Raw genomic sequence first — 113,442 nt, 5'->3', positions numbered from 1 at the left:
CGCGTCCGACTCCAGGATCCGGGTCAGCTCCGCGATCTCGGCGTTGAGCCGGTCCTTCTCCGCCTCCAGCTCGATGCGGTCGTACTTGGTCAGACGGCGCAGCGGGGTGTCGAGGATGTACTGCGTCTGGACCTCGCTCAGCGAGAAGCGCTCCATCAGGCGCTCCTTGGCCTGCGCGGAGTTGTCGCTGGAGCGGATCAGACGGATGACCTCGTCGATGTCCACCAGGGCGGTGAGCAGGCCTTCCACCAGGTGGAGGCGGTCGCGCCGCTTTCCGCGGCGGAACTCCGAGCGGCGGCGGACGACGTCGAAGCGGTGGTCGAGGTAGACCTCCAGCAGCTCCTTGAGGCCCAGGGTCAGCGGCTGGCCGTCGACCAGGGCCACGTTGTTGATGCCGAAGGACTCCTCCATGGGCGTCAGCTTGTAGAGCTGCTCCAGGACCGCTTCCGGCACGAAGCCGTTCTTGATCTCGATGACCAGGCGCAGCCCGTGCTCGCGGTCGGTGAGGTCCTTGACGTCGGCGATGCCCTGGAGCTTCTTCGAGCCGACCAGGTCCTTGATCTTGCCGATGACCTTCTCCGGGCCGACCGTGAACGGCAGCTCGGTGACGACCAGGCCCTTGCGGCGCGCGGTGACGTCCTCCACCGAGACCGTGGCGCGGATCCTGAAGGTGCCGCGGCCCGTCTCGTAGGCGTCCCGGATGCCCGAGAGGCCGACGATGCGTCCGCCGGTCGGCAGGTCCGGGCCCGGGACGTGCTTCATCAGGGTGTCCAGATCCGCGTTCGGGTGGCGGATCAGATGGCGGGCGGCCGCGATGACCTCACCGAGGTTGTGCGGCGGCATGTTGGTGGCCATGCCGACCGCGATGCCCGAGGCGCCGTTCACCAGCAGGTTCGGGAAGGCGGCGGGCAGGGCCACCGGCTCCTGCTCCTGGCCGTCGTAGTTGGGCGTGAAGTCGACCGTGTCCTCTTCGATCGACTCGGTCATCAGGCTCGTCGCCTCGGCCATCCGGCACTCGGTGTACCGCATTGCGGCCGGCGGGTCGTCGTTGCCCAGCGAACCGAAGTTGCCGTGGCCGTCGACGAGGGGGACGCGCATCGAGAAGGGCTGGGCCATGCGCACCAGGGCGTCGTAGATGGACGCGTCGCCGTGCGGGTGCAGTTTACCCATGACCTCGCCCACGACACGGGCGCACTTCACATAGCCGCGCTCGGGGCGCAGGCCCATCTCGTTCATCTGGTAGACGATGCGCCGGTGCACCGGCTTGAGGCCGTCGCGGGCGTCCGGCAGGGCCCTGGAGTAGATGACCGAGTAGGCGTACTCGAGGAAGGAGCCCTGCATCTCGTCGACGACGTCGATGTCGAGGATCTTCTCCTCGTAGGCATCGTCGGGCGGCGGGGTCTTCGTGCTGCGGCGGGCCATTGCTGCCGGCTCCTTCACAGTCTGTGCTGGGCATGAACGTGATCTGACGCCGACCATTGTGGACCGCCGCACCGACAACGCGGACCAGGACCCGTACTACGAAGCCCTCGGCCCGGAAACGGGCGCGTCCTGGGGCCGTCAACACCGTACGGTGTCCTCCACCCCCCGTAATCACGGTCTCGCTCTGGGCGTACGCAGCCCGGGAACTTGGCCACCGGTCCACACGCTTGCATACAGTGACAGGACCGGCAGGAAACCGCGGGTTTCCGCGACTCCGCGATCGAAGGGACGTACATGCCCATGGGTCACACGGCCACAGCCGAGGCAGGCTCCGGGGGCCTGACAGCGACCGAGCACCGCCTGGCCAACGGTTTGCGCGTGGTGCTCTCCGAGGACCACCTGACCCCGGTCGCGGCGGTGTGCCTCTGGTACGACGTCGGCTCGCGTCACGAGGTCGAGGGCCGCACCGGCCTCGCCCACCTCTTCGAGCACCTGATGTTCCAGGGCTCGGGGCAGGTGACGGGCAACGGCCACTTCGAGCTCGTGCAGGGCGCCGGCGGCTCGCTGAACGGCACGACGAGCTTCGAGCGCACGAACTACTTCGAGACCATGCCGGCCCACCAGTTGGAGCTCGCCCTCTGGCTGGAGGCCGACCGCATGGGCTCCCTGCTCGCCGCCCTCGACGACGAGTCCATGGAGAACCAGCGGGACGTCGTGAAGAACGAGCGCCGCCAGCGCTACGACAACGTTCCGTACGGCACCGCCTTCGAGAAGCTGACCTCGCTCGCCTACCCCGAGGGCCACCCGTACCACCACACCCCCATCGGCTCGATGGCGGACCTGGACGCGGCCACCCTGGAGGACGCCCGCGCCTTCTTCCGCACGTACTACGCGCCCAACAACGCCGTTCTCTCCATCGTCGGGGACATCGACCCGCAGCAGACCCTCGCCTGGGTCGAGAAGTACTTCGGGTCCATCCCGGCCCACGACGGCAAGCCCGCGCCGCGCGACGGCTCGCTGCCCGACGTCATCGGCGAGCAGCTGCGCGAGGTCGTCGAGGAAGAGGTTCCGGCGCGCGCCCTCATGGCCGCCTACCGGCTGCCGCACGACGGCACGCGCGCGTGCGACGCGGCGGACCTGGCCCTCACCATCCTCGGCGGCGGCGAGTCCTCCCGGCTCTACAACCGGCTGGTACGGCATGACCGCACCGCCGTCGCCGCCGGCTTCGGGCTCCTCCGGCTGGCCGGAGCGCCCTCCCTGGGATGGCTGGACGTGAAGACCTCCGGTGACGTCGAGGTGCCCGTCATCGAGTCCGCCATCGACGAGGAGCTGGCCCGGTTCGCCGAGCAGGGCCCCACGGCCGAGGAAATGGAGCGCGCCCAGGCCCAGTTGGAGCGCGAATGGCTGGACCGGCTCGGCACGGTCGCCGGCCGCGCCGACGAACTGTGCCGGTTCGCGGTGCTGTTCGGCGACCCGCAGCTCGCCCTGACCGCCGTGCGGCGCGTGCTCGACGTCACCGCCGAGGAGGTGCAGGAGATCGCCAAGGCCCGCCTGCGCCCCGACAACCGCGCGGTGCTCGTGTACGAGCCGGTCGCGGCCGACGCCGCCGAGACCACCACCGCCGAAGGCACCAGCAACGACGAGGAGTCGGCGAAGTGACCGAGCTCGCGACCATGGACTTCCACCCGCAGCCCCGGCCCGGCACGGCCCGGCCCTGGGCGTTCCCCGCACCCGAGCGCGGCGCCCTGGACAACGGCCTGACCGTGCTGCGCTGCCACCGCCCCGGTCAGCAGGTCGTCGCCGTGGAGGTGCTCGTCGACGCGCCCCTGGACGCCGAGCCGGCCGGCCTCGACGGCGTCGCCACGATCATGGCGCGTGCCTTCTCCGAGGGCACTGACAAGCACTCCGCCGAGGAGTTCGCCGCCGAGCTGGAGCGCTGCGGCGCCACCCTGGACTCGCACGCCGACCACCCCGGGGTGCGTCTGTCCCTCGAAGTGCCCGTCTCCCGCCTCCCGAAGGCGCTCGGGCTGCTCGCCGACGCCCTGAGGGCGCCGGCGTTCGACGAGAGCGAGATCGAGCGCCTGGTGCGCAACCGCCTCGACGAGATCCCGCACGAGATGGCCAACCCGGCCCGCCGCGCCGCCAAGGAGCTCTCCAAGGAGCTGTTCCCGGCGACCTCGCGGATGTCGCGACCGCGTCAGGGCACCGAGGAGACGGTCGAGGCCATCGACGCGGCCGCCGTCCGCCGGTTCTACGAGCGGTATGTGCGGCCCTCCACTGCCACCGCCGTCGTGGTCGGCGACCTCACCGGCGTCGACCTCGACGCGCTCCTCGGCGACACCCTCGGGGCCTGGACGGGGGAGCCCGCCAAGCCGCGCCCCGTGCCCCCGGTGACCGCCGACGACAACGGCCGCGTGGTCATCGTGGACCGCCCCGGGGCCGTCCAGACGCAGCTGCTCATCGGCCGCGTCGGCGCGGACCGCCACGACCGGGTGTGGCCCGCACAGGTGCTCGGCACGTACTGCCTCGGCGGCACCCTCACCTCCCGTCTGGACCGCGTCCTGCGGGAGGAGAAGGGCTACACCTACGGTGTGCGGGCGTTCGGCCAGGTGCTGCGCTCCGCGCCTGACGGCACCGGCGCCGCGATGCTCGCCATCAGCGGCTCCGTCGACACGCCGAACACCGGCCCGGCGCTGGACGACCTCTGGAAGGTGCTGCGCACCCTCGCCGCCGAGGGGCTGACGGACGCCGAGCGCGATGTCGCCGTGCAGAACCTGGTGGGTGTGGCGCCGCTCAAGTTCGAGACCGCGGCGGCCGTCGCGAGCACGCTCGCCGACCAGGTCGAGCAGCATCTGCCGGACGACTACCAGTCGACGCTCTATCAGCGGCTCGCCGCCACAGGCACGGTCGAGGCCACGGCCGCCGTCGTGAACGCCTTCCCGGTGGACCGTCTGGTGACCGTCCTGGTCGGTGACGCCACGCAGATCGAGGAGCCCGTCAAGGCGCTCGGCATCGGCGAAGTGCACGTCGTGCGGGCCGAGTAGACGCTCCTCGTACGCGTCCGGAACGGCGACGCTCCGAAGGGGCCCTGGTGACGTCCTCCGTCACCAGGGCCCTGCTCTTTGGGTTTTGTCCGTATTGCCATAGAGGCTGCCCCTCTGCCCTGTGGGATGCGCTACAAACCCCATGCTCGGTTTGCCGGGGGACGGAGGGCCCTTCTAGCGTCTGTCGGGCTGTCCGTCAGGCAGTGCGCCGCACCCGCGGCACCGGACAGTCATCGCCGAGTCCCCGTACGGCGCGAGCCAGGGGAGCCGGGGACCCACCTTCTCTCGCCGCCCGCGCGGCCGGAGGGGCCCACTCTCGTCGCCTTCGCGCCGGGAAGGGCCCACGCAGTCCCTGGGGTGAATCGGGCGCCAGCCCGTAGGAGACCTTCCTGCTCCGAACCCGTCAGCTAACCCGGTAGGCGAGAGGGAAGGAAAGGACCAGCCACTTCATGGCGTTCACCTGCGCCACCGGGAAGCACCGCCGTCCGAGCCGAATGCAGCGTACGGCCACGAACGCGGTGGGCGTCGCGGCGCTCACCACCACCGGGGCCATCGGCACCCTGGCAGCCCCGGCCTTCGCCGCCGGGCACCCCGTCGAGGAGACGGGACTCATGCAGGCCGTCACCCTCGGCGACTCGGTCGCGGAGAAGATCGGCGCTCAGGCCGCCGCCCAGAAGCAGGCCGCCGACCAGAAGAAGGCGGCCGAGGCCGCGCGCCGGGAGGCCGCGGAGAAGGCGCGCAAGGAGCACGAGGCCAAGGTCCGCGCCGCCCGCGAGGCCGAGCGCGAGCGCCTGAACGCGTTCGTGGCGCCGATCTACCACTCGTACGTCTCCACCGGCTACAAGGCCGGCGGCTCCCTGTGGTCCTCCGGCGCCCACACCGGCATCGACTTCCACGCCGCCACGGGCACGCCCGTCCACGCGGTCGGCTCGGGCACCGTCGTGGAGACCGGCTGGGGCGGCGCGTACGGCAACCAGATCGTCATCAGGATGAACGACGGCACCTACACGCAGTACGGCCATCTCTCGTCCATCGGCGTCCAGCTGGGCCAGCACGTCACCCCCGGGCAGCAGATCGCCCTCTCCGGGGCCACTGGCAACACGACCGGGCCGCACCTCCACTTCGAGGCGCGCACCACCCAGGAGTACGGCTCGGACATGGACCCGGTCGCCTACCTCAGGTCACACGGCGTGAACGTCTGAGCGTCGGCCGCCCCAAGGCGCCGCTGACGTGATGGCCCCGGCTCCTCGGCCGGGGCCTTCGTCGTTTCGAACTCCCGTCTGTCCAAAAAATATCCATGGATTCCGGCCTGCCGTCGGAAATTCCGGCCCGCTGCAATAGAGTCGACTGGACACGCGTCGACCGGGGACGTTTCGCGGGGATTAAGGCGGTGGTCGGGCATGCGTATTCCGGCGCACTCGGTATGCACGGCGATCCGTGACGACATCGTCGCGGGTCTCTACGAGCGCGGCAGCCGGCTCACCGAGGAACTCCTCGCGCGCCGCTACGGCGTCTCCCGCGTCCCCGTCCGCGAGGCCCTGCGCACCCTGGAGGCCGAGGGCTTCGTCGTCACCCGAAGACACGCGGGCGCGTGTGTCGCGGAACCCACCGAGCAGGAGGCCGCCGACCTGCTGGAGATGCGGATGCTGCTGGAGCCGCTGGGGGCCGCGCGCGCCGCACAGCGCCGCACCGAGGCCCATCTCAAGGTGCTGCGCGGCCTGGTCAGACTGGGCCAGGAGCGCGCCAGGAGAGGCCCCAGCGAGGATCTCCGCTCGCTGGACGGCTGGTTCCACGAGACCCTGGCGCAGGCCTGTGGCAGCCCCGCGCTCACCTCGACGCTCGGCCAGCTACGCCACAAGATCGTCTGGATGTACGCGGTCGAGGCGCCGGTCAGCCCCGTGGAGTCCTGGGCCGAGCACGGCGGCATCGTGGACGCCGTCGCGCGCGGCGACGGCGAACGGGCGCGTGCCATCACGGCACTGCACATCGAGCGCGCGACCGCCGCGCATCGGCTGCGTCCGCCCGGCGCGGGCCACCGCGCGGACCGTGTGAGGACTTCGCAACATGCCGTAAACGTGTCGGGGGCCCGGCATTAACACAGGCACCGTATACAAAGAGGGATATTCCGTGAAGTCCATTTCGGCTGCCCTGGTTCTCATGCGCCCCGATAATTCCGGCGTACGTGATTTTCGGGTGCCGCGAGCAATTCTCGCGACCGCGCCGAATTTCTCGCGCGCACACCCTCGGGGGCGCGAAGTCCACCGTGCCCGCTCCCGCACGACGGCGAAAGCCGCGCCCCCTGGGGAGGCGCGGCTTTGGTGACCGGGGGGTCCGAAGGGTCAGACGGTCTCGGGGAGCTCCTCGAGGCCCTCGGCGACCAGCTTCGCCAGGCGGTCCAGTGCGGCGTCCGCGCCGTCCGCGTCGGAGGCCAGGACGACCTCCTCGCCGCCCTGGGCGCCCAGGCCCAGAACCGCCAGCATGGACGCGGCGTTGACGGGGTTGCCGCCGGCCTTGGCGATGGTCACGGGGACGCCGGAGGCCGTTGCCGCCCGGACGAAGATGGAGGCGGGACGGGCGTGGAGGCCCTCGGCCCAGCCGACGTTGACGCGGCGCTCAGCCATGTGTTGCTGCCCTTCGGTTTCAGGGTTGTCTAGACCAGTTTTCCATATGGTGAAGCGTTCCCGGACCGGACGGAAGCCCCCTCCCCGGACGGTCCGCATGCTGGACGGTCCGTGCACGGTTCCCCCAGCCTGCCTCGCGCCGTCGCCGGACGCGAGCCGTACTCTGGGGCCCATGCAGACCGCGTCGGACCGGCACGAGTACCCCGCCCACTGGGAGGCCGACGTGGTGCTCCGCGACGGCGGTACCGCACGCATCAGGCCCATCACCGTTGATGACGCCGAGCGTCTCGTCAGCTTCTACGAGCAGGTCTCCGCCGAGTCGAAGTACTACCGCTTCTTCGCGCCGTACCCACGTCTGTCCGCCAGGGACGTCCACCGCTTCACGCACCACGACTTTGTGGACAGGGTGGGACTCGCGGCCACGATCGGGGGCGAGTTCATCGCCACCGTACGCTACGACCGGATCGGCGCCGACGGCATGCCCGCCTCCGCGCCCTCCGACGAGGCCGAGGTCGCCTTCCTCGTGCAGGACGCTCACCAGGGACGCGGGGTCGCGTCGGCCCTCCTCGAACACATCGCGGCGGTCGCCAGGGAGCGCGGCATCCGCCGGTTCGCCGCCGAGGTGCTGCCCGCCAACTCCAAGATGATCAAGGTGTTCACGGACGCCGGGTACCAGCAGAAGCGCAGTTTCGAGGACGGCGTCGTACGTCTGGAACTGGACCTGGAACCCACCGACCGGTCGCTGGCCGTGCAGCGGGCGCGGGAGCAGCGGGCCGAGGCGCGGTCGGTGCAGCGGCTGCTGGCCCCCGGCTCGGTCGCCGTGATCGGCGCGGGCCGCACACCCGGGGGAGTGGGCCGCAGCGTGCTCGACAACCTCAGGGACGGTGGGTACACCGGCCGCCTGTACGCGGTGAACAAGGCCTTCGAGGGGGACCGCAAGGAACTCGACGGGGTGCCCGCCCACCGGTCGGTCCGCGAGATCCCCGAGCCGGTGGATCTCGCGGTCGTCGCCGTTCCCGCGGAGCACGCCCCCGAGGTCGTCGCCGAGTGCGGCGAGCACGGGGTGCAGGGGCTGGTGGTGATCTCCGCGGGATACGCCGAGAGCGGGCCCGACGGCCGTCAGCGGCAGCGGGATCTGCTGCGCCTCGCGCGGTCGTACGGGATGCGGATCATCGGGCCCAACGCTTTCGGGATCATCAACACCGCACCGGACGTCCGGCTCAACGCCTCCCTGGCACCCGAGATGCCGCGCACCGGGCGCATAGGGCTGTTCGCCCAGTCCGGCGCCATCGGTATCGCGCTGCTCTCGCGGCTGCACCGGCGCGGCGGAGGCGTCACCGGGGTCACCGGCGTGTCGACCTTCGTCTCCTCCGGGAACCGGGCGGACGTCTCGGGCAACGACGTCCTCCAGTACTGGTACGAGGACCCGGACACCGATGTCGCCCTGATGTATCTGGAGACCATCGGCAGCCCGCGCAAGTTCAACCGGCTCGCACGGCGCACGGCCGCCGCCAAGCCGCTGGTCGTGGTGCAGGGCGCGCGGCACGGAGGCGCCCCCCAGGGCCACGCCGTACGTGCCACGCGCCTGCCGCACGCCACGGTCTCCGCGCTGCTGCGGCAGGCCGGGGTGATCCGGGTGGACACGATCACGGAACTGGTGGACGCGGGGCTGCTGCTGGCCCGCCAGCCGCTGCCCGCCGGGCCCCGGGTGGCGATCCTCGGCAACTCCGAGTCGCTCGGCCTGCTGACCTACGACGCCTGCCTGACGCAGGGGCTGCGCCCGCTGCCGCCGCTCGACCTGACGACGGCGGCGTCGGCGGAGGACTTCCACCGGGCGCTGACCGCGGCGCTCGCCGACGAGGCGTGCGACGCCGTCGTCGTGACGGCCATCCCGACGGTGGGGGAGGCCTCGGCCGGGGACGCGGCGCTCGCGCGGGCCCTCCGCTCGGCCGCCGCGGCGGCCCCCGCCAAGCCGGTGCTCGTGGTCCACGTCGAACTGGGCGGGCTCGCCGAGGCCCTGTCCGCCGCGGCCAGCACCTCGCCCCAGGGCCGGCGCGCCGACGTTCCGCCCCCGGTGGAACTGCCGCCCACCACGGTTCAGGCCCCGTCCGACGCCCGGCTGATTCCCGCCTACCCCGCCGCCGAACGCGCTGTCCGGGCGCTGGCGGAAGCGGTCAGATACGCCCAGTGGCGACGCGACACCGCCGAGCCCGGCAGGGTGCCCGAGTACGACGACATCGACGAGAAGGGGGCCGCCGCGCTGATCGGGCGGCTGCTCGCGCGGGGCCAGGGCCTCACGCTCGGCAGCGACGAGACCTGCGACCTGCTGACGCGGTACGGCATCCACGTCCGCAGGGCCCTGCCCGCGCCCACCCCCGACGCCGCCGCCCGGGCCGCCCTGGCGATCGGCTACCCGGTCGCCCTCAAGGCCACCGCCCCGCATCTGCGGCACCGCGCGGACCTGGGCGGGGTCCGCCTCGACCTGGCCGACGAGGAGCAACTGCGGCGCGCGTACGCCGAATTGACCGAGCTGTTCGGGCAGCCGGAGCAGCTGCGGCCGGTCGTCCAGGGCATGGCGCCACGCGGCGTGGACACGCTCGTACGGGCCGTGATCGACCCGGCTGCGGGCGCCGTGCTGTCCTTCGGGCTCGCCGGAGCCGCCTCACAGCTCCTCGACGACATGGCGCACCGCTTGATTCCGGTCACCGACCGCGACGCCGCCTCCCTGGTCCGGTCGATCCGGACGGCGCCGCTCCTGTTCGGCTGGCGCGGCTCCGCCCCCGTGGACACACCCGCCCTCGAAGAGCTGATGCTGCGCGTGTCACGGCTGGTCGCCGATCACCCCGAGGTCGTCGCGGTCACTCTGGAACCCGTCGTCGTGTCCCCCCGAGGCCTCAGCGTGCTCGGCGCCTCCGTGCGCCTCGCGCCGCCACCGGCCCGTGGCGATCTCGGTCCGAGGACACTTCCGCCGTACTGAGCGGTGACGAGCGGTGCCTCGCAGTCAGTGGGCCCCCGTAGGATGGACGTCATGGCCAAGACCAGTACGACGACCCAGGGGCTGCGCACGGCGATCGAGCGCAGCGGCTACTACCCGGCTCTCGTGGCCGAAGCGGTGGAAGCCGCCGTGGGCGGCGAGCCCATCCGGTCGTACCTGGTCCACCAGGAGACCACGTTCGACGCGAACGAGGTCCGTCGCCATGTCACCGTGCTCGTCCTCACCGGCACCCGTTTCATCGTGAGCCACACCGACGAGCAGGCCGCGGACGACACCTCCCCGTCGCCGTACGCCACGACGTCGACGGAGTCGGTGAAGCTCGGCCGGATCTCGTCGGTCGTCGTCAGCCGCATGGTCGCCAACCCCGAGTCGTACACGCCGGGCACTCTGCCCCGCGAGGTCGTGCTGACCATCGGCTGGGGTGCCGTCTCCCGTCTCGACCTGGAGCCCGCCGCCTGCGGCGACCCCAACTGCGAGGCGGACCACGGCTACACGGGCAGCTCGACGGCGGACGACCTCAGCCTCCGGGTCAGCGAGGCCGGGGACGGCCCGGAGACGGTGCGCCAGGCGCTCACCTTCGCGCAGTCCCTCTCCGAGGCGACCGCGGATCTGAACCACTGATGGCGCTGCCCACCTGGGAGGACCACCCGGAGCCGCTCGCCGCCGGGTCCGCGCCCCTGCCCCAGTACGGATCCGGTTCCCTCGCCGACCTGCTGCCCACCCTGGCCGCGGGTATGGGCGTGCCGGGCCAGACCCCGGTGATCGCGGAACTGACCGCGGCCGACCGCAACTGCGTGTTCCTGATCGACGGTCTCGGCTGGGAGCAGCTCAAGGCGCACCCCGGCGAGGCGCCCTTCCTCACCTCGCTGCTGGCGTCCTCCCGCGGCGGCACCGGCCGCCCGCTGACCGCGGGCTACCCGGCGACCACCGCGACCTCGCTCGCCTCGGTCGGCACCGGTCTGCCGCCGGGGGCGCACGGCCTGCCCGGATACACGGTCCGCAACCCGGAGACCGGCGAGCTGATGAACCAGCTCCGCTGGCAGCCCTGGACGGACCCGTACGCCTGGCAGCCGTACCCGACCGTCTTCCAGCTCGCGGACGCGGCCGGTGTGCACACCGCCCAGGTGTCCTCCCCGACCTTCGAGCACACCCCGCTGACCAAGGTCGCGCTCAGCGGCGGCACCTTCCGCGGCCGGCTGACCGGTGAGGACCGGATGGACCTGGCGGCCGAACAACTGGCCGCCGGCGACCGCTCGTTGGTGTACACGTACTACGCCGAGCTGGACGGCGCCGGCCACCGCTACGGCGTCGACTCCGACGCCTGGCGCGGCCAGCTCATGTGCGTCGACCGGCTCGCCCAGCGCCTGGCGGAGCAGTTGCCGCCGCGCACCGCGCTGTATGTCACCGCCGACCACGGCATGATCGACATCCCGTTCGACGAGCGGCACCGGATCGACTTCGACGAGGACTGGGAGCTGCGCGCCGGAGTCGCCCTGCTGGGCGGCGAGGGACGCGCCCGGCACGTCTACGCCCTGCCCGGTGCCCAGAACGACGTGCTGACCTGCTGGCGCGAGGTGCTCGGCGAGCAGTTCTGGGTGGCCTCGCGGGACGAGGCGATCGCGGCCGGCTGGTTCGGCCCGCGCGTCGACGAACGGGTGTACGCCCGCATCGGTGACGTGGTCGCGGCGGCCCACGACGACGTGCTCATCATCGCCTCGGAGCGGGAGCCGAAGGAGTCGTCGATGGTCGGCAACCACGGCTCGATGACGGCCGTGGAGCAGCTGGTGCCGCTGCTCGAAGTCCGTACCTGAGCGGCGGGGGCGCACGCCCACGCTCTCCGTCCCTCCCGTCGCCTCCTCGCGCCCCCTTCTTCCATCCCGCCCCGAAAGGCCGCACTTTCCCATGCCCGAGCTGGTGTTCTTCTCCGGAACGATGGACTGTGGAAAGTCGACTTTGGCGCTCCAGATCGGACATAACCGCTCAGCTCGGGGCCTTCGGGGTGTGATCTTCACGCGGGATGACCGGGCGGGCGAGGGGAAGCTGTCCTCGCGACTGGGCCTGGTCACAGAAGCCGTCGAGGCCACCGAGGGTATGGATGTGTACGGATATGTGGTGAATCAGTTGTCCAAGGGCGGTAAGGTCGATTACGTGATCGTCGACGAGGCGCAGTTCCTCGCACCGGCGCAAATAGATCAGTTGGCGCGGGTCGTGGACGATCTCGGGCTCGATGTCTTCGCCTTCGGCATCACCACCGACTTCCGCACCAAGCTCTTTCCTGGCTCGCAGCGGCTGATCGAGCTGGCCGACCGGATCGAGACCCTCCAGGTTGAGGCGCTGTGCTGGTGCGGCGCGCGGGCAACGCACAACGCCCGTACGGTGGCTGGGGAGATGGTGGTCGAGGGTGCTCAGGTGGTTGTGGGTGATGTCAACCGCGCGGTGGAGGAGATCGGTTACGAGGTTCTGTGCCGCCGCCATCATCTCCGCAGGATGACCAGCGCTTCAGCCCGTGCGGGCGCGTTGTCCCCTGATGTCCTGCCGGTCACATCGGATTGACGACGTGGTTCCTCCGCGGAATCCGTAGCCGACGGGCCATGGGCGGGGCGGCTGGTGCCGGCGGTGGGGTGCAGGCACCAGCCGCCCGGAGCGTCGCGTCAGGGCGCCACAGGGTCCGTTGTGGCCGGCGCCCGTCGGCCGGGCCGCAGGTTCGAGTCCTGGGCAGGAATTCGAACCTACGCACACCGCTCCGGAGGGCGCCTGACTGCCAGGAATCGAGGCAGGCCACAGCCTTGCAGACGGCTGTTGGATGAGTATCGGTCCACACATAGTCCACAGCTCGAAGCATGCGCATGAGCATTGCTCTGGTCACTCGGGGCGTTGCCGTGCGAGTCATCGGGACCGTGGGGAGGGGCTATGTGAGAACCGTCGGATCCGCTGCCCCCGCTACACGCGCGCGGCGGCCGGTTCCGGTGGGGTGGCGGGCTCGTGCTCACGCTGAACGTCCGCTTTGGTCACCGCCAGGTAGGCGACCACCAGGACGATCAGGGCGAGCAGCACCAGAGTCACCGGCCCGTCGCCGAGGCCGAGGCCTCCGACGGAGCGGGGCTTGCCCAGGCCGTCGGCGATCGACGCGCCGAGCGGACGGGTGATCACGTAGGCGGCCCAGAAGCAGAACACCGGATTCCAGCGCAACCATCGGTACCCCGCCGCCGGAACGAGGATCAGTACCGCGAACACGGCCGCAGAGGTGAAGTAGCCCAGGTGCAGGGTGAACGCGGTGAAGTCACCCAGCGCCGTGCCCATGGCGAAGGTGGCGACTACGGTCGCCCAGTAGAACGCCTCACGGCGGGGGGAGTCGATGGAGTGGATCGACAGGGTGCCCTCGGTTCGCCGCCACAGCCAGAACACAGCCAGCAGCAGCACTGCGTACAGCACGCTGGAGAGGGTGTAGGGCACGCCGAGGGCCACGTGCATCACGTCGGCTGCCATCGTCCCGAAGATGCCGACCATGGCGACGGCGAACCAGTACGTCCACGCCCGGTAGCGAGCCTGGCGGAACTGGATCACAAGCGCGACGAGAAAGGCGGCGAATCCGAGCACCACCGCGAGCTGCGGCACAATGGCCTGGACGAGATAGTCCGAGGCGCCCTCCCCCAGGGCCGTCGACAACCCCTTTGCTATCCAGAAGGCGGCGACGATTCCGGGAACGCGAACCGCGCCTTGGACGACGCCTGCGGCGGTGCTGCCCGAACGGGCATGGCGAGCTATCGAAGTCACCCGAGCACGCTACACGAATCAAGACCCTCCTTGTCTACACGTTCGTAGACGGTCCCGCGTTGCGCTGACGGGAGGGGCGCCCTCTCTGTTTCGTGTACTGGCTCACCGTGGTGGTGGTGAGCGTGACAGGCACCCTTTACGCCGGCGTCCTCACCGACGGCCAGGGCGTTCCCCCTCGCGCTGAAGTACCCAGCGTGTTCGCCGGGCGGGAGGCTGCCGTCGCCACGCCTGAGCGGGCCGTGGTGTCCCATGCGGTGATCGATCAAGCAATCAGCGTGATCGTTGCCGAAGGCCGGGTGTCGACCGCGGAGGCCCGGAGGGGCGAACACCTTGCCGTGCTGGACATCGCACCGGCTCCGGCCAGGCCGAAGGGCAGGTCACGCGTGTGAGAATGCCCAAAAGGCGAGGAAATCGGGCGCGCCAACCTCGGCTGCCTCTTCAAGCGGATACTCCTCACGCCCTGCCCCGCCCCGTCGCAAGATCAGCGCCAGAGCCGAATCACGTGACCGTCGGCAGCAGGAGCCACTCCGACTGTCAGGGCGCTGACCAGGGAGAATGGAGAACTCTGGCTGGAGTGCCTAGGGTCAGCGTGTGGCTTTTATTGTGGTGTGTGAGGATGACGCGGCGGTCCGCGACGTCCTCAAGCGCGCACTCGAGCACGACGGTCATACGGTCGTAGTCGCTTCTACGGCGGACGGCCTGCTGCGGCATCTTGAGCCGGTCCCTCACCTGGTCGTCCTGGATCTCGGGCTTCCGGACGCTGACGGCCGCGATGTCTGCTTGGCGCTGCGGGCGCGTGGCGTTGATGCCCCGGTGCTGATGCTCACCGCTCTGGACGGCATGCATCACAAGGTGGGCGGCTTCGAGGCGGGAGCCGACGACTACATGACGAAACCGTTCGACGTCCCGGAGTTGCTGGTGAGGGTCCGCGCCCTGCTACGCAGAACAACCGCGACGACCCCACCGAGGGGCGTCGTTCTCGATCCGGCGAAACATGTCGTGATCTACGGTTCGACAAGCGAGAGCCTGACGCCGACCGAGTTTCGGTTGTTGGGCAGGCTCATCGCTTCGCAGGGCGACGCTGTACGCCGCCACGCCCTCGTTGCTGCCGGTTGGCCGCATGGTGCGCAGGTCAGCGACAACACCCTTGACTCCTTCGTTCGCCGGCTACGGACCAAACTCGGTGCGCTGGGCGTGGCCGATCGCCTGGCGACGGTCCGTGGGGTGGGCTATCGATGGGAGTGACCGGCTTCCGTGGGAGGGTCGTCGCGCTTGCGGTTCTGATCGCGACAGCGGTGGTCGCAGTGCTGGTGGTGGTCTCACACGTGTTGCTGAGCCAGGTGACCGACGCCGACGCGAACACTCTGGCGCATACGCGTGCAGAGGCGGTGGCGGCGAACGTAACCGTACGCAGTGGCCACGTCGCGCTGATTGAGGGCGGCAACGAAGCGCTGGACACCGTCTCGTGGGTGTATGCCGATGGGCGCCTCATCGACGGGATCGTGCCGGGCAGCCTCCTTGACCGCGTCGAGGCGCTTGCCGGCTCCGGGAAGTCTCAAACCACCACGGTCGGCAGTTACCTTCTGTATTCCCAGCCGATCCGACTAGAAGGCCACCGCGTCGTGGTGGTCGTGAGGGTGGATCTGACGCCGTACGAGACGTCGGAGCAGCGCAGCGTGACGATGTCGCTCATGTTGGGGGGCATCTCGATCCTGCTCGCAGGCGTCGTCGCATACCTCGTGGTGGGTCGTGCGTTGCGGGTGGTCCACGAAATGGCCGCTCTCGCCGACGACTGGGGCGATCACGAACCCGGGCGCCGATTCAACCTCGGCGTTCCTCGCGATGAATTCGGGGAGCTCGGGCGAACTCTCGATCGCCTACTCGACCGCATTGACAACGCGCTCGCGGACGAGCGCCGGCTCACCGACGAGATCGCCCACGAGTTGCGGACGCCCTTGACGGTCCTGCGGGGCGAGGCACAGTTGGCGCAACTCTCCGGTCACCATCTGGCACCGGAGTCTGTTCTGACCGAGGTCGACCGCCTGAACACGGCGATCACGACGATTCTGAGTGCCGCCCGGACACGGATCGATGGCGGTACCCGCTGCGATCTCAGAGCGGCGGCGCGACAGGCGATCGCTGGTCGCTCCATCGAACTCGCCATCCCGACCAACGTCGACGTCGCCGTGGCAAGCGAACTCGTCGTGGCTGTGTTGTCACCCCTGCTGGAGAACGGCCTGCGGCATGCGAGTTCGCGCGTTTGGGTCACGGCGCGCATCCAGCCCCAGGGCGCCGTGATCGATGTCCTCGACGACGGCCCGGGGTTCGATCCGGCGGAGGTTGATCGGGTCTTCGAAGCGGGCGTGACCAGCGGCAACGGGCACGGGTTGGGGCTCGCCGTGGTAAGGCGTCTCGCCGCGTCCGCGGGAGTGGCAGTCCGTGCGATCGCGGATGGTAACGGTCGCGTCGAGGTGACCTTCCCCACGCCATAGGCGATTGCGTAGTCAGGTTGTGTGCAGGTTGGCCGAGTCAACCTCGTCGCATGACAACGACAAGCGAAGCCCGCACGCGCCGCAGTGGGCGGCTGATGCTGAACAAGGTTCCCGAGGTCACCGTCTGGTTCTGGGTGATCAAGATCCTTTGCACGACCGTCGGTGAGAGTTTCGCCGACTGGATCAACATGAAGCTGGGCGTCGGCCTGGTGAACACGGCCTGGATCTTCACCGCGGTCTTCGTGGTGGTTCTGGGCGTCCAGCTGCGGCTGAAGCGGTACGTCCCGTTCCCGTACTGGCTGACCGTGGTCGTTGTCAGTGTCACGGGCACGCTGTACACCGACATCCTGACCGACCAGCTCAACGTGCCGCTGTGGATCAGCTCCGTAGTGTTCTCGGTCCTGCTCGCCGTGGTCTTCGGCGTGTGGTGGCTGCGCGAGCGCACCCTCTCGATCCACTCGGTCACGACGCTGCCGCGTGAGTCGTTCTACTGGCTCGCCGTTCTCGTCACCTTCGCGCTCGGCACCGCGACCGGTGACTGGACCCTCGAGCTCACCGGCTGGAGCCCGGGAGTCTCGGTCCTGCTGCCGCTCGGCCTCATCGCGGCGATCACGCTGCTGTGGAAGTTCGGCGCCAACCCGGTGCTGTCCTTCTGGCTCGCCTACATCCTGACCCGCCCGCTGGGCGCCAACATCGGCGACTGGCTCGCCTCCCCGAAGGTCGCTCAGAGCCCGGGCGACCCGACCGGCCTCGCGCTGGGCACCTTCACCACCAGCCTGATCTTCCTCGGCCTGATCCTGGCGACTGTCGTCTACCTGACGGTGACGCGCTCCGACGTGACCGAGACCTACGAGGCCACGCACACCCCGCAGATCACCGCCAACCCGCACAGGGAGCGCATCGCGCTGGCGGGCTTCGGCCTCCTCGCCGTCGCCACCGGGGCCCTGCTGGTCTGGGCGCACAGCCAGCCGCACGTCGGACCGGCGCCGGAGACCGACGCCACCTCCACCGTCCAACTCGCCCCTGGCCAGGCCGTGAAGAACTTCCCGTCCACTAAGGTCGACGCACTGAGGGCACTCGCATCGACCTCACTCAAAGACGCACAGTCCGGGAACGCGACCGGGGCCCACACTGCTGCCCAGTCGCTGCGAGACCTCTGGGATGCCGACCAGGCTTCGCTGCAGCCGCTGGACAACACGGGCTGGACGTTCATCGACGCCCAGATGGACCAGGTCCTGAAGACCTTCGGCATCGATCATCCGAACCCGCCGATGTCGCCGGCCCAGCAGGAGGCTGAACTCAACAAGCTCCTCACAGACATGCGCTGACGGACCTGATCGGCTGATCGGCGGCGACTCCCCTGGGGTCGCCGCCGACCACGCTCTCGCGGTGCACGGGATCAGTGACGCAATGGCCGCCGCCCGCCTCGGACAAGGTGCTGCCCGAGCTGCTTCGCGTCACCCAGGGGCGCACGGTGCCGGCGTACAACGAGGAATACGACCGCACCATCCTCACCACGGCTCCCGACCTGGGCCGGAGCGTGGAAGCCTCCTTCGACGCCGACGCCGACGCCGACGCCGACGCCGCCCCGCTGCCGCACCTGCTCACTGAGGACGAGCTCGCCGCCGCCCGTCTGATCGAGCTCGACGTCGAGGGCGGCGACGCCGCGGCCGTATGGACCGGCTCCTTCGGGGCGGCCCGGTCCCGCTATCCGCCGGCCCAGGGTGTGGAAGTGTTCGACGTGAACCGGCCCGACCGGACCGACCGCCCTCGGCGCGGCAAGTCGGACCCGCTCGATGCCCAGAACGCGGCCGGGCGGTGCCGAGCGGGCGGAAGCGCGCCCGGGCCAGGTCAGGCGATGGACCGGTGGACATCGCCCGGATGTACAAACTCGCCAAGGGGTCGGCGGTCAAGGCGCGCACCCAGGCGATCAATCAGCTCAGGACTGTCATCGTCATTGCCGACCCGAACCTGTGGGAAGAACTGGCCGGGTAGGCAAGTCGGTCGGGAGGGCCCTGGTGGTGTGCCTACGGTGACGGTGGTTGTGGGACACGGACGCCCTCGGGGAGTCGGTGGCGTTTCGCCCGTTCTGCCCGTTCTGCCCGTTCTTCCCGTTCTTCCCGTCCTTCCCGTCCCGGCCACCCGTTCCGTCCCTGCCCTCTCTGCCCTCTCTGCCGTCCTTCCCGTCCTCCCCGTGCTTGCCGTCGCGTCCGTCTCTTCCTTCCTTGCCGTCTTTCCCGTCCTTGCCCCGTGGGCCTTGCGGACCGACCGGCCCAGTGGTGCCCGGCGGTCCGGAGGGGCCGGCGTCGGTCCCATGGGCCCGCAGATCGTCGATCTGCATCTGCCCGGAGATGAGCGCGAAGGACTGCACGACGAGCGCGGCGATCAGTGCCGCACCGAGCACGAGGCGTCGCGGCCTTCGATGGGATTCGTTCACGCTGATCACATGACCCCTCACGGTGTGTGACGGCGTCAGAGTAACTGATGGATAGTCAGATCAAGTGGAGATCCTGACGGAGAGTCCCCGGTCGATGGACGGAGTCCATGAAGCTCAGCATGCGCCTGCTGATCTCGTCCGTGTAGTCGATCCGGGGCTCGTGGCCGGTGTCGGAGATGATCTACGCCCGGGCTCCCGGTATCAGGCCCGGGACGCGCTCGACCTGCCGCTGTGGATGCACCAGGAGGCTTCGCCTGCCGAACACCAGGTAGAGGGCGTGCGCACGGTGAAACAGTTCGCCCTCGGCCAGCGGCAGCGGGGCGGGGCGGCGGAGGCGGTAGGCGCGCACCCCCGCCCTGACCATGGCGCGAAGCTCCGGCACGACGAGGACCGGCTGAGGGTCGTGCCGCTGCCCTCGAGCGCGACATTCAACAGGCTGGTACATGCTCTCGCCGACGGGCGCGGGCTGCCGGGCAGCGCGCGGCGCCGCCGGCGTTCGGTACGGCCGTCTCCCCCCCATTCGTGCCGATGACGGTGAGTGTCTGACACGGAAATGACTCCGCCTACGGGCTTGCTCCAGAAAACGGCCGCGAACCGCGTGGTCCGGACTCGGCCACGACGCCCGGCGTGCGCGTCGTCTGCGGGCTGACCGGGATCGTGGGTTGCCGCTCCTCACCCCGCATCGTGTGACGTTTCCGCGGAGTGGACCGGGACGAGCAGGGTGAAGGTGGTCGGAATGCTGGCTGTCAGGGAGAGCCGGCCACCGAGGGCGATCGCCAGATCGCGCGCGAGAGCGAGACCGATACCCGTTCCCGGCCCGCCACCGCTGTGGCCTCGGTCGAACAACCGAGCCGCCGGATCGCATACCTCGCCCTCGTCCGTGACATCGAAGGCGAGGGCGTCGTCCAGGTCGCGTACGACCAGGCGGACCGTGCCGCGGCCGTGGACGCGGGCGTTGTCCAGCAGGATGTCGAGGACCTCCGTGACCGGTCCGCCGGGCACGGAGACGTCGTCCGGAACCTCCCGGGCGTGGCAGTCGAAGCGTCGGCCGGCCTGGGCGAACGGGCCGTGCCAGCGTTCCTCCGTGGCTCGCAGTACCTGGCCTACGGGACGCTCGGCCGCCCTGGTCCGGGACAGCGCGTGGGATGTGGTCAGGCGCAGGACCTCCTCCACCGTCTCGTGCAGTCGCCTGGTGGTCGCGAGCGCCTCGGCCAGGACGGGGCGCAGCGGGGCGTCGTCGCCCATCTCCAGACCGGACTCCAGCGTGAGCTGAAGACCGGCCAGGGGAGTACGCAGCTGATGGGAGGCGTTGGCGGCGAAGTCCCGTTCGTGTCGCAGGAGTTCGGACAGGCTGTGCAGCATCTCGTTGTGGGTGCGGGCGACCTGGTCGATCTCGGCGATGCTGCTGGGGGCCGCCCGGGCATTGAGGTGCCCTTCGGTGACGGCCTGACAGTGCCGGGAGAGGTCCTCCAGCGGCGCGGCCAGGGCCCGTGCCTGACGGCGGGCGACGAGGACGGCGACGGCCAACGCGGCCGCAGCCACTCCCAGCAGGGCCGCCCAGGACAGGAAGACCCGGTCGCGTACGGCGGCGACCGGGGAGGACGCCCGTACGACACCGATCACCTGCTCGGCGTGCGAGACGGGCACGGCGACGACCAGGTCACCGCCCGACCGGCTCCGGACGGCCGCACCGTCGAGGGCCCGGTGGACCAGGGCGTCGCCGCGCGCGAGGCCGCTGCCCGCGCGCAACCGCGCCTGGGGGTCGTACAGGCCGAGGTGCCCGCCGGCCGGTGGTGCGGGCAGTTCCACGGGGTCACCGGTCACATAGTCCGGGCTCACCCGGACTGCCCCGGCCAGGGCGGACCGCTCCAGGGTGTCGCGCTGGTCGGCGTACAGAGCGGAGCGGATGGCCAGGGCCAGGGGAACGGCGAGGAGGACCACGGCGACCAGGGCGGCAACGACGGCGACTCGCACCACGCGCTGTCTCATGCCCTCATGATGCGCCCCGCCCGGCTCGCGCAGTGGCATCCGTCCTGCCATCGTCGGCCTCTCAGCGGTCTCTCAGCTCGTGCAGCGGCCTCGGCCTGGCCATTGTCCGCGAGGTCGTCAAGGACACCAGGGCCGCACCCTGATCGAGGACGACCACCCCGGCGCGCGGCTGGTCGTCCTGCTACCGGCCCAGGAGTCCTGACCCCCTTACGCCGTTCCCGGGAGAGTGCGCTTTTGCCGGCGTCTAACCGTCGGCGAGCGAGGCGTTAACCGGCTTCTTCCTAGCGTGAGTGCCATGACCGTCCGGTCCGACGACTCCTTGGAGGGCAGTGGCCATGGCACCACATGTACGGACGTCCGCGGCCGTGGGGCTGGCGCTTGTCGCGGCAGTGACCGTCGGCTGTTCGGGTTCCGGTTCCGGCTCGACGGCGTCCAAGAGCCCTCCGCCGCCGGCTTCATCGTCGTCCACGCCGACAAGCGGCGCTCAGAACAACGCTGCGCCCACCGAGTCCAACCCGCCCGGTGACATCCCCGACAACCAGGTGTACGTCCCCTTCCGCGGCACCGGTTTCACCGTGAAGGTCCCCGAGGGCTGGGCACAGACCCAGCGGACCCACACCACCGCGTTCACGGACAAGCTCAACACCGTACGGATCAACGTGTTCTCCACCTCCGCCGCGCCCACGATCGGCGAGGTGACGAACGCCGTCGTGCCACAACTGCGTGCGCAGGTCCCGAAGTTCGCCGCCCCCAAGGTGGCCGAGGTGACCCGGCACGCCGGCCGTGTCGTCCTGCTGACCTACCAAGGAGACTCGGCGACGGATCCGGTCACCGGCAAGGTCGTGCGGGACGCCTTCGAGCGGTACGCCTTCTACCGGGCCGGCCGTGAGGTGGACCTGACACTGTCCGGGCCGGTCAACGCCGACAACGTCGACCCCTGGCGCGTCATCAGCGACTCCTTCACCTGGCGGTGACCACCATGGCGGACGAGACGGTCCTCACCGCCCGCGAGCTGTACCGCTTCTACCAGGCCGGTGAGGAGGAGACGCTCGCCCTGCGCGGGGTGTCCCTGCGGGTGCGGCGCGGCGAGACCCTGGCTGTGGTCGGGCCGTCCGGGTCGGGCAAGTCGACCCTGCTGGCCTGCCTGGCCGGGCTCGACGAACCGTCCGGCGGCGAGGTGCGCGTGAACGGCGTACGGATCAGCCACCGGCCGGAGACCGAGCGGGCCAGGCTGCGCGCCCGGCACATCGGCGTGCTGCTCCAGACCCGCAATCTGCTGCCCCACCTGAGCATCCGCGACAACATCCACCTGGCACAGCGCGCCGCTGCAGGACGTCCCGCCGTCCCCGCGCGGGAACTGCTCAGCCAAGTGGATCTCTCCGAGCGGGCCTACGCCCTGCCCCGGCAACTGTCCGGCGGTGAGCTGGCCCGCGCCGGGCTGGCCGTGGCGCTGGCCAACTCCCCCGACGTTCTGCTGGCCGACGAACCGACCGGCGAACTGGACGGCGAGACGGAACAGGTCGTCCTCACCCTGCTGCGCGACCGGGCCGCGCGTGGCTGCGCGGTGCTGATCGTCACCCACAGCGCGGAGGCCGTACGCGTCGCCGACCGGGTCATCGGCCTGGAGGACGGAAGGGCAGTCGATGTCTCAGCGGAGCCGGAGCGGCAGGAGGCCCCTGATGTCACCGGATGAGCCACTCGTCGTCTGCCGGGACGCGGCGCTCACCTTCGGCCGGGGCCCGCAGGCGGTCGTGGCCGTACACGGCGCCAACCTGGAGATCGGGACCGGCGATCGGCTGGCCGTCGTCGGCCCCTCCGGATCGGGGAAGAGTTCGCTGCTGCATCTGCTGGCGGGCTTGGAACAACCCACCAGCGGCACCGTCACCCGAGCCGACTCCCTCGGGCCGTTCGGCATCGGGCTGGCCTTCCAGGGCGACAGCCTGATCCCCGCCCTCAGCGTCGCCGAGAACACCGCTCTGCCCCTGGTCCTCGCCGACCGCCCCGAACTCGAGGCCCGGGACGCCGCCCTCGCCGCGCTCGCTCTGGTGGATGCGGCCGACCTCGCCGACCGGCTGCCCGAGGAGATCTCCGGCGGCCAGGCCCAGCGCGTGGCCGCCGCCCGAGTCTTGGCCCAGGCGCCGCGCCTGATCCTCGCCGACGAGCCGACCGGCCGCCTCGACCACGCCACCGGCGCCCGAGTGCTGGACGCCCTGCTCACAGCCGCCGACCACACCGGAGCGGCCCTCGTCGTCACCACCCACGACCCCGCCGTCGCCGCACGCCTCGCCGTCAGGCGCACCATGCGCGACGGCCGGTTGCTCGTACCTGAGGAGGCTCCGTGATCACCGTCTGGGCCCGCGGTCTGGCCCGCCATCGCACCGGACGGCTGCTGGCCGCCCTGACCGGGATCGCACTCGCGGTCGCGCTCGTCGCCGCCCTCGGTTCCTTCCTCACCGCGTCGAAAGCGACCATGACCCAGCGCGCCCTGCGCTCCGTCTCCGTCGACTGGCAGGTCCAGGTCCAACCCGGCGCCGACCCCGGCTCAGTGATCTCGCTGGTGCGCAGGGCCCCCGGCACGAGGGCTGCCCTACCGGTCGGGTACGCCCGTACCGCCGGCTTCACCGCCCGCGTGCAGGGCAGCACCCAGACCACCGGCCCCGGCATGGCGCTCGGCCTGCCCGACGGCTACCGCACCCTGTTCCCCGACGCGATCCGCACCCTGTCCGGCGCCTCCGCCGGCGTCCTGCTGGCCCAGCAGACCGCCTCCAACCTGCACGCCGCCCCCGGTGACACCGTCGCCATCCAACTGCCGGGCGTCGGAACCCGCCAGGTGAAGGTGGACGGCGTGGTCGACCTGCCCCAGGCCGACTCCCTCTTCCAGACGGTCGGCGCCCCCAGCCAGTCCCAGCCGACCGCACCCCCGGACAACGTCGTCCTCCTGCCCGCCACCCGGTTCGCCGCCCTCACGCGCGGCTCCACCGGTACGACCACCCAGATCCACGTCGCCCGCGACACCACCCGCCTGCCCTCCGACCCGGCCGCCGCCTACACCGCCGTCACCGGCGCCGCCCACCACCTGGAGGCTCGCTCCGCCGGGACCACACTCGTCGGCAACAACGTCGGCGCCGCCCTCGACTCCGCCCGCCAGGACGCCCTGTACGCCCAGATCCTCTTCCTCTTCCTCGGGGTCCCCGGCGCGGTCCTCGCCGCCGCACTGACCGTCGCCGTCGCCTCCGCCGGCGGCGAGCGACGCCGCCAGGAACAGGGACTGCTGCGGCTGCGCGGCCTGCGCCCCGGCCAGATCACCCGCCTCGCCGGCCTGGAAGCGGCGCTGATCGGCCTGCTCGGCGGCTTGGCGGGACTGGGCATCGCCGCGCTGACCGGGCGCCTCGCCTTCGGCAGCGCGTCCTTCGGAACCGGCGCCGGCACCTGGGCCCTCTGGTACGGCATCGCCTTCGTCCTCGGCGCCGCCGTGGCCACCGGCGCCGTCCTCGTCCCCGCCGTACGCGACCTGCGGACGGTGACCGTCGCCGAGACCCGCAAGGAATCCGGCGCATCCGGCGCCGGCACCCCCTGGTGGGCGCGCTACGGCCTGGACTTCGCCCTGCTGATCGGCTCCTGGCTGGTCTTCCGCGCCTCCTCCGGCAACCAGTACGCCCTGGTCCTCGCCCCGGAGGGCGTGCCCAGCATCTCCGTGTCGTACTGGGCCTTCCTCGGCCCCGCGCTGCTGTGGATCGGAGCCGCCCTGCTCCTGTGGCGCCTCATGCTGCTGGTCCTCGCCCACGGCCGCCCCGCCCTCGCCCGGCTGGCCCGACCGCTGACCGCGAACCTCTCCGGTACCACCGCCGCCGTCCTCGCCCGGCGCCGCCGTCCGCTCGCCCGTTCCGTGGTGCTGCTCGCCCTCGCCGTGTCCTTCGCGGTCTCCACAGCCGTCTTCAACGCCACCTACCAACAGCAGGCCGAGGTCGACGCCCGCCTGACCAACGGCGCCGACGTCACCGTCACCGAACCGCCCGGCGCCCACGTCCCGCCCAGCGCCGCGAACACGCTGAAGGTCTCAGGCGCCCGACATGTCGAACCACTCCAGCACCGCTTCGCCTACGTCGGCTCCGACCTCCAGGACCTCTACGGCGTCCGCCCCGGCACCATCGCCCGGGCAACCTCCCTCCAGGACGCCTACTTCTCCGGCGGCACCGCCGGGCAGCTCATGCGACGCCTCACCGAGCGCCCCGACAACCTGCTGGTCAGCGCCGAGACCGTCAACGACTTCCAGCTCTCCCTCGGCGACACCGTCAACCTGCGCATCCAGGACACCCGCACCAAGGCCTTGCGCACGGTTCCGTTCCACTACGCCGGCATCGTCAAAGAATTCCCCACCGCCCCCAAAGACAGCTTCTTCGTCGCCAATGCCGCCTACATCACGCAGGCGACCGGCAGTGACGCGGTGGGCGCCTTCCTCCTCGACACCGGCGGCACGCACCAACAACAGACCGGCGCACAACTGCGGGCCAAACTCGGCACCGCTGCCACCGTCACCGACCTCACCCAGACCCGTGGCACCGTCGGTACCAGCCTGACCTCGGTCGACCTGGCCGGCCTCACCCGCATCGAGTTGGCCTTCGCCGTCCTGCTCGCGGCCGGCGCCGGCGGACTCGTCCTCGCCCTCGGGCTCGCCGAACGCCGCCGCACCTTCGCCATCGCCACCGTCCTGGGCGCCCGCACCGGCCAACTGCGTGGCATGGTCCTCACCGAGGCCCTGCTCCTGGCCGTCACGGGGCTGGCCGGAGGCCTCCTCATCGGCTGGGCCCTGTCCGAGATGCTCGTGAAGGTCCTCACCGGCGTCTTCGACCCCCCGCCCACCAGCCTGGCCGTGCCCGGCACCTACCTCGCCCTCACCGCGCTGGCCGCCCTGATCGCCGTGCTGGCGGCGGCCCTCAACGGAATCCGCCGCGCCCGGCGCCCCGCCATCGAGGAACTGCGCGACCTGTGAGTCAGCACGCGACGACCGACGTGTCTACCCTGTCGGCCATGGGCACGCCCGCCGCACCCGACAACGGCCGCTTCCGGGTCCTCGTGGTCGAGGACGACGACGTCATCGGCCACCATCTCCAGACCGGCCTGCAAGGCAACGGTTACACCACCGCCTGGAGCCGCACCGGCAGCGCCGCCCTTGCCGAAGCAGGCCGCGCCCCCTACGACGCCCTGCTCCTGGACCTCGGCCTGCCCGACATGGACGGCCTCGACGTCGCCCGCACCCTGCGCGGCCGCTTCCGGGACCTGCTGATCGTCATCCTCACCGCCCGCACCGACGACATCGACATCATCGCCGGCCTGGACGCCGGCGCCGACGACTACCTCGTCAAACCCTTCAGCCTCACGGTCCTGCTGGCCCGCCTCCGCGCCCACCTACGCCGCCAGGCCGTCACCACGGTCGCCGACCAGCCGATCCACCTCGGTGACCTCGTCATCGACCCCACAGCGCGCCGCTGCCACCTGCACGACACGGAACTCCCCCTGCGTCTGAAGGAGTTCGAACTGCTCACCCTCCTCGCCCGACACGTGGGCGAGGCCGTCTCCCGCGAGACCCTCATGGCCGAGATCTGGGACGAGAACTGGTTCGGCTCCACCAAGACCCTCGACGTCACCATGGCCGCACTCCGCCGTCGCCTCACCGACGCCGCCGAGACACACCCCGCCCCCAGCCACCTGCCTCACATCACCACGCTCAGAGGACACGGCTACCGACTGGATCCGTGACCGACTCCGTTCACACCGGCGTCCTGCGGTCGTTCTATGTGCGTATGAGGCCGGGTCGCCATCAACTGGGGTGTCCGGTTGCGGCCGCGGGGCCAGGTGACCACCACGATGCCGTCCTCACAGGTCACAGGCCACCGATGCGGAGCGGGCCGCACCCCCGCGCAGGAGCGGACCACCTTTGTGCAGGCAGCGCCTGCACGCGCCCCGGTCGGAGGTTGGAGCCGCTGCGACCCAGCCCAGTACCCACCCGTCGCGCCGGTGATTCCCCGCCCGGACGTGCGCACGGCCACCGCGACCATGAGCACGAGGAACGCCAGGAGCCCCGGCAGCGACTTGACGGCCCAGGTGATACGAGGGCGAGCCGGAGGGCGGCCCGGAAACCGCCGAGGAGAATCTCCCGGGCCCGGTTCTCGTACGGGTGCGGATCGAGATGGAACCAGCCCGCGACAACCGGGCAACGCCGACGAGCGTCGCGCCGATGGCAGTCACCAGCTTGAGTGCCGAGACCGTCGTGGATCAGTGCGTCGCCCCTCGACGGATGCCGGCCGGGGCCGGTGGGCTGGTCGAGGGTGCGGGTGTGGGTGAGGTGCCACCGCCGGTGGTTCCGCCGAGCAGTCCGCCGTCGCCCGCACCGCCGTTCGTGCCGCCGGTCGTGGTGCTGACGGTGTCGGTCGGGCTCGGGCTGACGCAGTGCTTCTTCCGCCCGTGACACGGTCCGGTGGTGGGGCTCGGTGTGCCCGGCGCGGTCGGGGTGGCCGTGGGGGTGCTCTGGGTCGCGGTGGCGGAAGGGGTGGGTGAGGGTGCGCCGTATTCGTCGGTGCTCTGGCCCAGTGTGGGTGCGGGCGGGAACTGCCGTACGGGTTGTCCCTGGAGGGCGGCGGTCATGTAGCCCGTCCACACCTCGGTGGGCATGTCGGCGCCGAAGACCTTGGAGAAGCCGCCGACGCCCTTCATCGACTGCAGGCCGGAGTTCTTCGGGTCCTCCTTGAACATGCTGACAGCCGTGACCATTTGCGGGGTGTAGCCGATGAACCAGGCGGACTTGTAGTCGTCGGTCGTACCGGTCTTGCCCGCCACCGGGCGGCCCAGCGCCTGGGCGTGGGTGCCGGTTCCGCTCTTCACGACTCCTTGCAGGACGTCCGTGACGGTGTCGGCGGTCGAGGAGGGCATGGCGGCGGTGCCCTTGGGCGCCTCGAAGCCCGGCAGCTGGTGGCCGTCCGCGACGACCTTGGTCACCGAGTACGGCTCGTGCTGGACGCCCTCGTCGTCGAAGGTGGCGTACGTGTCAGCCATGCGGATCGCTGAGGGGGTGGAGGTGCCGATGTAGAAGCCGGGGGTGTCGTACTGAAGGCTCTTGCGCAGCAGACCCGCCTTGAGGGCCTCACTCTCCACGTTGTCGTAGCCGACGTACTCGCCCAGCTGGACGTACGGGGTGTTCACCGACTGCTCCATCGCCTTGCGCAAGGTGATGTAACCCCACTTCGTGGGCACGTCGTTGCGCTGGTGGAGGAGCCCCGTGGGATCACTCGGGTCCGGCAGCTGCTGGCCCTGCCGGTTCTTGATGGTGATGCCGTCGTCGCCGTTGAACTTGGAGTCCGGGGTGATCGGCGAGGCCGGCTGCCCGGGAGAGAGGACCGCACCGTTGTCGAGGGCGGCGGCCAGGTCGACGGGCTTGAAGGTGGACCCGACCGGCACACCGGTGGCGTCGGCGTTGTCCGTCCAGTGGCCCTTGTCCCAGCCCGCCCCTCCGTACAGCGCCACGACGGCGCCGGTGGACGGATCAAGGGACGCCGCGCCGACCTGGACGTCCTTGTCGGCCGAGCGGTGTTTCGGGTCGAGGTGCTTGTTCTCCATCGCCGCGACGGACGCCGACAGCGCGGTCACCTTCTTCTTGTCGAAGGTGGTGTAGATCTGGTAGCCGCCGTGGCCCAACTGCTGGTCCGTGAGGGACGTGTGGGCTTCGACATATTTCTCGGCGGTCTGCACCAGATAGCCGGTCTGCCCGGACATCCCCGCCGACGGAGAGTACGGCTTGGGCGTCGGGAACCCGGCGGCCAGATACTGCTGTTCCTGCGCGGCGGTGATCTTGTTGATCTTGGCCATGCGGTCCAGCACGTACTTCCAGCGCGCCGCGGCCTGGGCCCTGGCCTGCGGGTCGGTGTCGGCGTGCATCAGCAGGCTCGGCTCGTTGACCGTGGCAGCGATGAAGGCGCCCTGACTGACGCTCAGCTGGAAGGCGTGCTCGTGGTAGTAGGTGCGCGCCGCGGCCTCGATGCCGTACGCGTCGCGGCCGTAGTAGCAGCTGTTGAGATAGCCCTGGAGGATCTGCTGCTTGGACAGCTGGCCGCCGATCTTCAGGGAGATCATGATCTCCCTGAGCTTGCGGGTGACCGACTGGTCCTGGGTCAGGTAGGTGTTCTTCACGAACTGCTGGGTGATGGTGGACCCGGACTGCACCTCACCGCCCGTCGCCATGTGGTAGACGGCGCGCAGCATGCCCTGCGTGTCGATACCAGGGTCGGTGTAGAAGGTGGCGTTCTCCGCCGCGAGGAAGTCCCACTGCACCAACTTCGGGACCTGCGCGAGGTCGACGTTCTGCCGGTTGGTCGACCCCTGCGTGGTCATCACCGAGCCGTCCGACCAGTAGTACGTGTTGCTCTGCTGCTGCGTGCTGGGGTTCGCACTGGGGATCGTCGTCGTGGCGTAGGCGTACCCGAACAGGCCCACCACACAGCCCAGGAACAACAGGAACGTGCCGGTCACCAGCTTCCACGAGGGCAGCCACCGCCGGAAGCCGTGCTTGCCCGCCCGCGGATAGTCGATGAGACGGCGCCGGCCGGAGGGCCCGGCCTGCGCACGGCGCGTGTCCGCCGGGCCGGAGCGTCCGGCGTCCGCACGTCGCGCATCCGCCGCGCGGCGGCCCCGCCCGCCCCCGGCCCGGGCAGCCCTGCGCGCCGCTGCCCGGCCGCCGTGCGGCACGTCGCCCGAGCCGGACGGTCCGCTCCTCCCCGACGATCGGCGCCGGTGTTCACTCATACTCGCCACTCCTCGGCCAGGCACACGCCAGCGCCATCGTTGCGAAGCCACCCCGCCGTGACACCCCACGGGGGCCTGGCCCGGGGCGGACTGACGCTCCCCGGCAACTCCTACAAGTTGTAAGAGTAAGCCGGGCTCGCAACACGCCGGCAACCGCCCCAGCCCAAAATCTCGCCGCGGAGGATAGCGCGGGACGCGAGAGCGGGGGCCCGCCGGACGCTGACCACACCACACCTGAGCCCGATGCTGTCGATCTGGTCAAAGTGCTCGCCTTCGGGCTCTCGGAATGCACCGCCTGTGACGGTGGTGACCGCGCCGAGCCCGTGGCGGTACTAACGGAGAGCCGCGTACCGGGTTGCGTGGTGCACGGGAGGGCGTGGCACACTCGGCGGCACGCCGGCGTCTACACGATCTGTAGACAATGAGGGAAGGAAGCCAACTCGTGACCTCCGGGCCCGCCACCCGCAGGCGGCGGCCGGGCTCTCTGGGGGCCGAGGTGCTTGCCCTGCTGCGGTCCGCCTGCCGGGCGTCGACCGCTGGTGAGCTGCTGTGCAGCCTCGGGCGACGACCTCGCGTACAGCACGGTGGCGACCGTGCTGTCCCGGATGCACGACAAGGGAGTACTGATCCGGACCAAGCAGGGCCGCTCGTATGCGTACGCGCCGCTGACGGACTCCCCGGCCATGACCGCTCGCCGGGTGCACCAAGCGCCGGAGTCCGACCCGGACCGCGAAGCCGTGCTCGCCCGGTTCGTCGCCAAGCTGCCCGCCACGGACGAGGAACTGTTGCGGCGGCTGCTGGGCATTCTGCCGGAGGAGCGGCGGTATGGCGGCGACGGAGATGCCCGTCAGCAGCAAGGGCTACAAGTTCGTGGACAAGCTCGTCACGGAAGTCCACACCGCGAGTTGAAGCAACACCCGGAGAGTGACCTTGACGACCAACCATAATGAGTGGGCTTTGCGTCTCATGGGCTCGATGCGGGGAATTTCCTCGCGGAAGCTGATGGTCGTCGACCGGCCGGCACCGCGCCCAGCGGTGTGGACGGCCGGGGCCGGTGTCGCGCTGTTCGCTTCGGTCGGCGCGAGCGCGCCCAACCACAACACGCTCAGGGTACCGATCACCTGGCTTCGGCTGCCTGCCATGTCCGACACCGTCTCCCAGACGGTCACGATCGTGGCGATCGTGCTGTCGTGCTGGGGCGTGCTGGGCATGCTCAGGGCCCATGAGCGGGGCTGGAGACCCGATGCCCGGCTCCTGTTCCGGCTCGGCGCGCTGACCGCGCTGGCCGTTGCCAACCTCACCCCGGTCGGCTCTTCCGACATGGCCAGCTACGCCGCGTACGGCCGTATCGCCGCGCTCGGCGGCGACCCGTACGTGACGACTCCCGCCCGGTTGGGCGGCGCGTACGCACACCTGGTGAGCGAGGCGTGGCGGAACACACCTTCCGTGTACGGGCCGGTGGCGACGTGGTGGCAGGGCGCGGCGGCGTTCGTCGGCCAGGAGCGGCTGTGGCTGACCATATGGGCGCTGATGCTCGCGAACGCCGCCGTCTTCGTCGGCACCGGGTACCTGCTGCTGCGTACCGCCGACGATCCGGTCCGCGCGGGCCTGCTGTGGACCGTCAACCCGCTGCTGATCGGCGTGCTGGTCGCGGGCGGGCATCTGGACACCCTCGTCGCGGGCTTGGCCCTCTGCGCGATCCACCTCGCCCGCAGGTCTACCCGATGGCACCACGACCTGATGGTGGGAGGACTGGTCGGCCTCGCCTGCGGCGTGAAGGTCAGCGCCGGCCTGCTGGGCGTCGGACTGGCCTGGCCGCTGCTGCGTTCAGGCGCCTGGCGACCGGCCGCCCGGCAGACAGGCGCGGCCGCGCTGACCCTGGCCGCGCTCTACGGAGTCTACGGCGTGCACGCACTGGTCCCGCTCTCCACCGCCTCCCGACTGGTTTCCACACCCTCCTTGTGGGCGGTCTTCGACCGGTACGGCTCCGCGGCCCTGGGCCCTCACACAACCGCGACGATCGTCAGCGTGCTGTGGCCGGTGGTAATGCTCGCGCTGGCGTGGGTACTCCGCCGCCGCGCCGCTCCGGACGCCCCCGCTGTCCGCGCCCTGCCGTTCGCGCTGGCCTTCGCCTGGGTCCTCGCGGCACCGTGGTCGATGCCGTGGTACACGGCTCTGGCCTGGGCCCTTGCGGCCCTTTTCCGCCAGGGCCGCCCGACCCGGTGCCTCACCGTAGCCACCGCTGTCCTGGCCCTGTCCCACAACAGCGGCGGCCACGGTTGGACATGGTGAGACAGCCCATGCCAGGCCGGTCGCCGAGGTGTTCGGCCCTACGGAAGGAAGCGGGCAGTGCGGCCCCGACGGTGGCGCGTTCTGCCACGCCGATCCTGTCGATCGCGGCGGTAGGGCGAGGTTCGTGAGCCTGGGCCCAGGCGGCCGTCCCGGCACGGCCGGTGTCGGTGAGGGTTACGACGACGGCGCGGGGCCGGTGGGGGCGACCTCGCGGGTGACCAGCCCGGCGGCGAGCAGCCGGCCGATCAGGCTGCCGACATGGTCGCGCACGTCGAGGTCGGTGGCGAGGACGAGGGTGGGAATTCGCCGGGATACGACCGCCGCCGCAGAGGAGTGAGGAAAGGTGCTCGAGCGGCTTCCGTCGTTCCGCGCAGAGCTGGAGATGGAGTACGGACGCGGCCGGCCCGTCTTCGCGGACGTGGAGGAGTCGGAGGCGGACCCTGGAGCGCTTCCGGTCCTGGGTGGTGAAGATCGAGGCCCGGGACTCCTTCGGTGCCCCGCTGGGCGGGCACGGGCGCGGTGCACCCGATCGGGCCGCCGCCACGCCGGCCACGTTCGAGTCGGCGGCGCTGGAAGGGGAGGCCGCGCCGGGCCTCGACAGACAGCGGAGGCCCGGCCCTGCCGATGCGTCAGAGGTCGGGCTGCCGGCCCCTCGTCGGCTGGGCTGAGGCGAAGGGTGAGGTGGTGACGGAGGCCGCTCCTGTGCCGCGGGTGCGTCGTCGGGTCGGGCCTGTGATCAAGACGGAGAGCACGAGTGCGGAGAACGCCGAGACGATGCCGCCCAGGACCAGGGTCGAGCGGGCGCCGAGGGTGTCCGACACCGAACCAACCAGCGGGGCGCCTACAGGGGTGCCGCCGAGGAGGACCAGGAAGTAGACGGACATGACGCGGCCTCGCAGGTGTGGGTCGGCATGAAGCTGGGTCAGCGCGTTGGCGGTGGCGGTCACGATCACCGCGGCAAAACCGGTGGGGATCAGCAGAGCCATGAACGAACCGCAGTCCGGCATCAGGCCCAGCGCGGCTTCCAATGCCCCGAAGACGATCGCGGTGGAGATCAGACGGCGCAAGGTCGGGGGCTTGCCACAGCTCGCTCCGTAGACCGCGCCGATGAGGCTGCCCAAGGCGTATGCGGCAGAGAGGTAGCCGAAAGCGGCGGCGCCCGTGTGGAAGTCCGTGATGGCGACAAGGGAGATGGTGACCTGGAAGTTGAGGCCGAAGGTGCCGACGAAGGCGATGAGACTGATCGGCAGGAGCAGTTCCGAGGTGGAGGCGATGTGGCGGAAGGCGTCGCGCAGCCGGGTACGGCCGGGTCGGGGTCGACCGTGCTCGCCTGGGTCGTCTGTACGGATGGTGACCAGGCCGTAGAGGACGGCCAGGTAGGAGGCCGCGTTCATGAGGAACACCGGGCCCGTGCCGAAGGCGGCGACGGTCAGGCCGGCGAGGGCGGGGCCGACGGTGCGGGCCACGTTGAACTGGGCGGAGTTCAGGCTGACCGCGGTGGCCACGCGCTCCCGATGGACCAGGTCGGAGATGTAGGCGTTGCGGGCGGGACTGTCCACGGCGGTGGCGGTGCCGAGGGCGAAGGCCAGCACGTAGACGGACAGCAGGTTCACCGCGCCGGTGACGGTCAGCAGTCCGAGTAGGAGTGACTGCACTCCCATGGCCGTCTGCGTCAGAAGCAGGATCCGTCGCTTGGGGAACCGGTCGGCGAGGACGCCTCCGGTCAGGCCGAACAGGGTCTGCGGCAGGAACTGAAGTGCGGTCACGATGCCGACCGCGCTGCCGCTGTCGCTGGTGATGTGGAGGACGAGCAGGTCCTGGGCGGCGCGCTGCATCCATGTGCCGATGTTGGAGGTCAGCTGTCCGAGTAGGTAGCGGCGGAAGTTCCGGACGGCGAGTGTGTCCGTCACCGGCCGGCGGGAACCCGCGCTCATGACATCTGATGGGCGTTCGTGCCCGGGACGGACACATCGACATCGTCGACGTGATGAAAGGTCGGGTGCGGGTGCATGAGGAACGCGTGGTGCGAGATGTTCCAGGCATACGCGCCGGCCATGGCGAAGGCGACACGGTCGCCGACGCGCAGCCGTTCGACCGTGACGCGGCGGGCCAGGACGTCCTTGGGCGTGCACAGCTGTCCGACCAGCGTCACCGGCTCGTCACGGGCCTCGGGCCGGTCCCAGGACCGCAGCCAGACGTCGTCGGGAATCACCTCGAAGGGCTGGTCGTGCTGCTTCGCGGCAGGGGTGCGCAGATGGTGGGTGCCCCCGCGCAGTACGGCGAACGCCTCGCCGTGGCTGAACTTGACGTCCAGGACCTCGGTGACATACCAGCCGCAGTACGCCGTGACAGAACGGCCGGGCTCGATCCGCAGCGTGAGGCGAGGGTGGCGGGCCAGGATCCGGGCCAGTCCCGCGCCGAAAGCGGACCAGTCGAACACCTTGTGGGGGTGGGTGTAGTCGACGCCCATTCCCCCTCCGACGTTCACCTCGACCAGGTCTGCTGCGCGTTCGTGAGCCCAGCCTTCGGCCCAGGTCAGGATCTTGTCGGTCAGGGCCAGTTGGGCCTGGGCCCGGAGTCCGCTGGCGAGGTGAAGGTGCAGTCCGCGCAGACGGATGCGCGGATCGGAGGCGATCAGCTCCCGGCAGCCGTCCAGTTGCGCGGGATCCATGCCGAAGGGCCTCGGGTGGCCGCCCATCGCGAGGGCGACATGGCCCAAGTCGACGGGCAGGTTGACACGTAGGAGGATGTCCACGCTCCGGTCGCCCAGCAGGGTGGCAAGGAGACGCAGTTCGTGTTCGCTCTCGATGTGCAGGCGCTCCACTCCGGCTTCCAGCGCCTGGGCCAGCTCAGTCTGCGTCTTGCCGGGGCCTCCGAAGGCGAGCGGCGTATCGGGGACGAACCCGCGGACGTGGCTCAGTTCCCCGCCGGAGGCCACCTCGAATCCTTCGACGTGAGCGGCCAGGGTTCGCAGGATTCGGGGATCGGAGTTGGCCTTGGCCGCGTACAGCAGCTCGACGCGTTCCGGCAGTGCGGCCCGGATCGCGTGTACGTGCTCGCGCAGGGCCGGGAGGTCGTAGACGTACGCGGGCAGGTCGTCGTCGGTCAGTCGGGCGATGAGGTCGAGCACGTCGGGCCTCACCGGACCACCTCGCGGGGGAAGTCCGCGCCGAGGGGGCTGGGTAGGGGCACATAGGTGGCATGCCGGTCGGCCTGGCGGGCCCAGCGCAGGAGGAGGTTGGCCTTGGCGGGCAGTGGTACGCCGGAGAGCAGGGCGCGCAGGCGAGGGGGTTCGCCGGCGGTGCGGGCGTAGGCGTCGAGGTGGTCGCGGACCAGGCCCCAGAGAGCGGGTTCAAGGGGCGGCTCGAGGTCGGCCAGGGCGCTCAGGACTTCGGCGGAGTGGTTGACCAGGAGACAGTACGCGACCCGGTTCCAGCCGCGTTCGGGGTGGTAGGTGAGGGGGCTCCGGACGCCCTCCGGCAGATCGGCGAGGGTGTTCCGGTGGTGGTCGGGCAGGAGCTTGGTGCCCTCCAGGTCGCGGAAGAGCATCTGCGCGGGAGTACCGTCGGCGTTCACACCGACGACGACGTTCTGCAGGTGGGGTTCCAGGACGACGCCGTGTTCGAAGTAGGCGGCCAGCACCGGTGGCAGCAGCAGTCGTAGGTACGTGTCCCACCAGGCCAGGACGTCCCCGTCGCCGCGGGCGAGCAGATGAGAGACGTGGGCTGTACCGGTCGGGTACTCGTCCGCCACCGCGGCGGCGAGCAGGGGTGTCACCCCGGGACGCAGATGGTGGCGCAGGCCGGAGCGGACGATGACAGCGAGGCCCTCCAGGAGGGCGGTGTCGCCTGCGGTGTCGAGGGTGCGGTAGCCGGGCTCGGCCAAGAGCGCACACCCCGGGAAGCGGCCGGCGAGTTGAGCGAAGACGGGCTGGAGCAGGCGGTTGAGGGCTACGGCACCGGACAACTCGTAACGGGCGTGCTTGCGGACGCAGTTGGTGAGGCGGACGTTCAGGCTGAACTTCAGGAAGGAGTCGCTGTCAGGGTCGTACAGCGTGCGCACCGAAGCCGTCGGCACCAGCTCCGGTCCGCTCACCCCGGTGTCGACGACATCGCCGGCGGCCACCGCCTCTTGTAGCCGGTCGTGACCCTGAAGCAGCCGGTACTGCCAGGGATGCACCGGCAGCATCGCGAATCCCGGATCGGACGCCGGACACAGCGCGTCCATCTCCCGCAACTCCCCCTCCTCGCATACGAGATGCCGGCGCACGGCCAGGTAGCGCAGACGGAAGCGCGCGCCGGCCTCCGGGCCGTACGCCAGCCAGTCCGCCGGGTCGCCGGTGCGGGACTTGGGAGTGGGGTGGAAACGATGGCCGAGCACGAGGGACTGCTCCGACGCAACGTACGGATCCGGGTGCGGCGAGGCGCCCGCCCGTTCTTCCAGCGCGGAGCGGATGGTCTCACGGCTGTCGGCGACCTGACTCAGGAACTCCTCGTTGGCGACACCCGTACGGAGTTGAAGTTCGTCCTGGATGTATCCGGCCAGCTCTTTCCAGCTGACTGTCACCCAGGCGTCGTTGTCGAGCCGCTGCACGGCGCCCCGGAAGCGGTGGGCTCCGATCAGCGAGACCCTGCGCAGCGGGGAACGCAGCAGGATTCCCCGGCGGGGCAGTCGTAGCAGCAGGTGGTCGTCGTCGATCGTCGCCTGATGTTCGGGGGCTGACACCTCGCGGACCAGGCAGTTGAGCAGCGTGTGGGCGGTGACGGTGTCGGCTGTCGCCACTGGCGTGCTTGTGCCGATCGTGGTGGCGTGGGTGGCAGTGCCGGTGTTCATACGGTCGCTCCAGGGGGGACAGCGGTGCAGGGCATCAACGGCACAGCGCCAGGGGGTTGGGGACGGGCGTCCACCGGGCCTTGCCGGGGTTCTCGGCCAGGCGCATGGCGACAGTCGCCTTCAGCGGCATCGTGTCGCCGAAGAACGCCGCCGCGTCCTCCTGGTCCGGCAGGCCGGCGTACACCCGGCGGCCGACCTCGGCCACCGCGCCCCACAGCGCCCGGGGATCGGCCGCCCGCGTCCGGCTGAGGACGTCGACCAACTCGCTGAAGACTCCGCTGATCAGGCCGCCGAACAGCTTGGTGTGCAGAGCGGCCACGTCATCGCCTGCTCGCGTGCCCAGCAACGGCGGCAGCGTGAAACCGCACCGGGCCAGGCGGCGTGGGCTGACCCGCACGCCGTCCAGATCCCGGTACAGCACCCGCACCGGCCGCCCGTCCCGCAGCACGACCAGGGTGTTCTGGCCGTGCGCCTCCAGCGCCACACCCATGGAGAGCAGAGTCAGAGCGGGCGGCAGGACGAGCCCGGCGACATCCGCCAGCCAGCGCACCGGATCTCCCGACACCACGGCGGCTCCGGTCGCATGGACGGCAGTGAGCGGAACCGCGATCTCTCCGGCGTCGAGGTGGCACTCGGTCGACTCCCGGATCATTGCGGCCAGGCTCTCGGAGGGCTGTCCGTCCACGCGCACCGCGCCGCCGCCCAGCTCCCGCAGGACGCCCAGGCTGTCGCGATACCCGGCCTTGTCGATGACGGCCGCGACCAGGTCGGACAGCGGGGGCCCGTCGGCGACCTCGGCCGGGGTGATGGTGCGCCGGTAGTTGGTGACCTGCACGTCGAGCGCCGTCTTGATGTGGCAGCCCGGCAGGACGTCCAGCGGGGCGAGGGTACGCAGCGACAGCAGCGGCCGGGCCGGGATCGTCTCCTCCACGACGGCCAGGTCGAGGTGGTGCGCGAGCATGTGGTTCCGCTGCCAGGGGTGCAGCGGGAGGAGGATCGTGTCGCCGTCACGCAATCGCCAGGGCCAGTCGCCGCCCCCCTGCCAGCGGTCGGCCGGGACACGAAGCAGCGCCAGCCGGACGACTGGGTGGTGCTCAGGAGCGTACGCGAGCACGTCGTCGATCGACATACCGGTGCGCGTCCTGCAGCAGGGATGCTGTGGGTGACCGTCGACCACCGCCTGCTCAGCATCCGCCGAGTCCTTCAGGGAGACCCTTGCGCCGGCGTTCGCGGCCCTGGCCAGGGCCAGATTGACCACGCTGTTGTCCAGCTCGGCCGCCAGTCGCTCCGCCGCGGAGGTACGCAGGCCCAGTTGCGCCAGCAGCTCCACCGGTCCACGGATCGGCCCCCTTGGACCCGATACGGTGAAGTCGTCGGGCACCTCGGCGAACGGCCGCGCACTGGACTCGGCCGCCGAGAGGGAACCGCCCCTCTGCAACTCGACCACGAGGGCGTCGGACTCCCGGTGATACCCGGTCACGCCGGGCACGGGCTCTCGTACGAAAGCGCCCCACAGCCGGCCCAGCACGGTGGCACGTGCTCCCGGCAGCGCGGTCATGAAGGGCTCCACCAAGTCCGGGCGCGTGCGACGCAGTTCATCAATGGGCATACGGTGTCCCTGGTGCTTGCGGTGGGAGGCTTGTCGGGTGGTGCCCCGGTGGCACGGGCCGTGCAACCGACGCTACGGGACGACGATCAAGCGGATTGCCAGAGCACATACAGCGGGGATCCCGGATTCCTCCGATGAAGCACTCTTCCGCCCTCGCCCGCACCCGATTCCGCCGAGAAGACATTTCATTTCATGCGGCCCGACCTTGGATCAGCCTTCGGCCCTCACCTGGGAGGGTGCATACCGGCGTCCACGGCCTTAACTCTCGGCTTACTCCCCACTGTCCACGTCCTGGATGTCGTCGTCGCGCTGTGCTTCAGCGGTTACGCCGACCGTGGAGGATCACCGGCTCGGGGGAGGCTACGGCGTTTACGCCACACCCTTCGGCCGAGGTCTGTGAGCCTTCCGGCATGCATGTCTTGCTGATCGAAGACGACGACCGGGTGGCCGGACCGCTGGCGGAGGGACTGCGCCGTTTCGGATTCACCGTCGAGCACGCCAGAAACGGGGCCGACGGCCTCGCCGCGCCGGAGGCGGAGATGGTGCTGCTGGACCTGGGGCTGCCCGACATGGACGGCATCGACGTCTGCCGTGCCCTCCGTTCCCGCTCGTCCGTACCGATCATCATGATCACTGCCAGGGACGACGAGGTGGACCGGGTACTCGGTCTTGAGCTGGGCGCGGACGACTACGTCTCCAAGCCGTTCGGCGTGCGGGAACTCGTCGCCCGAATCCGCGCCGTGACACGCCGCGCCCGACCTCCCGCGCCGGCTACCCCGCGTGAGGAGCCGCAGCCCTCGGATGATCTGGCACAACGACCTGGGAGGTCCCGCATCCAGCGGATCGGCCCCCTGACCATCGACCATCGCACCCGGCGGGTACACCTGCACCAGGCGCCCATCACTCTCGCGCCCAAGGAGTTCGACCTGCTCGTCTGCCTCGCCGAAGACCCTGGGGCGGTGTGCTCCCGCCAGCAGATTCTCGACACGGCGTGGGAACCGAACTTCTTCGGCCCCACCAAGACCCTGGACGTCCACATCGCGGCGCTGCGCCGCAAACTCGGTGACTCCTCCTGGATCGAGAACATCCGCGGGATCGGCTTTCGCCTGGTCCCGCCGGCACCCGTCACAACCGCGTCCGCCGCAGAGCCGGCGCGCGGCGGAGGGCTGCGGTGACGCGTCGCATCCTGCTCAGCTATCTGAGCCTGATACTGCTCGTCCTGCTCGCGCTCGAAGTGCCGTTCGGCATCTTCTACGCCCGCAGCGAGCTGTCCCGCTTCTCCCATACGGCGCAGCAGGGGGCGATGACGCTCGCCGAGGTCTGCGAGGACAAGATGGAGCACGGACTGACGGCCGACCTGCCCGAACTGGCCCGCGCGTACGCGCAGCGAACCGGCAGCCGCGTGCTCGTCGCCGACCACAAGGGCGCCGTCCTCACCGATACCGGTGCCCGTGTCCCGGTCGGCAGGGACCTGTCCGCCGAGCCGGACATCTCCACCGCGCTGCGCGACCAGCCCGCCGTCAGCACCCGCAGCGACCCGTCCACCACCGGAGCGGTCCTCTTCGTCACCGTGCCCGGTGGCTCCAACGCCACCGTCGCCTGCGTGGTGCGAACGGTGTATGCGCTGGATCCGCTCAAGGCGCAGGTCCATGCCACCTGGCTGGCCCTCGCCGCCGTCGGGCTCGGGGTCCTGGCCGCCGTCTCCCTGATCGGCTTCGCTCTCGCCCGCTCGATCACCCGTCCCGTCCAGGCCCTGGAACGCGCCACCGCACAACTCGCCGAAGGACGAATCAGCGATCCACCGGCCACCGATCACGGGCCGCCGGAACTACGCCGGCTCGCCGCGTCGTTCACAAGAACCGCGACCCGGCTCCAGCACCTGCTCCAGGCTCAGCAGGCGTTCGCCTCCGAGGCGTCCCACCAGCTGAAGACCCCCCTGACCTCACTACGCCTGCGCCTGGAGAATTTCGAGCCGCACCTCGCCCCCTGTGCCCATGACAGCCTCGACAAAGCACTCGGGGAACTGGAGCGCCTCAGTCGTATGGTGCAGGGGCTGCTCGCGCTCGCCCGGCTGGAGAACTCCGCGATCAGGCCGGAGGCGGTCGACCTCAACACCGTCGTCGCCGATCGCGCGGCCATCTGGGCAGCCTTCGCCGACGAGCAGCAGGTCGACATCGTCGTCTCCGGGGCCATGGGCGTTCGCGTGTGGGCGGTCCCGGGAGCACCGGAGCAGATCATCGACAACCTGCTCTCCAACGCTCTGCGCGTGTCCCCGCCGGGAACCGCCATCACGCTGGCAACCGCCACCCGCCCGAGGGAAGGCAGCCGCACCCCGCCCATGACGGAGCTGCATGTGATCGACCAAGGCCCCGGCATGTCCGAGGCCGAACGGCACAGGGCCTTCGACCGGTTCTGGCGGGGCGCCGATGCCGACCACGACGGCACGGGCCTCGGCCTGCCGATGGTCCGGCAACTCACCCACGCCTGCGGTGGCGAGGTCGCCCTGGAGGCAGCCCCCGGCGGGGGGCTCGACGCCGTCGTCCGCCTTCAGCGCGCCGAGAGCCGGCCTCACCGGGAGTGACCGGATACCTCCGCGGACGCCGACTACGCAGGCCGCCCCCGTCACCGCACCGCCCACAGCAGCACTGTTCGCTGCCCTTGAGGGGGCAAGTCGCGGTGCTGTCGCTGCCGTGGATGTCCAGCGGGGCCGACCACTTCCGCCGCGGGGCCCGATGTCGGCTTCAGGCCCGAGTGGACCGCCTCCGTGACCGTCCGACCGGCGAACTCCAGCCTGTTCGTGGCCTCTTTTGGCACCCCTGTGCCCGACGGTGTTCAGCGCGCACTTCTGCCGCTGGTCCGCGTCCTGAGCCAGATACCCGACCGGGACGGCCGCAGCTTCGTGGATGCGGCCATGAACAGCGGCTATGGCGCAGAAACGGCGAATAGTTGAGGCGGGAGCCGGCAGCCGGTGGCGCAACGGTCCTGTGCACCAGGGCGGAGACGGGCAGCCCGAGTATCGGGCATCCGCCCCCGACCTGATCACCGGTGTCCGGCGTCGCCTTCATGCCCATCGCGGACGTCGCGCGACAGCGGGGACCGAAGGGCTAACCGGGCTCGACGAGCCGGCGCTGACGCACAGGCCCACCGCCCCAGGCCGAGTTTCAGACACTCCATACCCAAATCTCATGGTTGTGCAGGAACCCCGGAGCGGTCCGAGGAGTCATTCCAGTCAGGGGGCGACCACCAGAGAGGCATGAGGATGGCTGATCAGAGCAGCCGCCCCGCGCGGGGCGGAGCCGCCTGGCACTGGTGGTTCCTCGGGCTCTGGGCTGTCATCTGGTTCCTGGCGGACCTGCACGGCGGCGGCTACTCGTGGCACTACTTCGCGAACGGCAGCACCCTGCTCTTCTCTGGTTCCGGAGCGTCGCCGGCGGGGGGCCTGCACCTCTATGCGAACTACCCGAACCTGCAGATAGGACCACTGGCCTTCCTCGGCGCCTGGGTTCTGGGGAACCTCGGCGGGGTCGTCGCCGCCCAGCTGGCGATGATGAGCGTGGGCCTTCTGGTGCTGCGGCTGATGGAGCAGGCGGCACTGGCCCGGCAGCCGGATCTGCGGTCGCGCCCGCAGGCTCTGCGGATGACCCTCGCGGCCGCCGGTGCGGTGTTCCTGATCGTCTGGGCATCCCTGGCGGTGCACTACAGCCACCTCGACGACGTGCTGGCGCTGCTCTTCGCGGCACTGGCGATCCGGGCGGTCCTCGCCGACGTCCCGGCACTGGCGGGACTGAGCCTGGGCCTGGCCGTGGACGCCAAGCCGTGGGCCCTGGTCTTCCTGCCGCTGGCTCTCGCCGTGGCCCGCGACCGGCGACGGCATGTCGCGTTCTACGCCGTCGCCGTCGTGCTGCTGGCCTGGCTGCCCTTCGTCGTCGCCGACTTCGCGACGCTGGGTGCGACCCAGTACCACATCGTCAACGAACCGTCATCGGCGCTCCGCGCACTCGGGGTGTCGGCGGTGGGGACGCCGTCGTGGGACCGGCCGGCGCAACTCGTGCTCGGCTGCGTGCTCGGCGCCGCCGCGATCCTCCGAGGGCGCTGGGTAGCGGTGCCACTGCTCGGCATCGGCGCGCGACTCCTGCTGGATCCCGGCGTCTACGACTACTACTCGGCGGGATTCCTGCTCGGCACCTTGTTCTGGGAGGCCCTGGGGCTGCGTCGGCCCGTGCCCGTCTGGTCGCTGGTCTCCTTCGGCGCGCTCTATCTCGCCCCGAGGCTCACCAACGACGCGCAGGTCCTGGGCGACCTCCGACTCTGGCTAATCCTCGCGGTGACCCTTAGCGTCCTGCTGGCTCCACGGGACTGGTGTGTCGCACCGAAACCGAGCAAGGTCGCCGCTGGCGGCCCCCGACCTCCTTCCCAAGACCCGTGGGTCGCGCCCACTCGGTCGGCACGGAGGCGAGCAGGCGGTCCGTGCATCACTGAGCGTGACTGACCCGCGCCCGGGCATAGGCTCTGCAACAAGGACACCCCGGCTCGCCAGATCGAGCACAACCGCTCCGCGCGCGCTCTGCAGGGCATGATCTTCACGCGGAACGACCGGGCCGGCGAGGGCAAATTGTCCTCACCGCTCGGCCTGGTCACGGACGCTGAGGAGGTCGCCGACGGGCAGGACCTCTACGCCTATCTGGTCGACCGTCTCTCGCAGGGCGGCCGGGCCGACTACGTGATCGCGGACGGGCCCAGTTCCTGGCCCCGGAACAGACAGGCCGGCTGGCCCGTGCGGTCGACGACCTGGGCCTCGACGTCTACGCCTTCGGTATCACCACCGACTTCCGCACCAAGCTCTTCCCCTGCTCACAGCGCCTCGTGGAGCTGGCCGACCGGGTCGAGGTCCTCCAGGTGGAGGCCCTGTGCCGGTGCGGCGCCCGCGCCACCCACAATGCCCGCACGATCGGGGGCACGATGGTGGTCGAGGGCGCCCAGGTGGTCGTGGGCGACGTCAACCAGTCCGCGGACGATGTCGGCTACGAGGTGCTGTGCCGCCGCCACCACCGACGCCGTATGACGGCGGCCACGGCCCGCGCCGCGGCCCTCTCCCCGGACGTCCTGCCGGTGTCGTCCACCTCACGACCCGAGGAATCACCCGATCGGCCGGTCGAGCCGGCTGACCACCGCGAACACCGCGCCTTCGGGATCCGCGACGGTGGTCGCACGGCCGACGGCCGTGACGTCCCCTGAGCGCACCACACGCCCGCCCAGTGCGGCGACCCGCTCGGCCGCCCGGTCGACGTCCTCGACCTGGAAGTACGTCAGCCAGTGCGCGCCGCGGTCCCGGGGCAGCGCGGGCCCTGCCCCATGGATGCCGGCGACCGGACGCCCTTCGATACGCAGGACGACGTCATCGGGGTCGTCGTCCACGACCGGCTCCCGTCCGGATGCGAAGACGGTCCGGTAGAACTTGGCGACGCCCGCGGCGTCGTAGGTGAACAGCTCGTTCCAGGCGGGGGTCCCGGGGACGCCCGTCAGGCCCCTGCCGAGGTGCCCGGCCGCCTGCCGGACGCCGAACACCGCGCCCATCGGATCGGAGACGATCGCGAGCCGTCCGGTCTCGTCGGCGTCCAGCGGACCGACCGCGACCGTGCCGCCGCAGCTGCGGACGGACTCGGCGGTGGCGTCCACGTCGTCCGAGGCGAAGTACGGCGTCCAGGCGGCCGGCAGCTGACGGTCCGGCGGCAGCAGACCGATACCGGCCACCTCGCGGTCGTTCAGCACGGCCCGCACATACCGCCCCAGCGGCCGGGGGCCCGGCCGGAACTCCCAGCCGAACAGTGCCCCGTAGAACTCCTGGGTGGCGGCCATCCCGTACACCATCAGACTCGCCCAGCACGGGGTGCCGGGCGGATTCCACGCATGCGTAGTGCCGTTCGGCCCCCGCGCTTCGGTCATGGTCACTCTCTTCTCGGCCATTGGTGGTGGCCGCTCGGCTTCCACCGCGTGCGCATGTGCCGCGCACGCGCAGGTGCACGCCCCGTGCCGATGCTCGCACCACGGCGCGTGTCCTGCGCTGCGGCCGCGCCGGGGTGTGGCGTCCGCGAGCCGTGGGCCCTGGCCGTCCCCGCGGATGGCGGGCACGGCCCATCGGGAGTACGGGGTGTGCCCGCTTCCGTACGAACGGTGATCGGGACCGTCCGGCGGAGCAGAGTAGCCGCACACGGGCAAGGCGGCCACCCCGTGCGCAAGGATGGGGCCATGAAGGCCATCATCTCCGCATCCGAACTCGCGACCGAACTGGCGGGGCCGCGTCCGCCGACGCTCCTGGACATCCGCTGGCAGCTCAGCACCGCGGCCGGTCCCCGCTTCGACGGCCGCGCCGCCCATGCGGCCGGGCACATTCCGGGTGCCGTCTTCGTGGACCTGGACGCCGATCTCGCGGGCCCGCCCGGTCCCGCGGGCCGTCATCCGCTGCCCGACACGGATCACTTCGGTGCCGCGATGCGGGCCGCGGGCGTCTCCTCCGACCGGCCGGTCGTCGTGTACGACGACGGACCGGGCTGGGCCGCCGCGCGCGCGTGGTGGATGCTGCGCTGGACGGGTCACCCGGACGTGCGGGTGCTCGACGGCGGACTGAGCACCTGGGAGGGGCCGTTGGCCACCGGCGTCGAGGAGACCACCCTCGGCGACTTCCGGCCCGCGCCGGGTGCCGTACGGCTGCTTGACGCCGACGGGGCCGCGGCGCTCGCCCGTACGGGCCTGCTGCTGGACGCGCGGGCCGGTGAGCGCTACCGGGGCGAGGTCGAGCCGATCGACCGCGTGGGCGGGCACGTCCCGGGCGCGGTGTCCGCGCCGACGACGGAGAATCTGACCGAGACCGGGCACTTCCGGTCCGCCGCCGAACTGGCCGAACGCTTCAAGGCTCTCGGCGTGACGGAGGGCACCGAGGTCGGCGTGTACTGCGGTTCGGGAGTCTCCGCCGCCCAGCAGGTCCTGGCGCTCACGCTCGCGGGGATCCCTGCCGCACTGTATGTGGGCTCGTGGTCGGAGTGGTCGTCGGACGGCAGCCGGCCGGTGGCGGTGGGATCCGACCCGCAGTGAACGCCGGTTGCCCGGCCTGACCGCCTCAGGGTGACCACATGGGTGCGGGGCCCACGCGATCGCGCGGGCCCCGCACCCATGTCTGCACAGTTCCTGTGCGCGTAGGTCTACTCCTGCTTCTTGCGGCGCGTTCCGAACACGATCTCGTCCCAGCTGGGGACGGCCGCCCGACGACCCGGACGGACGCCGTCCGCCTCGGCCTGACGGTCCGTCGCACCGATGAGGCGATCCCTGTGGCTGGCGACCGTGCGCGGCATGAGCACGTCCGCGTACGCCGAACCGGCCGAGGCCGCGGGAGCCGGGGGCTCCTCCGCCGCAGGCTCCTCGACGGGCTCCTCCTCCTGCGGTTCCGCGGGCCGCTCGGGCACGACCATGTCACCGCGGAAGCTCGGTACCGCCTCCAGGAGGCTGGTGAGCGAGTCCCGTTCACCCGTGCTCTCCTCGGCGGGCTCGGGCGCCTGCGCGGGGAGGACGGGCCGGTCCACCGGGCGGTCCAGGGCGCGGTCGAGCCGGCCTTCGCGCGGCAGACGCGCGATCCGCGGTACGAACGGGTAGCTCGGCTCGGGCGCCGCCAGGTCGTCGGACTCGCCGATCAGTGAACGGGCCTCGTCGTCGACGGCCTGGACGAGTCGCCTGGGCGGGTCGTACGTCCAGCTCGCCGAGTGCATCTCGCCCGCGACCCGGTAGACGAGCAGGACCTCCCAGGTGCCGTCGTCGCGGCGCCAGGAGTCCCACTGGACGGTGTCCTTCTCGGCGCCGCGCAGCAACAGCCGTTCCTGGACGGCCTCGCCGAGCTGGGGGCCGGCGTTCTCCCCGGGCCTGCGCACGGGCGTCTTGCGGGCGCGCTCGGCCATGAAGGCGCGCTCTGCGAGGACCGGGCCCTCGAAGCGGCGCACGCGGTCGACCGGAATCCCGGCGAGCTGTGCGACCTCTTCGGCGGACGCGCCGGCCCGTATCCGGGCCTGGATGTCTCGGGGGCGGAGATGGCTCTCCACCTCGATCTCGATCTGGCCGAGGCGGGGACGGTCGCCGCGCACGGCGGCGCGGAGCCGTTCGTCGATCGGAAGCGTGTACTCCGTGCTGTCCGCAGCCTTCAGCACCAGCCGTGTGCCGTCATTGGAGACGGCCACGACACGCAGTTCGGGCATGGGGACCTCCCGGGTGGTGCCTGCCGACGTCACGTGCGTCGCTGCTTCCGCTAGTCGAGTGTGGCCTGCCCGGGTGCAGCCTGCCACAACCTTGCCGAGTTGCCCGGCGTGTCGGGCATGGGCCCTGGGCCGCCGTTATGGCACGGTTACCTATTCGCAACGCTAAGTGACCAACTCCGTCACCCTGTGCAACTAGCCCCCTCCCGGCGGTCCAGCAAGGCCCCGGACGCCCTGGCGGGAGACCGGACCCAGGGCTCGCAACAGTACTCCATTCGGGCCACCTACGTGGATCGGCGCGCCGCCCAACTTCTGGCAAGCTGCGCGAGTTGGCCGTCCGATGCGCCGTTTTCGTGTCCCTCAAACGTGGCGCACCTCACCCAACCGCCCGAAAAGGAACCAATGGTGAGAGCCGTGCGTCCGCCCTCTCGTGCGGGCGGACGATCGTCCGCGGGCGGCCGGGTGCGACCTGAGCCTCCGTTACGCGCCCAGCACCCGCCGGAGGTAGTCGTTCCCGAAGCGCCGGTCCGGGTCGAGCCGGTCCCGTACGGCCGTGAACTCGCCGAAACGCGGATAGACCCCGGCGAGATACTCCGCGTCACGCGTGTGGACCTTGCCCCAGTGCGGCCGCCCCTCGTGCGCCGTGAAGATCCGTTCGGCGGCGGTGAAGTATGCCTGATATGGCGTACCGCGGAACATGTGTACGGCGATGTACGCACTGTCCCGTCCGGACGCCGTGGACAGGGGGATGTCGTCGGCCGGGGCGGTACGGACCTCGACCGGGAAGCTGACGCGCAGGTTCGACCGGTCGACCATGGCCTTCAGTTCGCGCAGCGTGTCCACGAGGGCCGCACGCGGGACGGCGTACTCCATCTCCACGAACCGCACCCGCCGGGGCGAGGTGAAGACCTTGTAGGGGATGTCGGTGTAGGTGCGCGCCGACAGGGCGCGGCTGGAGATCCGGGCGATCGCCGGGATGGTGGCGGGAACGGCGCGGCCGACCCAGTTGGCCGCGTGGAAGACGCCGTTGGAGAGGAACTCGTCCTCGAACCAGCCGTTCAGCTGCCCGACCGGCTTCTCGGGGCCGGCGCTGCGGTTGTTGCGCTTGGTGTTGGTGTTCCCGGTGTGCGGGAACCAGTAGAACTCGAAGTGCTCGTTCTCGGCCCAGAGTTCGTCGAACTCGGTGAGGACCCTCTCCAGGGGCATCGGCTCCTCGCGGGCCGTGAGCAGGAAGACCGGCTCCACCGCGAAGGTGATCGCGGTGATGATCCCCAGAGCGCCGATGCCGATGCGGGCCGCCGCGAAGATCTCCGGGTTCTCCTTCTCGGAGCAGGTGAGCACCGAGCCGTCCGCCGTGACCAGTTCGAGCCCTCTGATCTGGGCGGCGATCGAGCCGGACTCGCGACCGGTGCCGTGCGTGCCGGTGCTGGTCGCGCCGGAGGCGGTCTGCTCCATGATGTCGCCCATGTTCGTGAGCGACAGTCCCTCGCGCGCGAGGGCCGTGTTGAGTCTCTTGAGCGGGGTGCCCGCCCCGACGGTGACCGTGCCGGCCGCTCGGTCGATACCGCGTATGCCCGTCAGCAGTTGAGGACGTATCAGCACCCCGTCGGTGGCCGCGGCGGCCGTGAAGGAGTGCCCGGTCCCGACGGCCTTCATCGTGAGGCCCTCCTCGGCCGCCCGGCGCACGGCGTCGGAGAGTTCCTCGACCGAGGCGGGGGTGATCTCCCGCAGGGGCCGGGCGGTGACGTTCCCCGCCCAGTTACGCCACGTGCCGCTCTTCCCGCTCACTGTGGTGCTCATGGGACCCTCCCCGCTGCGGAACCGGCCTGCTGAGCCGGCGATACCCGAGGAAACCGACCGCGACCGCGACGGCCCCGGACACGGCCGGAACCCCGTACCCGGTCCTCGCACCGGCCGCGTCGATCACCCAGCCCGCCATGGAGGAACCGATCGCGACCCCGACCGCGAGCCCGGTGGACACCCAGGTCATTCCCTCGGTCAGATGCGCGCGTGGTACGTGCCGTTCGACGAGGGCCATCGTCGTGATCATGGTGGGTGCGATGGTCAGGCCCGCAACGAACAGCGCCACGGCCAGAAACGGCAAGTTTCCGACCAGTAGGAGGGGGATCATACTCACGGCCATGGCACATATGCCCAGTAGCCATCTGCGTTCCGGGGCGCCCGTGAAGCGCAGCAGCCCGAAGACCAGGCCGGCGGCGCAGGAGCCCGCCGCGTAGAGCGCCAGGACGACGCTGGCGGCCGCCTTGTGGCCCTGCTCGTCGGCGAAGGCGACGGTCACCACGTCGACCGCGCCGAAGATCGTTCCCGTGGCCACGAACGTGGCGACCAGGACCTGGAGTCCCGGTGAGCGCAGCGCGGTGCCCCCGGTGCGGTCGTCGCGCGGGTGCGGCTCGGGTTCGGTGGCGCGCTGCGCGGTGAGCCAGAGGACGCCGGTCGCGAGGAAGCATGCGGCGAGCAGGGGCCCGGCCTCCGGGAACCAACTCGTGGACAGGCCGATGGAGATGATCGGCCCGAAGATGAAGCACACCTCGTCGACCACCGACTCGAAGGAGTAGGCGGTGTGCAGGTGCGGGGTGCCCCGGTACACGGCCGCCCAGCGGGCCCTGACCATCGCGCCGAGACTGGGCACCGCGCCGATGCCCGCGGCGCACCCGAAGAGCACCCAGTCCGGCCAGGCGAGATGGGCGGCCAGGAGCAGTCCCGTGGCCGCGGTCAGCGCGACGAGCGTCGCCGGGCGCAGCACCCGGCGTTGCCCGTACCGGTCGACGAGGCGCGAGATCTGGGGGCCGACGACGGCGGCGGACAGCGCGATGGTGGCCGAGAGGCCGCCCGCGAGCCCATACCGTCCGGTGAGCTGGGAGACCATCGTGACCACGCCGATGCCCATCATCGACAGCGGCATCCGGCCGAGGAAACCGGCGGCGGAGAAGCCCTTGGAGCCGGGGGCGGCGAACAGGGCGCGGTAGGGGCTTGGCACGGAGTCTCCGATCCGTCCGGTAAGGCGTGAAAAGGAGGCATGTACCTTACGAGTTAGGCAACCCTAACGTATTCGCCATGCGGTGTCCGCACCAGTGTTCGGACATGGTCGAGTTGCGTGACCGCGGGTCAGACGTCGTGAGTACGGGCGGGTGGCGGAGGCGCTGTCGGTGGTGAGTGGCAGGATCGTAGACATGCCCGACGCACTAGATGCCAGCCCGTACGACGCCCTCTTGCTCCTCTCGTTCGGCGGCCCGGAGGGCCCGGACGACGTGGTCCCGTTCCTGGAGAACGTGACGCGGGGCCGGGGCATCCCCAAGGAGCGCCTGAAGGAAGTGGGGCAGCACTACTTCCTCTTCGGCGGGGTCAGCCCCATCAACGGCCAGAACCGCGCCTTCCTGGACGCCCTCCGCAAGGACTTCGCCGGCCACGGCCTCGACCTGCCCGTCTACTGGGGCAACCGCAACTGGGCGCCCTATGTCACCGACACCCTGCGCGAGATGGTCACGGACGGTCACCGCCGCATCCTGGTCCTCGCGACCAGCGCCTACGCCTCCTACTCGGGCTGCCGCCAGTACCGCGAGGACCTCGCCGGAGCCCTGGCCGCACTGGAGGCCGAGGGGCTGGAGCCGCCGAAGATCGACAAGCTGCGGCACTACTTCAACCACCCGGGCTTCGTGGAGCCGATGATCGAGGGCGTCCTGGCGTCCCTGGCCGACCTCCCCGAGGACGTCCGGGCCGGCGCCCACATCGCCTTCACCACCCACTCCATCCCGACCACGGCGGCCGACAGCTCCGGTCCGGCCGAGGGGCACGGGGACGGCGGGGCCTATGTGAGGCAGCACCTGGACGTGGCGCGGCTGATCGCCGACGCCGTGCGCGAGCGCACGGGTGTGGACCACCCCTGGCGGCTCGTCTACCAGTCGCGCTCGGGCGCGCCGCACATCCCCTGGCTGGAGCCGGACATCTGCGACCACCTGGAGGAGCTGCACGGCGCCGGGGTCCCCGCCGTCGTGATGGCGCCGATCGGGTTCGTCTCGGACCACATGGAGGTCCTGTACGACCTGGACACGGAGGCCAAGGCGAAGGCCGAGGAGCTGGGCCTGCCGGTGCGCCGCTCGGCCACCGTCGGCGCCGACCCTCGGTTCGCCGCCGCCGTCCGGGACCTGGTCGTCGAGCGCGCCGCGACCGAGCGCGGGCAGCAGGTGACCCCGTGCGCCCTCGGGGCGCTGGGCCCGAGCCACAACCTCTGTCCGGTGGGCTGCTGCCCGGCCCGCACCCCCAAGCCCGCCGCCGCGGGCGCCGACAGCCCGTACGCGTGAGGAGCACCGTGACCGACCAGGCAGAACCGTCCGAACGACTGAAGGCCGAACTGCTGGACCTCGCCCTGGAGGCGGCGACCCGGGCGGGGACCTTCCTGCGTGAGGCTCGCCCCGACGACCTCGGGGTGGCCGCCACCAAGTCCAGCGCCATCGATGTCGTCACCGAGATGGACATCGCCGCCGAGAAGCTGATCACCGGGCTGCTCACCGACCGCAGGCCCGACGACGGCCTGCTCGGTGAGGAGGGGGCCAGCGGCGAGAGCCGTAGCGGCGTCGAATGGGTGATCGACCCGATCGACGGCACGGTGAACTATCTCTACGGGCTGCCGAGCTGGGCGATCTCCATCGCGGCCCGCAAGGACGGGGAGACCCTCGTCGGGGTGGTCCACGCGCCCATGCGCGAGGAGATGTTCCGGGCGGTCCTGGGCGCAGGCGCGTTCCTGAACGACCGCCCCGCGCACGTGCGCCCCGCGCCCGAGCTGGGGCTCGCCCTGGTGGGCACCGGCTTCGGCTATCTCGCCGAGCGCAAGGCCCAGCAGGCCGAGGTGGCGCGGCGGCTGATCCCCGAGGTGCGGGACATCCGCCGGGGCGGCTCCGCGGCGATCGACCTGTGCGATGTGGCGGCGGGACGCCTGGACGCGTACTACGAACGGGGGCTGAACCCCTGGGACTACGCGGCGGGCGACCTGATCGCCCGGGAGGCGGGCGCCCTGACCGGCGGCCGCCCCGGGGAGCCGATCTCCCCGGCCCTGACGATCGCGGCCCCGCCCGGCCTCTTCGAACGCCTTCAGGCCAGGCTGGACGACCTGGGGGCGTGGCACGACTGACCGGAACCGACCTCCGGGCCCGTTCGGCCGGAGGGGTGAGCGCGCGCGACGGCGCCACGGGCCCCACGCGCCGGCGCCGTACGTGAGACAGGGCCCCGGCCTGGATCTGCCGGGGCCCCGCATCGAGCGAGCTGATCAGACGCGCGTCGCGCCGACTTCCACACCGTGCTCGGCGGCAAGGCGGTGCAGGTCGTCGAGCTCCGACTGTTCGACGTCCACAAGGAAGTCGTCGCCGGTTTCACGGGCACGCGTCAGGTCGGACTCGGTCGCCCGTATGCGCTGCAGAAGTCCTGCGGTGAATGCGTCCATGCTGCGCCCCCTCGTCCTGGGTCGTGGGTCGGTGGCACGGGGGTGTGCCATTGGGAAGGGACGATCACGTCTTCTGGGTGCCCAGCGCTGCCCTGGCTGGGCGGCGACGGTGCCGGACACCCACGCCCGCTCTACGGGAAAGTGGTGAGCAGCCGACCACATGTGGTGTGCCACATGCAGAGCGTGATCGTGGGGTGTAAAGCCGTCCTCCCCCGACGTTCTTCGTCGGAAACCTCAACCGCCCGAGAAAATTTCGCATTCCCTCGCGCCGCGATCGGCGTCCTGGGCCCCGCTCACCCGCCTTACAGCCGGTTTACGGCCGAAAAGGGCAGGATGGAGGTCACACCCACGACAGACCCGCCCGCGGGCTGCCCGCATGGTCCGGGCGCCGCGGGTGGACACAGGAAGGACAAGCGACGTGCGCGTACTCGTCGTCGAGGACGAGCAACTGCTCGCCGATGCGGTGGCCACCGGACTGCGCCGGGAGGCCATGGCCGTCGACGTCGTGTACGACGGTGCGGCCGCCCTGGAGCGCATCGGCGTCAACGACTACGACGTGGTCGTCCTCGACCGGGACCTTCCGCTGGTGCACGGCGACGACATCTGCCGCAGGATCGTCGAGCTGGGGATGCCCACCCGCGTCCTGATGCTCACCGCTTCGGGCGATGTCAGCGACCGTGTCGAGGGCCTGGAGATCGGCGCGGACGACTATCTGCCCAAGCCGTTCGCGTTCAGCGAGCTTATCGCCCGGGTGCGGGCCCTCGGCCGGCGTACGAGCGTGCCGCTGCCGCCCGTTCTGGAGCGCGCCGGGATCAAGCTCGACCCCAACCGCCGCGAGGTCTTCCGCGACGGCAGGGAGGTCCAGCTCGCGCCCAAGGAGTTCGCGGTCCTGGAGGTGCTCATGCGCAGCGAGGGCGCCGTCGTCTCGGCCGAGCAGCTTCTGGAGAAGGCCTGGGACGAGAACACCGACCCGTTCACCAACGTCGTGCGCGTGACCGTGATGACCCTGCGCCGCAAGCTCGGCGAGCCCCCGGTCATCGTCACCGTGCCCGGCTCCGGATACCGGATCTGATCGCCGTGGCCACGACACCCGCACCACCCACGGCACCGCCCAAGCCCACCTGGGACCCCCGGCGGCCCGAACCCCCGTTCCCCTGGCTGCGCCCGACCATCCGGATAAGGCTCACGCTGCTGTACGGCGGCATGTTCCTGATCGCCGGCATCCTGCTGCTGTCGATCATCTACCTGTTCGCGGCGCACGCGCTGAACGTGGGCAGCGAACTGCCGTTCAAGATCCTCTCGGGACAGGTCGCGAGCGACTCCTGCAACTTCCCGTCCCACCCGTCGGCGCCCGAGCTCAACGACGCCATGAACGCCTGTGTGAACGAACAACGCCAGCAGGCCCTGAACAACCTGCTCAGCCGCTCCCTGCTGGCCCTCCTCGGCCTCGCGGTGATCGCCTTCGCCTTCGGCTACGCGATGGCGGGCCGGGTCCTCTCGCCGCTCGGGCGGATCACCCGCACGGCCCGTGCGGTGGCCGGCTCGGATCTGTCCCGGCGGATCGAGCTGGACGGCCCGGACGACGAGCTGAAGGAGCTGGCGGACACCTTCGACGACATGCTGGAGCGACTCCAGCGAGCCTTCACGGCCCAGCAGCGCTTCGTCGGCAACGCCTCCCACGAGCTCCGCACCCCGCTCGCGATCAACCGCACGCTCCTGGAGGTCCATCTGTCGGACCCCGGGGCGCCCGTGGAGCTGCAGCAGCTCGGCAGGACGCTGCTCGCCACCAACGAGCGCAGCGAGCAGCTCGTGGAGGGCCTGCTGCTGCTCGCCCGCAGCGACAACCAGATCGTCGAGCGCAAGCCCGTCGATCTGGCCGAGGTGGCCTCGCAGGCCGTCGACCAGGTGTACGCCGAGGCGGAGGCCAAGGGCGTGGAGATCCGCGGCGACCGTGCTCCCGCGGTCGTCCGGGGCAACGGGGTGCTGCTGGAGCGGATCGCCCTGAACCTCGTCCAGAACGCGGTGCGCTACAACATCCCGGAGGGCGGCTGGGTGGAGGTGACCACCGAGGCTCAGCACGGTCAGGCGGTCCTGGTGGTCACGAACACCGGTCCGGTCGTTCCCGCGTACGAGATCGACAATCTGTTTGAGCCGTTCACGCGGCTGCGGACGGAGCGCACGGGCAGTGACAAGGGCGTCGGCCTGGGTCTGTCCATCGCCCGGTCCGTGGCGCGCGCCCACGGCGGCCACATCACCGCTCAGCCCCGTGAAGGGGGTGGCCTCGTGATGCGCGTCACGCTGCCGGTCTGAGATCATGCCCCGGGGCGCTGCGCGCCGTTCGCTTTGAGCGGAATTTTCGGGCACGAAATCCGGGGGGTCGGTGTGTGATCGATCACAAGGGCACCTTTCCGGCCATCTACTCTCCGTGAGCCCGTGACTCCCGTAAAGCCGGGAAAATCCGGGTTTTCCGGGGGCTTGATCACGGGAAGTACACGATGAGGTGGCTTTGAAGTGCAGCCCCGAGACCGTGTACGGTCCGCTTCGCCATCCAACCCGATCACTCTTGAGGAGTCCGGTTGGGTGTCGATTGAGTAACAGACCTTGATGTGAGGCAAAATCTCCGCCTCGAGGCGGGCACAAGTCCGGCCTCTCACGCGTTACGTGCGCTGGAGACACCCGCAGACACCCAGAGGGGGAGAGCGAAATGGCAACGGATTACGACACCCCACGCAAGACCGACGACGACGTCGACTCCGACAGCCTTGAAGAGCTGAAGGCCAGGAGGAACGACAAGTCCGCGTCGGCCGTAGACGTCGACGAGTTCGAGGCCGCAGAAGGCCTGGAGCTCCCGGGCGCCGACCTCTCCAACGAGGAGTTGGCCGTCCGTGTGCTCCCGAAGCAGCAGGACGAGTTCACCTGCATGAGCTGCTTCCTGGTGCACCACCGCAGCCAGCTGGCCCGGGAGAAGAACGGTCAGCCGATCTGTCGCGACTGCGACTGAGGCGGGGTCGGCCGTGTACGGCTCGACCCCACCTTGGAAGCGCCGCTTCCCGCGCCGGGGAGCGGACCTCGAGCCGCTCGGCGGCTCAGACGGCGTGCGTGACGACGAGCGAGGCTCTTCCGTCGAGGGAATGGAGGGAACAGCCTCGCTCGAACCGGCACCCGCCTCCGCGGCCCCCAAGGGGCCGGAGGCGCATGCCGACCCGCCGGCACCCGTCGCACGCCGTCGTGCGGCCGCCGTCCGGGCCGGGATCGAGGAGGGCGTCCGCAAGGGCGGCAGCAGGGCCAGGGCGGGCCTGGCGTATCTCGCCGACCGGATCATCGACTTGGCCCCGCGGCTCCCCGTACGGGACCTCCAGACCCTCCGCGCACAGTTCCCCGGGCTCGGGCCCGAGGCGCTGGCCGACAAGCTCGTGGCGGGCGCGTCGACGGCTACGGCCACCGTCGGAGCCGGAGTCGGCGCGGCCGCGATGATGCCGGTGCCGCCGGCCATGCCGACCGAACTGGCCACGGAGATCACCGGGGTCGCGGCGATCGAGCTGAAACTGATCGCCGAACTGCACGAGGTCTACGGCGTACGACCGCAGGGGACCCTCACAGAGCGCAGCACCGCGTATCTGAAGTCCTGGTCCGGCGAACGCGGCATCGAGGTGACCAAGCCGTCGACGATAGACGCGGCTCTGGGCGGCCAGATGAAGCGGGAACTGCGGCAGCAGATCATGAGGCGCATGGTCCGCAATCTGCCGAACCTGATGCCGTTCATGGTCGGGGCCGCCGTGGGTGCGGTCATGAACCGACGGGACACCCGGCGCCTCGCGGCACGGATCCGCAGAGATCTGCGACGTCGGCAGGTGCCCTGGGAGGCGCTGCCGCAACTGCCGCCTCTCGAGGAACCGAAGAATCCCCTGGAGCTCGACACCTGACCGCCGGCGACCGGCCGGGTCCGGCTGGGTCAGCGCGTCCCTACGCCTGCGCCCGGGCCGCCTTGAGCGCCGCCGTGAGCCGCTGCGGCTCCCGCGTCGACAGATACAGATACGGCGTCGGGTCGGCCGGGTCCGTGACCTCGACCTTCAGAGCCGTCGGAATGTACGCCCGCAGCAGCATGAAGGCGCGTGTGTCCGCCTTGTACGTGCGCCAGGCGCGCGCCTCCTCCCCGTTCAGCGTCTCCGAGTCGCCGAGCGCCGACAGCGGGATCCGGGCCTCGCCCGCCACGAGCGAGTCCCCCACCACACGGATCCGCACGGAGCCGTAGGAGCTGACCACCACGGCCGAGGCCGCGGTACCGCCGACCAGTCCGCCGAGCAGCGGGAGCGTGCCGAAGGGCAGCAGGACGAGAGCCAGGGCGACACCGACCAGGAGGCACATCAGCCACCAGGAGCGGGGCGCGGTGAGGCGTTCTTCGTACGGCGACGCGGAGAGCTGCATGAGCTCAAGCTTGGCATGGTGTCCGGGAGGCGTTCACGCGCGGGTAAGGTCTGCGGCTGTGAGTGGTACTTCCGCAGCCCTGACGCCCCCCGCCGACGCCGTGGCGCCCGTGCGGCACCCCGCCGCGCCCGCTCCGGGAGAGCTGCTCGGCGCGCACTACGGGCAGTGCTTCGGGTGCGGGGGAGACCAGCCCCATGGACTGCACCTCCAGGCGCGGGCGGGCGAGGGCGTGTCCCTGACCGCCGAGTTCACCGTCCAGCCCGCCCACCAGGGGGCGCCGGGCCTCGCCCACGGCGGCGTGCTCGCCACCGCCCTCGACGAGACCCTCGGCTCCCTGAACTGGCTGCTGCGCACCGTCGCGGTGACCGGACGGCTGGAGACCGACTTCGTGCGGCCGGTTCCCGTGGGTACCGTGCTGTATCTGGAGGCCGAGGTGACGGCCGTGGCCGGACGGAAGATCTACTCCAGGGCCACCGGCCGGGTGGGCGGCCCCGACGGACCCGTCGCCGTCCGCGCCGAGGCCCTCTTCATCGAGGTCAAGGTCGACCACTTCATCGACAACGGCCGCCCGCAGGAGATCAAGGCGGCCATGAACGACCCGGACCAGCTCCGGCGCACACGAGCCTTCGAGGTGAACCCGTGACCCGCGACCCCGTGAACGTGCTGATCCGGCGCGTAGACCCTGACGTACCCCTTCCGGCGTACGCGCACCCCGGAGACGCGGGGGCCGATCTTCGGACCACCGAGAGCTGCGAGCTCGGACCCGGCGAACGGGCCGTGTTGCCCACAGGTGTGTCTGTCGCGCTCCCTGAGGGGTACGCGGCCTTCGTGCATCCGCGTTCGGGTCTCGCCGCGCGCTGCGGTGTCGCCCTCGTGAATGCCCCGGGGACGGTTGATGCCGGGTACCGTGGGGAGATCAAGGTGATCGTGGTGAATCTCGACCCGCGCGAGCCCGTGCGGTTCGAGCGCTTCGACCGGATTGCCCAACTGGTCGTCCAGCAGGTCGAGAGGGTCCGCTTCGAGGAGGTCGCGGAGCTTCCCGGCTCAACGCGGGCCGAGGGGGGCTTCGGGTCCACCGGCGGTCATGCCGCCGTGGGCGGGGCAACGGGTGGGAATCGATACGCTTCGGTCGTATCCGACCGGGAAGGACAGTGACGTGTTCGGACGTCGCAACAAGAAGGGTGCCGCCGGGGACGCGGCCGGCGAGGCCGAGCAGGTCGTCGACGATGTCGACACCGAGGCGGAGGAAGAAGAGGTCGCGCGTGAGCGCGTGAGGCTCGAGCCGGAGCCGCGCCCCGACGGCCCCTGGGACGACACCGAGGTCCGCGAGCCCGGCGAGGGCCGGGTGGACCTGGGCGGTCTGTTCGTGCCCGGGGTCGAGGGCATGGAGCTGCGGGTCGAGGTCGCGGGCGACGCGATCGTCGCGGCGACCGTCGTGCTGCGCGACAGCGCCATCCAGCTGCAGGCCTTCGCCGCGCCCAAGCGCGAGGGCATCTGGGGCGAGGTGCGCGAGGAGATCGCCAGCGGTATCACCCAGCAGGGTGGCATCGTCGACGAGGTCGAGGGGCCGCTGGGCTGGGAGCTGCGCGCCCAGGTGCCGGTGCAGCTGCCGGACGGCACGAGCGGTTTCCAGGTCGTGCGGTTCGTCGGCGTGGACGGTCCGCGCTGGTTCCTGCGGGGTGTGATCTCCGGCCAGGGAGCGGTGCAGCCGCAGGCCGCGGGGCTGCTGGAGCAGATCTTCCGGGACACGGTCGTGGTGCGGGGCGAGGGCCCGATGGCGCCGCGCGACCCGATCGTCCTGAAGCTGCCGAACGACGCGCAGATGGTGCCCGAGGGTGTCCAGCAGGAGGAGGGCGGCTCGCGCTTCTCCGGCGGCATGGGTCAGCTGCAGCGGGGACCCGAGATCACCGAGGTCCGCTGACCGCTCGGCGGACAGGATCGTGCGAGGCCGTATCCCCTGGGGTACGGCCTCCGTCGTACGCGAATCCATGAGTTCATTGGATGCATCAGGGTTGCGTCAAAGACGCACGTCGGGGTGCATCATGTCCGATTTGTCGTAATTGTTGGCCGTAAGGTCGACGAAGCGTACGCAGGTATGTGTGGGAAGACAATGGGGCCATGGGACGCGGCAAGCTTCGGATCTATCTCGGTGCGGCACCGGGTGTCGGCAAGACCTACGCCATGCTGTCCGAGGCCCACCGCCGCATCGAGCGCGGCACGGACTGCGTGGTCGCCTTTGTCGAGCCCCATGACCGTCCGCGCACCGAGGTGATGCTGCACGGCCTGGAGCGGATACCGCGCAAGGAGCTCAACCACCGGGGCGCTGTCTTCACCGAGATGGACGTGGACGCCGTGCTGGACCGCGCCCCCGCCGTCGCCCTGGTGGACGAACTCGCCCACACCAACATCCCCGGCTCGCGCAACACCAAGCGCTGGCAGGACGTCGAGGAGCTGCTCGCCGCCGGGATCGACGTGGTCTCGACCGTCAACATCCAGCACCTGGAGTCCCTCGGCGACGTCGTGGAGTCCATAACGGGCGTACGGCAGCGGGAGACCGTCCCCGACGAGGTGGTGCGCCGCGCGGACCAGATCGAGCTGGTGGACATGTCCCCGCAGGCGCTGCGCCGACGGATGGCACACGGCAACATCTACAAGTCGGACAAGGTCGACGCGGCGCTGTCGAACTACTTCCGGCCCGGAAACCTGACCGCCCTGCGGGAACTCGCCCTGCTGTGGGTGGCCGACCGGGTCGACGAGTATCTGAACGAGTACCGCCGCCGACACCGGGTGTCGACGATCTGGGGCTCGCGTGAGCGGATCGTGGTCGGCCTGACCGGCGGTCCCGAGGGGCGGACCCTGATCCGCCGGGCCGCCCGGCTGGCGGAGAAGGGCGCCGGCGGCGAGGTGCTGGCCGTCTACATCTCCCGCAGCGACGGACTCACCTCCGCCTCGCCCAAGGAGCTGGCGGTGCAGCGCACCCTGGCGGAGGATCTTGGCGGAACCTTCCACCACGTCGTCGGCGACGACATTCCGGCGGCGCTCCTGGACTTCGCCCGCGGAGTGAACGCCACCCAGATCGTCCTCGGCTCCTCGCGCCGCAAGGCCTGGCAGTACGTCTTCGGGCCCGGCGTCGGCGCCACGGTCGCCCGTGAGTCGGGGCCCGACCTCGACGTGCACATCGTCACCCACGAGGAGGTCGCCAAGGGTCGCGGCCTGCCGGTGGCCCGGGGCGCCCGGCTCGGTCGCACCCGCATCATCGCGGGCTGGCTGGTCGGCATCGTCGGCCCGGCCGTCCTCGCGGTGCTGCTGAACGCCGTGGACCTCGGCCTCGCCAACGACATGCTGCTGTTCCTGGCGCTGACCGTGGCGGCGGCCCTGCTGGGCGGTCTCTTCCCCGCGCTCGCCTCGGCGGCCTTCGGCTCCCTGCTGCTGAACTACTTCTACACGCCCCCGCTGCACCGGCTGACGATCGCCGACCCGAAGAACATCGTCGCCATCGCGATCTTCGTCGGGGTCGCGGTGTCGGTGGCCTCTGTGGTGGACCTGGCCGCCCGGCGCACCCACCAGGCGGCACGGCTGCGCGCCGAGTCGGAGATCCTCTCCTTCCTGGCGGGCAGCGTGCTGCGTGGCGAGACCGGCCTGACGGAGATCCTGGAACGGGTGCGCGAGACCTTCGGCATGGAGTCGGCGGCCCTGCTGGAGCGGACGAGCGAGGTCGACCCCTGGACCTGCGCCGGCAGCGTGGGCCCGGGCGCCGCGGTCGAGCGGCCCGAGGACGCCGACGTGGACGTACCGGTGGGCGACCATATGGCGCTCGCGCTGTCCGGACGGGTCCTGCCCGCCTCCGACCGCCGGGTGCTGGCCGCGTTCGCCGCGCAGGCCGCGGTGGTGCTGGACCGCCAGCGCCTGCAGCAGGAGGCCGAACAGGCCCGCGCGCTGGCCGAGGGCAACCGCATCCGCACCGCCCTGCTCGCCGCCGTCAGCCATGATCTGCGCACCCCGCTCGCGGGCATCAAGGCGTCGGTCACCTCGCTCAGGTCGGAAGACGTGGAGTGGTCGGAGGAGGACCGCGCCGAGCTGCTGGCGGCGATCGAGGAAGGCGCCGACCGGCTCGACCACCTCGTGGGCAACCTGCTCGACATGTCCCGCCTCCAGACCGGAACCGTCACCCCGCTCATCCGGTCGATCGACCTGGACGAGGTGGTGCCGATGGCGCTCGGCGGGGTGCCCGAGGACAGCGTCGAGCTGGACATCCCGGAGAGCCTGCCGATGGTCGCCGTGGACGCCGGGCTGCTGGAGCGGACGGTCGCCAACCTGGTCGAGAACGCCGTCAAGTACAGCCCCCTGGGAACGCCCGTCCTGGTCGCCGCGAGCGCCCTCGCCGACCGGGTCGAGGTGCGGGTGGTGGACCGGGGGCCGGGCGTCCCCGACGAGGCGAAGGACCGGATCTTCGAACCCTTCCAGCGCTACGGCGACGCCCCCCGCGGCGCCGGTGTCGGTCTCGGCCTCGCGGTCGCCCGTGGCTTCGCCGAGGCCATGGGCGGCACGCTGAACGCCGAGGACACCCCCGGCGGTGGACTCACGATGGTCCTCTCCCTGCGAGGCGTGGGGAGCCCTCAAGGCCCCGCACGCGTCGCCGAACCAGAAAGGCAAACCACATGACCCGGGTGCTCGTGGTCGACGACGAGCCGCAGATCGTGCGCGCCCTCGTGATCAACCTCAAGGCGCGCAAGTACGAGGTGGACGCGGCTCCCGACGGCGCCACCGCACTCCAGCTCGCCGCCGCTCGCCACCCCGACGTCGTCGTGCTCGACCTCGGACTGCCCGACATGGACGGCGTGGAGGTGATCAAGGGGCTGCGCGGCTGGACCCGGGTCCCGATCCTCGTACTGTCCGCCCGCCACACCTCGGACGAGAAGGTCGAGGCGCTCGACGCGGGCGCCGACGACTACGTCACCAAGCCCTTCGGCATGGACGAACTGCTGGCCCGTCTGCGCGCCGCCGTCCGCCGGGCCGAGCCGAACGGGGCGAGCGAGGACGACGTGCTGGTCGAGACCGACGGGTTCACCGTCGACCTGGCCGCGAAGAAGGTCAACCGGGCCGGGAAGGACGTACGCCTCACCCCTACGGAGTGGCATCTGCTGGAGGTGCTCGTCCGCAACACCGGCCGCCTGGTCAGCCAGAAGCAGCTGCTGCAGGAGGTGTGGGGGCCGTCGTACGGCACGGAGACGAACTATCTCCGGGTGTACATGGCCCAGCTGCGACGCAAGCTGGAGGCGGACCCCTCGCACCCGAAGCACTTCATCACCGAGCCGGGGATGGGATACAGATTCGAGAAGTGACGTCCGCGCGCGGGGCGGCGGCATCCGTGCGGAGCTGTCGGAGCACCCCGGTACGCTTTCTGTATGAGCGCTGTTCCTCGTTCCGGGAAGCCGGTGGGCCGTTTCCGGCGGATGATCGACCGGCTTTCCTCGTCGCAGGAGGATCTGGAGTCCGAGGAACTGCGTGAGGACGCCGAGACCGCGGGATGCACGCGCATCGGCGACTGCCACGACCGGCAGATCGTGACGGTTACTGGTACCTTGCGGACGGTCACGCTGCGCCCGCGGGCCGGTGTACCGGCCCTGGAGGCCGAGCTGTTCGACGGCTCGGCCGCGCTGGACCTGGTCTGGCTCGGCCGGCGTTCCATCGTCGGCATAGAGCCGGGGCGCAAGCTCATGGCCTCGGGCCGGATCTCGCTGAGCCGGGGCCGCAGGGTGCTGTTCAATCCCAAGTACGAACTCAGACCGCTCGGACGGGAGTAGCCGGTGACGTCACTCGAGAAGCCGACCGAAGACGCCCAGCACGATTCACGGGCGGTGACCGAGGCCGCGCTGTTCGAGGCGTTCGGCGGGGTGCGCGGCATGGTCGAGACCGTGGTTCCGGGTCTCTTCTTCGTCACCATCTTCACGATCAACAAAAACCTGCACTGGTCGGCGATCACCGCGCTCGCGGTCTCGCTGTTGCTCGTGGTCGTCCGCCTCGTCATGCGGGACACCGTGAAGCACGCCTTCAGCGGTGTGTTCGGTGTCGCCTTCGGCGTGGTCTTCGCGATGATGACCGGCAACGCCAAGGACTTCTATCTGCCCGGCATGCTCTACACGCTGGGCCTGGCCCTGGCGTACATCATCACCACGCTCGCCGGAGTGCCCCTGATCGGGCTGATCCTCGGTCCGGTCTTCAAGGAGAACCTCTCCTGGCGCACCCGCAACCCGGGTCGCAAGAAGGCGTACACCAAGGCCAGTTGGGCCTGGGGACTGATCCTGCTCGCCAAGTGCGCGATCCTGTTCCCCCTGTACTGGTGGGCCAACACCGCCCAGCTCGGCTGGGTGCTGATCGCGCTCAAGATCCCGCCGTTCCTGCTCGCCGTCTGGCTCACCTGGGTGTTCCTGGCGAAGGCGCCCGCGCCGATCGACGTGTTCGCGGAGATGGAGGCGGAGGAGAAGGCCGAGGAGGAGCGGAAGGCGGCGGCAGCGGCGGCGTCGGCCGTCGACCGGGAGGCCCAGGGCGGCCGCCACCGCCGGGAGTCCTGAGGACCACCGCGAGTCCAGGGGCCTTGCTGGAAAAGCGCCGGGGCGCCCCGACCCGATCGGAGCGCCCCGCAGCCGGTGACTGCGGCGACTAGCCGGCCGAGTCCTCCCGGCGTACCGAGAGCAGATCCTCCAGCTGTCCTTCGCGTGCCTGCGCCGCCACGAACAGCAGCTCGTCGCCCGCCTCCAGAGAGTCCTCCTGGGACGGGGTCAGCACCCGGGTGCCGCGGATGATGGTCACCAGCGAGGTGTCCTGCGGCCACTCCACGTCACCGACCTGCGTGCCGGCCAGGGCCGACTCCGGAGGCAGGGTCAGCTCCACCAGGTTCGCGTCGCCGTGGCTGAAGCGGAGCAGGCGGACCAGGTCGCCGACGCTCACCGCCTCCTCCACCAGCGCCGACATCAGACGCGGGGTGGACACGGCCACGTCCACGCCCCACGCCTCGTTGAACAGCCACTCGTTCTTCGGGTTGTTCACTCGGGCGACGACGCGCGGAACGCCGTACTCCGTCTTCGCCAGCAGGGACACGACCAGGTTCACCTTGTCGTCGCCCGTCGCGGCGATCACCACGTTGCAGCGCTGCAGCGCCGCCTCGTCCAGGGACGTGATCTCGCAGGCGTCGGCCAGCAGCCACTCCGCCTGCGGTACGCGCTCGACCGAGATCGCGGTGGGCGCCTTGTCGATCAGCAGGACCTCGTGCCCGTTCTCCAGCAGCTCGCCCGCGATCGAGCGACCCACGGCACCGGCACCGGCAATGGCGACCCTCATCAGTGCCCGCCCTCTCCTTCAGGCCCCTCGGCGAACGCCGCCTCGACCTTCTCGACGTCGTGCGTCCGCATCATCACGTGCACCAGATCGCCCTCCTGCAAGACCGTCTGCGAGGTGGGCAGCATGGCCTCGCCCAGCCGGGTGAGGAACGCGACGCGGACCCCGGTCTCCTCCTGGAGCCGGCTGATCTTGTGCCCGACCCAGGCCGGCGAGGCGTGCACCTCGGCGAGCTGGACACCGCCGGTGGGGTCCCGCCACAGCGGCTCGGCGCCCGAGGGGAGCAGGCGGCGCAGCATCTGGTCGGCCGTCCAGCGGACGGTCGCCACGGTCGGGATGCCCAGGCGCTGGTAGACCTCCGCACGGCGGGGGTCGTAGATACGGGCCGCCACGTTCTCGATGCCGAACATCTCGCGGGCCACGCGCGCGGCGATGATGTTCGAGTTGTCGCCGCTGGAGACGGCGGCGAAGGCGCCGGCCTCCTCGATGCCCGCCTCGCGCAGGGTGTCCTGGTCGAAGCCCACTCCGGTGACACGGCGGCCGCCGAACCCGGAGCCCAGCCGTCGGAAGGCGGTGGGGTCCTGGTCGATCACCGCGACCGTGTGCCCCTGTTGCTCCAGGGTCTGGGCAAGAGCGGAGCCCACTCTTCCGCAGCCCATGATGACGATGTGCACGACCGTCCTTCCGATGTCAAGGGTCATGGCTCAGTCGAAAACCAACAACAGGGTCTCAGACCGCCGCCCAAGCTACACACGCGCGGTCCGCATAGGGCACCCCTCGGGCACACGTGCCGGACGGCTTCTCGGCTCGGCGACGGCCGATGCCGCGGCCGCCGAGAACTGTCATGATTCCGAGGCCGACGACCCGGGTGCGGGCGCCGGCGAACACCGCGGACGCATACGTGGATCCTCCGAAAGCGGCAACGGAGCGGGTTTTGCCACAGCGGCACGCAGAACTCCTCACCCGCGGAATCCGCAGCGTGACCCCTCCTCGAATTCACTCGTGAGGCAGATCTCCTTCAGCGGCTGGGCTACCCCCGGACCGACCCCTTACGATCCTCTGTTGTGTCCAAACTGACCGACGTGCCCAAACGCATCCTGATCGGGCGCGCCTTGCGCAGTGACCGGCTGGGGGAGACCCTCCTGCCCAAGCGCATCGCACTCCCCGTCTTCGCCTCCGACCCGCTCTCCTCCGTGGCCTACGCCCCCGGCGAGGTGCTGCTGGTCCTGTCCATCGCGGGCGTGTCGGCCTACCACTTCAGCCCCTGGATCGCGGTCGCCGTCGTCGTGCTGATGTTCACGGTGGTCGCCTCGTACCGGCAGAACGTGCACGCCTATCCCAGCGGCGGCGGCGACTACGAGGTGGCGACCACCAACCTCGGCCCCAAGGCGGGCCTCACCGTCGCCAGCGCCCTGCTCGTCGACTACGTCCTCACGGTCGCGGTGTCGATCTCCTCGGGCATCGAGAACCTCGGCTCCGCGATTCCGTTCGTCGTCGAGCACAAGGTCCTCTGCGCGGTGGCGGTGGTCGTGCTGCTCACGCTGATGAACCTGCGCGGGGTCAAGGAGTCCGGCACGCTCTTCGCCATCCCGACGTATGTCTTCGTCGCGGGCGTCTTCATCATGATCGCGTGGGGCGCGTTCCGCGGGCTGGTCCTCGGGGACACCATGCGCGCGCCCACGGCCGCGTACACGATCAAGGCGGAGCACCAGGGACTGGCGGGCTTCGCGCTCGTCTTCCTGCTGCTGCGCGCGTTCTCCTCCGGCTGTGCCGCGCTCACCGGAGTCGAGGCGATCTCCAACGGCGTCCCGGCCTTCCGCAAGCCCAAGTCGAAGAACGCGGCGACGACGCTCGCGATGATGGGCCTGCTCGCCGTCACCATGTTCTGCGGCATCATCGTGCTGGCCATGACGACCAAGGTCCGTATGGCCGAGAACCCGGCCACCGACCTGCTCCACCACGGCGTCGGGCTGGGCTCCGGCTATGTCCAGAACCCGGTGATCTCACAGGTGGCCGAGGCCGTCTTCGGCAAGGGCAGCTTCCTGTTCGTCGTGCTGGCCGCGGCCACCGCGCTGGTGCTGTTCCTCGCCGCGAACACCGCCTACAACGGCTTCCCGCTGCTCGGCTCGATCCTCGCCCAGGACCGCTATCTGCCGCGCCAGCTGCACACCCGCGGCGACCGCCTCGCCTTCTCCAACGGCATCGTGCTGCTCGCGGGCGCGGCCACCATGCTGATCTGTATCTACGGCGCCGACTCGACCCGGCTGATCCAGCTGTACATCGTCGGTGTGTTCGTGTCGTTCACGCTGAGCCAGACCGGCATGGTCCGCCACTGGAACCGGCACCTCGCCACCGAGCAGGACCAGGCCAAGCGCCGCCATATGCGCCGCTCGCGCGGCATCAATGCCTTCGGTGCCTTCTTCACCGGCCTGGTCCTGGTCGTCGTCCTCGTCACGAAGTTCACGCACGGCGCCTGGGTCGCCCTGCTCGGCATGTGCATCTTCTACGCGACGATGACCGCGATCCGCCGCCACTACGACCGGGTGTCCGAGGAACTGGCCGCCCCCGAGGTCCCCACCGACGACAGCGTCCGCCCCTCGCGCGTCCACTCGGTGGTGCTCATCTCCAAGATCCACCGTCCGACCCTGCGCGCCCTGGCCTACGCCAAGCTGCTGCGCACGGACACCCTGGAGGCGCTCAGCGTCAACGTCGACCCGGCGGAGACGAAGGCGCTCAAGGAGGAGTGGGAGCGGCGCGGCATCGACGTACCGCTGAAGATCCTCGACTCGCCGTACCGCGAGATCACGCGACCGGTGATCGAGTACGTGAAGAGCCTGCGCCGTGAGTCCCCTCGCGACGCCGTCTCCGTGATCATCCCCGAGTATGTCGTCGGCCGCTGGTACGAGCATCTGCTGCACAACCAGAGCGCACTGCGGCTCAAGGGCCGGCTGCTGTTCACGCCGGGCGTCATGGTCACCTCGGTGCCGTACCAGCTGCAGTCGTCCGAGCTGGCGAAGCAGCGGGCCCGCAGGCGGCAGGACTGGAACGCGCCCGGCGCGGTCCGGCGCGGCCCGGCGGAGCAGCGCCCCAGGGAGTCCTCGGCCTCGCAGGGCTGAGGCCCCCGCACGGCATTCATGGTGAACGGCCGGGTGACAGCCACGTAGACTGGTGGGCTGTCGTCCGGCCGCATCGATTGCGGCCCGTCCCCTCATCTCTGATCTGGAGTCGTCCCACCATGCAGGCAGAACCGAAGAAGTCGCTGGTGGGCGAGGAGTACGAGGTCGAGATCGGCCCGGTCGCCCACGGTGGCCACTGCATCGCCCGTACCGAGACCGGTCAGGTCCTCTTCGTCCGGCACGCCCTGCCCGGGGAGCGGGTGGTGGCTCGGGTGACGGAGGGCGAGGAGGGCGCCCGTTTCCTGCGCGCGGACGCGGTGCGGGTGCTGGAGGCGTCGAAGGACCGTGTCGACGCACCCTGCCCGTACGCGGGTCCCGGCCGCTGCGGCGGCTGCGACTGGCAGCACGCCAAGCCGGGCGCGCAGCGCAGGCTGAAGGGCGAGGTCATCGCCGAGCAACTGCGGCGGCTCGCGGGCCTGACCCCCGAGGAGGCGGGGTGGGACGGCACGGTGATGCCGGCCGAGGGCGACAAGCTGCCGGTGGGCGAGGTGCCGCAGTGGCGCACCCGGGTCCAGTACGCGGTGGACCCCGCCGGGAGGGCGGGTCTGCGCCGGCACCGCTCGCACGAGGTCGAGCCGGTCGACCACTGCATGATCGCCGCCGAGGGCGTCAGTGAGTTGGGCATCGAGAAGCGGGACTGGACGGGCATGGACTCCGTCGAGGCCATCGCGGCGACGGGTTCGCAGGACCGCCAGGTCATCCTGACGCCGAAGCCGGGCGCGCGACTGCCGCTGGTCGAACTGGACAAGCCGGTCTCGGTCCTGCGGATCGACGAGAGGACGGGGGGCGTGCACCGCGTCCACGGCCGCCCCTTCGTCCGCGAACGCGCCGACGGCCGTACGCACCGCGTCGGCAACGGAGGCTTCTGGCAGGTCCACCCGAAGGCGGCGGACACCCTCGTGACGGCGGTGATGCAGGGCCTGCTGCCGCGCAAGGGCGAGACCGCGCTCGACCTGTACTGCGGTGTCGGCCTCTTCGCCGGCGCACTCGCCGACCGGCTCGGCGAGAAGGGCGCGGTGCTCGGCATCGAGTCCGGCAAGCGCGCGGTGGAGGACGCCCGGCACAACCTCGCCGACTTCCCCCGGGTGCGCATCGAACAGGGCAAGGTCGAATCGGTCCTGCCGCGCACCGGCATCACGGAGGTCGACCTGATCGTCCTGGACCCGCCCCGCGCCGGCGCGGGCCGCGAGACGGTGGCCCACCTCTCATCACTGGGCGCACGCCGCATCGCCTACGTGGCCTGCGACCCGGCAGCCCTCGCCCGGGACCTGGGGTACTTCCGGGACGGCGGGTACCGGGTGCGGACGCTGCGGGCGTTCGACCTGTTTCCGATGACGCATCATGTGGAGTGCGTCGCGATCCTGGAGCCTGCTGCAAAGGGCTCCTGACCTGCGGGTCACGTCAGCAGCCCGGCGGCCTGGAAGCCCGTCAGGTACGACGGCGGCTCCAGCCCCACGGGACGCTCCTCGATCTTCCCCAGCGTGATCGGGGGCCGCTTGCGACGGGCCTGGCGCACCGCCCGTGCGGTGGCCGCGTTCCCCGCGGCACAGCTGGAGGGCCGGCAGGGCGTGGGCGGGTGGAGCGACGGTGCGGGACGCCCGGGGCGCCCGGTGGGAAGTACCGGTCCTGCCGTCCCCTGACTGCTGCTGTGTCCGCACGGCCTCAACCTGATCGAGAGCGGGACGCGTCAAGGTTCCTCCCGTCGCTCCCGCCACATGGCCTCACCGGCGCCAACGTGGGTTCAGCTCCTGTGCCTCTGAAGGTCATGTGGCGATCTTGGAGCCGGTAGCGAAGGGCTTCTGATCCACGAGCGTTCTCAACGCTTGCGTCGGCGTCCGCCTCGGCCCGTAGCCGGTCCACCGGTCGCCGCCGCGCTCGCTGTCGCCGTCTCTGTCCGCGGTCCGGGTCGGTCCGCCGAGACCACCAGGGCGGCCAGGGCCGTGGTGACCGGTACCGAGGCGACCAGGCCGATCGAGCCGACCAGGGTGCGCACGATCTCCTCGGCGACCAGCTCGCTGTTGGCGACCGTGCCCACGCTGCTCTGCGCTATGGAGAACAGGAGGAGCAGGGGCAGGGCGGCACCCGCGTACGCCAGGACGAGCGTGTTGACGACCGAGGCGATGTGGTCGCGGCCGATGCGGATGCCCGCGCGGTAGAGCCCGCGCCAGCCCATCGTCGGGTTGGCCTCGTGCAGTTCCCAGACTGCCGACGTCTGGGTCACCGTGACGTCGTCGAGCACGCCGAGGGATCCGATGATGACGCCGGCGAGCAGCAGACCGCTCATGTCGATGTGCGGGTACAGGCCGTGGATCAGGCCGGTGCTGTCGTCCGTGTTGCCGGTCAGAGCGGCCCAGCCGATGAACAGCGAGCCGAGGACGCCGATCAGCGACAGCGACACCAGCGTGCCGAGCACCGCCACCGACGTACGGGCCGACAGGCCGTGGCACAGGTACAGGGCGATCAGCATGATCGCGCTCGATCCGACCACCGCCACGAGCAGCGGGTTCGAGCCCTGCAGGACCGCGGGCAGGATGAAGAAGTTCAGTACCAGGAAGCTGATGGCCAGGGCGATCAGCGCCATCACACCGCGCAGTCGGCCCACCAGCACGACGGCGAGCGCGAAGCCCGCGGCCAGCAGTCCCATGGGGAATCGGCGGTTCACGTCGGAGACCGAGTACTGCAGGCCTGCCGGTGCCGAGGGCTCGTAGGCGACCACGACCTTCTCGCCCTGGTGCAGCTGCCGTGACTGGTCGGGCTGCACGATCTCGGTGAACGTACGGCCCTTGTCCTTGCCGGTGTCGACCCGCACCGTCGCCTTCTTGCAGGTGCCGTTCGCCTCCTGCTCGGCCGATGTGCCCTCGGCGGTGGAGGTGTCGCCGGTCGGGGTCTCGCCGGAGGCGTTCACCGACTTGCAGCTCACTTCGACCACTCTGCTGACCGTGGCCTGCTGTGTCTGCTGGTCGAAGCCGACGCCGGTGCGCTTGTGCGGCGGCGCACCGCCCGGCCACAGCACCACGATCGCCACCACGACGGCGGCGGTGAAGGGGATCAGGATCGCCGCGATGACCTTGCGCAGATGCCGGGAGACGGGCGCCGCCGGGCCGTAGCTGTGGCCGTGTGTGTGTCCGTGACCGCCGGAGCCCGCCTCCGGGTCGTGGTCGGGGCCAGGTCCGGAGCCGGGCGCCGGGGCGTACCCGTTGTCCCGCACGGGGGCATGCCCGTGGCGCATGGACGGAGGGGAGGGGAGGCGGCCCGTGCCGGTGTCGGGGCCGTAGCCGAGGCGGGGTCCCGGCTCGGGAGGCGCCCCGTACTCGTAGTCGTAGCCGTGTCCGTACTCGCTCGCGCGAGCGCCCCCGGACGGAGGCGGGTTGCCGACGCCGTTCCAGTCTCCGGCACCGTTCCGGTCAGCCGCTCCCATACCGTCTCCCTCGCGGTTGTCCATGCCCCCTCCCGAGCCGTCCTGCATGGGGCGGCTCCGAGGAAGAGTACGGGAGCGCTGTGCCGTGGTCTCAGCCACGATCACCGCCCTCGCGCCTCCCGGTGCGGGCACACAGGGGGCCGCAGGGGACTCGGCCTCGAAGGGTGAGGGGATCTGGCCCAGGTCACCAGCTGCTCTTGGTCACGCCGGGGAGCTCGCCCGCGTGGGCCATCTCACGTACGCGGATGCGCGACAGGCCGAAGGCGCGCAGATGGCCGCGGGGGCGGCCGTCCACGGAGTCGCGGTTGCGCAGGCGCGTGGCGCTGGCGTCGCGGGGCTGGCGGCGCAGTTCGCGCTGAGCGGCGGCGCGTTCGTCGTCGGACGTACGGGGCGACGAGATGATCGCCTTCAGCTCGGCGCGGCGCTCGGCATGGCGGGCCACGACGAGGCGCCGCTGTTCATTTTTCGCGATCTTGCTCTTCTTCGCCATCAGATCTTCCCTCCGCGGGCGCGGATGCGGGCCACGGCGGCCTCGATACCGATCGCGTCGACCGTCCTGATGCCCTTGGTGGAGAGGGTGAGCCGGACGTGACGGCCTTCGCTCGGCAGCCAGTAGCGCTTGTGCTGGATGTTGGGGTCGAAACGGCGCTTGCTGCGCCGGTGCGAGTGGGAGATGTGGTGGCCGAATCCGGGCTGTCGGCCGGTGAGTTGGCAGTGGGCTGACACGGTTCCTCCTTGTTGTGGTGGCAGCACACTAGCCCTAAATGAAAATGAAAACCAATCTCCTGTATGGTGCTGCCCATGTCCCGTAACGAATTGCGACCGATCATCAAGCTGAGGTCCACCGCCGGCACCGGCTACACCTACGTGACCCGCAAGAACCGCCGGAACAACCCCGACCGGCTGACGCTGCGCAAGTACGACCCCGTCGTCGGCCGGCACATCGACTTCCGTGAGGAGCGCTGAGAGCGATGAAGCCCGGAATCCACCCCGAGTACCGCCCGGTCGTCTTCCGCGACCGGGCCGCCGACTACGCCTTCCTCACCCGGTCCACGGCCACCAGCGACAGGACCGTCGAGTGGGAGGACGGCAACACCTACCCCGTCATCGACGTCGAGATCTCCTCGGCGAGCCACCCCTTCTACACCGGCACCCAGCGGGTCCTGGACACCGCGGGCCGGGTCGAGCGCTTCGAGCGGCGCTACGGACGCGGACGGAGCAAGCGGTGAGCGTGGACGGGACGCGGTTGCCGGTCGCCGTCGTCGCCGGGCTGCACGCCGACGCCCGCCGGGCCGCCGTGGAGGAGATCCTGCGCACGGTTCCCGGCTCGGTGGCGCTGCACCACGACCTGACGTCCGCCGTCGACAGCGCGGTGCACCGGACCGTACGGGACGCCGGCGGTCTGCTGGGCAGCGGCGACGCGCCCCTCGTGAACGACTGCGCATGCTGCGCGCTGCGCGAGGACATGGTGCCCGAACTGCGGCGGCTCGCCGAGGAGGGCAGCCATCGGCTGGCCGTCCTGGAACTGTGGGACTCCGTCGAGCCCCAGGCCATGGCCGAGGTCATCGCCGCCGCGGGCGCGCCGCTGACGCTGACCGGCGTCGCCACCGCGATCGACCCCGCGCTCGTCCTGCCGTATCTGTCCAACGGCGACGACCTGGCCGACGTCGGCCTCGCCGCCGCCCCGACCGACCGGCGCACGGTCGCCGACACCTTCGCCCGGCAGCTGGAGTACCCCACGGTGATCGCCGTCGTCGAGGACAGCTCCCGCGAGGACGGCGGCGAGGTCGCCGACGACACCGACGACGCGCTGCTCGCCCAGCTCACACCGGGCGTACGGGCGCTACGGGTGCAGGGTGGTGGCCTGGGGGCCGCTCTGCTGGCGGGCTTCGACGTGGCAGCGGCGGCCGCCCGCCTGCATCCCGCGTGCGCGCTGCTGCCGCAGGAGTGCGACGAGCACGGCGTGAGCACCCTCGTCTGGCGGCGTGAACGGCCCTTCCACCCGCAGCGCCTCTACGCCGCGCTGGAGGACCTCACCTGTGCCGCCGCCCGCAGCCGTGGGCGGTTCTGGCTGGCCGACCGCCCCGACACGCTGCTGTCGTGGGAGGCCGCGGGCGGCGCGCTGTGCGTGGAGTCGGCCGGACCTTGGCTGGCCGTACTGCCTGAGGCCGCCTGGGAGATGGTTCCGGCCGAACGTCGCGTCGCGGCCTCGCTGGACTGGCACCACGAGCACGGTGACCGCTGCCAGTACCTCACCTTCACCTCGCCCGGCCTGGACCGTGACGGACTGCTGACGCTGCTCGACTCGTGCCTGCTCACCGACGACGAGTACGCGGCGGGCCGGGACGGCTGGCGACAACTGCCACACGCCTTCGACGACTTGCTCGACCCGGTGATCTGAACCCCGCCCAGTGGCCCGCATGCCCGACCGCACTCCCGGAGAGAGGACCGACCCCACCATGCCCATCATGCCCCGAAACAAGAGCGCCCGGCGGCAGACGGTCAAGCGTCAGCGCACCAACCCGCTGGACGCCGCCGGCGTCACGTACATCGACTACAAGGACACCGACCTGCTGCGGAAGTTCATCTCCGACCGCGGAAAGATCCGCAGTCGTCGGGTGACCCATGTGACACGTCAGCAGCAGCGGCAGATGGCACAGGCCATCAAGAACGCGCGCGAGATGGCTCTGCTGCCCTACAGCTCCCGATAGCCGGGCCCGCGTCAATGTGTCTCGTACGGGTCGGACAGTCCAGCCACCTGCCTGACCGTCCTGGCACCCAGCATCGGGGGTCGACGACCCCGCGGCTCACCGGAACGAAGCCATCGAACACTGACTGAGCAACAGCCATGGGTCACTGACTGTCGCCGCGCACAGACCCGTCCGCCGCCGCGGGCGCTCGGCGGCAGTCCGGGCACACTCCGCAGAGTTCGACCGTGTGCCGGACGTTCGCGAAGCCGGAGTCCTGTGCGACGGCTTCGGCCCAGTCCTCGACCGGGCCGGAGTCGACGGGGCGGCTCAGACCGCATTCCGTGCAGATGAGGTAGTGGCGGTGGTCGGGGCCGGGGCGGTAGCGGAAGAGGCGTTCACCGCCCGCGTCGCGGACCAGGTCGGCCCGGCCCGCGCCGGCCAGCCGGGTCAGGGTGCGGTAGACCGTGGACAGGCCGACCGGCGTGCCGTCGGCGGCGAGCCGGGCGTGGAGGGCCTGGGCGCCGATGAAACCGTCGGCCCGGATGAACGCCTGGAGGACGACGGAGCGTTGCTGGGTGCGGCGCCCGATCAGCGCGACTTCGGTGGGGGTGCGTTGCCGGGTGCGTGCCATCAGCGTGCCTCGCTCAGGTACTCATGGGCCGGTGGGGACAGCGGGTGGTGTGCGCGGGACGCCCACGGGCCGTCGTATCAGGAACGTGGCCGCGTAGACGGCCGTGGCGACGGCCATGACGGCGAAACTCGGCGGCATCTTCGGCACCGCGTAGGAAGCGAACAGTCCCGCCCACATCTCCAGTACCGCCAGCCCGGCGGACAGGGCGAGTGCGCGGTAGGGCCGGTCGGTGAGCCGGATGGCGGCCCCCGCGGGGGCGGCGAGCAGGCCGAGCAGAAGCAGGGAGCCCACGGCCTGGGTGGCCTCGGCGGCGCTGATCCCGGCGAGGGCGAGAAACCCGTATCCGAGCAGGCGTACCGGCACCCCTCGGGCGTCGGCCACGGCCTCGTCGAGCGTGGCGAACAGCAGCGGCCGGGCGATCAGCACCATCAGCAGGGCGACTCCGGCGGCCACCAGGGCGGCGACGACCGCGCTGCTGTAGGAGATGCCGAAGACGGAGCCGAACAGCACGCTGATGCCGGCGGTGCCGTTGGTGGTGCTGCGGGAGGTCGTGTAGAGGGTGATGAAGAAGGCGCCCAGGCCCAGGATCCAGGAGAAGACGCTGCCGATGACCACGTCGTCGGGGCGCGCCCGGCGGCCGAGGGCGCCGAAGAGCAGCGCCATGGCGACGGTGGCGGCGAACAGGCCCAGGCGCAGGTCGACGCCGAAGGCGAGGGCGGCCATCGCGCCGGTGAAGGCGACGTGGCTGAGCGCGTCGCCGGTGAAGACCTGGGCGCGCAGCACCAGGAAGTAGCCGACCAGTCCGCAGGCCGCGGCGATGGCGGTGCCGGCGAGGAAGGCGTGCTGGAAGAACGGCTGGGTCAGCGGTGAGGCGGCGAGCAGGCAGGTCATGCCGTCACCTCCCGGACCGCGGCCGGGGCGGTGACCCGGCGGCCGAGCACCTCGCGCAGCGAGCGCCTGCCCAGGGCGAGCAGATATCCGGCGAAGGCGATGGTCGTCACGAAGAAGCCCAGCGGATAGGGCGAGTAGTAGGCGGCGGTCAGCCCGAGCCAGGTCGCGGCGAACGCCAGCAGGACGGCCAGGGCCAGGCTCAACGCCGGGCGGGCGGTGAGGACCTGGGCGGTGGCGGCCGGAATCACCATGAGGGCGAAGACCAGGAGGGTTCCGGTGATCTGGCTCGCCTCGGCGGTGGCCGCGCCGAGCAGGACGAGAAAGCCGACGGACAGCGCGCGGACCGGCACTCCGCGTCCGGCGGCGACTTGCGGGTCGACGGAGGCGAACAGCAGCGGCCGTCCGATCAACGCCAGCACGGCCAGCACCACCACGCCGACCACCATCAGTACGGTCACCTGCGAGGACGTGATCCCCAGGAAGGTGCCGAAGAGGATGGTCTGCGGCCCCTCCAACAGCCCCCGGTACAGGGCGGTGAACAGGAACCCGGAGGCGAGCAGGAACGCCTGCACGGTCCCTGTGAGTGCGGACTCCTGGTGGTCGCCGCCGGCGCGCAGGGCAGCGAGGACCAGCGCGGCGGCCACGCAGAGTGTGAAGTAGCCGTAGACCGCGCTCACTCCGAGCAGGAGCGCTCCGGCTGCACCGGGGAAGGCGACCGTGGAGACCGTGTGCGCGGCGAACGTCTGGCGCCGCAGCACCACGAACCACCCCACCACCGCGGAGACCACGGCCACGACCGCGCCCGCGCGGAACGCGTTGACCATGAAGGGGTACGACCACATCTCCTGGACGTCGGCGAGGAGGTTCCACGACCAGGCCGGCGCCCCCGTCTCAGCGAGCAGCATGACCGCTCCCCGGGGTGTCGTGCCGATCGGTGTGCACCGCGGGCGCCTCCGGCTGGCCCACCACGACCAGCCGTCCGTCAGCGGTCCGCAGCACCTCGACCGGTGTGCCGTACAGGCGGGTCAGTGTCTCGGAGGTGATGACCTCGGCCGGTGTGCCGGCGGCGGCCCCGCCCTGGGTCAGGTACACCACCCGGTCCAGATGGTGAAGTATCGGGTTCACATCATGGGCGACCATCACCACCGACACCCCCTCCTGGTGGCAGATGCGCCCGATCAGTGCGGCGACCGCGCTCTGGTTGGGCAGATCGAGGCTGTCCAACGGCTCGTCCAGCAGCAGCAGTTCGGGCCTGCGCACCAGGGCCTGGGCGATCAGCAGCCGCTGCTGCTCACCGCCGGAACACCGACCGATCGGCCGGTGTGCGTACGCCGACGCCCCGACCAGCTCGATCACCTCGTCCACGCGCGCGCGGGCGGCCCGCCGGCGCACGCTCGGGAACGGCAGCGGCATCCCCCACCGGTCGCCGTCCAGGCCCAGGCGCACCACATCCACGCCACGGATCCGCAGGGAGGCGTCGAAACTGCGGCGCTGCGGCAGATAGCCGATGCGGTCGTTGGCCTGACCGGGCCGGGCGCCGAGCACCCGCACCTCACCGGCCGCCGCGGGGAGTGCGCCGAGCAGGACCTTGATCATGGTGGACTTGCCGACGCCGTTGGGGCCGAGCACGGCGGTGAACTCGCCGGCCCCGATGCGAAGGTCCACGCCCGACCACAGCGTACGGCCGCCGACCCGAACGGCCGCCCCGCGCAGGGCGGCCACCGGGGCGCTTTCGCCGCCCGGTGCGGTGTCGTGACCGCCGGTCCGGCGGGTGGGGAGGGTGGGGGCGCTGTGGGTGACGGCCTCGCGGGCCTTCGCCATCGGGTTCATGACGTCAGCTCACTTTCCGGTCGCCTTGTGCAGGGCCTGCTCGATGCCCTGCAGTTGAGCGGTCTGCCACTGCTGGAAGGAGGCGCCCGCCGGGCTGAGCGTCTCGGTGACGGTGGCGACGGGGATGCCTTCCGCCTTGGCCTCCTTGACCTGTGCCTGGACGTCCGGCGTGGAGTTCTGGGAGTTGTAGACGTAGACCTTGATCTTCTTGTTCTTGATCTGCTGGTCGATGGTGGCCTTGTCCTTGGCCGTTGGGTCGGAGCCCTCGCTCATCGCGTCCAGGAACGTCTCAGGGGTGAGCATCTTCAGCCCCAGACCCTCGGCGAGCGGAGTGACGATGGACTCCGAGGCGCCGATCGGTGTGCCCGCGTACTTCGCCTTGATGTCGGTGATGAGCTTGTTGTAGTCGGCAAGCGTCTTGGTCTCGAAGGCCGTCTTCTGCTGGTCGAAGTAGGCGGCGTCGGCCGGGTCGATCTTCTTGTAGTCGGCGGTGATCTTCTCGATGACCTGGTGGACGTCGGCGGGGGAGTACCAGCGGTGCGGGTTGCCGCCCGGCTTGATGCCGACCAGATCGCCGACCTTCAACTGGGTCCGCCCGCTGCCGGGGTTGGCGGCGAGCAGCTTGTCGGCCCAGGCGTCGTAGCCGATGCCGTTGACGACGGCGTACTGGGCGCCGGCCACGGTGCGGGCGTCGGCGGCGGTCGGCTCGTAGTCGTGCGGGTCGGTGGCCGGATTGGTGATGACGCTGGTCACCTTCACATGGCTGCCGCCGAGCTGGGAGGCGATGCTGCCCCAGAAGTTCTCCGCCGCCACCACCTGGATCGTCTTGCCCGAGCTGCTGCCACTGCCGGTCGCGGCGGTGTCGCTGGTGTGCGGGGAGGAGGTCGAGCAGGCGGTCGCCGCCAGGGCCGTGAGGGCGGCTGGCGCGGTGACGAGGGCGAGCCTCGCGGCCGGGCGGGCGGAACGGGAGGCGGGGACGGGGGACATGCGGGGCTCCTTCGGGCGGTGCCGGACGGTAGGCGGACACGTGCCGGCGGTGCGGTGACATCGTCACGCTAGATGGAAACGATTTTCACATCAATGGTAAATGAAAACCGTTGCCATCTCTTGACCCGGGTGTGCGCCGGGGCGGGGCTGTCGCCGGCATCGGCGTCGACGGCCCTGCCCCGGCGGAGACCACTGTCCCCGTGAGCGGCTCAGCAGTCGCGGAGCTCCGGCGACTGGTTGAGGATCTGCGCGCGCGGCGAGGTGAAGCGCGTGTGGGTTGCGCCGCCGCGCGCCTCGGGGCGGAAGGCGGCGACGCGGTGGCAGTTCTGGAAGGCGAGGGCGACGCCGAAGTGACGCTCGAGGCTGCCTCGGATCGCGTCGCTGGACAGTGCGCGCAGCAGCTGCCCGCGCTCCTTCTCGGAGGGCGGCGGGGTCTGGTTGTCGGTGAACTCCGCAGTGCTGGAGCGGAGTTCACCGGCGAGGCGGGCGATGAGGTCGTAGGCGTACGGCAGGGAGGTACGGACCGTTTCCACGAAGTCCTGGTCCCGAACCTCGCCGTTCTCGGCTTCGGCGAGCAGCTGCGGGGAGACGTCGAGCGACATGAGGGCTGTCCTGTTCTGTGCTGAGGTTCTGCGGGCTTGGGGCGGACCGGGGTCAGGCGACGGCGGCCGGGGCCTCGGGGCCGTGCCGGAAGTCGGGGTCGACCTGGCCGGCGAGGTCCTGTCCCGTGGCGTCGTTGGCCCAGGCGGTGGCGTTGCGCAGATGGAACTCGACGGCGTGCCGCTGGAAGGCCGCCCAGTCCTTGGGGCGGCCGTCGACGGCCGCGCGCAACTGCTCAAGGGTGTGGGTGTTGTGCGGCTCCAGTTCCCCGTGGCCGCGACCCTGCTCCTGGGCGCGGACGTACGACGACTGCACGCAGTGGGCGAGCAGGTCGTCGCCGACGTGGGCGCGGAGGAAGGCGAGGTCGTCCTCGCCGGTGACCTTGTTGCCGACGACGGCGACCGGGATGCCGAACTCGGCCGCGTGATCGCGGTACTGGCGGTAGACGGACACGCTCTTCCGGGTCGGCTCGACCACCAGGAACGTGATGTCGAAGCGGGTGAACAGGCCGGAGGCGAAGGCGTCGGCGCCGGCGGTCATGTCGACGACGACGTATTCGTCCGGGCCGTCCACGAGGTGGTTGAGATAGAGCTCGACCGCGCCGAGCTTGGAGTGGTAGCAGGCCACACCGAGGTCGGTCTCGTCGAAGGCGCCGGTGACCATGAGCGGTACGCCGCCGACCACCTGGACGTGGTGGGAGTGGACCTCGTCCTCCTCCAGCAGCCGCAGCAGGCGCGAGCCGCGGCCGGGCGGGGTCGTCTTGACCATGGCCTCGCGGGACGGGATCCGCGGGTTGGTGCCCCGTAGATAGTCCTTGATCTCCCCGGTCCGCGCGCTGAGCGGCGGCGCGGCGAAGAACTCGTCCTCGTCGAGACCGAGGGCGTACGCCAGGTGCTGGTTGATGTCGCCGTCGATGGCGACGACCGGCGCGCCCGAGCGGGCCAGGTGACGGGCGAAGAGGGCCGACAAGGTCGTCTTGCCGCTGCCGCCCTTGCCCACGAATGCGACACGCATGGCTAACCACTCCTATTGAAAATGGATGTCATGCGCATAGGCTGGTGGTGCGACGGGACGGTGTCAAATCACTCGCATCTCAACTCGTCCGTCTCACAGGCAAGTTGGGCCATTCGTGGGAGGAGCGAGGGGTCCCCTTGAGCCTTGCGGAGGAAACAGGTGGATGAACCATGCGGCATACGGCCCTCGGGGCCGACCTTTCACGGGGCATCCGCGCCAGCCACCGCGCGATCGATCCGGGCATCACCCACATCGACACGCCCCTTCACCAATGAGGAACTGGTCGGCAAGGCGCTCAAGGGCCGCCGCGACCAGGCCGTGCCGGCGTCGAAGGCCGGCTTCGTCTCGCACACGGGGCGCGCGGGCGGCCTCGACCGCAGCCCGGCCGGCGTCCGCATCGCCGTCGACGGCTCCCGAGGCGGCAGGGAACCGACCACATCGACCTGTACTACCAGCACCGCGTCGCCCCGGACACCCCGATCGAGGAGACCGTCGGCGCACTGGCCGAACTGGTCGGCGAGGGCAGGATCCGGTACAGCGGCCTGTCGGAGGCCGCACCGGCCACGATCCGCCGCGCACGCCGTGCACCCGGTCACCGGGCTGCAGACGGAGTACTCCCTGCGGTCGCGCGACCCGGAGGCCGAGATCCTGCCGACGACCCGGGAGCTGGGCATCGGCTTCGTACGTTCCTGTGTCCGCGGCGGCGACCTGTGGCCGTACGCCCAGATGCCCACCACGCCGGAAGGCCGGCACATGGGCCATGAGTTCCTGGGCGTGGTCGAGGACGTCGGCTCCGACGTGTCCGGTCCGAAGGCCGGCGACCTGGTGGTCGAGCCCTTCCTCTGGCAGGACGACACCTGCGGCTTCTGCCGCGAGGGAGTGGCACGTCGAGCCCCTACCCCGGTCCGCACTTCACGAACTTCGGGTGTTTGATCATACTGTCCAGGGGCTGTGTCCTTGCGGTCGGTGGCGTGGTGCGTCGCCGGTCGTTCCGCGGCGGCGCAACGACCGGCGAATACGTCCGGCCGTGGCCGAACCGAAGGGACCCCGGCCCGGCAGGCCACGGATCGGACGGGGGCGTCGCCACTCCTCGGCCGTTCGCATCAGGACAGGGAGTACGGCCCTCATGCCACAACAGAACACGGCGTCGCCGGACGCGGGTGCCGAACGGCTGGTCGCCGGTCGGTACCGCTTGCTGGCCGTTCTCGGCGAGGGCGGTATGGGCACGGTGTGGCGGGCCCTCGACGAGGTGCTGCACCGCGAGGTCGCCGTCAAGGAGGTACGCCCTCCCGTCGGACTGACAGTGGCGCAGGTCGAACGGATGTACACCCGCTTGGAGCGGGAGGCCTGGGCGGCGGCGCGTATCAGCGCTCCCGGTGTCGTGACCGTCCACGACGTCGCCACCGACGACGGCCGGCCATGGATCGTCATGGAGTTCGTCCGCGGCCGGTCGCTGGCCGACGTGATCGGCTCCGAGGGCGCCCTCGCACCGCGGGAGGCCGCGCGCATAGGTGCCGAGGTGCTGGCCGCGCTGCGCGCCGCGCACGGCGCCGGAGTGCTGCACCGCGATGTGAAGCCCGCCAACGTCCTGCTCGCGGACGACGGCAGGGTGGTGCTCACCGACTTCGGCATCGCCACCGTGGAGGGGGACTCCGCGCTGACGCTGACCGGCGAGGTCGTCGGCTCTCCCGAGTATCTGGCACCGGAGCGGGCACTGGGCCGCAACCCCGGCCCCGCGTCGGACCTGTGGTCCCTCGGAGCGCTGCTCTACACGGCCGTCCAGGGCCGTTCGCCCTTCCGCCGGACCACCCCGCTGGCCACTCTGCGCGCTGTCGTGGACGACGAGTTGCCCCCGCCGCACCGGGCCGGGCCCCTTGTGTCCGTCATCGAGGGCCTGATGCGCAAGGACCCCGACGACCGGATGCCGGTCGAACAGGCCGAGCAGGAACTGCGCCTGGCCGGTGCCGACGCCGTCTCCGGCGCCGACACGGCCACGCCGTCCGCCGCCCCGCTGCCCGCATCGACCACCGAGGAGCTGCCCACCGCCGAGTCCCCGCTCGGGGAGACCGCACCCACGGCCATGGCCACGGCCCCGGTCACAGCCACAGTCACAGCCGTGGCCGGGCCAGCGACTGTCCCGGCGTCATCGTCCGCCCCGGAAGAAGCCACGGACCTCACCGCCTCCGCCCCCGCCGCGCCGGAAACGGGGACGACAGCCACGGTCGACGTACCGGCGGCGGACATGTCCGCAGCGACGGTCGACGTACCCACCGCCACGGTCGCCACCCCCACGGTCCCGGCGCACCCCGACTTCCCCGCCGCTCCGACCCCGGAGGCCGGCTCGGCTTCGGGCAACGACGAGTCGGCCACCGTGGCGGCCGGGCCGGCAGCAGGACCCGTACCCACAGCCGTCCCCGCGCCGCTCGCGCCCCAGGGCGCCGAAGCGTCCGGTCAGGGCCCCGAGCGGCGGAGCCGGCGCGTCGGGTATCTGACCGCGGCGGGAGCGGCCGTGCTCGCGCTGCTCGTCGGCGGTCTGGGCTATGCGCTCGGCGGCGGCGACGGTGGGGGCCACAAGGGCAGCGGCTCGCCCACGAAGCAGGCGCAGAGCGCCGCCTCCGGTGGGGCGGGCAGCGGGTCGGACCAGACCGATAAGCAGCCCGTCTCGGTCACCGTGCAGGGGGGCGCGACCACGTATGTCGGAGACTGCCCCCCGGCGGACTCACAGGCTCCCTGGTTCACGGCGACCTTCAAGGTGTCCCAACTGCCCTTCCAGTTCTCGTACCGGTGGGTCTCGGCGAACGGGTCCGTGATCGACCGGCAGTGGCGGACGCTGGCGTTCCCGAACGGCGGCCCCCGCACCCATCAGGAGACGGTGCGGCTGTCGACGTACGCGCAGACCGGAACGCTCCGCAGCAAGATGGCCGTGGAGATCCGCTCGCCGTTCGAGGCCGTGTCCAACGCGGTGCCGTTCTCGGTGACATGCGACTCGTCCTCGGGCGGCTAGTGCTGTGACCGGAAAGGTTCGCCGACTCGCGACTCCCCGGGCCCGGCGGCTGGGAGGTGCCCCCAGGCACGGCACCTCGCCGCGTCGTCGCATCGCCCGAGTACATCCGGTACGCGGGCGAGGCTCCGCCTTGCGAGGCTCCCCCACTGTCTGAACGGCGTGGGGGCACCCCCAGCACCGGACGCCGCGAGCTTTCCGGCAAACCTTTCCGGTCACAGCACCAGTCAACCGGGCATCAAGGCCGGTGCCGCGCAACCGAGTCGTTCCCGCGCATCCGCCATACTTCAACCAGTACGAGTCGGATCGCTTCCGGGCCGACTCGGACATCACCGGTCAAGTGAGACCTGCTGGACCGGAGTTCTGTGGGAGTGACGTACCGCTCCCATCTTCGTAGCGGATCAACCGCAGGGTGCGGTTCCTCTGCCCGCACCCGAGACTTTCGCAAGGAGTTTCTGTGTCGTCGGTCATCGTGGGACGCACGGGTCCCTTCGCCGGTCAGAGCGTGGTTCTGGGCAGCGCCCCGTTGCGGTTCGGACGCAAGAGCGACAACGACGTCATCATCGTCAGCGTGAGCGCCTCCCGCCTGCACACCGAGATCGTGGCGGAGGAAGGCGCGTACGTCCTCTACGACCGCAGCAAGAACGGCACTTTCGTCAACGAGGAGCGCGTCACCCGTCATGTGCTCGCGCCCGGCGACTCCATACGCATCGGCGACGAGACCTTCCTGTTCGAGACGCAGGAGGCCCTGGAGACGGTCATGGACCTCTCCCAGCTCGATCTGCCCCGCTCCGATGCGGCGGCGAACCCGGGCGAGCTGCGGGTCACGGTGACCGGAGGCGGCCCGGTCGGCCTCGCCTTCGCCCTGCTGCTGGAGGACGCCCTGCCGGGGAGGGCGTCCATCACCGTCTACGACGGCCGGTGGATCAGGAACGGCTCCACCGTGGTCTGGAAGGACGAGACCCAGGGCAACGTCCGCCGCCAGCAGGTCGTCACCGTCCAGAGCCGGCAGTACCTCGCGCTCACCGACGAGATGCAGTCGGCGCTGTTCGACGCGGGCGGATTCTCCGAGATGTGGCCCCTGGGACCGGACTCCGTGGACGGCCGCCCGCCCCGCAACATCAGGATCGCCTACATCGAGGACAAGCTGCTGGAGCTGGCCAACGCCAAGCCCGCGATCCGCCTGGTGCCGAAGCGGTTCGATCCGTCGGAGCAGCAGCACCGGCTCTCCCAGGAACACGTCCTGGTGATCGGTGAGGGCGGCCGGTCGCGCACCCGAGAGCACTTCGCGGACAGGTTCGGCGCGGCCGACTCCTCGATCTACTCCCTCGACGGGGAGCACCTTCAGGACCTGGTGCTGGGACTGCGGGTCAAGTCCCGGCTCTCGGACCCCATGAGCGTCCTGCTCACCGTGGCGCAGAACCGGTTCCTGCTCAACTCGCTGCGTGGCGAGGGGTTCCTCAACATGAGGCTGACCCGCGAGGAGGCCGGCAACGTGATCGGCATCGACCCGGTTCGGCAGGTCTTCGAGGAGTGCGTCGCGGCCCGGCCCTGCCTGATGAGCCGCCAGGAGGACAACGAGTTCGTCTGCCCGACCCATGGGACCCTGTTCCTGCCCGCCCTGCTGCGCAGCTCGCCGCTGTGGAAGCGGATCCAGGAGGGCCTGCGGCTGTTCGGCGTCGCCGAGGACGATCTCACCGCCGTCACCTCGTTCCGGCTGGACATGGTGCAGCGCCCCCGGTTCACGGCCCAGCTCACCCGCCCCACCGCCACGACCCCCGGAACCTACGGCTTCCTGCTCGGCGACGCGGCCAACGCCATCCACTTCTGGCCCGGCCGCGGCCTCAACAGCGGCCTCGCCTCGGCAGTCTCCCTCGCCCGCTCCCTCAGCCGGGTCTGGCAGGGCCGTCCGCTGCGCGACGCCGACTTCATCCGGCACGAGGCGGCGATGTCCATGCTCCAGTACCGGCACAAGAGCCGGGCCTGGAACGCCATGGTCACCACCGACGAACGAGGCATGACCCGCGCCATCAAGGACATCATCGCGGACAGCATGGAGGGGGCCCGGGTCGCCGCCGAACCCGACGACGAGCGGTCCGATCTGGACATCCTGCTGGACCGCATGGGCGCGATCCGCGAGCGCCTCGCTCCCCGCCTCCCCGGAATGCCCGGCGACGAGGAACTGCGCAGCCACCTGTCCGCCCTGGCTCCGTCGACCCTGCGGACCCTGCGGGAGAGCGGTGCCTGGGACACGCTGATCGTCGGCGGCGAGGAGGCCGACATCGACATCTTCTACCAGTCGGACTCCCCGGTCTTCGTCGGCCGCCCCGTCGATCCGCGCGTCATGGGCCGGCCGGCAGACCCGCGGCAGCCGGGGGCGCTCGACCCGGCGTGACGCCGGCACTCCGTCGCTGAGGCCGAAGGGCCGCATCCCGTCCCGCTGCCAGAAGAAGGGGGCCCGGCAAATGTCGGGCCCCCTTTCGCGATCCACTACGCCGAGCCGGAGACGGCCACGGCGTTCACAACGCCACGCATACGATCAAGTCATGAACGCATGGATTGAGAGCCTGGACGCGGCGGGGATCCGGGAACCGGCGCTGCGCAGGGACTACGACGCTCAGCGCCGCCTGGTGTCGCGTTTCCGCCGCACCTCATATCTGGCGGTTCAGCTGTTGCTGCCACGGCCGATGCTGCCCCATGTGATCGCGGCGACGGCCGTGATGCACCACGGGGACAACCTTCTGGACACCGGTACGAAGACGCAGCGAGCCGCAAGGTGGGCGTCTTGGGAACAGCAGGTGCGTCAGGTGCTGGACACCGGAGTGAGCGGTGATCCGCTGCTCCGCACGCTGGCTCACACCATCGCGGCGCACCCGCGGCTTCGCAGGCCCGTGGAGGAGTATCTGTCCACCGCGACGGCCGAGCTGGAGTTCACCGGACTCCACGACGAGGCGGACTACCAGGCCTATGTCGATGCCTATTCACTGCCCGCGTTCATGCTGGTCGGCGCGCTGGTGGGGCCGGAGGCCGGCGACGGGTCGTATCGGGCGGCGTGCCGGACGTTCATCGACGGCAGCCAGCGGCTGGACTTCGTCAACGACATCGCCGAGGACCTGCGGGAGGGACGGCTGGGTATCCCGGCGAAGACGCTGGAACACTTCTCCGTCAAGCCGGAGGACATGGCCGCGGGGCGCGAAGTACCGGGCGTACGGGAGCTGGTGGCTCATGAGGTCGGGCAGGCGCGCACGACCTTGCAGGCGGCCAGGGAACTGCCCGCCCTGGCGCCGGCCCCCTACCGTCCGCTGATGGGCGCGCTGATCGAGGTCGAGCTGCTGACCGCTGATGCCGCGCTGACGCGTGGTGCCAAGCTGCTGCGCGGCTCGGCGAGGCCGTCGCCGGTGCCGACGCTACGGGTGCTGCTGGGCGCTCGCCGAAGGGCGCGCAAGGGAGGCTGACCGCTGTGCCGTTCACCAGCGGGGGGCGCCTTCGGCGAGCTGGAGTTCGCCCCTGCCGAAGGAGAAGTTCTCGTTCGGGACCGGAATCAGCGCGATGAAGATGTCGTCGGGCGAGATGCCGAGTGCCTCGACCACCAGCTTGTTGATGGCAGCGCTCACGGCCTTCTTGTCCTCCAGGGGACGATGAGCCCCGAGAAGCACCGTGATGATCATCGCGTCACTGCTGCGCTGCATACCCATGAACGTCGGGTCCAGGAACAGTTCGCTGTCACCGTGTTCGCTGATCACGATGAAGCGGTCGCCCTCGGGGATGCCGAGTGCCTGCACCAGGGACTGGTTGAGTGCATCGGCGAGGGCGCGCTTCTGGTCCGGCGAGAAGCGGTCGGCGGGGATGTGAGCGTTGAAGACGGGCATGAGGTTCTCCGTAGTGAGGTCAGGAAGCCGCCGACGGGAAGGTCCGAAGGCCCTCGATCACGTCACGGCCCTTGGCGGTGTCCGCGTACAGTCGCGCCTCCGTGATCAGCCCGTCGGAGCAGGTGAACAGCAGGCAGTGTTCGTTTTCCATGGTGCGTCCGTTCTTCGCCCTCGCCCTGGCCGTGACGGGAACTACGACGTGTGACCCGGCGTCGAGCACCGCGTGCGCGTCGTAGTTGAAATACTCGTAGTAATGGTCGAAGAGGTCCTGATAGAAGGCGACAAATCCTTCGCGGCCGTGGAATGTGCCGCCATAGGGCAGCGACGTGGGGAAATGGAAAACCACATCCGGTGACATCAGGGCCACCAGGTCGGATGAATCGTTCTCTTCGAATCCGAAATAGGCTCGTCGGCAGGCGTCCACGATCGCCTGGTTGCGCGACATGTTTCCTCCTGCTGGGGACGGGGCCGGGAGTGGGAGGTGCGGCGACGAATCGGTCAAGGCTAAGTCTTCATCTGGAACCCAGGCGGCGTCAAGGCTGAGTTCCAGATGGCGACCCTGGCGTATTCTGAGGTCATGGAGTGGGGAGAACTTGATCTGGGCAACTGCAGCGTCGCCGCGACCCTGGCCCTGGTCGGCGAGCGGTGGACGCTGCTCATCCTGCGCGAGGTCTTTGCCGGGCTGCACCGCTTCGACGAGATCGCCGACCATCTCGCGATCTCCCGTCGGGTCCTGACCGAACGCCTTCGGCAACTGGTCGACGCCGGCTTGCTGGAACGCCGCAGCTACCAGGAAGCCGGGCAGCGCTCCCGCCACGAGTACCACCTGACGCCCCAGGCGCACGACCTGCAGTGGGTGCTGGCCGCCCTCCTCCAGTACGGCGACGCCCATCTCGGCGACGGTGCGGGCGGCGCGCCCGTGGTGCTGCGGCATTCCGGCTGCGGCGGCCCCGTCCATGTCGAGCTGCGCTGTTCCTGCGGGCACGAGGTTGCCGGCTCGGAGGTGGAACCGGCCTTGGGCCCGGGCGCGGTCAGGCTGTAAGGGCCTTGCCCTCCGCCATCAGTACCCGACTCGGAAGGTCGCGTCCTGCCGGTCCGTGGCCGTGGAGATCGGGTCGATGCGCAGTACGTAGTCGGAATGGCGGATGTAGCGGGTCGGGAAGTTGTACGACCGGAACGATGCCCAGCCCGAGTCCGCCAGGCCCGGTGTGCGGTAGAAGGTCGCGTCCCCGGCGAACGTGGACGTGCCGTCGTCGGCGTCCAGTCGGAGCTCGTAGTCGTAGTGGCGGAGGCGGCGCGTCGGGTAGTTGACCGACTGGAAAAAGACGCCCGCCGAGTCCGCGAGGCCGGGGACCAGTTTCCATTCCGAGTCGAGATACGGGTCGATCGGGTACTCGTCGATGCGGCCGACGAAGTCGGCATGGCGGAGGTAACGGGCCGGATGATTGTACGACTTGAGGCGGTTGCTGCTCGGAGTTCCCCAGTGCGCCAGGAGTTCGCTGTACTCGGCCGATGTGATCGCGCGGATGCCGCAGTGCTTGGAGTTGACCGGCTGGGTGTAGGTCTTCTGGTCCAGCGCGGTCCAGGTGCCCGTCGACAGATCACCGGACTGCCAGACGTAGAAGACGCCGTTGGGCGTGTAGGTGTCTCCGTAGAGGTACCAGGTCGTGGACGTCAGGGACTTGACCAGCTCCGGGGCCTCGGTGCCACCGTGCGAGACAGCCGTGCTGAACTCCGTGAAACTTCCCGGGTCGAGCGACGTGGAGCGCGCGCCCACCAGCGTCTGGTTCTTCTTGAAGTACAGGTAGTTGACGCCGCCCACGCCCACCGTCATGTCGCCGTCGATCACGTCGTAGCCCGGGTCGAAGAAGATCTGCGGCTCGGAGGCGGTCAGGAAGTCGGTGGTGTGGTTCACCATGATGACGTTGTGGCCGGAGTCGTCGACGGCCGAGTAGATCACCGCGTACGTGCCCCGGCTCGCGTCCCAGAACGCCTCCGGCGCCCAGGCGTGGGTGTTCATGTCGTGCAGTTTCAGCCGGTGGTAGCCGGTGAAGGTGCACAGGTCGGTCGAGAACCATACGTGGATGTACTGGCTGACGTACGTCCAGTCGGTGCCCTTGAGGTCGGTGGCGAGAACGACGAACGTGCCGTCCTGCCTGCGCAGGATGAAGGGGTCGCGCAGCCCGAGGTCGCCCTCTGTGGGGGTGACGACGGGGTTGTTCTGGTTCAGCGGCGTCCATTCCAGCCCGTCCTGGCTGACGGCCAGATGGAGGCCGTAGTCCGTGCCGTCGCCGAGACTTGTCGACTCGGTGAAGTAACACATCACGTAGGCCGAGTCGGCTGCTCGTGCGGTCCCGGCGCCGAGACTCAGCGCGCCGGTCACGGCCAGGGGAGTGGCGGCCGCGAGGCCGAGAAACCGACGGCGGGAGGTGGCCATGCGTGCTCCAGGGGGTGTGTGGGGCCCTTGAGGGCAACGGCGATGGTCGGTATATCGAACATGGTTCGGTCAACCGTTCAGAAAGTAGGGATCGGGCATGTGCGCGTCAATCGTCTCGGTCATCTTTGGTGATTCCTGTGGGACGAGACCGACGCCGGTCTGAACCGTTCGGCCAGATCCGGCCCGGTCGGCCCGTGGGCGTGGATGTGGAACTCCGAGCGCCGGTCGGCAGGTGGTCCGGGAGTGCCCGCCGGGGCCGCGGTGGTGCACGACGACGGCGGCGCGCACGTCCGCCGGGTCGATGACGACGCCGGTCTCCTCCCGGGCCTACCGCACCAGAGCGGCGACGACATCCTCGTGCGGGCCGTCCAGATGCCCGGAGGGCAGATGCCACGGCCCGGCGGCGTACACCTGCCCCGCCCGCCGCGACAGCAGGACCTCCGGACCGTCGAGGGTGTCCCCGCGCAGGATCAGATGGACATCCAGCGGCTCGGTGTGCCGTTGCACTCCACTCACGAGGCACCTCCGGAGCGCCGGGCGGTCGGCAGCGGGGTGTCCGCCGGGGTGGAGAGGCCGAACTGGGCGGCCTGGGCGGTGTACATGCCCTGGTACACCCCTTTCTGCCGCGCCATGAGTTCGTCGTGTGTGCCCTCTTCGGCGACGCGCCCCTCAGCCAGGACGTAGATCCGGTCGGCCTTCGCCGTGGCGGCCAGGCGATGGGTCACGAGCACGACCGCGTGGCCCTGCTCGGCGAGGGACCACAGTCCTTCGAACGCGGCGATCTCCGCGTGCGGGTCGAGCGCGGAGGTCGGCTCGTCGACGAACAGGAACGGCGCGCCGCGGTACAGGCTGCGCGCGGTGCCCAGCTTCTGCCACTGCCCGCCGGAGAGCTGGACACCCCGCTCGTAGCCCTTGAACACGATCGAGTCCCAGCCGTGGGGCAGGCCTTCGACGAGGGTGAGCACGTTCGCGTCCTGCGCGGCCGTCCGGACCCGGTCCATGTCCCGGGGGCGGTCACCGGCGCCGATTGCCACGTTCGCGGCGGCGGTCATCTCCCAGCGCGGGAAGTCCTGGGCGAGCAGGCCCACCGCGGCGAAGACACCGGCACGGTCCGCCTCGCGCAGTTCGACCCGGGCGCCGTTCCCGTCCTCCCACCACACGTCTCCCTCGGCGGGCAGCAGCAGCCCGGCGAGCACCTTGGTCAGGGTCGTCTTCCCGGAGCCGTTCGCGCCCACCAGCGCGGTCACCTCGCCCCGGCGGACCGTGAGGCTGACGTGCTTCAGTGCGGGAACATCGGCCCCGGGGTAGGTGAACGACACGCCCTGTACGCGCACCCGGTCCACGGCGGCAGGCAGCGCGGTGCCCGCCGCCGGGATGGCGTGTCGGCCCGCCACGTCGACGGCGGTCTCGGTGTCGGTGAGGAACAGCAGTTCCTCGTAGAGCCTGTTGACCTGCTGGACGAGGGAGGTCAGGCGCGCGGTCGAGGTGCGGATGGCGATGACCGCGGTCCCGCCCACGGCGAGCGGCAGCCCACCGCTCGACAGCAGCCACCACAGCAGCCCGTAGCAGGCGAGCGACGCCAGACCGGCGAAGACGCCGGCGACCAGATCGGTGGAGGCCTGGGCGCGGGCCAGCCGGCGCTGCTCGGCCTCGGTCAACCGGGACATCTCCTCATAGCCGGCCAGCAGTTTGGTGCCGGCCGCGTGCACGCGGATCTCCCCGGCCGCGTGCGGACGGGTCAGATAGGCCAGCAGAGAGGCGATCGCCCGCCGGTGATCGACCCAGTTCAGCCGCGAGATGTAGTCGCGGCGTGCGGAGCGGACGGCACCCCACCCCTTGGGAAGTGCGATCGCCAGCAGCATCGGCAGCAGCGCCCAGTGCAGCGAGGCCAGCACGACCGCGGCCGCGGCCATCCCGATGAGCACGTTGCCCACGCCCACCGAGAGCCGCAGCATGTTCCGTGCGGAATCGGTGCCGAACTTCCCTGCCTCCAGGATGCGTTGGACCTCGGGCCGCTCGGTCGCCTCCACCTCGACGCGGGTGACGGCCGCGTAGTACCGGCCGGACACCGCCCGCTCCACCTGCGGCTCCAGCCGGCCCGACATCGCCGTCGACCACGCCGACAGCAGCGCCGCCGTCACCGCGGTCGCGCCCAGCAGGACCAGCGACGGCAGGGCGTCACGCAGTTTGTTCGGGGTCGGGCCGTCGGCGAACAACTCGGTGAGGACGCTGTTGACCGCGACGAGCCCCCATGCCGACGTCACCCCCTGGCCGAGCTGGGCCGCCACGACTCCGGCCAGTGCCCGCGGGTCCGTCTGCCATCCGGTGCGCAGGACCATGCCCATCATGCGGGGCAGGGCGGTGGCCATGTGCCCGAACGACAGCCGGGTCAGCGGGCCTTCGTGGCGTACGAAGGAGTGGTCGTAGCGGAGTCGGCCGCCGTACAGCTCGCGTTCCGCGTTCGAGATCCTGGTGTCTTCGGCTTTCGTGTCCGGCAGCGTGTCGCCGCCCGAGCCGGTCGTCGTCAATGTGGCTCCTTCGAGGTCGTGGCGGTGTCGTCGGGCTCAACGAGGCGCCCCCCGGTTTCGAACGCGTGTTTTTCGGTCGCTCTGCGGATCCCGTCCTCAGGGGGTTCGCGAAAGGTGCGGGATGCACGGGGCTTTGCTCCACAAGGGCGCCCGGGGAAAGCGGGGTTGGCCGAAACGCGGCGGTCCTCCGCGGCCGGCCGGTGGGCTCAGGGACGCTGGTGGTCGCCCCCGACGAACAGCAGCAGCGCGGATCAGGGCGGTAGGCGGGGTGCACGCAGGAGGTGGTGGGGCGCGGGGCGGAGCCGGGGCATCGGTCGGGCCCCGGCTCCGGCCTGGCTCAGCGCTGTCCGGGCAGGGTCAGCAGACGGGCCAGGGTGGTACGGCCGCGGGTGGTCGCCCCCGCGTCGTCGTGGAGCGCGCCCCGGGCGATGGCGCTCGCCGCGTCGAGGGCGGAGAAGCAGCGCAGCGCGGCCTCCTCCTCGCCCGTCAGCGGGCGCCCGAAGCCCTCGAGGAACGCCGTCCGCAGCTCGGGCCACCGCGTCCAGGGGCCGCAGTCGAGCCGGACGAGGTCGGCGACCGCCGCGTGCGGGCGGGCCCGCTCCAGGCCGACCACCGCGAGCGCGCCGGTCGCGCAGTCGTACAGCCAGTTGTGCTCACCGAAGTCGCCATGGGCGTATCCGACGGGCAGCGGGCCGAGCAGCGACAGCCCGACGGCATGGCGGCGGACGACGTCCCGCTCCAGTGCCGTGATGAGGTCGCCGGCGCGTTCCAGGTGCGCCTCGGCGTCGGGGACGGCGCGTTCGACCTCGGCCCGCGCCTCGGCGCGGTCCCGGGCGGTGAGGTCCCGGGCGTCGCCGTGGAATCGGCGCAGCCACGCGCCCGCGCGGCGGTGCAGGGCACGGCGCTGCCCGGGGGTGAGGGCGACGGCACCCACGGGGCGGCCGGGGACCGCGGTCAGCAGCAGGGCCTGGTGGTGAGCGTCGGTCTCCAGCAGCCGTGGCACGCTGTCCCGCTCCAGCGCGGGGGCCGCCTCGCGGTAGGCGCGGGTCTCGCGGGCGTAGCACGCCGGTGTCGGTGCGACCTTGAGGTAGGCGCGGCCGTCGTCGGACGTGAGCTCCCAGACCTGGGAGGCGGTACGGGGCCGGGAGACGTCCCGCACGGATCGGACGGGACCGACGACACCCTCGGCCCAGGCGGTCAGGGTGGGTGGCAGCGGGGCGCGGACGGTCATGCCTCCCTCCTCGGTGCCGGACGTGATGAGGAGGAGCGGACGGCGGCACGGGCCCGGGCGCGGACGTCAACTCCGCGCCCGGCGGCGTCGAATCGGAGGGGCCGATTCTCGAACACGGGGTGAGCGGCGGCAGGGGCGGGGAGGGGGTTCATGATTCCTCCAGGGCTCGGGACGATGCGGGCAGGATGCCGAACAGCCGCCCGAACAACCGCGCCGATCATGAACTCGTAACGGGTACCCGGGAGCGAATTCTCGGACAAAGATTCGGGTGACGTGCTCCGCCGCAAGCGGCCCTAGGGGAACGATGTGCGTGAGGTCGTTCGATTCCCCCGCGTGGTGGCGAGTGACCCCGCCGGGCGATTGCTCACACGCCGGTTGACGGGGTGTCAGCTTCGGCGTGGTCCGCGAAACCCCGCTCGGCCAGCAGGGCGTCGATCTTCGCCCGGTGCGCCTTCTCCCAGGCGTCCAGGGTTTCGTCCGCCTCCTTGGCCAGCTTCTTCCGGGCGGCGGCGAGTATCTCCTCGCGGCGGTCCGCCGGGACCACCACGACGCCCCCCTCGTCGGCCACCACGATGTCCCCGGGATGCACCTGCACACCGCCGCACCGCACCTCGGTGTTGAGGGGTTCCACGGCGTTCTTGGCGCCCGGGATGGGGATGACGCCCCGGGCGAAGACGGGGAAGCCCCGCTCGCGCACCTCCGCGAGATCGCGGATGACCCCGTCGGCCACGAACGCGGTGACGCCCCGGCGCTGGGCGACGGCGCAGACGTTGCCGCCGGCCAGGGCGTGGTCGACGTCCCCGGACTCGACGACGATGACCTGGCCGGGCCCGGCACGATGGATGGCCGCGTGCAGCATCAGGTTGTCGCCGGGAGCGCAGCGCACCGTGAACGCCGGACCGGCCACACGCGGGGTCCCGGGCCACAGCGGGCGGATGCCGATGTCCATGACCTGTGCACGGCCGAGCAGATCGGCGAGGGTGGTCGTCGGGACGTCCCGGAACCCGTCGCCGGATTCGATGATGTCGCTCATGAGATCCCTCCGTTCGAGTGGATCATCGAATCTACGCCCGGCGCACGGCGGCGGAACAGACCGCGCACATCTGCGCGCCGGAGATGCCGGCCGGGTCACATGAACAGGTGCGTGAGCAGTCGCAGGAGATCGCTGGTGGCGTCCGCGGCCCCCAACGCCGGCAGTGCCCCGAGCGCCAGTGTCGTCGCGGCGAGCGGCCACAGGTGCGGGGGCGGAGCGACCTGGAGGGCGGCGATACGGCGGCTGACCGCGCGGTCGGTGAAGTGCAGCGCGCACGCCGGTGCCCGGCGGCCCGCGCTCAGCGCGGCGCGCGCGAGGGCCCGGGCCGTGGTGGAGCGGTCGCCGACCGCGTCGGCCGCCTCTTCGTCCGCCCAGCGTTCGACCAGGAACGCGACCGTGGCGCGGACGGGGGCGAGCAGCGGGTCGGCCGCGGTGGCGAGCGTCACGGCGGTCACCAGCAGCGCGTGCCGGTGGCGCAGATGGGTGCGCTCGTGGGCCAGCAGTACACGGCGCTCGGCGGGTTCGAGGGCGCTGAGCATGGCCGAGGTGACCAGGATCCGGCCCGGTGCGCCACCGCTTGCGGGGATGGCGAACGCCTGAGGTACGGGTGAGGCGGCGACGATCAACTCGGTGTCCGGCGGATGCCCGGCGCACAGGCCGCGCAGTGCGCGCCGGGTGAGACGCTCGGCGCGGACGGTGCGGTACACCCGCACGGCGACCAGGACGAGGGCCAGTGCGGCGGCCACGGCGACCGTCCCCGGGACCGGGTCGGGCAACCGGTGGCCGTCGGCGCGGGCGTCCCCCACGACGGGCTGGGCCCGGTCGATCAGGGTGACCGCGAGCAGGAGCAGCGACCAGGTGGTGGCGGCCGCGGTGAACACGGCGGACGCGGTCAGCACCCGGGCCGCCAGCGCGGGCGCCACCCGCCGGCCGACCACGGGACCGACCACGGCCAGCAGCAGTGAGAGCAGGATCGGGAGGTAGACGTCGATCTTCATGCGGCGCCCCCGTTCGGTTGCCGGTGTGCACCCCCGCCCAGGAGTTCGCGCAGGGCCTGCTCCTCCTCGGGGCTCAGTCCGGTCACGAACTGCTGGAGCGTGGCGATCGGGTCGGGCCCGCGGTCGAGGGCCTCGTGCATGGCCTCGGCGGTGAGCTGGGCCGCGTTCTTGGCAGGGCGGTAGGCGCCGCGCCGCCCGTCCACGTCGCGCAGCACGAGGCCCTTGTCGTAGAGGCGCTTCAGGATGGTGTGCACGGTGTTGTAGGCGAGGCCGCCGCCGATGTCGGCCTGGATCTCGGCGGGGGTGAGCGCCAGCTCGGTGGCCCACAGCGTGGCGAGCACCTCGCTCTCCAACTCGCCGGCGCTGCGCCGTTCCGCCCTGCCCTGGGGGCCTCTGCCAGCCATGCCCGCAACCTTACAGCGCGTAGGGAAGCCGCCTGTACCAGCGGTGGAGGCCGCCGGGTGCGACCCGGATCACCCGTTCGGCGCAATGCGATCCACTGTGACCGGTGTGGCGAGCCGCTCGGCCCTGCAACGCCCCTCCATCCGGGATAACTTGTCCGTGTTTTGCCGACTTCATTCCCGACTCACGCCGTCACCCTACGGCTTGTAGGGTGTGAGGCCCCTACGGTCTGTGGGGAAGTGAGGGGTGGGCCGTGGCCAACAGCTCGAACATCGCGCTCGCAGGAGTCCGCCGGTACGCCGGACCGTCGGTCGCCGGCACCTCGTGGCGCGACCGCGGCCCGGGACTGATCGCCGTGGTGGCGAGCGCCTTCACGCTGGCCCAGCTCGTCCTCGTAGGACCGGGCATGGGACTCGGCTGGGACGAGACGGTGTACGTCAGCCAGGTCAGCGCCCACGCCCCCGCCGCGTACTTCAGCGCACCGCGCGCCCGGGGCATATCCCTGCTGGTCGCGCCCGTCACCCTGTGGTCATCGTCCACCGCGCTGCTCCGGGCCTATCTGGCGGTGCTGGCCGGGGCCGCCCTGTACCTCGCCCTGCGCTCCTGGCGCGGGCTCTTCCCGGTCCGGGTGCTCGTGTTCGGCGGAGCCCTGTTCGCAAGCCTGTGGATCACCCTGTTCTACGGCCCGCAGGCCATGCCCAACTACTGGGTCGCGATCGGCGCCCTGGCCGGTACCGGCTGCTTCCTGCGCGCCCACGCCGACCCGACCGACCGGGCGGCTGTGTGGGGGGTCGCCGTGAGCGCCGCGCTCATGGCGTGGATGCGGCCCACGGACGCCCTGTGGATCGCCACGCCCCTGCTGGTCGTGGTGGTGTTCCTGCGCCGGTGGCGGCGCCGCGCACTGCTGTACGCACTGCCGGCCGGGCTGGTCGTCGGGGCGGCCGAGTGGATCACCGAGGCGTATGTCGCCGACTACGGGGGTCTGGTGCGGCGCCTGTCCGAGGGCTCCCGGATCCAGGGCGGCCTGGGCTGGGACATCGCCGTCGCCGACCAGTTGCGCAGTCTCGCCGGACGCGCGCTGTGCCGCCCGTGCACCGGCCCGCTGCCCAACCCCGCGGTGACCGCCTGGTGGTTCGCGCTGCCCCTGCTCGCCGTGCTCGCGGCCTTCGTCGCGGTCGGGGACCGGCGCCCGGCCCGCACCCTGGTGCCACTGGCCTGCGCGGCGACCGCGGCCTTCCCCTACCTCTTCCTCATCGGGTACGCAGCGCCCCGCTTCCTGCTCCCCGCCTACGCCCTCCTCGCGATCCCGGTCGCCGACGGCCTCCTCGATCTGGTCACCGCACCGGACGGCCGATGGCGTCCCCTGGTCGGGTCACTCGTGGCGCTCGGGCTGGCGGGCCATCTGGTGGTGCAGTTCACGGTCCTGCACCGCACCGTGGCCCGCACCGACGCCGATCGCCACGGCTGGTCCCGCACCGTCGCCGAACTGCACCGGCTGGGCGTCCGCCCGCCCTGTCTGCTCACCGGGAACGACTCCGTCCCGATCGCCTTCTACGCCGGCTGCTCCTCGGCGGCGACCAGCGGCAGCAACACCAACAGCACCCCCGCCGGCATCACACGCGCCGCACAGCGCATGCCCGTCGCCTTTCTGGGCACCTCCACGGGCCGTCCACCGGCGTACACCCATGGCTGGCCCGCCCACTCCTTCGACGGTATCCGCCTGTACATCGCCCCCAGGACCAGCCCCTCGACGGCCCCGGGCGGACACCGATGACGCCGCCGACGACCACGAGGGCGAGCTCCGCGGCCCCCGAGACCCCCGAGACCCCCGCGGTGGCACCCGCCCGGCCACGGGTCCTGTCGGCACACGCCTCCTGGCACGCCGCGGTCACTCTCATAGTGCTCATGGGCACCGCGCTGCTCGCCCGGCGCCACTGGCCCGTGATCGAGGCGGGCGCCGCCCGGCTCGCGGGCGCCGACCCGGGCTGGCTGCTGCTCGGGGCGACGGCCGCGGCCTCGACCTGGGCCTGCTCGGCCCTCGCCCAGCAGGGCGCGGTGACCGAGGCACTGCCCGGCGGACGGCTGGTGGCGGCACAGTTCGCCGCCTCCGCCGCCAACCATGTGCTGCCCGCGGGCCTCGGCGCGGGCGCCGTCAACGTGCGCTTTCTGACCCGCTGCGGACTGTCCGTGCCCCGCTCGGCGACCGCGCTCGCGGTCAAGGCCACCGCCGGGACCGTGGCCCGCGGCGCACTGATCGCCGTCCTCGCCCTCGCCGGCCCCGGACTGCTGCGACTGCCGCGCGTCTCCCCGACCGTGGTGACGGCGGCACTGCTCGCGACCTCCGCGCTTCCGCTGCTGCTGCTGTCCGGACCGCTGCGGCGCGCGGTGCGCACCGTGGCGGCGGACGTGCGGGCCGTGCACCGGTTGCCCGCCCGGGCGGCCGCCCTGTGGGGCGGGTCCCTGGCCTTCCCCTCGCTGCACGCGCTGGTGGTCATCGCGGTCACCTGCTCCCTCGGCCTGCCCGTGCCCCCGGAGCGGGTGGCGCTGGCCTACCTCGCGGCCAGCAGCGCGGCCGTCCTGCTGCCCACCCCGGGCGGCATCGGGTCCCTCGACGCCGCACTGGCGCTCGCGCTCACGCTCGCCGGAGTGCCCGGCAGCGCGGCGGCCTCCGTGGTCCTCGGCTACCGGCTGCTGACGGTGTGGCTGCCGCTCGCCCCCGGCCTGGTGGTGCTCGGCCTGCTCGTACGCCGCAAGGCCCTGTGATCCGGCGGGTGCCGGGCGGCAGCCAGGATTGGCTCAAGTTCCCGGTGGCAGCGTCGGGGCCCCATGAGCCGGTCGTCCCCACCGTAGGCGCGGGGCGCTCGCCATGGACGAGTGCCCCGCGTCGTCGCACGAACAGGAGTGTCCGCACATGGAGAAGACGAAGAAGTCCGCGACCCGCACCGGCCCCGACGGCGAGAAGGTGCGACAAGAGGCGCTGAAGAGCGTGGTGAAGAAGCTCCCGGAGGTCACCCTGGCCTTCTGGATCATGAAGATCGCGGCGACCACCCTGGGCGAGACCGCGGGCGACCTGTTCTCCCAGACCCTCGGACTGGGCTACTTCCTCACCACCGTCGCGCTGTTCCTGGTCTTCGTGGTGACCCTGGTCGTCCAACTGCGCTCCGCCCGCTACAACCCCTTCTTCTACTGGACCGTCATCCTGTCGACCAGCATGGCCGGCACCACCATGTCCGACTTCATGAACCGCGACGCCAGTGCCGCGTACCTGTCCAACGGCGCCACCTCGCTCGGCTGGGGCCCCCAGGGCCTGGGACTCGGCTACCCCGCCGGAGCCGCACTCCTCGTCTCGGTCCTGCTCCTCATCTTCGCGATCTGGAAGCTGACCGGGATGACCTTCCGAATCCGCGACATCGTCAGCCTCCGGGGCGAGGCCCTGTTCTGGTCGGCGATCCTCGTCTCCAACACGCTCGGCACCTCGATGGGCGACTTCCTCTCCGACAGCTCCGGCCTCGGCTACGCGGGCGGGGCGCTGCTCGTGACCGGTCTGCTCGCGGTGCTCGTGCTCCTGATGCGGGTCCCCTCGGTGCCCAACGTGCTGCTGTTCTGGATCGCCTTCGTCCTCACCCGCCCGCTCGGGGCCACCGCCGGTGACTTCCTCACCAAGCCGGTCGCCAAGGGCGGCCTGGCCCTCGGCACCGCTGGCTCGTCCGCCGTGCTCCTCGCGGTCCTGTTCGGTCTGATGGCCTACGCCCACCTTCAGGAACGCAGGCGGGGTGCCGCGCTCGCGCCGGACACCGGCGGGAGGGAGCCGGTCACCCAGCGGGCAGGCTGACCACGAACCGTGCGCCCGGGCCGTGCCCCGGATCGTGGTGCACCTCACCGCCGAACGGAGCGGGCCAGCCGTCGCGCCGGCGGCAGCCCCAGACCCGCTCCGCCGTGCCCGTCGTCCGGGTCGGCCCGCTGCCCCGGCTGGAAGAGCCGCCCGGCGAACGACTCCGGGACCCCGGGGCCGTCGTCCGTGACGTCGATGCGTACGCCGTCACGCGTGCGCCGGGCCTCCACCGTGATGTGCGCCGCCCGTCGGCATCGGGCAGCCCGATGTCCAGGACGGCCGCGGAGACTCCGTCGCCGGCCGGCCGCAGCGCGGTCGCGCCGTCCGGAGCGGCCACGGTGTCGTACTCCTCGTCCCGCAGACCGCGCAGCAGCACGTCCCGCAGCGCGTGGTCGTCCTCGACGTCCAGGATCTTGTGGCGCGTGGTTCTCCGTGGCTCGCCACCCGTGGACTACGTGGGGGTGCCCACCTGCTCCGGGGCGGCTTCGGGTGCCGATGCGGACGCCGTGAGCAGGGGGCGCAGCCGCGTGGTCTCCAGGCGGCGGGCCAGAGTGTCCGGGCGGCTGCTCAGCGGGATCATCGTGACGGAGGCGACGAGGGCTCCGACGACGAACCCGGCGATCACGTCGTGCGGGTAGTGGGCGCCGATCCACACCCGGGACGCCGCCATCGCACCGGCCGCCACCAGCGCGACGTAGCCGATCCGGCGTGAGACGCATATGAGGGCGACCGCGGCCGCCGCGGCTATCGCCGTGTGGTTGCTGGGGAACGACCAGTCGCCCGGCGCCGGGCACGCCTCCAGCGTGACCACGTGCAGGCTCTGGCAGGGGCGGTCCTCACGGACCAGCAGCTTCACCACCGAGTTCGCCGCGAATCCGAGGAGGACCACCAGCGGTACCGCCAGGGCGACCAGGGCCGAACCCGGGCCGGCGCGGCGTGCCCGCCACCAGGCGGCCAGCATCAGCACGGCGAACACGCCGAGCCCGTACGTCGACCAGGCGGAGACCAGGGAGTCCAGCCAGGAGGGGGCGCGGTGGGCCAGGTCCACCACGTCGGTGTAGGCGTCGCCGTCCACGGACGAGCCGTCGAAGGCGTACATCATCCGCGGACCCCCTCCTTCGCGGCACGGCGGGAGCGCAGCAGCTCCAGGGCGAGCGGGATCAGCGAGATCGCGACGATCACCGCGATCATCGGCAGCAGATATCTGTCGACGTTCGGCACCGACGAACCCAGCGCGTACCCGGCGAGGGTGAGGCCGAGGCTCCACACCAGACCGCCGGCCACCTGCCAGACGGTGAAGGTCCGCACGGGCACCTGCAGCGCGCCGGCCATCGGGTTCAGCACCGTACGCACCACGGGGACGAAGCGGGCCAGGACGATCGCCTTCGCGTGGCCGTACCGCTCCAGGAGCTCCTCGGCGCGCTGTGCGCCCTCGTGCAGCCGGGCCGAGCGGCTGCGGGCGAGCAGCGCGCCGCCGGCCTTGCGCCCGAGCAGATAGCCGCACTGGGACCCGGCGAGCGCGCCCACGGCAGCCGCGACGAGCAGCGCGGGCAGCGACAGCTTCACGCCGTGCTGCCCGGAGCCGGTGCACAGCAGGCCCGCCGTGAACAGCAGGGAGTCGCCGGGCAGGAAGAAGCCGATCAGCAGGCCCGTCTCGGCGAACATCACCACGCCCACGCCCAGGACGCCGAAGGCCGCCAGCAGGGACTGGGCGTCCAGCACGTTCACCGCGAGCTGTGAGCCCAGGGACAGGGATGTCATCGTCGCGAGCCTTTCCGTACAGGAGGCCGGGCGCGACGGGGCGCCCGCCCGGCAGCTGACTACAATCATGTAGACCGTCTACTGAACTGTAGACGAGAACCGGGCGGCAGGCGTTCCCTCGATCACCGTCACGAGTGAAGGGCACGGCACGCGGCTCGTGGACATCGCGCACCGTCGGTGCGCTCAGGGGGTGGCGAGCGAGATCTCCGTCGACTTGATCAGGGCGACGACCGAGGAGCCGGCCACCAGGCCCAGATCGTCCGCGGCGTCCCTCGTGATCACGGCCGTCAGGGTGCCGCCGCCCACGATCGTGACCTTCACCGACGCCATCGCCGCGCCTGTGGTGACGTCGTCGACGGCACCGGGGAGCTGGTTGCGGATGGACATGCCCTCCATCGCGGCCGTGGCGAGCGCGACCTCCGTGGACTTGACCAGGGCGGACACGGAGGCCCCGGGGGCGAGGTCGAGCTCGTCGACGGCCTCCGCGGTGATGGCCGCCGTGAGGTCCTGACCTCCCGCCAGTCTCACCTTGACGGTGGCCATGACCTCGCCCGGGGTGACGGATGTGACGATGCCGGGCAGCTGGTTGCGGATGCTCAGGTTCATGGGCGCGCCTCGCGGGAGGTGGGGGAGTGGGGAACGCGGCGACATGTGGCGAAAGGTCGGATTCCGTTCCGACGGACCCACCGTAGCCGGAGTCCCGGGCGGCGCTCGCACGGCGCGTCAGGCGGGAAACGCGTACGGCGCGTCAGGCGGGAAACGCGTACGGCGCGTCAGGCGGGAAACGCGTACGGCGCGTCAGGCGGGAAACGCGTACGGCGCGTCAGGCGGGAAACGCGTATGGCGCGTCAGGCGGGAAACGCGTACGGCGCGTCAGGCCGGATACGCGTGCGTCTGCGCCGCCTTCACCGTCGCCCAGACCGTGGCGCCCGGCTGCAGACCGAGTTCGGCCGCGGCGACGGTGGTCAGATCCGCGGCGAGCGGGAGTTCACCGATGAGGTCGGCGCGGATCTGGTCGCCATGGGTCTCGAGCCCCGCGACCTCGCAGCGCCACAGGTTCCTCGCGCTGGAGCCGCCGGGCCGCTCCCGGTACAGGGTCACGGAACTCGGCGGGAACGCCACGAAGGCGGGCCCGGCGAGCTCCTCCGTGGTGGTGATCGCGGGCCCGGAGCCGAGCCGCACGATGTGGCCGTCGGCGTGCCCCCGGTAGAGGTTCAGGCCGACCAGCCGCGCGATGTAGTCGGTGCGGGGACGGCGGGCGATGTCCCCGGGGGCACCCTCCTGGACGACACGGCCGTGCTCGATCACGACCAGCCGGTCGGCGAGCACCATCGCGTCCAGCGGGTCATGGGTGACCAGCACCGCGACCGCCTCGAACCCGGCGAGATGACGCCGGAGCTGGGCGCGCACATCGAGCCGGGTACGGGCGTCGAGCGCGGCGAGCGGCTCGTCGAGGAGCAGCAGCCGGGGACGGATGGCCAGGGCGCGGGCCAGGGCGACACGCTGGGCCTGGCCGCCGGACAGCCGCCGGGGTTTGGCGCCCGCGTGCTCGGCGAGGTCCATGCGCTCCAGCCACGCGGCGGCCTGCCGACGCGCCTGGGCCCTGGACGCGCCCCGGCAGCGCGGCCCGAAGGCCACGTTGTCCAGCGCGGTCAGATGCGGGAAGAGCAGATAGTCCTGGAAGACCACACCGACCGGGCGGGACTCCGGCGGTGTACGGTCCAGGGTCCTGCCGTCCAGGCGCAGATGGCCGCCGGTGAGCGGGACGAGACCGGCGAGGGCGCGCAGCGCGGTGGTCTTGCCCGCGCCGTTCGGGCCGAGTACGGCGATGACGTCGCCCGGCGCGGCGGACAGCGTGACGTCCAGCCGGAAGGAGCCGCGGTGGACCACGAGCCGGGCGTCGAGGCCCTCCGCCCGGCTACCGGCCTCCCGAGCGGCCGTGGTGTCGTCGATGTCGGTCATCCCGGGCCCGCCCCTGCTGTCGTACGCCCGTGGGACATGGCAGGCCCGCCCGGTTCCTCGTACGGCGTGCGGCGGCCGGTCATGACGCCGTCATCCAACGGTCCCGCAGTCCCGCCAGGACCGCGATCGACACCGCCAGCAGCACCAGGCTCAGCGCCATCGCCGCCTCCGGGTCGTCCTGCAACGCCAGATAGACGGCCAGCGGCATCGTCTGGGTACGACCGGGGAAGTTGCCCGCGAAGGTGATCGTCGCCCCGAACTCGCCGAGGGCCCGGGCCCACGCGAGCACCGCGCCGGCCGCGACGCCGGGCGCGACCAGCGGCAGCGTGACCCGGCGGAAGGCGGTGAAGCGGGAGGCGCCGAGCGTCGCGGCGGCCTCCTCGTACCGCGGATCGGCCGCCCGCAGGGTGCCCTCGACACTGATGACCAGGAACGGCATCGCCACGAACGCCTCCGCCACCACCACGCCCGCCGTGGTGAACGGCAGTGTGATCCCGAACCATGCGTCCAGCCACCGCCCCACCACCCCGTTGCGCCCGAGTGCCAGCAGCAGTGCCACACCGCCCACCACCGGGGGCAGCACGAGCGGCAGGGTCACCAGGGCCCGTACCAGACGGCGCCCCGGGAAGTCCGTACGTGCCAGCAGCCACGCCAGCGGAACGCCCAGCACCAGACTCAGCGCGGTGGCGGCGGTCGCGCTCAGCAGGGACAGCTGGAGCGCCTGCCACACCTCCGTGCTGGTCAGCTGGGCGGGCAGGGCGCGCCACGGGGCCCGTATCAGCAGGGCCACCAACGGCAGCAACAGAAACGCCAGGCCGGCCAGCGCGGGCAGCAGCAGCGGCAGCGGCACCCCCGGCCCCCAGGCACGCCCGCGCCGCGGCCCACCCGCCAGAGGGCGGGCCGCGGCGTCGGAGGCGTGGGTGGGCGTCACGGCTGGAGGAACCCGGCCTCGGTCAGCACGTTGCGGCCCTCGGCGGACTGGACGAGGGCGATGAACGCCTTGGCCGCCTCGGCGTTGGGCGCGTTCTTGAGCAGGGTGATCGGGTAGTCGTTGACCGCCTTGGCGGACTCGGGGAACTCCACGCCCTCCACCTTGTCACCCGCCGCCTTCACGTCGGTCTTGTAGACGACCGCGGCGTCGGCCTCCTTCAGCTCGACCTTCGTCAACGCGCTCTTGACGTCCTGCTCGTACGACACCGGCGTGAGCTTCAGCTTGCTCGCGTCCAGCGCCTTCTGCGCGGCGGCACCGCAGGGGACGGTCTTGTCGCACAGCGCGACCTTGAGACCGGACTTGGTGAGGTCCTTGAGGGAGGCGACCTTGGCCGGGTTGCCGGGCAGGGTGGCGATCTCCAGCTGGTTGCGCACGAAGGTGACCGGGGTGCCGGCCGCGTCCTTCCTGTCCGTCACGATGGCCATGGTCTTGGGGCTGGCCGCGGCGAAGACGTCGGCGGGGGCACCGCCGGTGATGCTCGCGGCGAGGGTGTCGCTGCCGCCGAAGTTGAAGGTGACGTGGGTGCCGGGGTGCTCCTTCTCGAACTGCTTCCCCAGCGTCGTGAAGCTCTCCTTGAGGGAGGCGGCGGCGAAGACGGTGACCGTGCCGGACAGCTTCGTCGACGAGGACGCCGAGGAGCCGGAGGAGTCCGACTTCTTGGTGGAGTCGGAGCCCGAGTCGGACGAGGAGGAGCAGGCGCTCAGTGCCAGCAGCGCGGCGACCGTCGCGCCGGTCACGTGCAGCATCCGGCGGTTGAGGCGCACGGAACGGGTCATCACGGATGCACTCCCTTGGTTCGTCGCGGGAGAGATCCCCCGGACCCCTCCGATACGCCGATCATACTGACGCAGATGCCATCCGTAAGTCTGCTGTGGCATTGCATGAGCTGGGTGATCGCCCTTAAAAGCCCCGCATGTGCGTTTCTACGGAGTCTCGTCCCCGCCGGGAGGTCACGGGGTCATGCGCGGTCGATGTGCACGTTCGTCGACTTCACGCGCGCGGTGGCCTCCATTCCGACCTCCAGACCGAGTTCCTCCACCGCCTCCCGGGTCAGGAGCGAGACCAGGCGGTGCGGCCCCGCCTGGATCTCCACCTGGGCGGCCACGTCACCGAGCTTCACGGCGGTGACGATCCCAGGGAAGGCGTTGCGGACGGAGGTGTACGAGGGGGCGTCCTCCTCGCCCGTGCCGCCGCGCGCCAGCTCCACCGAGAACGCGGCCAGGTCCCTGCCGTCGATGACCCGGCGTCCGCCCTCGTCGCGACGGGTCGCCACCTTGCCCGCGTCCGCCCATCGGCGTGCGGTGTCCGGGCTCACCCCGAGCAGACGGGCGGCCTGCCCGATTGTGTAGGACTGCATGGGCGCCACGATAGGCGTCCCGGTCGCCCCGGCCGCAACACGCCCCGGACGGCCCCGGGCGCGCCGGATCTGCGGGATTCGGCGTGGCCGCCGCCGTCCGCATGGCAAGATCCCACCCCATGGGTGTGTCCTGGGCGGTGCGGAGCGTGCGCGCGGCGGTGTTCGCCGTCGTCTGCGTCCTGCTCGCCGCCGGCGGGCACACACTGGCCACCGGCATGCGGCCCGCACTGTGGGTGGACGCGGCCGGGTCCCTGCCCGTGTTCGCGGGCGGTGTGCTGCTCGCCGGACGTGAGCGTTCGCTCCTCGGCATCGGCCTCGCGATGCTCCTCGTACAGGGCGGTCTGCACCTCGCCTTCGACGCGGCCGGACCGCCGGACACCACGATGGACATGCCGGGCATGCCGCACGGCATGCACATGGCCGCCCAGCCGCACGTCATGACCTCGCACGCCGTCGCCGCACATCTGGTCGCCGCACTCCTGGCCGCCTGGTGTCTGCGACGCGGCGAGGCCGCCCTGTGGTCCCTGCTGCGCAAGGCCGTGGCCTTCGTCCCGCGCCTTGTCGCCTGGTGGCGCACGACGCCTCTGCCCGCGCACGCCGGACTCCCGCGTCCGTACGCCGACGGGTGCCGCCCCTTGCGGCAGGCGCTGCTCCGCCACGCCCTGTCCCGGCGCGGACCGCCCATGGCTGCCTCGTACACGATCTGAACCCCCAAAAATTCGAGCACGAGTACGGAGCACCACCGACCATGGCCTCTCTGCGTACCACCCTGCGCCGCGCCGGCACCGTCGCCGCCCTCACCGCCGGCGGTGTCCTCGCCGCGGCGGGCGCGGCCTTCGCGCATGTCACCGTCCACCCCGAGAGCTACGCCAAGGGCGCCACCGACGGCGTTCTGACCTTCCGTGTCCCCAATGAGGAGGACACCGCCGCGACCACCAAGGTGCAGGTCTTCCTGCCCACCGACCACCCGGTGCTGGGCGTGCTGGTCACGCCCGAGGGGGGCTGGACCGCGCAGGTGACCACCACCAAGCTCAAGACGCCGGTCAAGACGGACGACGGCAACATCACCGACGCGGTCTCCCAGATCACCTGGACCGGCGGGCGTATCCGGCACGGCCAGTACCAGGACTTCCACGTCGCCTTCGGCCAGCTCCCCGACGACACCGACCAGTTGACCTTCAAGACGCTGCAGACCTACTCCGACGGAAACGTCGTCCGCTGGATCGAGGAGACCCCGAAGGGCGGGAACGAGCCGGAGAACCCCGCGCCGGTCCTCGCGCTGACGGCCAAGGGCACGGCCGAGGGCAGCGCGTCCACGCCGGCGGCCACGTCCGGCGGGGGCACCCCCGCCGCCACCGGGAAGTCGGGCGCGGCCGCCACGAAGACCGCCTCCAGCAGCGACTCCACCGCCCGTGGGCTCGGCATCGCGGGCCTGGTCGTCGGTGTCCTGGGCCTGGCGGCCGCGGCCTTCGCCCTCGTCCGCGGCCGCACCACCACCTCCGAGTGACGGGATCCCGTCCCGCCGGCGCCGGTAGTCAACTGCGGCTCATGCGCTGATAACTTCGCGGGTGTCCACGGCACTATCGCGACAGGGGGATCGTCCCCGTAGGCGCGACTTCGACGCGACCGAGTGCAGCCACCAGCAGTACCTGTTCGGACAGCGAAAGCCCGAACGGGTACTGCGGGCTCGGCGGGACGGGTCAAGCCAAGGACCCCGTTCGGGCGCACTGGGCCCCTCGTGCCCGACGGGCATCGCCCCTGCTCCGGAAGTGCCGGTAGACATAGCGGAACCAGACTGAGTCCCGACCGACCGGCCGTGGCATCGATCACCGTTCGCGTGGCGCCACGGCCGCGGGGCTGCGACGTAGCCGATCGGCGTTGCGTCGCGCGAAGACCTCAGAGCGCCGCCCCCGGCACAGCCGAAAATCGATGGCCGGAGGGCGATCGGTCGGCCTGAACCTGTACGCCATGGAAGAACCGCGACACAGGATTCGGGCGCTCCGCACAGCATCCACGATCACCGTCCACCAGGCGTACTCACCGGAGATCGGCATGCCTGCCGAGGGCCGTTTCCCCGATGCTTGGAAGCGGGACCGAATGGCGTGGGTCATCAGGCCGCGTCCATAGACCCCGTCAGTGTGCGAACTCTGTCAACCGACCTGGAAGATCCGGTTCAGGTGACGATTCAGGATCGTGGCTGCGGACTCTGGGCTGCGCTGGCCGACGAGGATGCTGGTGCCGAGTCCGGCTGACATGGCGAGCAGGCTGGCCGCTTCGTCTCTCGCGTCGATTCCAGGCCCAGTGAGATCGGCCTCTTGTGCCTGCCGGAGGAGCCCGGTGATGGTGTCCTCGGCGGCATCAGGGTTCGCGATGAAGGGCTGGGCGGCAAGGGCCTCGTCGGTCATGGCCAGGACGGCGTACGAGGTGTAGAGGAAGTGGAACGTGCGGCTTTCGTCATCGGTGGGCAGTGCCGCCATCAGGAGCGCCTCGATCACGGCGCGTGGGCCCGGACTGCTCCCGGCGGCTCGAACCCGGGCAGCGACCCGTTCCCCGAACTTCTCCGCCAGACGTTGCAGCCCGAAGAGCAGCAGCTTCTCCTTGGTCTCGAAGTAGTACTGGACCAGCCGCAGTGACACGCCGGCCTCCGCTGCCACATCGCGCATCCCCACGGCGTGCAACCCGCGCCGCCCCGCGACCCTGACGAGTGCCTCGGCGATCTCGGTTCGTCGTTGTGCGTGGTCCACGCGTTTCGGCATCGGTTGCGCCTCTCGTCCGTCTGAGTCGGTTGCTCGTCCGTTTTCATGGTACGACCGTATCAATTTAATGATACGGTCGTACCACGATCGAGTTGTTGCCTCTGGAGGTGGCCTTCCGTGCCCGAGACCACGACCCGCGAACGCGTCCGCCCCGACGTAGGGCGGTATGTGAGCGACGCCCTTCGCGAGCGGTACTTCTCCGCGTGCGACGCCGTCTACGCCCTGGGTGCGTCGGCTGTCGCACAGGAGGACGTGGAGACCGGCTTCGGGAGGACGCACGTCTACCGGTACGGCCCCGACGACCCGGCCGGCGCCTCCCGCACCCCGGTGGTCCTGGTGCATGGCGCGGGCAGCTGCTCCGCGATGTGGTACCCGAACACCACGGCGCTCAGCGCCGGGCGTCCCGTCTACGCTATCGACACACCCGGCGACCCCGGCCGCAGTGTTCAGCGTGAACCCATTCACCAGCCCGAACGTGCCGCCCAGTGGCTGGACGAGACACTCGCCGGACTCGGCCTCGACCGCGTCCACCTGGTTGGTTCCTCCTATGGAGGATGGCTCGCTCTGAATCAGGCACACCGCAGGCCCGCACGCCTCGCCTCGGTCACCCTGCTCGACCCAGGCGGCCTTGAGAAGGTCGGCCTGCGTTTCTTCGTCTGGATTTTCGTCAGCCTCTTCGCGACCTTCGCGCCCAAGGGGCTGCGCCCTCGACTAGCGGCCTGGCTGGAGCAGCCGGTCCTCGTCGTGCCGCAGCTGCGCGCGATGATCAGAGCGGGTGTCCGCGCCTACCGCATTCGCCGCCCGGCTCCACTGCCCCTGTCCGAAGAGGAACTGTCCACCATCCGCACCCCGCTCTATCTGGTGCTCGGCAAGCGAAGCCTCCTTGTGCATCCGGCGCGGCAAGTTGAGCGCGTTCCGCGGCTGATACGGGGCGCCCGGGCCGAGATCGTCTCGAACACCGGTCACGGACCGCAGATCGACCATGCGGACGAGGTCAACCGCCGGATGTTGGATTTCATGGACTCGATCGGCTGACGGGTGCGGACCCCGGCGGGTCTCAGCCGCGATCCCCGGTCCAGTGACCGTCTCCCGTCAAAGGGTTGTGAACGCGGCTTGACCTGGGTCATTGGGCTTGCCCTCGCACGCCTTGTCTGCCCGGGCTCGCCCGGAGCGATCGGGTTTCCCGCCTGACTTCGATCGACTCATGGGAATACCGGTATGGGCCCGGTGTGTCAGTTCTCGCCGGCGGGACGGGGGTCCACGGCTTCACGCGATGCGGCGGGCGGTCGGTTCGAGCCCGTCAGCCCGTCGAGGTCTTTGAAGACCCAGAAGTCTTCGACTTCTTCGATCCCTTGGGCTCCTTCGAAGTCTTCGACGCCTTCGTGCCCTTCGACGGCACCTGCTCACGCTTCAGGTGGATGTCCTGGCTCGACAGGGTCATCGGGGACGCGGAGAACGCGCGCAGCCGGATGCGGGTGCCGTCCTTGGGGATCACGAAGCTGCCGTCCGGCGCCTGGATCCGGTAGGTGGCCGTCGTGTGGGCGGCGACGGACGAGGGGCCGTCGAGCACCTTCCAGTAGCGGCTCATGCCCTGCCCGGTGGTCACCGTGAAGTGCGGCTCCAGGGCCGCGTCACCGCTGTTGCGCACCTTGATCCGGAGCGTCTTGACCGTCAGGGGCGTCCGGGAGACGGCGGCGGCGCGCATGTGCAGCGGTGGCCGGCCGGTCGCCGCCAGGATCACGGCCACCAGCGAAGGAGCCACCACGGCACCGGCCAGCACCATCCGGGCCGACCGCCGCCCGGACAGCACCCGGGGCTGCCAGGCAGTGGTGAAGGCCGTGGGCGGCACGGTGACGGCGGCCGCCAGCCACAGCGGCGTCATCAGCAGGTAGTAGCCGTCCTGCGAGCGGGTCGCGAGGAAGAACGCGCACCACGGCAGCACGGTCGCGGCGGGCCCCAGCCGCCGTACGAACAGTACGAACAGCGCCAGCAGGCCCGCCGCCAGCAGCATGCTGGCGTGCGAGTACCAGCTCAGCCGGTCGCTTCCGTCGGTGTAGTACAGGGAGATGCCGACCAGTCCCTGGCCGTGGATCACCGCGCCCTGGGTGATCGGCAGCGCGATGCCCGACAGCCAGGTGCGCGGCTCGCTCACGATGAAGTAGGCGTTGATCAGCAGCCACGTCCCGACGGCTATGCCGACGATGCGTCCCACCGCCGCGGCGGCCCCGCGCGCCCCCAGCTCACCGCGGCGCAGCGCGAAGACCCCGGCGAGCAGGAACGGCGCGAGGAACCAGGGAAGTTGCTGGGTGGCGCAGGCCGCGCCCAGACACGCGGCCCGTGCCCAGTCGGCCGGGCCGCCCGCGCCCATTCGTGTCCAGCGCACCACGACCGGGATCAGGAGGGCGAGCGCGACGACCGCGGGATAGCCGAGCCGGGCGTACGTCGGGACCATGCCGAATCCGAGGCACACCATGGTGGCCGCGGAGCGCCACGGCGTCGGCAGCATCTTCCACATGACGATCGTCCCGAGGACCATCGCGGTCGTGGTGACCAGGGCCTCCGGCAGGGCGCCGTGGCCGAGCCAGAGCAGGGGAGCGGTCAGCAGGGCGGTCAGCGGCGGGTAGCCGTAGGTGTAGTCGTAACCGCCTGTGACCGTCGCGGTGTAGGCGATGCCGTGACCGAACAGCCAGGGCCACGGCTGCCCGTACACCGGGTGACCGTGGAGGACTTCACGGGCGGCCTGTGTGGTGAGGATCGACTCGTCGCTGAAACCGTGCTTCACGGACAGGGCGCAGTAGGCGAGGGTGACCGCCGTCACCAGGACGACGAGGTCGAGCCGCGCCAGCGACCGGCTGCTCCGCACCACCAGCGTCAGTACGCCGGTGACCAGGATCGACGCGTAGCAGAGGGAGATCAGCGCGGCGATCGCCAGTTGATGGCTCGCGGCGGAGGTCCACACCTCGCGGGTACCGATGAACAGGCTGATGTTCGCGAGCAGCGTCAGGATCCGATGCCACTGCGCGGGAGTTCTGTCCGGCTCGTCCGACGCCACGAGGGGGCGCAGACGTATCCATCGTCCGCTTGTCGGAGGCCTCACTTCTGCCAACTGCACGCCACGGAACGTAAGGGGGCAGGATGAACGTCGACCGCCTGGAGGTGAAGAGTCCGGTGTGAGGGAAGTAAGAAGTCCTGTACAGAGGTGTGCCGAATGGGCGGATGCGCACCCCGACCGGTTCTGCCGTCCCTGCGGCCGTCCCGCCGTCCTGGGGCCTGTCGAAAACTCGCGTCGTCGCCCGAAGGGCGGCCCTGCGGCGTCAGGTGCGTGCATGGCGTCGCGGGGCAGGCGGGAGTTTGCCGACAGGCCTAGTAGACGTCCCGCACATAGCGCTTCTCGGCGGTCAGCTGCTTCACATACGCGGCTGCCTCCGGTTCGCTCAGGCCGCCGTGTACGGCCGCGATGTCCCGTAGTGCCTGGTCGACGTCCTTGGCCATGCGGGAGGCGTCTCCGCAGACGTAGAGGCGGGCGCCGTCGCGCAGCCAGTGCCACAGCTCCAAGCCGTGCTCGCGCATCCGGTCCTGGACGTAGACCTTGGCGCGCTGGTCGCGGGAGAACGCGGTGTCGAGCCGCGTGAGGACGCCTTCCGTGTGGAGCGAGGTCAGCTCGTCCTCGTAGTAGAAGTCCGTGGCGCGGTGCTGTTCGCCGAAGAACAGCCAGTTCGGTGCCTTGTGCCCCAGTTCACGGCGTTCATGGAGGAAACCGATGAAAGGTGCGATTCCGGTTCCGGGGCCCACCATCACCATCGGTGTCGAGCCGTCGATGGGCGGCCGGAAGTGCGGGGCGCGCTGTACGAAGACCGGGACCGCCATGTCCGGCTCGGTGTCCGCGAGAAAGCCACCGCAGACCCCGGCCCGGCGGCGTCCGCGCACGCCCTCGTACCGTACGACGGACACAGTCAGCGAGACGCGGCGCGGATCGACGAGCGGACTCGACGAGATCGAGTACAGCCGGGGCCGCAGCCGCTTGAGCACCCCGGTCCACTCCCTGGCTGACGCCTTCACCGCGTGCTCCGCCACCACGTCGACGGCCTGCCGCCCCCAGGACCAGCGGGCCAGTCCGTCCTTGTTGTCGGGCCGCAGCAGTTGCCGCAGCTCCCGGTCGTCACGGGCGCGGTCGGCGACGAAACGCAGCAGGTCCGGGGTGATCCGGGTGATGTCGAGATGCCGGTGCAGAAGGCCGGCGAAGGGGATCTCGCCGCCGTCCGGGGCCTCGACCGCCGCGGAGCCGTCGATCCCCGTCGCCTCCAGCCACTCCTCCACGAGGGCGGGGGAGTTGACCGGGTGGACCCCGAGCGCGTCCCCGGCCTCGTACGAGAGGTCCGTCCCGCTGGTGTCGAAGGTGAACCGCCGCACCTCCTTGCCCGCACCGGGCCGGCTGAGCGGCTGGTTGCCGACGAGGCGGGCGGTGGCCGGGACGGGCTTCCCGGTCCGGGAGGCCGTCGGGGCCGGTTCGCTCGCACCGGGTGCCGCCGGGAGCGGGGGCTGTGTCCCGGGTGCGGGCCGGGCCGGTGCTCCCGCTGCGGGCGGCTGCGGGTCCTGGGTGGGTGTCGTGGCGCCCAGGGCGCCGAGGACCTCCTCCAGCCAGGCCCCCGCCGACGGCTCGTAGTCGGGTTCGCAGTCCGTGCGCGGCGCGAGGCGTGTCCCGCCCAACTCGTGCAGACGCGCGTCCAGTCGGCGCCCGTGACCGCAGAAGTCGTCGTACGAGGAGTCCCCGAAGGCGAGCACGGCGTACCGCACGCCGTCGAGCCGGGGCGCCTCGTGGCCGGACAGCTCGCTCCAGAACCCGGAGCCGTTGTCCGGCGGCTCCCCGTCGCCGAACGTGCTCGTGATGAGCAGCAGATCGGCCCCGTCCGGGAGTTGACGTACGTCGGTCTCGTCCATGCCGGCCAGGGTGACCCGGTGGCCGGTCTCCTTGAGGCGCCGCAGGGTGGCCGCCGCGAACTCCTCCGCGTTCCCCGTCTGCGAGGCCCACAGCACGACGACCTCACGGTCGGCCTGCTCCTGGGGCGCGCTCCCGGCCCCGGACCTGGAGTACATGCCGGCCAGGAGGCCGTTGACCCACAGGGCGTGCTCGGGGCTGAAGGGCGCGTCCGGCGGCAGTACGGGCACGCCCGGCGCGCCGGAGACGAGGCCCGTGAGGAATCCGGTCAGATACCGGCGTTCCGGGCTGCTCAGGACCGGGGGCGGGGAGGGGACGAACCCGAAGGGCACGCCGGTCGGGGCGGCGGGGAACAGGGCCGCTCCCGGTGTGGGGGAGAGCGGTGCGACGGCACGGGCGGGAGTCCGGCCACGGGGGGCGGTCGGGTCCGCCAGGGACGCCCCGGCCATCGCCGACTGCGGGCCGCCTGCCGCAGCGGCCGGTTCCGCCACCTTCGTCAGCGCCACCGCGCACACCTTGAACTCCGGCTGAAACGATATCGGGTCCACGGCGTCGCTGGTCACCGCGTTGACGCTCAGATACTCGCCGAACAGGTCGTTCCAGTGGAACGGCGCGAAACAGCACCCCGGCCGCACCCGGTCCGTCACCACCGCCGGCAGCACGGCCCGCCCGCGCCGCGAGGCGACCTCGACCGAGTCGCCGTCCGTGACCCCGAGCGCCGCGGCGTCCTCGGGGTGCACCTCCACGAACGGCCCGGGGTTGAGCTTGTTGAGCCGGGCTACCTTCCCCGTCTTCGTGAGCGTGTGCCACTGGTGCTGTACCCGTCCGGTGTTGAGCAGGAACGGGAAGTCGTCGTCCGGGAGTTCGGCGGGCGGCAGATGCGGCCGCGCATGGAACACCGCCCGTCCGCTCGGCGTCGGAAAGGACAGCCCGTCCTCCACGTACCGGACGGGATTGCGCGCCGGGCCGTCCTCCCGCGCGGCCGGCCACTGCACGGGCCCGGAGCGCAGCCGCCCGTACGTCACCCCACGCAGATCCCAGCCGGTCTTCGGGTTCCACGCCTGCCTGATCTCCTCGAAGACCTCCTCCGCGCTGTCGTACGAGAACCCGTCCACGTACCCCATCTCGCGCGCGACGGCCGCGATCAGCCGCCAGTCGGCCGTCGCCTCACCCGGCGGATCCAGCGCGGGCCGGGCGAGCGTCAGCCCGCGCTCGCTGTTGACCATGACGCCCTCCGCCTCGCTCCACAGCGCGCCCGGCAGGACGACATCTGCGTACGCGTTGGTCTCGGTCTCGGCGAACGCGTCCTGCACGACGACGAACTCCGCGGCCTCCAGCGCCTCGATGACGGTCTTCCGGTT

At 70.9% G+C, this 113,442-nt stretch carries 101 protein-coding genes, 7 pseudogenes and 1 riboswitch (2 of these 109 running past the window's edge); of the genes and pseudogenes, 59 read left to right on the top strand and 49 right to left on the bottom strand.

Annotation, left to right across the window (positions count from 1 at the left end):
• Window positions 1-1,422, bottom strand: partial view of a DNA topoisomerase (ATP-hydrolyzing) subunit A gene (locus ACFY2Z_RS05090; RefSeq protein WP_390742781.1) — the 5' portion only. Its footprint begins 1,035 nt before the window's first position; the window shows 1,422 of its 2,457 coding nt (coding positions 1-1,422); its start codon is at window positions 1,420-1,422; its stop codon lies off the left edge, out of view.
• A gap of 294 nt (window positions 1,423-1,716) precedes the next feature.
• Here ACFY2Z_RS05090 and ACFY2Z_RS05085 point away from each other — a divergent pair, with 294 nt between their 5' ends.
• The 4 genes from ACFY2Z_RS05085 to ACFY2Z_RS05070 all read left to right on the top strand — a co-directional run bounded on the left by ACFY2Z_RS05085 (window position 1,717) and on the right by ACFY2Z_RS05070 (window position 6,562).
• Window positions 1,717-3,081: a M16 family metallopeptidase gene (locus tag ACFY2Z_RS05085; RefSeq protein WP_390742780.1), complete on the top strand. Its 1,365-nt coding sequence runs from the start codon at window positions 1,717-1,719 to the stop codon at window positions 3,079-3,081.
• Window positions 3,078-4,466, top strand: a complete 1,389-nt coding sequence (locus ACFY2Z_RS05080) for a M16 family metallopeptidase (protein ID WP_390742779.1) — start codon at window positions 3,078-3,080, stop codon at window positions 4,464-4,466. Before ACFY2Z_RS05085 ends, ACFY2Z_RS05080 begins: the two co-directional genes overlap by 4 nt.
• Window positions 4,467-4,690: 224 nt before the next feature.
• Window positions 4,691-4,903, top strand: a riboswitch (cyclic di-AMP (ydaO/yuaA leader).
• Between the two features lie 12 nt (window positions 4,904-4,915).
• Window positions 4,916-5,668, top strand: a complete 753-nt coding sequence (locus ACFY2Z_RS05075; protein WP_390742778.1) for a M23 family metallopeptidase — start codon at window positions 4,916-4,918, stop codon at window positions 5,666-5,668.
• Window positions 5,669-5,866: 198 nt separating this feature from the next.
• On the top strand, window positions 5,867-6,562 hold the full coding sequence (locus ACFY2Z_RS05070; protein ID WP_390742777.1) for a GntR family transcriptional regulator: 696 nt from the start codon (window positions 5,867-5,869) through the stop codon (window positions 6,560-6,562).
• A gap of 243 nt (window positions 6,563-6,805) precedes the next feature.
• Here ACFY2Z_RS05070 and ACFY2Z_RS05065 read toward each other — a convergent pair whose 3' ends face one another.
• Window positions 6,806-7,087 carry an HPr family phosphocarrier protein gene (locus tag ACFY2Z_RS05065; protein ID WP_390742776.1) on the bottom strand — a complete coding sequence of 94 codons (282 nt, stop codon included), beginning with the start codon at window positions 7,085-7,087 and terminating at the stop codon, window positions 6,806-6,808.
• A gap of 172 nt (window positions 7,088-7,259) precedes the next feature.
• Between ACFY2Z_RS05065 and ACFY2Z_RS05060 the strand changes: the two genes are divergently transcribed.
• The 4 genes from ACFY2Z_RS05060 (at window position 7,260) to ACFY2Z_RS05045 (ending at window position 12,635) form a co-directional block, all read left to right on the top strand.
• Window positions 7,260-10,064, top strand: coding sequence for a GNAT family N-acetyltransferase (locus ACFY2Z_RS05060; protein ID WP_390742775.1), 2,805 nt, complete (start codon window positions 7,260-7,262; stop codon window positions 10,062-10,064).
• A gap of 51 nt (window positions 10,065-10,115) precedes the next feature.
• Window positions 10,116-10,703 carry a DUF5998 family protein gene (locus ACFY2Z_RS05055; RefSeq protein WP_390742774.1) on the top strand — a complete coding sequence of 196 codons (588 nt, stop codon included), beginning with the start codon at window positions 10,116-10,118 and terminating at the stop codon, window positions 10,701-10,703.
• Entirely contained in the window at window positions 10,703-11,893 is a 1,191-nt protein-coding gene (locus ACFY2Z_RS05050) for an alkaline phosphatase family protein (RefSeq protein WP_390742773.1), read from the top strand. The genes ACFY2Z_RS05055 and ACFY2Z_RS05050 overlap by 1 nt, the downstream gene beginning before the upstream one ends.
• Window positions 11,894-11,984: 91 nt before the next feature.
• On the top strand, window positions 11,985-12,635 hold the full coding sequence (locus tag ACFY2Z_RS05045; RefSeq protein WP_390742772.1) for a thymidine kinase: 651 nt from the start codon (window positions 11,985-11,987) through the stop codon (window positions 12,633-12,635).
• Between the two features lie 387 nt (window positions 12,636-13,022).
• Here the strand turns inward: ACFY2Z_RS05045 and ACFY2Z_RS05040 are convergent, their stop codons facing one another.
• Window positions 13,023-13,856, bottom strand: coding sequence for a hypothetical protein (locus ACFY2Z_RS05040; protein WP_390742771.1), 834 nt, complete (start codon window positions 13,854-13,856; stop codon window positions 13,023-13,025).
• 92 nt (window positions 13,857-13,948) lie between these two features.
• Between ACFY2Z_RS05040 and ACFY2Z_RS05035 the strand changes: the two genes are divergently transcribed.
• The 6 genes from ACFY2Z_RS05035 to ACFY2Z_RS05010 all read left to right on the top strand — a co-directional run bounded on the left by ACFY2Z_RS05035 (window position 13,949) and on the right by ACFY2Z_RS05010 (window position 18,815).
• Window positions 13,949-14,245: a hypothetical protein gene (locus ACFY2Z_RS05035; protein WP_390742770.1), complete on the top strand. Its 297-nt coding sequence runs from the start codon at window positions 13,949-13,951 to the stop codon at window positions 14,243-14,245.
• A 202-nt stretch (window positions 14,246-14,447) separates the two neighbouring features.
• The gene (locus ACFY2Z_RS05030) at window positions 14,448-15,101 is read left to right on the top strand and encodes a response regulator transcription factor (protein ID WP_390742769.1); all 654 of its coding nucleotides are present in this window, start codon (window positions 14,448-14,450) and stop codon (window positions 15,099-15,101) included.
• Window positions 15,092-16,348 (top strand): sensor histidine kinase, encoded by a 1,257-nt coding sequence (locus ACFY2Z_RS05025; protein WP_390742768.1) that lies wholly within the window; start codon window positions 15,092-15,094, stop codon window positions 16,346-16,348. Before ACFY2Z_RS05030 ends, ACFY2Z_RS05025 begins: the two co-directional genes overlap by 10 nt.
• 50 nt (window positions 16,349-16,398) lie before the next feature.
• A complete protein-coding gene (locus ACFY2Z_RS05020) occupies window positions 16,399-17,676 on the top strand; it encodes a hypothetical protein (protein ID WP_390742767.1) in 1,278 nt (425 codons plus the stop codon).
• Between the two features lie 538 nt (window positions 17,677-18,214).
• Window positions 18,215-18,343, top strand: a complete 129-nt coding sequence (locus ACFY2Z_RS05015; RefSeq protein ID WP_390742766.1) for a hypothetical protein — start codon at window positions 18,215-18,217, stop codon at window positions 18,341-18,343.
• A 319-nt stretch (window positions 18,344-18,662) separates the two neighbouring features.
• Window positions 18,663-18,815, top strand: a complete 153-nt coding sequence (locus ACFY2Z_RS05010) for a hypothetical protein (RefSeq protein WP_390742765.1) — start codon at window positions 18,663-18,665, stop codon at window positions 18,813-18,815.
• A gap of 25 nt (window positions 18,816-18,840) precedes the next feature.
• On the opposite strand, the pseudogene ACFY2Z_RS05005 reads toward ACFY2Z_RS05010, so the two are convergent.
• Window positions 18,841-19,182 (bottom strand): annotated as a pseudogene (locus ACFY2Z_RS05005) (alpha/beta hydrolase); the annotation flags it as partial.
• Between the two features lie 275 nt (window positions 19,183-19,457).
• Window positions 19,458-20,774: a histidine kinase dimerization/phospho-acceptor domain-containing protein gene (locus ACFY2Z_RS05000; protein WP_390742764.1), complete on the bottom strand. Its 1,317-nt coding sequence runs from the start codon at window positions 20,772-20,774 to the stop codon at window positions 19,458-19,460.
• Between the two features lie 335 nt (window positions 20,775-21,109).
• Between ACFY2Z_RS05000 and ACFY2Z_RS04995 the strand changes: the two genes are divergently transcribed.
• From ACFY2Z_RS04995 to ACFY2Z_RS04975, 5 genes are read left to right on the top strand one after another with little or no spacing between them, the layout of a single operon-like run.
• Window positions 21,110-21,748, top strand: coding sequence for a hypothetical protein (locus ACFY2Z_RS04995; protein WP_390742763.1), 639 nt, complete (start codon window positions 21,110-21,112; stop codon window positions 21,746-21,748).
• 5 nt (window positions 21,749-21,753) lie between these two features.
• Entirely contained in the window at window positions 21,754-22,467 is a 714-nt protein-coding gene (locus ACFY2Z_RS04990) for an ABC transporter ATP-binding protein (RefSeq protein WP_390742762.1), read from the top strand.
• Window positions 22,454-23,116, top strand: a complete 663-nt coding sequence (locus ACFY2Z_RS04985; protein ID WP_390742761.1) for an ABC transporter ATP-binding protein — start codon at window positions 22,454-22,456, stop codon at window positions 23,114-23,116. Before ACFY2Z_RS04990 ends, ACFY2Z_RS04985 begins: the two co-directional genes overlap by 14 nt.
• Entirely contained in the window at window positions 23,113-25,764 is a 2,652-nt protein-coding gene (locus tag ACFY2Z_RS04980) for an FtsX-like permease family protein (RefSeq protein ID WP_390742760.1), read from the top strand. The genes ACFY2Z_RS04985 and ACFY2Z_RS04980 overlap by 4 nt, the downstream gene beginning before the upstream one ends.
• A 38-nt stretch (window positions 25,765-25,802) precedes the next feature.
• On the top strand, window positions 25,803-26,531 hold the full coding sequence (locus tag ACFY2Z_RS04975; protein WP_390742759.1) for a response regulator transcription factor: 729 nt from the start codon (window positions 25,803-25,805) through the stop codon (window positions 26,529-26,531).
• 516 nt (window positions 26,532-27,047) lie between these two features.
• Here ACFY2Z_RS04975 and ACFY2Z_RS04970 read toward each other — a convergent pair.
• Window positions 27,048-29,567 carry a transglycosylase domain-containing protein gene (locus tag ACFY2Z_RS04970; protein ID WP_390742758.1) on the bottom strand — a complete coding sequence of 840 codons (2,520 nt, stop codon included), beginning with the start codon at window positions 29,565-29,567 and terminating at the stop codon, window positions 27,048-27,050.
• 593 nt (window positions 29,568-30,160) lie between these two features.
• Between ACFY2Z_RS04970 and ACFY2Z_RS04965 the strand changes: the two genes are divergently transcribed.
• Both ACFY2Z_RS04965 and ACFY2Z_RS04960 read left to right on the top strand, forming a co-directional pair.
• Complete coding sequence (locus ACFY2Z_RS04965; RefSeq protein ID WP_390742757.1) at window positions 30,161-30,514, top strand: BlaI/MecI/CopY family transcriptional regulator; 354 nt, start codon at window positions 30,161-30,163, stop codon at window positions 30,512-30,514.
• A gap of 28 nt (window positions 30,515-30,542) precedes the next feature.
• Complete coding sequence (locus ACFY2Z_RS04960; protein WP_390742756.1) at window positions 30,543-31,859, top strand: hypothetical protein; 1,317 nt, start codon at window positions 30,543-30,545, stop codon at window positions 31,857-31,859.
• A 629-nt stretch (window positions 31,860-32,488) separates the two neighbouring features.
• Here ACFY2Z_RS04960 and ACFY2Z_RS04955 read toward each other — a convergent pair.
• From ACFY2Z_RS04955 to ACFY2Z_RS04940, 4 genes are read right to left on the bottom strand one after another with little or no spacing between them, the layout of a single operon-like run.
• On the bottom strand, window positions 32,489-33,793 hold the full coding sequence (locus ACFY2Z_RS04955) for an MFS transporter (RefSeq protein ID WP_390742755.1): 1,305 nt from the start codon (window positions 33,791-33,793) through the stop codon (window positions 32,489-32,491).
• A complete protein-coding gene (locus tag ACFY2Z_RS04950; protein WP_390742754.1) occupies window positions 33,790-35,001 on the bottom strand; it encodes a type III PLP-dependent enzyme in 1,212 nt (403 codons plus the stop codon). Before ACFY2Z_RS04950 ends, ACFY2Z_RS04955 begins: the two co-directional genes overlap by 4 nt.
• Window positions 34,998-36,692, bottom strand: a complete 1,695-nt coding sequence (locus tag ACFY2Z_RS04945; RefSeq protein ID WP_390742753.1) for an IucA/IucC family protein — start codon at window positions 36,690-36,692, stop codon at window positions 34,998-35,000. The genes ACFY2Z_RS04950 and ACFY2Z_RS04945 overlap by 4 nt, the downstream gene beginning before the upstream one ends.
• Before the next feature lie 34 nt (window positions 36,693-36,726).
• Window positions 36,727-38,301, bottom strand: a complete 1,575-nt coding sequence (locus tag ACFY2Z_RS04940; protein WP_390742752.1) for an IucA/IucC family protein — start codon at window positions 38,299-38,301, stop codon at window positions 36,727-36,729.
• 410 nt (window positions 38,302-38,711) lie between these two features.
• Between ACFY2Z_RS04940 and ACFY2Z_RS04935 the strand changes: the two genes are divergently transcribed.
• From ACFY2Z_RS04935 to ACFY2Z_RS04915, 5 genes and pseudogenes are all read left to right on the top strand, one after another.
• The gene (locus ACFY2Z_RS04935) at window positions 38,712-39,476 is read left to right on the top strand and encodes a response regulator transcription factor (RefSeq protein WP_390742751.1); all 765 of its coding nucleotides are present in this window, start codon (window positions 38,712-38,714) and stop codon (window positions 39,474-39,476) included.
• A complete protein-coding gene (locus ACFY2Z_RS04930; RefSeq protein ID WP_390742750.1) occupies window positions 39,473-40,882 on the top strand; it encodes a sensor histidine kinase in 1,410 nt (469 codons plus the stop codon). The genes ACFY2Z_RS04935 and ACFY2Z_RS04930 overlap by 4 nt, the downstream gene beginning before the upstream one ends.
• 183 nt (window positions 40,883-41,065) lie before the next feature.
• The gene (locus ACFY2Z_RS04925) at window positions 41,066-41,251 is read left to right on the top strand and encodes a hypothetical protein (RefSeq protein ID WP_390742749.1); all 186 of its coding nucleotides are present in this window, start codon (window positions 41,066-41,068) and stop codon (window positions 41,249-41,251) included.
• A 309-nt stretch (window positions 41,252-41,560) separates the two neighbouring features.
• Entirely contained in the window at window positions 41,561-42,790 is a 1,230-nt protein-coding gene (locus ACFY2Z_RS04920; protein WP_390742748.1) for a hypothetical protein, read from the top strand.
• 21 nt (window positions 42,791-42,811) lie between these two features.
• A pseudogene (locus ACFY2Z_RS04915) lies at window positions 42,812-43,422 on the top strand (thymidine kinase); the annotation flags it as partial.
• Between the two features lie 15 nt (window positions 43,423-43,437).
• Here the strand turns inward: ACFY2Z_RS04915 and ACFY2Z_RS04910 are convergent.
• Window positions 43,438-44,244 carry a VOC family protein gene (locus ACFY2Z_RS04910; RefSeq protein WP_390742747.1) on the bottom strand — a complete coding sequence of 269 codons (807 nt, stop codon included), beginning with the start codon at window positions 44,242-44,244 and terminating at the stop codon, window positions 43,438-43,440.
• 303 nt (window positions 44,245-44,547) lie between these two features.
• On the opposite strand from ACFY2Z_RS04910, the gene ACFY2Z_RS04905 reads away from it, so the two are divergent.
• Window positions 44,548-45,390 carry a sulfurtransferase gene (locus ACFY2Z_RS04905; RefSeq protein WP_390742746.1) on the top strand — a complete coding sequence of 281 codons (843 nt, stop codon included), beginning with the start codon at window positions 44,548-44,550 and terminating at the stop codon, window positions 45,388-45,390.
• Window positions 45,391-45,497: 107 nt separating this feature from the next.
• Here ACFY2Z_RS04905 and sepH read toward each other — a convergent pair whose 3' ends face one another.
• From sepH to ACFY2Z_RS04890, 3 genes are all read right to left on the bottom strand, one after another.
• Window positions 45,498-46,538, bottom strand: a complete 1,041-nt coding sequence (gene sepH, locus ACFY2Z_RS04900) for a septation protein SepH (RefSeq protein WP_390742745.1) — start codon at window positions 46,536-46,538, stop codon at window positions 45,498-45,500.
• Window positions 46,539-47,015: 477 nt separating this feature from the next.
• Entirely contained in the window at window positions 47,016-48,335 is a 1,320-nt protein-coding gene (locus tag ACFY2Z_RS04895; protein ID WP_390742744.1) for a D-arabinono-1,4-lactone oxidase, read from the bottom strand.
• A complete protein-coding gene (locus ACFY2Z_RS04890) occupies window positions 48,295-49,533 on the bottom strand; it encodes an MFS transporter (RefSeq protein WP_390742743.1) in 1,239 nt (412 codons plus the stop codon). Before ACFY2Z_RS04890 ends, ACFY2Z_RS04895 begins: the two co-directional genes overlap by 41 nt.
• 193 nt (window positions 49,534-49,726) lie before the next feature.
• On the opposite strand from ACFY2Z_RS04890, the gene ACFY2Z_RS04885 reads away from it, so the two are divergent.
• Entirely contained in the window at window positions 49,727-50,854 is a 1,128-nt protein-coding gene (locus ACFY2Z_RS04885; protein ID WP_390742742.1) for a ferrochelatase, read from the top strand.
• Between the two features lie 8 nt (window positions 50,855-50,862).
• Complete coding sequence (locus ACFY2Z_RS04880; RefSeq protein ID WP_390742741.1) at window positions 50,863-51,681, top strand: inositol monophosphatase family protein; 819 nt, start codon at window positions 50,863-50,865, stop codon at window positions 51,679-51,681.
• 135 nt (window positions 51,682-51,816) lie between these two features.
• On the opposite strand, the gene ACFY2Z_RS04875 is transcribed toward ACFY2Z_RS04880, so the two are convergent.
• Window positions 51,817-51,990, bottom strand: a complete 174-nt coding sequence (locus ACFY2Z_RS04875) for a hypothetical protein (RefSeq protein WP_390742740.1) — start codon at window positions 51,988-51,990, stop codon at window positions 51,817-51,819.
• Between the two features lie 418 nt (window positions 51,991-52,408).
• Between ACFY2Z_RS04875 and ACFY2Z_RS04870 the strand changes: the two genes are divergently transcribed.
• The 4 genes from ACFY2Z_RS04870 to ACFY2Z_RS04855 all read left to right on the top strand — a co-directional run bounded on the left by ACFY2Z_RS04870 (window position 52,409) and on the right by ACFY2Z_RS04855 (window position 55,913).
• A complete protein-coding gene (locus ACFY2Z_RS04870) occupies window positions 52,409-53,062 on the top strand; it encodes a response regulator transcription factor (RefSeq protein WP_390742739.1) in 654 nt (217 codons plus the stop codon).
• 5 nt (window positions 53,063-53,067) lie between these two features.
• Window positions 53,068-54,300, top strand: coding sequence for a sensor histidine kinase (locus ACFY2Z_RS04865; RefSeq protein WP_390742738.1), 1,233 nt, complete (start codon window positions 53,068-53,070; stop codon window positions 54,298-54,300).
• Between the two features lie 394 nt (window positions 54,301-54,694).
• Window positions 54,695-54,991, top strand: a complete 297-nt coding sequence (locus tag ACFY2Z_RS04860; RefSeq protein ID WP_003993510.1) for a DUF4193 domain-containing protein — start codon at window positions 54,695-54,697, stop codon at window positions 54,989-54,991.
• A 13-nt stretch (window positions 54,992-55,004) separates the two neighbouring features.
• On the top strand, window positions 55,005-55,913 hold the full coding sequence (locus ACFY2Z_RS04855) for a hypothetical protein (RefSeq protein ID WP_390742737.1): 909 nt from the start codon (window positions 55,005-55,007) through the stop codon (window positions 55,911-55,913).
• A gap of 40 nt (window positions 55,914-55,953) precedes the next feature.
• Here the strand turns inward: ACFY2Z_RS04855 and ACFY2Z_RS04850 are convergent, their stop codons facing one another.
• Window positions 55,954-56,415, bottom strand: coding sequence for a DUF3093 domain-containing protein (locus ACFY2Z_RS04850; protein ID WP_390742736.1), 462 nt, complete (start codon window positions 56,413-56,415; stop codon window positions 55,954-55,956).
• Window positions 56,416-56,473: 58 nt separating this feature from the next.
• Here ACFY2Z_RS04850 and ACFY2Z_RS04845 point away from each other — a divergent pair, with 58 nt between their 5' ends.
• The 7 genes from ACFY2Z_RS04845 to ACFY2Z_RS04815 all read left to right on the top strand — a co-directional run bounded on the left by ACFY2Z_RS04845 (window position 56,474) and on the right by ACFY2Z_RS04815 (window position 62,987).
• Entirely contained in the window at window positions 56,474-57,058 is a 585-nt protein-coding gene (locus ACFY2Z_RS04845) for a PaaI family thioesterase (RefSeq protein WP_390742735.1), read from the top strand.
• Window positions 57,055-57,570, top strand: coding sequence for a dUTP diphosphatase (dut, locus tag ACFY2Z_RS04840; RefSeq protein ID WP_390742734.1), 516 nt, complete (start codon window positions 57,055-57,057; stop codon window positions 57,568-57,570). The genes ACFY2Z_RS04845 and dut overlap by 4 nt, the downstream gene beginning before the upstream one ends.
• A gap of 1 nt (window position 57,571) precedes the next feature.
• Window positions 57,572-58,336, top strand: a complete 765-nt coding sequence (locus ACFY2Z_RS04835) for a DUF3710 domain-containing protein (RefSeq protein WP_390742733.1) — start codon at window positions 57,572-57,574, stop codon at window positions 58,334-58,336.
• A 197-nt stretch (window positions 58,337-58,533) separates the two neighbouring features.
• Window positions 58,534-61,077, top strand: a complete 2,544-nt coding sequence (locus ACFY2Z_RS04830; RefSeq protein WP_390742732.1) for an ATP-binding protein — start codon at window positions 58,534-58,536, stop codon at window positions 61,075-61,077.
• On the top strand, window positions 61,074-61,757 hold the full coding sequence (locus tag ACFY2Z_RS04825; protein ID WP_390742731.1) for a response regulator: 684 nt from the start codon (window positions 61,074-61,076) through the stop codon (window positions 61,755-61,757). Before ACFY2Z_RS04830 ends, ACFY2Z_RS04825 begins: the two co-directional genes overlap by 4 nt.
• Before the next feature lie 63 nt (window positions 61,758-61,820).
• Window positions 61,821-62,219 carry an OB-fold nucleic acid binding domain-containing protein gene (locus ACFY2Z_RS04820; protein ID WP_390742730.1) on the top strand — a complete coding sequence of 133 codons (399 nt, stop codon included), beginning with the start codon at window positions 61,821-61,823 and terminating at the stop codon, window positions 62,217-62,219.
• A 3-nt stretch (window positions 62,220-62,222) separates the two neighbouring features.
• The gene (locus ACFY2Z_RS04815) at window positions 62,223-62,987 is read left to right on the top strand and encodes a DUF3159 domain-containing protein (RefSeq protein ID WP_390742729.1); all 765 of its coding nucleotides are present in this window, start codon (window positions 62,223-62,225) and stop codon (window positions 62,985-62,987) included.
• 88 nt (window positions 62,988-63,075) lie between these two features.
• On the opposite strand, the gene ACFY2Z_RS04810 is transcribed toward ACFY2Z_RS04815, so the two are convergent.
• Both ACFY2Z_RS04810 and ACFY2Z_RS04805 read right to left on the bottom strand, forming a co-directional pair.
• Window positions 63,076-63,753, bottom strand: a complete 678-nt coding sequence (locus ACFY2Z_RS04810) for a TrkA family potassium uptake protein (protein ID WP_365155925.1) — start codon at window positions 63,751-63,753, stop codon at window positions 63,076-63,078.
• Window positions 63,753-64,424, bottom strand: coding sequence for a potassium channel family protein (locus ACFY2Z_RS04805; protein ID WP_390742914.1), 672 nt, complete (start codon window positions 64,422-64,424; stop codon window positions 63,753-63,755). Before ACFY2Z_RS04805 ends, ACFY2Z_RS04810 begins: the two co-directional genes overlap by 1 nt.
• Window positions 64,425-64,814: 390 nt before the next feature.
• Between ACFY2Z_RS04805 and ACFY2Z_RS04800 the strand changes: the two genes are divergently transcribed.
• Window positions 64,815-66,866, top strand: coding sequence for an APC family permease (locus tag ACFY2Z_RS04800; RefSeq protein ID WP_390742728.1), 2,052 nt, complete (start codon window positions 64,815-64,817; stop codon window positions 66,864-66,866).
• A gap of 119 nt (window positions 66,867-66,985) precedes the next feature.
• The gene (locus tag ACFY2Z_RS04795; RefSeq protein WP_390742727.1) at window positions 66,986-68,314 is read left to right on the top strand and encodes a class I SAM-dependent RNA methyltransferase; all 1,329 of its coding nucleotides are present in this window, start codon (window positions 66,986-66,988) and stop codon (window positions 68,312-68,314) included.
• Window positions 68,315-68,742: 428 nt separating this feature from the next.
• Here the strand turns inward: ACFY2Z_RS04795 and ACFY2Z_RS04790 are convergent, their stop codons facing one another.
• From ACFY2Z_RS04790 to rpmB, 3 genes are all read right to left on the bottom strand, one after another.
• The gene (locus tag ACFY2Z_RS04790) at window positions 68,743-70,155 is read right to left on the bottom strand and encodes a YibE/F family protein (protein ID WP_390742913.1); all 1,413 of its coding nucleotides are present in this window, start codon (window positions 70,153-70,155) and stop codon (window positions 68,743-68,745) included.
• Between the two features lie 373 nt (window positions 70,156-70,528).
• Window positions 70,529-70,834: a 30S ribosomal protein S14 gene (gene rpsN / locus ACFY2Z_RS04785; protein WP_390742726.1), complete on the bottom strand. Its 306-nt coding sequence runs from the start codon at window positions 70,832-70,834 to the stop codon at window positions 70,529-70,531.
• Complete coding sequence (rpmB, locus tag ACFY2Z_RS04780; RefSeq protein ID WP_390742725.1) at window positions 70,834-71,070, bottom strand: 50S ribosomal protein L28; 237 nt, start codon at window positions 71,068-71,070, stop codon at window positions 70,834-70,836. Before rpmB ends, rpsN begins: the two co-directional genes overlap by 1 nt.
• Before the next feature lie 75 nt (window positions 71,071-71,145).
• Between rpmB and rpmG the strand changes: the two genes are divergently transcribed.
• The 4 genes from rpmG to rpsR all read left to right on the top strand — a co-directional run bounded on the left by rpmG (window position 71,146) and on the right by rpsR (window position 73,055).
• Window positions 71,146-71,310: a 50S ribosomal protein L33 gene (gene rpmG, locus ACFY2Z_RS04775; protein ID WP_390742724.1), complete on the top strand. Its 165-nt coding sequence runs from the start codon at window positions 71,146-71,148 to the stop codon at window positions 71,308-71,310.
• Window positions 71,311-71,315: 5 nt separating this feature from the next.
• Window positions 71,316-71,573, top strand: coding sequence for a type B 50S ribosomal protein L31 (locus ACFY2Z_RS04770; protein ID WP_390742723.1), 258 nt, complete (start codon window positions 71,316-71,318; stop codon window positions 71,571-71,573).
• Window positions 71,570-72,745 (top strand): GTP-binding protein, encoded by a 1,176-nt coding sequence (locus ACFY2Z_RS04765; protein WP_390742722.1) that lies wholly within the window; start codon window positions 71,570-71,572, stop codon window positions 72,743-72,745. Before ACFY2Z_RS04770 ends, ACFY2Z_RS04765 begins: the two co-directional genes overlap by 4 nt.
• 67 nt (window positions 72,746-72,812) lie before the next feature.
• Complete coding sequence (gene rpsR / locus ACFY2Z_RS04760; RefSeq protein WP_390742721.1) at window positions 72,813-73,055, top strand: 30S ribosomal protein S18; 243 nt, start codon at window positions 72,813-72,815, stop codon at window positions 73,053-73,055.
• Window positions 73,056-73,197: 142 nt separating this feature from the next.
• Here rpsR and ACFY2Z_RS04755 read toward each other — a convergent pair whose 3' ends face one another.
• From ACFY2Z_RS04755 to ACFY2Z_RS04725, 7 genes are all read right to left on the bottom strand, one after another.
• The gene (locus tag ACFY2Z_RS04755; RefSeq protein ID WP_390742720.1) at window positions 73,198-73,665 is read right to left on the bottom strand and encodes a Fur family transcriptional regulator; all 468 of its coding nucleotides are present in this window, start codon (window positions 73,663-73,665) and stop codon (window positions 73,198-73,200) included.
• A 21-nt stretch (window positions 73,666-73,686) separates the two neighbouring features.
• Complete coding sequence (locus ACFY2Z_RS04750; protein WP_390742719.1) at window positions 73,687-74,556, bottom strand: metal ABC transporter permease; 870 nt, start codon at window positions 74,554-74,556, stop codon at window positions 73,687-73,689.
• Complete coding sequence (locus ACFY2Z_RS04745) at window positions 74,553-75,461, bottom strand: metal ABC transporter permease (protein ID WP_390742718.1); 909 nt, start codon at window positions 75,459-75,461, stop codon at window positions 74,553-74,555. Before ACFY2Z_RS04745 ends, ACFY2Z_RS04750 begins: the two co-directional genes overlap by 4 nt.
• Entirely contained in the window at window positions 75,448-76,386 is a 939-nt protein-coding gene (locus ACFY2Z_RS04740) for a metal ABC transporter ATP-binding protein (protein ID WP_390742717.1), read from the bottom strand. Before ACFY2Z_RS04740 ends, ACFY2Z_RS04745 begins: the two co-directional genes overlap by 14 nt.
• A 9-nt stretch (window positions 76,387-76,395) precedes the next feature.
• A complete protein-coding gene (locus ACFY2Z_RS04735) occupies window positions 76,396-77,373 on the bottom strand; it encodes a metal ABC transporter solute-binding protein, Zn/Mn family (protein ID WP_390742716.1) in 978 nt (325 codons plus the stop codon).
• A 209-nt stretch (window positions 77,374-77,582) separates the two neighbouring features.
• A complete protein-coding gene (locus tag ACFY2Z_RS04730) occupies window positions 77,583-77,975 on the bottom strand; it encodes an SCO5389 family protein (RefSeq protein ID WP_390742715.1) in 393 nt (130 codons plus the stop codon).
• Window positions 77,976-78,027: 52 nt separating this feature from the next.
• Window positions 78,028-78,987, bottom strand: a complete 960-nt coding sequence (locus ACFY2Z_RS04725; RefSeq protein ID WP_390742714.1) for an ATP-binding protein — start codon at window positions 78,985-78,987, stop codon at window positions 78,028-78,030.
• Window positions 78,988-79,157: 170 nt separating this feature from the next.
• Between ACFY2Z_RS04725 and ACFY2Z_RS04720 the strand changes: the two are divergent.
• The 5 genes and pseudogenes from ACFY2Z_RS04720 to ACFY2Z_RS04700 all read left to right on the top strand — a co-directional run.
• A pseudogene (locus ACFY2Z_RS04720) lies at window positions 79,158-79,671 on the top strand (aldo/keto reductase); the annotation flags it as partial.
• Entirely contained in the window at window positions 79,654-79,920 is a 267-nt protein-coding gene (locus tag ACFY2Z_RS04715; RefSeq protein ID WP_390742912.1) for an alcohol dehydrogenase catalytic domain-containing protein, read from the top strand. The pseudogene ACFY2Z_RS04720 and the gene ACFY2Z_RS04715, both read left to right, overlap by 18 nt.
• A gap of 193 nt (window positions 79,921-80,113) precedes the next feature.
• Window positions 80,114-81,991, top strand: a complete 1,878-nt coding sequence (locus tag ACFY2Z_RS04710; protein ID WP_390742713.1) for a protein kinase — start codon at window positions 80,114-80,116, stop codon at window positions 81,989-81,991.
• Window positions 81,992-82,445: 454 nt separating this feature from the next.
• Window positions 82,446-84,383 (top strand): FHA domain-containing protein, encoded by a 1,938-nt coding sequence (locus tag ACFY2Z_RS04705; protein WP_390742712.1) that lies wholly within the window; start codon window positions 82,446-82,448, stop codon window positions 84,381-84,383.
• A 151-nt stretch (window positions 84,384-84,534) separates the two neighbouring features.
• A complete protein-coding gene (locus ACFY2Z_RS04700) occupies window positions 84,535-85,443 on the top strand; it encodes a squalene/phytoene synthase family protein (protein WP_390742711.1) in 909 nt (302 codons plus the stop codon).
• A 12-nt stretch (window positions 85,444-85,455) separates the two neighbouring features.
• On the opposite strand, the gene ACFY2Z_RS04695 is transcribed toward ACFY2Z_RS04700, so the two are convergent.
• Both ACFY2Z_RS04695 and ACFY2Z_RS04690 read right to left on the bottom strand, forming a co-directional pair.
• Complete coding sequence (locus ACFY2Z_RS04695; RefSeq protein WP_390742710.1) at window positions 85,456-85,857, bottom strand: tautomerase family protein; 402 nt, start codon at window positions 85,855-85,857, stop codon at window positions 85,456-85,458.
• Window positions 85,858-85,876: 19 nt separating this feature from the next.
• A complete protein-coding gene (locus ACFY2Z_RS04690; protein ID WP_390742709.1) occupies window positions 85,877-86,302 on the bottom strand; it encodes a nuclear transport factor 2 family protein in 426 nt (141 codons plus the stop codon).
• Window positions 86,303-86,434: 132 nt separating this feature from the next.
• Here ACFY2Z_RS04690 and ACFY2Z_RS04685 point away from each other — a divergent pair, with 132 nt between their 5' ends.
• Complete coding sequence (locus tag ACFY2Z_RS04685) at window positions 86,435-86,899, top strand: winged helix-turn-helix transcriptional regulator (RefSeq protein WP_390742708.1); 465 nt, start codon at window positions 86,435-86,437, stop codon at window positions 86,897-86,899.
• Between the two features lie 18 nt (window positions 86,900-86,917).
• Here ACFY2Z_RS04685 and ACFY2Z_RS04680 read toward each other — a convergent pair whose 3' ends face one another.
• From ACFY2Z_RS04680 to ACFY2Z_RS04650, 7 genes and pseudogenes are all read right to left on the bottom strand, one after another.
• On the bottom strand, window positions 86,918-88,294 hold the full coding sequence (locus tag ACFY2Z_RS04680) for a glycoside hydrolase family 43 protein (protein ID WP_390742707.1): 1,377 nt from the start codon (window positions 88,292-88,294) through the stop codon (window positions 86,918-86,920).
• A 237-nt stretch (window positions 88,295-88,531) separates the two neighbouring features.
• Window positions 88,532-88,810: pseudogene (locus tag ACFY2Z_RS04675) on the bottom strand (NUDIX domain-containing protein); the annotation flags it as partial.
• Window positions 88,807-90,822: an ABC transporter ATP-binding protein gene (locus tag ACFY2Z_RS04670; RefSeq protein ID WP_390742706.1), complete on the bottom strand. Its 2,016-nt coding sequence runs from the start codon at window positions 90,820-90,822 to the stop codon at window positions 88,807-88,809. The gene ACFY2Z_RS04670 and the pseudogene ACFY2Z_RS04675, both read right to left, overlap by 4 nt.
• 337 nt (window positions 90,823-91,159) lie before the next feature.
• A complete protein-coding gene (locus ACFY2Z_RS04665; RefSeq protein ID WP_390742705.1) occupies window positions 91,160-92,053 on the bottom strand; it encodes an aminoglycoside phosphotransferase family protein in 894 nt (297 codons plus the stop codon).
• 364 nt (window positions 92,054-92,417) lie between these two features.
• Window positions 92,418-93,086, bottom strand: a complete 669-nt coding sequence (locus ACFY2Z_RS04660; protein ID WP_390742704.1) for an RraA family protein — start codon at window positions 93,084-93,086, stop codon at window positions 92,418-92,420.
• Between the two features lie 95 nt (window positions 93,087-93,181).
• Window positions 93,182-94,084 (bottom strand): M56 family metallopeptidase, encoded by a 903-nt coding sequence (locus ACFY2Z_RS04655; RefSeq protein ID WP_390742703.1) that lies wholly within the window; start codon window positions 94,082-94,084, stop codon window positions 93,182-93,184.
• Window positions 94,081-94,488 (bottom strand): BlaI/MecI/CopY family transcriptional regulator, encoded by a 408-nt coding sequence (locus ACFY2Z_RS04650; protein ID WP_390742702.1) that lies wholly within the window; start codon window positions 94,486-94,488, stop codon window positions 94,081-94,083. The genes ACFY2Z_RS04655 and ACFY2Z_RS04650 overlap by 4 nt, the downstream gene beginning before the upstream one ends.
• Before the next feature lie 251 nt (window positions 94,489-94,739).
• Between ACFY2Z_RS04650 and ACFY2Z_RS04645 the strand changes: the two genes are divergently transcribed.
• The 3 genes from ACFY2Z_RS04645 to ACFY2Z_RS04635 all read left to right on the top strand — a co-directional run bounded on the left by ACFY2Z_RS04645 (window position 94,740) and on the right by ACFY2Z_RS04635 (window position 98,318).
• A complete protein-coding gene (locus tag ACFY2Z_RS04645; protein ID WP_390742701.1) occupies window positions 94,740-96,260 on the top strand; it encodes a hypothetical protein in 1,521 nt (506 codons plus the stop codon).
• Window positions 96,257-97,249, top strand: coding sequence for a YbhN family protein (locus ACFY2Z_RS04640; protein WP_390742700.1), 993 nt, complete (start codon window positions 96,257-96,259; stop codon window positions 97,247-97,249). The genes ACFY2Z_RS04645 and ACFY2Z_RS04640 overlap by 4 nt, the downstream gene beginning before the upstream one ends.
• Window positions 97,250-97,397: 148 nt before the next feature.
• A complete protein-coding gene (locus tag ACFY2Z_RS04635) occupies window positions 97,398-98,318 on the top strand; it encodes a hypothetical protein (protein WP_390742699.1) in 921 nt (306 codons plus the stop codon).
• Here ACFY2Z_RS04635 and ACFY2Z_RS04630 read toward each other — a convergent pair.
• From ACFY2Z_RS04630 to ACFY2Z_RS04590, 9 genes and pseudogenes are all read right to left on the bottom strand, one after another.
• Window positions 98,299-98,560 (bottom strand): annotated as a pseudogene (locus tag ACFY2Z_RS04630) (sensor histidine kinase); the annotation flags it as partial. The gene ACFY2Z_RS04635 and the pseudogene ACFY2Z_RS04630 overlap by 20 nt on opposite strands.
• A pseudogene (locus ACFY2Z_RS04625) lies at window positions 98,560-98,730 on the bottom strand (DNA-binding response regulator); the annotation flags it as partial. The pseudogenes ACFY2Z_RS04625 and ACFY2Z_RS04630, both read right to left, overlap by 1 nt.
• A gap of 39 nt (window positions 98,731-98,769) precedes the next feature.
• Window positions 98,770-99,420 carry a phosphatase PAP2 family protein gene (locus ACFY2Z_RS04620; protein WP_390742698.1) on the bottom strand — a complete coding sequence of 217 codons (651 nt, stop codon included), beginning with the start codon at window positions 99,418-99,420 and terminating at the stop codon, window positions 98,770-98,772.
• On the bottom strand, window positions 99,417-100,079 hold the full coding sequence (locus ACFY2Z_RS04615; RefSeq protein ID WP_390742697.1) for a DedA family protein: 663 nt from the start codon (window positions 100,077-100,079) through the stop codon (window positions 99,417-99,419). The genes ACFY2Z_RS04620 and ACFY2Z_RS04615 overlap by 4 nt, the downstream gene beginning before the upstream one ends.
• Before the next feature lie 183 nt (window positions 100,080-100,262).
• Window positions 100,263-100,685: a molybdopterin-binding protein gene (locus ACFY2Z_RS04610; protein ID WP_390742696.1), complete on the bottom strand. Its 423-nt coding sequence runs from the start codon at window positions 100,683-100,685 to the stop codon at window positions 100,263-100,265.
• Between the two features lie 267 nt (window positions 100,686-100,952).
• The gene (locus ACFY2Z_RS04605; protein WP_390742695.1) at window positions 100,953-102,041 is read right to left on the bottom strand and encodes an ABC transporter ATP-binding protein; all 1,089 of its coding nucleotides are present in this window, start codon (window positions 102,039-102,041) and stop codon (window positions 100,953-100,955) included.
• A 79-nt stretch (window positions 102,042-102,120) separates the two neighbouring features.
• On the bottom strand, window positions 102,121-102,972 hold the full coding sequence (locus ACFY2Z_RS04600) for an ABC transporter permease (RefSeq protein ID WP_390742694.1): 852 nt from the start codon (window positions 102,970-102,972) through the stop codon (window positions 102,121-102,123).
• Complete coding sequence (modA, locus tag ACFY2Z_RS04595; protein WP_390742693.1) at window positions 102,969-103,808, bottom strand: molybdate ABC transporter substrate-binding protein; 840 nt, start codon at window positions 103,806-103,808, stop codon at window positions 102,969-102,971. Before modA ends, ACFY2Z_RS04600 begins: the two co-directional genes overlap by 4 nt.
• A 182-nt stretch (window positions 103,809-103,990) precedes the next feature.
• Window positions 103,991-104,389: a molybdopterin-binding protein gene (locus ACFY2Z_RS04590; protein WP_390742692.1), complete on the bottom strand. Its 399-nt coding sequence runs from the start codon at window positions 104,387-104,389 to the stop codon at window positions 103,991-103,993.
• A 119-nt stretch (window positions 104,390-104,508) separates the two neighbouring features.
• On the opposite strand from ACFY2Z_RS04590, the gene ACFY2Z_RS04585 reads away from it, so the two are divergent.
• The 3 genes and pseudogenes from ACFY2Z_RS04585 to ACFY2Z_RS04575 all read left to right on the top strand — a co-directional run.
• The gene (locus ACFY2Z_RS04585) at window positions 104,509-105,096 is read left to right on the top strand and encodes a hypothetical protein (protein WP_390742691.1); all 588 of its coding nucleotides are present in this window, start codon (window positions 104,509-104,511) and stop codon (window positions 105,094-105,096) included.
• Window positions 105,097-105,137: 41 nt separating this feature from the next.
• The gene (locus ACFY2Z_RS04580) at window positions 105,138-105,896 is read left to right on the top strand and encodes a YcnI family protein (RefSeq protein ID WP_390742690.1); all 759 of its coding nucleotides are present in this window, start codon (window positions 105,138-105,140) and stop codon (window positions 105,894-105,896) included.
• A 461-nt stretch (window positions 105,897-106,357) separates the two neighbouring features.
• A pseudogene (locus tag ACFY2Z_RS04575) lies at window positions 106,358-106,498 on the top strand (DUF4291 family protein); the annotation flags it as partial.
• Window positions 106,499-106,539: 41 nt separating this feature from the next.
• Here the strand turns inward: ACFY2Z_RS04575 and ACFY2Z_RS04570 are convergent.
• Window positions 106,540-107,145: a TetR/AcrR family transcriptional regulator gene (locus tag ACFY2Z_RS04570; protein ID WP_390742689.1), complete on the bottom strand. Its 606-nt coding sequence runs from the start codon at window positions 107,143-107,145 to the stop codon at window positions 106,540-106,542.
• 117 nt (window positions 107,146-107,262) lie between these two features.
• Here ACFY2Z_RS04570 and ACFY2Z_RS04565 point away from each other — a divergent pair, with 117 nt between their 5' ends.
• Window positions 107,263-108,180 carry an alpha/beta fold hydrolase gene (locus ACFY2Z_RS04565; protein WP_390742688.1) on the top strand — a complete coding sequence of 306 codons (918 nt, stop codon included), beginning with the start codon at window positions 107,263-107,265 and terminating at the stop codon, window positions 108,178-108,180.
• A 265-nt stretch (window positions 108,181-108,445) separates the two neighbouring features.
• Here ACFY2Z_RS04565 and ACFY2Z_RS04560 read toward each other — a convergent pair whose 3' ends face one another.
• Together ACFY2Z_RS04560 and ACFY2Z_RS04555 are read right to left on the bottom strand one after the other, a co-directional pair.
• On the bottom strand, window positions 108,446-110,197 hold the full coding sequence (locus ACFY2Z_RS04560) for a hypothetical protein (protein ID WP_390742687.1): 1,752 nt from the start codon (window positions 110,195-110,197) through the stop codon (window positions 108,446-108,448).
• A gap of 311 nt (window positions 110,198-110,508) precedes the next feature.
• Window positions 110,509-113,442, bottom strand: the 3' portion of a protein-coding gene (locus ACFY2Z_RS04555; RefSeq protein ID WP_390742686.1) for a molybdopterin-dependent oxidoreductase. It continues 1,260 nt past the right edge of the window; only the last 2,934 of its 4,194 coding nucleotides appear in the window; the start codon falls outside the window, past its right edge; the stop codon is at window positions 110,509-110,511.

The organism is Streptomyces sp. NPDC001222 (genome assembly GCF_042896945.1).
Taxonomy (GTDB): Bacteria; Actinomycetota; Actinomycetes; order Streptomycetales; family Streptomycetaceae; genus Streptomyces; species Streptomyces gibsoniae.
Note: the sequence above shows the minus strand (reverse complement) of the source record. Positions and strands in the feature narration are given on the sequence as shown.

Coding starts and splice junctions, on each gene's coding strand:
- ACFY2Z_RS05085 (WP_390742780.1), top strand. CDS start 1,717: ATGCCCATGGGTCACACGGCCACAGCCGAGGCAGGCTCCGGGGGCCTG.
- ACFY2Z_RS05075 (WP_390742778.1), top strand. CDS start 4,916: ATGGCGTTCACCTGCGCCACCGGGAAGCACCGCCGTCCGAGCCGAATG.
- ACFY2Z_RS05070 (WP_390742777.1), top strand. CDS start 5,867: ATGCGTATTCCGGCGCACTCGGTATGCACGGCGATCCGTGACGACATC.
- ACFY2Z_RS05065 (WP_390742776.1), bottom strand. CDS start 7,087: ATGGCTGAGCGCCGCGTCAACGTCGGCTGGGCCGAGGGCCTCCACGCC.
- ACFY2Z_RS05060 (WP_390742775.1), top strand. CDS start 7,260: ATGCAGACCGCGTCGGACCGGCACGAGTACCCCGCCCACTGGGAGGCC.
- ACFY2Z_RS05055 (WP_390742774.1), top strand. CDS start 10,116: ATGGCCAAGACCAGTACGACGACCCAGGGGCTGCGCACGGCGATCGAG.
- ACFY2Z_RS05050 (WP_390742773.1), top strand. CDS start 10,703: ATGGCGCTGCCCACCTGGGAGGACCACCCGGAGCCGCTCGCCGCCGGG.
- ACFY2Z_RS05045 (WP_390742772.1), top strand. CDS start 11,985: ATGCCCGAGCTGGTGTTCTTCTCCGGAACGATGGACTGTGGAAAGTCG.
- ACFY2Z_RS05025 (WP_390742768.1), top strand. CDS start 15,092: ATGGGAGTGACCGGCTTCCGTGGGAGGGTCGTCGCGCTTGCGGTTCTG.
- ACFY2Z_RS05020 (WP_390742767.1), top strand. CDS start 16,399: ATGACAACGACAAGCGAAGCCCGCACGCGCCGCAGTGGGCGGCTGATG.
- ACFY2Z_RS05010 (WP_390742765.1), top strand. CDS start 18,663: ATGGGCCCGCAGATCGTCGATCTGCATCTGCCCGGAGATGAGCGCGAA.
- ACFY2Z_RS05000 (WP_390742764.1), bottom strand. CDS start 20,774: ATGAGACAGCGCGTGGTGCGAGTCGCCGTCGTTGCCGCCCTGGTCGCC.
- ACFY2Z_RS04995 (WP_390742763.1), top strand. CDS start 21,110: ATGGCACCACATGTACGGACGTCCGCGGCCGTGGGGCTGGCGCTTGTC.
- ACFY2Z_RS04990 (WP_390742762.1), top strand. CDS start 21,754: ATGGCGGACGAGACGGTCCTCACCGCCCGCGAGCTGTACCGCTTCTAC.
- ACFY2Z_RS04985 (WP_390742761.1), top strand. CDS start 22,454: ATGTCACCGGATGAGCCACTCGTCGTCTGCCGGGACGCGGCGCTCACC.
- ACFY2Z_RS04975 (WP_390742759.1), top strand. CDS start 25,803: ATGGGCACGCCCGCCGCACCCGACAACGGCCGCTTCCGGGTCCTCGTG.
- ACFY2Z_RS04970 (WP_390742758.1), bottom strand. CDS start 29,567: ATGAGTGAACACCGGCGCCGATCGTCGGGGAGGAGCGGACCGTCCGGC.
- ACFY2Z_RS04960 (WP_390742756.1), top strand. CDS start 30,543: ATGCGGGGAATTTCCTCGCGGAAGCTGATGGTCGTCGACCGGCCGGCA.
- ACFY2Z_RS04955 (WP_390742755.1), bottom strand. CDS start 33,793: ATGAGCGCGGGTTCCCGCCGGCCGGTGACGGACACACTCGCCGTCCGG.
- ACFY2Z_RS04945 (WP_390742753.1), bottom strand. CDS start 36,692: ATGAACACCGGCACTGCCACCCACGCCACCACGATCGGCACAAGCACG.
- ACFY2Z_RS04940 (WP_390742752.1), bottom strand. CDS start 38,301: ATGCCCATTGATGAACTGCGTCGCACGCGCCCGGACTTGGTGGAGCCC.
- ACFY2Z_RS04935 (WP_390742751.1), top strand. CDS start 38,712: ATGCATGTCTTGCTGATCGAAGACGACGACCGGGTGGCCGGACCGCTG.
- ACFY2Z_RS04920 (WP_390742748.1), top strand. CDS start 41,561: ATGGCTGATCAGAGCAGCCGCCCCGCGCGGGGCGGAGCCGCCTGGCAC.
- ACFY2Z_RS04910 (WP_390742747.1), bottom strand. CDS start 44,244: ATGACCGAAGCGCGGGGGCCGAACGGCACTACGCATGCGTGGAATCCG.
- ACFY2Z_RS04905 (WP_390742746.1), top strand. CDS start 44,548: ATGAAGGCCATCATCTCCGCATCCGAACTCGCGACCGAACTGGCGGGG.
- sepH (WP_390742745.1), bottom strand. CDS start 46,538: ATGCCCGAACTGCGTGTCGTGGCCGTCTCCAATGACGGCACACGGCTG.
- ACFY2Z_RS04895 (WP_390742744.1), bottom strand. CDS start 48,335: ATGAGCACCACAGTGAGCGGGAAGAGCGGCACGTGGCGTAACTGGGCG.
- ACFY2Z_RS04885 (WP_390742742.1), top strand. CDS start 49,727: ATGCCCGACGCACTAGATGCCAGCCCGTACGACGCCCTCTTGCTCCTC.
- ACFY2Z_RS04875 (WP_390742740.1), bottom strand. CDS start 51,990: ATGGACGCATTCACCGCAGGACTTCTGCAGCGCATACGGGCGACCGAG.
- ACFY2Z_RS04860 (WP_003993510.1), top strand. CDS start 54,695: ATGGCAACGGATTACGACACCCCACGCAAGACCGACGACGACGTCGAC.
- ACFY2Z_RS04850 (WP_390742736.1), bottom strand. CDS start 56,415: ATGCAGCTCTCCGCGTCGCCGTACGAAGAACGCCTCACCGCGCCCCGC.
- ACFY2Z_RS04830 (WP_390742732.1), top strand. CDS start 58,534: ATGGGACGCGGCAAGCTTCGGATCTATCTCGGTGCGGCACCGGGTGTC.
- ACFY2Z_RS04825 (WP_390742731.1), top strand. CDS start 61,074: ATGACCCGGGTGCTCGTGGTCGACGACGAGCCGCAGATCGTGCGCGCC.
- ACFY2Z_RS04820 (WP_390742730.1), top strand. CDS start 61,821: ATGAGCGCTGTTCCTCGTTCCGGGAAGCCGGTGGGCCGTTTCCGGCGG.
- ACFY2Z_RS04810 (WP_365155925.1), bottom strand. CDS start 63,753: ATGAGGGTCGCCATTGCCGGTGCCGGTGCCGTGGGTCGCTCGATCGCG.
- ACFY2Z_RS04795 (WP_390742727.1), top strand. CDS start 66,986: ATGCAGGCAGAACCGAAGAAGTCGCTGGTGGGCGAGGAGTACGAGGTC.
- ACFY2Z_RS04790 (WP_390742913.1), bottom strand. CDS start 70,155: ATGCGCCACGGGCATGCCCCCGTGCGGGACAACGGGTACGCCCCGGCG.
- rpsN (WP_390742726.1), bottom strand. CDS start 70,834: ATGGCGAAGAAGAGCAAGATCGCGAAAAATGAACAGCGGCGCCTCGTC.
- rpmG (WP_390742724.1), top strand. CDS start 71,146: ATGTCCCGTAACGAATTGCGACCGATCATCAAGCTGAGGTCCACCGCC.
- ACFY2Z_RS04770 (WP_390742723.1), top strand. CDS start 71,316: ATGAAGCCCGGAATCCACCCCGAGTACCGCCCGGTCGTCTTCCGCGAC.
- rpsR (WP_390742721.1), top strand. CDS start 72,813: ATGCCCCGAAACAAGAGCGCCCGGCGGCAGACGGTCAAGCGTCAGCGC.
- ACFY2Z_RS04755 (WP_390742720.1), bottom strand. CDS start 73,665: ATGGCACGCACCCGGCAACGCACCCCCACCGAAGTCGCGCTGATCGGG.
- ACFY2Z_RS04750 (WP_390742719.1), bottom strand. CDS start 74,556: ATGACCTGCCTGCTCGCCGCCTCACCGCTGACCCAGCCGTTCTTCCAG.
- ACFY2Z_RS04745 (WP_390742718.1), bottom strand. CDS start 75,461: ATGCTGCTCGCTGAGACGGGGGCGCCGGCCTGGTCGTGGAACCTCCTC.
- ACFY2Z_RS04740 (WP_390742717.1), bottom strand. CDS start 76,386: ATGAACCCGATGGCGAAGGCCCGCGAGGCCGTCACCCACAGCGCCCCC.
- ACFY2Z_RS04735 (WP_390742716.1), bottom strand. CDS start 77,373: ATGTCCCCCGTCCCCGCCTCCCGTTCCGCCCGCCCGGCCGCGAGGCTC.
- ACFY2Z_RS04730 (WP_390742715.1), bottom strand. CDS start 77,975: ATGTCGCTCGACGTCTCCCCGCAGCTGCTCGCCGAAGCCGAGAACGGC.
- ACFY2Z_RS04725 (WP_390742714.1), bottom strand. CDS start 78,987: ATGCGTGTCGCATTCGTGGGCAAGGGCGGCAGCGGCAAGACGACCTTG.
- ACFY2Z_RS04710 (WP_390742713.1), top strand. CDS start 80,114: ATGCCACAACAGAACACGGCGTCGCCGGACGCGGGTGCCGAACGGCTG.
- ACFY2Z_RS04700 (WP_390742711.1), top strand. CDS start 84,535: ATGAACGCATGGATTGAGAGCCTGGACGCGGCGGGGATCCGGGAACCG.
- ACFY2Z_RS04695 (WP_390742710.1), bottom strand. CDS start 85,857: ATGCCCGTCTTCAACGCTCACATCCCCGCCGACCGCTTCTCGCCGGAC.
- ACFY2Z_RS04690 (WP_390742709.1), bottom strand. CDS start 86,302: ATGTCGCGCAACCAGGCGATCGTGGACGCCTGCCGACGAGCCTATTTC.
- ACFY2Z_RS04685 (WP_390742708.1), top strand. CDS start 86,435: ATGGAGTGGGGAGAACTTGATCTGGGCAACTGCAGCGTCGCCGCGACC.
- ACFY2Z_RS04680 (WP_390742707.1), bottom strand. CDS start 88,294: ATGGCCACCTCCCGCCGTCGGTTTCTCGGCCTCGCGGCCGCCACTCCC.
- ACFY2Z_RS04665 (WP_390742705.1), bottom strand. CDS start 92,053: ATGACCGTCCGCGCCCCGCTGCCACCCACCCTGACCGCCTGGGCCGAG.
- ACFY2Z_RS04660 (WP_390742704.1), bottom strand. CDS start 93,086: ATGAGCGACATCATCGAATCCGGCGACGGGTTCCGGGACGTCCCGACG.
- ACFY2Z_RS04655 (WP_390742703.1), bottom strand. CDS start 94,084: ATGAAGATCGACGTCTACCTCCCGATCCTGCTCTCACTGCTGCTGGCC.
- ACFY2Z_RS04650 (WP_390742702.1), bottom strand. CDS start 94,488: ATGGCTGGCAGAGGCCCCCAGGGCAGGGCGGAACGGCGCAGCGCCGGC.
- ACFY2Z_RS04640 (WP_390742700.1), top strand. CDS start 96,257: ATGACGCCGCCGACGACCACGAGGGCGAGCTCCGCGGCCCCCGAGACC.
- ACFY2Z_RS04635 (WP_390742699.1), top strand. CDS start 97,398: ATGGAGAAGACGAAGAAGTCCGCGACCCGCACCGGCCCCGACGGCGAG.
- ACFY2Z_RS04620 (WP_390742698.1), bottom strand. CDS start 99,420: ATGATGTACGCCTTCGACGGCTCGTCCGTGGACGGCGACGCCTACACC.
- ACFY2Z_RS04615 (WP_390742697.1), bottom strand. CDS start 100,079: ATGACATCCCTGTCCCTGGGCTCACAGCTCGCGGTGAACGTGCTGGAC.
- ACFY2Z_RS04610 (WP_390742696.1), bottom strand. CDS start 100,685: ATGAACCTGAGCATCCGCAACCAGCTGCCCGGCATCGTCACATCCGTC.
- ACFY2Z_RS04605 (WP_390742695.1), bottom strand. CDS start 102,041: ATGACCGACATCGACGACACCACGGCCGCTCGGGAGGCCGGTAGCCGG.
- modA (WP_390742693.1), bottom strand. CDS start 103,808: ATGACCCGTTCCGTGCGCCTCAACCGCCGGATGCTGCACGTGACCGGC.
- ACFY2Z_RS04590 (WP_390742692.1), bottom strand. CDS start 104,389: ATGCAGTCCTACACAATCGGGCAGGCCGCCCGTCTGCTCGGGGTGAGC.
- ACFY2Z_RS04585 (WP_390742691.1), top strand. CDS start 104,509: ATGGGTGTGTCCTGGGCGGTGCGGAGCGTGCGCGCGGCGGTGTTCGCC.
- ACFY2Z_RS04580 (WP_390742690.1), top strand. CDS start 105,138: ATGGCCTCTCTGCGTACCACCCTGCGCCGCGCCGGCACCGTCGCCGCC.
- ACFY2Z_RS04570 (WP_390742689.1), bottom strand. CDS start 107,145: ATGCCGAAACGCGTGGACCACGCACAACGACGAACCGAGATCGCCGAG.